Source organism: Streptomyces diacarni, from assembly GCF_003323715.1.
Lineage (GTDB): Bacteria > Actinomycetota > Actinomycetes > Streptomycetales > Streptomycetaceae > Streptomyces > Streptomyces diacarni.
Genome location: NZ_QOIN01000025.1, coordinates 1 through 110,633 on the forward strand (window position 1 = coordinate 1; position 110,633 = coordinate 110,633).

Annotated in this window: 108 protein-coding genes and 5 pseudogenes; 56 read left to right on the top strand and 57 right to left on the bottom strand. The window is 72.7% G+C overall.

The window, feature by feature from the left end; genetic code table 11:
• Positions 1-176: 176 nt before the first annotated feature.
• Genes DTL70_RS01790 through DTL70_RS01805 form a run of 4 tightly spaced genes read left to right on the top strand, consistent with a single transcriptional unit; the run spans position 177 to position 5,140 of the window.
• The gene (locus tag DTL70_RS01790) at positions 177-557 is read left to right on the top strand and encodes an acyl carrier protein (protein WP_220183585.1); all 381 of its coding nucleotides are present in this window, start codon (positions 177-179) and stop codon (positions 555-557) included.
• Positions 554-2,902, top strand: a complete 2,349-nt coding sequence (locus tag DTL70_RS01795; RefSeq protein WP_114020042.1) for a type I polyketide synthase — start codon at positions 554-556, stop codon at positions 2,900-2,902. Before DTL70_RS01790 ends, DTL70_RS01795 begins: the two co-directional genes overlap by 4 nt.
• 5 nt (positions 2,903-2,907) lie before the next feature.
• On the top strand, positions 2,908-4,266 hold the full coding sequence (gene ccrA / locus DTL70_RS01800) for a crotonyl-CoA carboxylase/reductase (RefSeq protein ID WP_114020043.1): 1,359 nt from the start codon (positions 2,908-2,910) through the stop codon (positions 4,264-4,266).
• A 40-nt stretch (positions 4,267-4,306) separates the two neighbouring features.
• Positions 4,307-5,140, top strand: coding sequence for an SAM-dependent methyltransferase (locus tag DTL70_RS01805; protein ID WP_114020044.1), 834 nt, complete (start codon positions 4,307-4,309; stop codon positions 5,138-5,140).
• A gap of 68 nt (positions 5,141-5,208) precedes the next feature.
• On the opposite strand, the gene DTL70_RS01810 is transcribed toward DTL70_RS01805, so the two are convergent.
• Positions 5,209-5,790, bottom strand: a complete 582-nt coding sequence (locus DTL70_RS01810; protein WP_114020045.1) for a DoxX family protein — start codon at positions 5,788-5,790, stop codon at positions 5,209-5,211.
• A gap of 85 nt (positions 5,791-5,875) precedes the next feature.
• Positions 5,876-6,817, bottom strand: a complete 942-nt coding sequence (locus DTL70_RS01815) for a DUF5996 family protein (RefSeq protein ID WP_114020046.1) — start codon at positions 6,815-6,817, stop codon at positions 5,876-5,878.
• Positions 6,818-7,079: 262 nt separating this feature from the next.
• Here DTL70_RS01815 and DTL70_RS01820 point away from each other — a divergent pair, with 262 nt between their 5' ends.
• The 3 genes from DTL70_RS01820 (at position 7,080) to DTL70_RS01830 (ending at position 10,711) form a co-directional block, all read left to right on the top strand.
• Positions 7,080-8,303 (top strand): slipin family protein, encoded by a 1,224-nt coding sequence (locus DTL70_RS01820; protein ID WP_114020047.1) that lies wholly within the window; start codon positions 7,080-7,082, stop codon positions 8,301-8,303.
• Between the two features lie 487 nt (positions 8,304-8,790).
• The gene (locus DTL70_RS01825) at positions 8,791-9,558 is read left to right on the top strand and encodes a lysophospholipid acyltransferase family protein (RefSeq protein ID WP_114020048.1); all 768 of its coding nucleotides are present in this window, start codon (positions 8,791-8,793) and stop codon (positions 9,556-9,558) included.
• A 94-nt stretch (positions 9,559-9,652) separates the two neighbouring features.
• On the top strand, positions 9,653-10,711 hold the full coding sequence (locus DTL70_RS01830) for an NAD-dependent epimerase/dehydratase family protein (RefSeq protein WP_114020049.1): 1,059 nt from the start codon (positions 9,653-9,655) through the stop codon (positions 10,709-10,711).
• 84 nt (positions 10,712-10,795) lie between these two features.
• Here DTL70_RS01830 and DTL70_RS01835 read toward each other — a convergent pair whose 3' ends face one another.
• The 8 genes from DTL70_RS01835 to DTL70_RS01870 form a co-directional block, all read right to left on the bottom strand.
• The gene (locus tag DTL70_RS01835; RefSeq protein WP_114020050.1) at positions 10,796-12,460 is read right to left on the bottom strand and encodes an alpha/beta hydrolase; all 1,665 of its coding nucleotides are present in this window, start codon (positions 12,458-12,460) and stop codon (positions 10,796-10,798) included.
• A 151-nt stretch (positions 12,461-12,611) separates the two neighbouring features.
• Positions 12,612-13,391: an urease accessory protein UreD gene (locus DTL70_RS01840; RefSeq protein ID WP_114020051.1), complete on the bottom strand. Its 780-nt coding sequence runs from the start codon at positions 13,389-13,391 to the stop codon at positions 12,612-12,614.
• Positions 13,388-14,125: an urease accessory protein UreG gene (ureG, locus tag DTL70_RS01845; RefSeq protein ID WP_114020052.1), complete on the bottom strand. Its 738-nt coding sequence runs from the start codon at positions 14,123-14,125 to the stop codon at positions 13,388-13,390. Before ureG ends, DTL70_RS01840 begins: the two co-directional genes overlap by 4 nt.
• Positions 14,126-14,283: 158 nt before the next feature.
• Positions 14,284-14,952 carry an urease accessory protein UreF gene (locus DTL70_RS01850; RefSeq protein WP_114020053.1) on the bottom strand — a complete coding sequence of 223 codons (669 nt, stop codon included), beginning with the start codon at positions 14,950-14,952 and terminating at the stop codon, positions 14,284-14,286.
• A 53-nt stretch (positions 14,953-15,005) separates the two neighbouring features.
• Entirely contained in the window at positions 15,006-16,727 is a 1,722-nt protein-coding gene (locus tag DTL70_RS01855) for an urease subunit alpha (RefSeq protein ID WP_114020054.1), read from the bottom strand.
• A complete protein-coding gene (locus tag DTL70_RS01860; RefSeq protein ID WP_114020055.1) occupies positions 16,720-17,031 on the bottom strand; it encodes an urease subunit beta in 312 nt (103 codons plus the stop codon). Before DTL70_RS01860 ends, DTL70_RS01855 begins: the two co-directional genes overlap by 8 nt.
• A 25-nt stretch (positions 17,032-17,056) precedes the next feature.
• Complete coding sequence (locus DTL70_RS01865; RefSeq protein WP_114020056.1) at positions 17,057-17,359, bottom strand: urease subunit gamma; 303 nt, start codon at positions 17,357-17,359, stop codon at positions 17,057-17,059.
• 255 nt (positions 17,360-17,614) lie between these two features.
• Positions 17,615-18,253, bottom strand: coding sequence for a TetR/AcrR family transcriptional regulator (locus DTL70_RS01870; RefSeq protein WP_114020057.1), 639 nt, complete (start codon positions 18,251-18,253; stop codon positions 17,615-17,617).
• 143 nt (positions 18,254-18,396) lie between these two features.
• Between DTL70_RS01870 and DTL70_RS01875 the strand changes: the two genes are divergently transcribed.
• Together DTL70_RS01875 and DTL70_RS01880 are read left to right on the top strand one after the other, a co-directional pair.
• Positions 18,397-19,434, top strand: coding sequence for an ABC transporter permease (locus DTL70_RS01875; protein WP_245978914.1), 1,038 nt, complete (start codon positions 18,397-18,399; stop codon positions 19,432-19,434).
• Between the two features lie 122 nt (positions 19,435-19,556).
• The gene (locus DTL70_RS01880) at positions 19,557-20,558 is read left to right on the top strand and encodes a M28 family metallopeptidase (protein ID WP_245978915.1); all 1,002 of its coding nucleotides are present in this window, start codon (positions 19,557-19,559) and stop codon (positions 20,556-20,558) included.
• A gap of 57 nt (positions 20,559-20,615) precedes the next feature.
• Here the strand turns inward: DTL70_RS01880 and DTL70_RS01885 are convergent, their stop codons facing one another.
• Positions 20,616-20,936 (bottom strand): type II toxin-antitoxin system Phd/YefM family antitoxin, encoded by a 321-nt coding sequence (locus tag DTL70_RS01885; protein WP_114020058.1) that lies wholly within the window; start codon positions 20,934-20,936, stop codon positions 20,616-20,618.
• A gap of 206 nt (positions 20,937-21,142) precedes the next feature.
• On the opposite strand from DTL70_RS01885, the gene DTL70_RS01890 reads away from it, so the two are divergent.
• The 3 genes from DTL70_RS01890 to DTL70_RS01900 all read left to right on the top strand — a co-directional run bounded on the left by DTL70_RS01890 (position 21,143) and on the right by DTL70_RS01900 (position 22,723).
• Positions 21,143-21,781: an ATP-dependent Clp protease proteolytic subunit gene (locus tag DTL70_RS01890; RefSeq protein WP_114020059.1), complete on the top strand. Its 639-nt coding sequence runs from the start codon at positions 21,143-21,145 to the stop codon at positions 21,779-21,781.
• A gap of 7 nt (positions 21,782-21,788) precedes the next feature.
• Positions 21,789-22,103: a hypothetical protein gene (locus DTL70_RS01895; protein WP_114020060.1), complete on the top strand. Its 315-nt coding sequence runs from the start codon at positions 21,789-21,791 to the stop codon at positions 22,101-22,103.
• Between the two features lie 356 nt (positions 22,104-22,459).
• On the top strand, positions 22,460-22,723 hold the full coding sequence (locus tag DTL70_RS01900) for a hypothetical protein (RefSeq protein ID WP_114020061.1): 264 nt from the start codon (positions 22,460-22,462) through the stop codon (positions 22,721-22,723).
• A 43-nt stretch (positions 22,724-22,766) separates the two neighbouring features.
• Here DTL70_RS01900 and DTL70_RS01905 read toward each other — a convergent pair whose 3' ends face one another.
• Positions 22,767-23,198 carry an ATP-binding protein gene (locus tag DTL70_RS01905; protein WP_114020062.1) on the bottom strand — a complete coding sequence of 144 codons (432 nt, stop codon included), beginning with the start codon at positions 23,196-23,198 and terminating at the stop codon, positions 22,767-22,769.
• A gap of 250 nt (positions 23,199-23,448) precedes the next feature.
• Positions 23,449-24,656: pseudogene (locus tag DTL70_RS01910) on the bottom strand (aminotransferase class I/II-fold pyridoxal phosphate-dependent enzyme).
• Positions 24,657-24,837: 181 nt separating this feature from the next.
• Between DTL70_RS01910 and bioB the strand changes: the two are divergent.
• From bioB to mug, 9 genes are all read left to right on the top strand, one after another.
• Positions 24,838-26,037 (top strand): biotin synthase BioB, encoded by a 1,200-nt coding sequence (bioB, locus tag DTL70_RS01915; RefSeq protein WP_114020063.1) that lies wholly within the window; start codon positions 24,838-24,840, stop codon positions 26,035-26,037.
• Complete coding sequence (locus tag DTL70_RS01920; RefSeq protein WP_114020064.1) at positions 26,030-27,376, top strand: adenosylmethionine--8-amino-7-oxononanoate transaminase; 1,347 nt, start codon at positions 26,030-26,032, stop codon at positions 27,374-27,376. The genes bioB and DTL70_RS01920 overlap by 8 nt, the downstream gene beginning before the upstream one ends.
• A 29-nt stretch (positions 27,377-27,405) precedes the next feature.
• Positions 27,406-28,107, top strand: a complete 702-nt coding sequence (gene bioD / locus DTL70_RS01925) for a dethiobiotin synthase (protein WP_114020065.1) — start codon at positions 27,406-27,408, stop codon at positions 28,105-28,107.
• A gap of 98 nt (positions 28,108-28,205) precedes the next feature.
• Entirely contained in the window at positions 28,206-28,658 is a 453-nt protein-coding gene (locus DTL70_RS01930; protein ID WP_114020066.1) for a GNAT family N-acetyltransferase, read from the top strand.
• Positions 28,659-28,904: 246 nt separating this feature from the next.
• The gene (locus DTL70_RS01935; protein WP_114020067.1) at positions 28,905-30,266 is read left to right on the top strand and encodes a hemolysin family protein; all 1,362 of its coding nucleotides are present in this window, start codon (positions 28,905-28,907) and stop codon (positions 30,264-30,266) included.
• Positions 30,263-31,273 carry a hemolysin family protein gene (locus tag DTL70_RS01940; RefSeq protein WP_114020068.1) on the top strand — a complete coding sequence of 337 codons (1,011 nt, stop codon included), beginning with the start codon at positions 30,263-30,265 and terminating at the stop codon, positions 31,271-31,273. The genes DTL70_RS01935 and DTL70_RS01940 overlap by 4 nt, the downstream gene beginning before the upstream one ends.
• A gap of 96 nt (positions 31,274-31,369) precedes the next feature.
• On the top strand, positions 31,370-32,167 hold the full coding sequence (locus tag DTL70_RS01945; protein WP_114020069.1) for an SGNH/GDSL hydrolase family protein: 798 nt from the start codon (positions 31,370-31,372) through the stop codon (positions 32,165-32,167).
• A 210-nt stretch (positions 32,168-32,377) separates the two neighbouring features.
• Positions 32,378-33,817: an adenylosuccinate lyase gene (purB, locus tag DTL70_RS01950; protein WP_114020070.1), complete on the top strand. Its 1,440-nt coding sequence runs from the start codon at positions 32,378-32,380 to the stop codon at positions 33,815-33,817.
• Positions 33,818-33,882: 65 nt separating this feature from the next.
• Positions 33,883-34,395, top strand: a complete 513-nt coding sequence (gene mug / locus DTL70_RS01955; RefSeq protein ID WP_425470299.1) for a G/U mismatch-specific DNA glycosylase — start codon at positions 33,883-33,885, stop codon at positions 34,393-34,395.
• Between the two features lie 95 nt (positions 34,396-34,490).
• On the opposite strand, the gene DTL70_RS01960 is transcribed toward mug, so the two are convergent.
• Both DTL70_RS01960 and DTL70_RS01965 read right to left on the bottom strand, forming a co-directional pair.
• Positions 34,491-36,113 carry an FAD-dependent monooxygenase gene (locus tag DTL70_RS01960; RefSeq protein ID WP_181860736.1) on the bottom strand — a complete coding sequence of 541 codons (1,623 nt, stop codon included), beginning with the start codon at positions 36,111-36,113 and terminating at the stop codon, positions 34,491-34,493.
• Positions 36,114-36,133: 20 nt separating this feature from the next.
• Entirely contained in the window at positions 36,134-37,018 is an 885-nt protein-coding gene (locus DTL70_RS01965) for an NAD(P)-dependent oxidoreductase (protein ID WP_114020073.1), read from the bottom strand.
• 527 nt (positions 37,019-37,545) lie between these two features.
• On the opposite strand from DTL70_RS01965, the gene DTL70_RS01970 reads away from it, so the two are divergent.
• From DTL70_RS01970 to DTL70_RS01980, 4 genes are read left to right on the top strand one after another with little or no spacing between them, the layout of a single operon-like run.
• Positions 37,546-39,114: a flavin monoamine oxidase family protein gene (locus tag DTL70_RS01970; protein WP_114020074.1), complete on the top strand. Its 1,569-nt coding sequence runs from the start codon at positions 37,546-37,548 to the stop codon at positions 39,112-39,114.
• Complete coding sequence (locus tag DTL70_RS01975; RefSeq protein ID WP_245978916.1) at positions 39,111-42,017, top strand: ferritin-like protein; 2,907 nt, start codon at positions 39,111-39,113, stop codon at positions 42,015-42,017. Before DTL70_RS01970 ends, DTL70_RS01975 begins: the two co-directional genes overlap by 4 nt.
• Complete coding sequence (locus tag DTL70_RS34045) at positions 42,014-42,412, top strand: hypothetical protein (protein WP_245978917.1); 399 nt, start codon at positions 42,014-42,016, stop codon at positions 42,410-42,412. Before DTL70_RS01975 ends, DTL70_RS34045 begins: the two co-directional genes overlap by 4 nt.
• Positions 42,409-43,605 (top strand): cytochrome P450, encoded by a 1,197-nt coding sequence (locus DTL70_RS01980; protein WP_114020075.1) that lies wholly within the window; start codon positions 42,409-42,411, stop codon positions 43,603-43,605. The genes DTL70_RS34045 and DTL70_RS01980 overlap by 4 nt, the downstream gene beginning before the upstream one ends.
• Before the next feature lie 31 nt (positions 43,606-43,636).
• Here the strand turns inward: DTL70_RS01980 and DTL70_RS01985 are convergent, their stop codons facing one another.
• Positions 43,637-44,047 (bottom strand): hypothetical protein, encoded by a 411-nt coding sequence (locus DTL70_RS01985; RefSeq protein ID WP_114020076.1) that lies wholly within the window; start codon positions 44,045-44,047, stop codon positions 43,637-43,639.
• A 152-nt stretch (positions 44,048-44,199) separates the two neighbouring features.
• Between DTL70_RS01985 and DTL70_RS01990 the strand changes: the two genes are divergently transcribed.
• Complete coding sequence (locus tag DTL70_RS01990; protein WP_114020077.1) at positions 44,200-45,372, top strand: ROK family protein; 1,173 nt, start codon at positions 44,200-44,202, stop codon at positions 45,370-45,372.
• Positions 45,373-45,399: 27 nt separating this feature from the next.
• Here DTL70_RS01990 and DTL70_RS01995 read toward each other — a convergent pair whose 3' ends face one another.
• On the bottom strand, positions 45,400-46,173 hold the full coding sequence (locus DTL70_RS01995; RefSeq protein ID WP_114020078.1) for a GntR family transcriptional regulator: 774 nt from the start codon (positions 46,171-46,173) through the stop codon (positions 45,400-45,402).
• A gap of 245 nt (positions 46,174-46,418) precedes the next feature.
• Between DTL70_RS01995 and DTL70_RS02000 the strand changes: the two genes are divergently transcribed.
• Positions 46,419-47,192 carry an SDR family oxidoreductase gene (locus DTL70_RS02000; protein ID WP_114020079.1) on the top strand — a complete coding sequence of 258 codons (774 nt, stop codon included), beginning with the start codon at positions 46,419-46,421 and terminating at the stop codon, positions 47,190-47,192.
• A gap of 132 nt (positions 47,193-47,324) precedes the next feature.
• Here DTL70_RS02000 and DTL70_RS02005 read toward each other — a convergent pair whose 3' ends face one another.
• On the bottom strand, positions 47,325-47,567 hold the full coding sequence (locus tag DTL70_RS02005; RefSeq protein WP_425470300.1) for a hypothetical protein: 243 nt from the start codon (positions 47,565-47,567) through the stop codon (positions 47,325-47,327).
• A 120-nt stretch (positions 47,568-47,687) separates the two neighbouring features.
• Here DTL70_RS02005 and DTL70_RS02010 point away from each other — a divergent pair, with 120 nt between their 5' ends.
• Positions 47,688-48,584, top strand: coding sequence for an alpha/beta fold hydrolase (locus DTL70_RS02010; protein ID WP_114020148.1), 897 nt, complete (start codon positions 47,688-47,690; stop codon positions 48,582-48,584).
• Positions 48,585-48,653: 69 nt separating this feature from the next.
• Here DTL70_RS02010 and DTL70_RS02015 read toward each other — a convergent pair whose 3' ends face one another.
• Both DTL70_RS02015 and DTL70_RS02020 read right to left on the bottom strand, forming a co-directional pair.
• Positions 48,654-49,562 carry a YceI family protein gene (locus tag DTL70_RS02015; protein ID WP_114020080.1) on the bottom strand — a complete coding sequence of 303 codons (909 nt, stop codon included), beginning with the start codon at positions 49,560-49,562 and terminating at the stop codon, positions 48,654-48,656.
• Between the two features lie 214 nt (positions 49,563-49,776).
• A complete protein-coding gene (locus DTL70_RS02020; protein ID WP_114020081.1) occupies positions 49,777-52,848 on the bottom strand; it encodes a hypothetical protein in 3,072 nt (1,023 codons plus the stop codon).
• Positions 52,849-53,139: 291 nt separating this feature from the next.
• On the opposite strand from DTL70_RS02020, the gene DTL70_RS02025 reads away from it, so the two are divergent.
• The 3 genes from DTL70_RS02025 to DTL70_RS33380 all read left to right on the top strand — a co-directional run bounded on the left by DTL70_RS02025 (position 53,140) and on the right by DTL70_RS33380 (position 55,202).
• On the top strand, positions 53,140-54,708 hold the full coding sequence (locus tag DTL70_RS02025) for an alkaline phosphatase D family protein (protein WP_114020082.1): 1,569 nt from the start codon (positions 53,140-53,142) through the stop codon (positions 54,706-54,708).
• Positions 54,709-54,837: 129 nt separating this feature from the next.
• On the top strand, positions 54,838-55,050 hold the full coding sequence (locus DTL70_RS33170; protein ID WP_147266716.1) for a hypothetical protein: 213 nt from the start codon (positions 54,838-54,840) through the stop codon (positions 55,048-55,050).
• A gap of 8 nt (positions 55,051-55,058) precedes the next feature.
• The gene (locus DTL70_RS33380) at positions 55,059-55,202 is read left to right on the top strand and encodes a hypothetical protein (RefSeq protein ID WP_181860737.1); all 144 of its coding nucleotides are present in this window, start codon (positions 55,059-55,061) and stop codon (positions 55,200-55,202) included.
• A 76-nt stretch (positions 55,203-55,278) separates the two neighbouring features.
• Here DTL70_RS33380 and DTL70_RS02030 read toward each other — a convergent pair whose 3' ends face one another.
• The 4 genes from DTL70_RS02030 to DTL70_RS33385 all read right to left on the bottom strand — a co-directional run bounded on the left by DTL70_RS02030 (position 55,279) and on the right by DTL70_RS33385 (position 57,482).
• The gene (locus DTL70_RS02030; RefSeq protein ID WP_147266717.1) at positions 55,279-55,671 is read right to left on the bottom strand and encodes a DUF732 domain-containing protein; all 393 of its coding nucleotides are present in this window, start codon (positions 55,669-55,671) and stop codon (positions 55,279-55,281) included.
• Positions 55,672-55,776: 105 nt separating this feature from the next.
• On the bottom strand, positions 55,777-56,433 hold the full coding sequence (locus tag DTL70_RS02035) for a class I SAM-dependent methyltransferase (protein WP_114020084.1): 657 nt from the start codon (positions 56,431-56,433) through the stop codon (positions 55,777-55,779).
• A 94-nt stretch (positions 56,434-56,527) separates the two neighbouring features.
• Positions 56,528-57,028, bottom strand: coding sequence for a hypothetical protein (locus DTL70_RS02040; RefSeq protein ID WP_114020085.1), 501 nt, complete (start codon positions 57,026-57,028; stop codon positions 56,528-56,530).
• 304 nt (positions 57,029-57,332) lie between these two features.
• Positions 57,333-57,482 carry a hypothetical protein gene (locus DTL70_RS33385; protein WP_181860738.1) on the bottom strand — a complete coding sequence of 50 codons (150 nt, stop codon included), beginning with the start codon at positions 57,480-57,482 and terminating at the stop codon, positions 57,333-57,335.
• Between the two features lie 336 nt (positions 57,483-57,818).
• Between DTL70_RS33385 and DTL70_RS02045 the strand changes: the two genes are divergently transcribed.
• From DTL70_RS02045 to DTL70_RS02065, 5 genes are all read left to right on the top strand, one after another.
• Positions 57,819-58,994, top strand: coding sequence for a helix-turn-helix transcriptional regulator (locus DTL70_RS02045; protein WP_245978919.1), 1,176 nt, complete (start codon positions 57,819-57,821; stop codon positions 58,992-58,994).
• A 221-nt stretch (positions 58,995-59,215) separates the two neighbouring features.
• Positions 59,216-59,413: a hypothetical protein gene (locus tag DTL70_RS02050; protein ID WP_114020087.1), complete on the top strand. Its 198-nt coding sequence runs from the start codon at positions 59,216-59,218 to the stop codon at positions 59,411-59,413.
• A 45-nt stretch (positions 59,414-59,458) separates the two neighbouring features.
• The gene (locus DTL70_RS02055) at positions 59,459-59,992 is read left to right on the top strand and encodes a DUF1990 domain-containing protein (protein ID WP_114020088.1); all 534 of its coding nucleotides are present in this window, start codon (positions 59,459-59,461) and stop codon (positions 59,990-59,992) included.
• A 92-nt stretch (positions 59,993-60,084) separates the two neighbouring features.
• Positions 60,085-61,359: a GNAT family N-acetyltransferase gene (locus DTL70_RS02060; RefSeq protein WP_114020089.1), complete on the top strand. Its 1,275-nt coding sequence runs from the start codon at positions 60,085-60,087 to the stop codon at positions 61,357-61,359.
• A gap of 98 nt (positions 61,360-61,457) precedes the next feature.
• Positions 61,458-63,170, top strand: coding sequence for a DUF885 domain-containing protein (locus tag DTL70_RS02065; RefSeq protein WP_114020090.1), 1,713 nt, complete (start codon positions 61,458-61,460; stop codon positions 63,168-63,170).
• 88 nt (positions 63,171-63,258) lie between these two features.
• Here DTL70_RS02065 and DTL70_RS02070 read toward each other — a convergent pair whose 3' ends face one another.
• From DTL70_RS02070 to DTL70_RS02080, 3 genes are all read right to left on the bottom strand, one after another.
• Complete coding sequence (locus tag DTL70_RS02070) at positions 63,259-66,861, bottom strand: AAA family ATPase (RefSeq protein ID WP_114020091.1); 3,603 nt, start codon at positions 66,859-66,861, stop codon at positions 63,259-63,261.
• Positions 66,858-68,102, bottom strand: coding sequence for an exonuclease SbcCD subunit D (locus DTL70_RS02075; RefSeq protein ID WP_114020092.1), 1,245 nt, complete (start codon positions 68,100-68,102; stop codon positions 66,858-66,860). Before DTL70_RS02075 ends, DTL70_RS02070 begins: the two co-directional genes overlap by 4 nt.
• 186 nt (positions 68,103-68,288) lie before the next feature.
• The gene (locus tag DTL70_RS02080) at positions 68,289-68,936 is read right to left on the bottom strand and encodes a YigZ family protein (protein ID WP_114020093.1); all 648 of its coding nucleotides are present in this window, start codon (positions 68,934-68,936) and stop codon (positions 68,289-68,291) included.
• Between the two features lie 144 nt (positions 68,937-69,080).
• Here DTL70_RS02080 and DTL70_RS02085 point away from each other — a divergent pair, with 144 nt between their 5' ends.
• Both DTL70_RS02085 and DTL70_RS02090 read left to right on the top strand, forming a co-directional pair.
• Positions 69,081-69,488 (top strand): CoA-binding protein, encoded by a 408-nt coding sequence (locus tag DTL70_RS02085; RefSeq protein ID WP_114020094.1) that lies wholly within the window; start codon positions 69,081-69,083, stop codon positions 69,486-69,488.
• A gap of 24 nt (positions 69,489-69,512) precedes the next feature.
• A complete protein-coding gene (locus DTL70_RS02090) occupies positions 69,513-70,010 on the top strand; it encodes a GNAT family N-acetyltransferase (RefSeq protein ID WP_114020095.1) in 498 nt (165 codons plus the stop codon).
• Between the two features lie 77 nt (positions 70,011-70,087).
• Here the strand turns inward: DTL70_RS02090 and DTL70_RS02095 are convergent, their stop codons facing one another.
• Complete coding sequence (locus tag DTL70_RS02095; RefSeq protein WP_114020096.1) at positions 70,088-70,648, bottom strand: YbaK/EbsC family protein; 561 nt, start codon at positions 70,646-70,648, stop codon at positions 70,088-70,090.
• A 31-nt stretch (positions 70,649-70,679) separates the two neighbouring features.
• Positions 70,680-71,267, bottom strand: coding sequence for a helix-turn-helix domain-containing protein (locus tag DTL70_RS02100; RefSeq protein WP_245978921.1), 588 nt, complete (start codon positions 71,265-71,267; stop codon positions 70,680-70,682).
• Positions 71,268-71,356: 89 nt separating this feature from the next.
• Here DTL70_RS02100 and DTL70_RS02105 point away from each other — a divergent pair, with 89 nt between their 5' ends.
• Positions 71,357-72,229 carry a DMT family transporter gene (locus tag DTL70_RS02105; protein ID WP_114020097.1) on the top strand — a complete coding sequence of 291 codons (873 nt, stop codon included), beginning with the start codon at positions 71,357-71,359 and terminating at the stop codon, positions 72,227-72,229.
• 34 nt (positions 72,230-72,263) lie between these two features.
• On the opposite strand, the gene DTL70_RS02110 is transcribed toward DTL70_RS02105, so the two are convergent.
• The 4 genes from DTL70_RS02110 to DTL70_RS02125 form a co-directional block, all read right to left on the bottom strand.
• On the bottom strand, positions 72,264-73,022 hold the full coding sequence (locus DTL70_RS02110; RefSeq protein WP_114020149.1) for an acyltransferase: 759 nt from the start codon (positions 73,020-73,022) through the stop codon (positions 72,264-72,266).
• Between the two features lie 70 nt (positions 73,023-73,092).
• Positions 73,093-73,641 (bottom strand): gamma carbonic anhydrase family protein, encoded by a 549-nt coding sequence (locus tag DTL70_RS02115; protein ID WP_114020098.1) that lies wholly within the window; start codon positions 73,639-73,641, stop codon positions 73,093-73,095.
• 70 nt (positions 73,642-73,711) lie between these two features.
• The gene (locus DTL70_RS02120) at positions 73,712-74,494 is read right to left on the bottom strand and encodes a DedA family protein (RefSeq protein ID WP_114020099.1); all 783 of its coding nucleotides are present in this window, start codon (positions 74,492-74,494) and stop codon (positions 73,712-73,714) included.
• 118 nt (positions 74,495-74,612) lie between these two features.
• The gene (locus DTL70_RS02125; RefSeq protein WP_114020100.1) at positions 74,613-75,068 is read right to left on the bottom strand and encodes a DUF4442 domain-containing protein; all 456 of its coding nucleotides are present in this window, start codon (positions 75,066-75,068) and stop codon (positions 74,613-74,615) included.
• A 136-nt stretch (positions 75,069-75,204) separates the two neighbouring features.
• Here DTL70_RS02125 and DTL70_RS02130 point away from each other — a divergent pair, with 136 nt between their 5' ends.
• Positions 75,205-76,335: a DUF8017 domain-containing protein gene (locus DTL70_RS02130; protein ID WP_114020101.1), complete on the top strand. Its 1,131-nt coding sequence runs from the start codon at positions 75,205-75,207 to the stop codon at positions 76,333-76,335.
• Between the two features lie 54 nt (positions 76,336-76,389).
• Here DTL70_RS02130 and DTL70_RS02135 read toward each other — a convergent pair whose 3' ends face one another.
• Both DTL70_RS02135 and DTL70_RS02140 read right to left on the bottom strand, forming a co-directional pair.
• The gene (locus DTL70_RS02135; protein ID WP_114020150.1) at positions 76,390-77,181 is read right to left on the bottom strand and encodes a spermidine synthase; all 792 of its coding nucleotides are present in this window, start codon (positions 77,179-77,181) and stop codon (positions 76,390-76,392) included.
• Between the two features lie 92 nt (positions 77,182-77,273).
• Positions 77,274-77,921: a GTP-binding protein gene (locus DTL70_RS02140; RefSeq protein WP_181860739.1), complete on the bottom strand. Its 648-nt coding sequence runs from the start codon at positions 77,919-77,921 to the stop codon at positions 77,274-77,276.
• A 415-nt stretch (positions 77,922-78,336) separates the two neighbouring features.
• Between DTL70_RS02140 and DTL70_RS02145 the strand changes: the two are divergent.
• Positions 78,337-79,044: pseudogene (locus DTL70_RS02145) on the top strand (TVP38/TMEM64 family protein); the annotation flags it as partial.
• 321 nt (positions 79,045-79,365) lie between these two features.
• Positions 79,366-80,238 (top strand): undecaprenyl-diphosphate phosphatase, encoded by an 873-nt coding sequence (locus DTL70_RS02150; RefSeq protein WP_114020102.1) that lies wholly within the window; start codon positions 79,366-79,368, stop codon positions 80,236-80,238.
• Positions 80,239-80,284: 46 nt separating this feature from the next.
• On the opposite strand, the gene DTL70_RS02155 is transcribed toward DTL70_RS02150, so the two are convergent.
• Together DTL70_RS02155 and DTL70_RS02160 are read right to left on the bottom strand one after the other, a co-directional pair.
• Entirely contained in the window at positions 80,285-80,599 is a 315-nt protein-coding gene (locus DTL70_RS02155; protein WP_114020151.1) for a DUF6343 family protein, read from the bottom strand.
• 110 nt (positions 80,600-80,709) lie between these two features.
• Positions 80,710-81,033, bottom strand: a complete 324-nt coding sequence (locus DTL70_RS02160) for a DUF6011 domain-containing protein (RefSeq protein WP_147266718.1) — start codon at positions 81,031-81,033, stop codon at positions 80,710-80,712.
• A 137-nt stretch (positions 81,034-81,170) separates the two neighbouring features.
• On the opposite strand from DTL70_RS02160, the gene DTL70_RS02165 reads away from it, so the two are divergent.
• The 4 genes from DTL70_RS02165 (at position 81,171) to lnt (ending at position 84,965) form a co-directional block, all read left to right on the top strand.
• A complete protein-coding gene (locus DTL70_RS02165) occupies positions 81,171-81,380 on the top strand; it encodes a chaplin (RefSeq protein ID WP_114020152.1) in 210 nt (69 codons plus the stop codon).
• A 153-nt stretch (positions 81,381-81,533) separates the two neighbouring features.
• Positions 81,534-81,809 carry a hypothetical protein gene (locus DTL70_RS02170; protein WP_114020104.1) on the top strand — a complete coding sequence of 92 codons (276 nt, stop codon included), beginning with the start codon at positions 81,534-81,536 and terminating at the stop codon, positions 81,807-81,809.
• Between the two features lie 187 nt (positions 81,810-81,996).
• Positions 81,997-83,076, top strand: coding sequence for a DMT family transporter (locus tag DTL70_RS02175; RefSeq protein ID WP_245978922.1), 1,080 nt, complete (start codon positions 81,997-81,999; stop codon positions 83,074-83,076).
• Positions 83,077-83,399: 323 nt separating this feature from the next.
• Positions 83,400-84,965, top strand: a complete 1,566-nt coding sequence (gene lnt, locus DTL70_RS02180) for an apolipoprotein N-acyltransferase (RefSeq protein WP_114020105.1) — start codon at positions 83,400-83,402, stop codon at positions 84,963-84,965.
• A gap of 85 nt (positions 84,966-85,050) precedes the next feature.
• Here the strand turns inward: lnt and DTL70_RS02185 are convergent, their stop codons facing one another.
• Positions 85,051-86,256 (bottom strand): FAD-dependent monooxygenase, encoded by a 1,206-nt coding sequence (locus DTL70_RS02185; protein ID WP_114020106.1) that lies wholly within the window; start codon positions 86,254-86,256, stop codon positions 85,051-85,053.
• A gap of 90 nt (positions 86,257-86,346) precedes the next feature.
• Here DTL70_RS02185 and DTL70_RS02190 point away from each other — a divergent pair, with 90 nt between their 5' ends.
• The 3 genes from DTL70_RS02190 to DTL70_RS02200 all read left to right on the top strand — a co-directional run bounded on the left by DTL70_RS02190 (position 86,347) and on the right by DTL70_RS02200 (position 88,289).
• Positions 86,347-87,030, top strand: a complete 684-nt coding sequence (locus DTL70_RS02190) for a TetR/AcrR family transcriptional regulator (protein ID WP_181860740.1) — start codon at positions 86,347-86,349, stop codon at positions 87,028-87,030.
• 22 nt (positions 87,031-87,052) lie between these two features.
• Positions 87,053-87,604 (top strand): DinB family protein, encoded by a 552-nt coding sequence (locus tag DTL70_RS02195; RefSeq protein WP_114020107.1) that lies wholly within the window; start codon positions 87,053-87,055, stop codon positions 87,602-87,604.
• A gap of 130 nt (positions 87,605-87,734) precedes the next feature.
• Positions 87,735-88,289 carry a hypothetical protein gene (locus DTL70_RS02200; RefSeq protein WP_147266719.1) on the top strand — a complete coding sequence of 185 codons (555 nt, stop codon included), beginning with the start codon at positions 87,735-87,737 and terminating at the stop codon, positions 88,287-88,289.
• Between the two features lie 38 nt (positions 88,290-88,327).
• On the opposite strand, the gene DTL70_RS02205 is transcribed toward DTL70_RS02200, so the two are convergent.
• From DTL70_RS02205 to DTL70_RS02265, 13 genes are all read right to left on the bottom strand, one after another.
• A complete protein-coding gene (locus DTL70_RS02205) occupies positions 88,328-88,870 on the bottom strand; it encodes a hypothetical protein (RefSeq protein WP_245978924.1) in 543 nt (180 codons plus the stop codon).
• 138 nt (positions 88,871-89,008) lie between these two features.
• A complete protein-coding gene (locus tag DTL70_RS02210; protein ID WP_281278645.1) occupies positions 89,009-89,686 on the bottom strand; it encodes a uracil-DNA glycosylase in 678 nt (225 codons plus the stop codon).
• Positions 89,687-89,785: 99 nt separating this feature from the next.
• The gene (locus DTL70_RS02215) at positions 89,786-91,369 is read right to left on the bottom strand and encodes an ABC transporter substrate-binding protein (RefSeq protein ID WP_114020109.1); all 1,584 of its coding nucleotides are present in this window, start codon (positions 91,367-91,369) and stop codon (positions 89,786-89,788) included.
• A 238-nt stretch (positions 91,370-91,607) separates the two neighbouring features.
• The gene (locus DTL70_RS02220; RefSeq protein WP_114020110.1) at positions 91,608-92,384 is read right to left on the bottom strand and encodes an SDR family oxidoreductase; all 777 of its coding nucleotides are present in this window, start codon (positions 92,382-92,384) and stop codon (positions 91,608-91,610) included.
• Positions 92,385-92,421: 37 nt separating this feature from the next.
• Complete coding sequence (fabG, locus tag DTL70_RS02225; protein WP_114020111.1) at positions 92,422-93,183, bottom strand: 3-oxoacyl-ACP reductase FabG; 762 nt, start codon at positions 93,181-93,183, stop codon at positions 92,422-92,424.
• A 162-nt stretch (positions 93,184-93,345) separates the two neighbouring features.
• Positions 93,346-93,768: a DUF3037 domain-containing protein gene (locus DTL70_RS02230; RefSeq protein ID WP_245978925.1), complete on the bottom strand. Its 423-nt coding sequence runs from the start codon at positions 93,766-93,768 to the stop codon at positions 93,346-93,348.
• Positions 93,765-94,583, bottom strand: a complete 819-nt coding sequence (locus DTL70_RS02235) for a HipA family kinase (RefSeq protein ID WP_114020112.1) — start codon at positions 94,581-94,583, stop codon at positions 93,765-93,767. Before DTL70_RS02235 ends, DTL70_RS02230 begins: the two co-directional genes overlap by 4 nt.
• Before the next feature lie 4 nt (positions 94,584-94,587).
• On the bottom strand, positions 94,588-94,860 hold the full coding sequence (locus DTL70_RS02240; protein WP_245978930.1) for an integrase: 273 nt from the start codon (positions 94,858-94,860) through the stop codon (positions 94,588-94,590).
• 388 nt (positions 94,861-95,248) lie between these two features.
• Complete coding sequence (locus tag DTL70_RS02245; RefSeq protein WP_114020157.1) at positions 95,249-96,013, bottom strand: GNAT family N-acetyltransferase; 765 nt, start codon at positions 96,011-96,013, stop codon at positions 95,249-95,251.
• A gap of 470 nt (positions 96,014-96,483) precedes the next feature.
• Complete coding sequence (locus DTL70_RS02250) at positions 96,484-97,191, bottom strand: type 1 glutamine amidotransferase domain-containing protein (protein WP_114020113.1); 708 nt, start codon at positions 97,189-97,191, stop codon at positions 96,484-96,486.
• An 86-nt stretch (positions 97,192-97,277) separates the two neighbouring features.
• Positions 97,278-97,865: a TetR/AcrR family transcriptional regulator gene (locus DTL70_RS02255; protein ID WP_114020114.1), complete on the bottom strand. Its 588-nt coding sequence runs from the start codon at positions 97,863-97,865 to the stop codon at positions 97,278-97,280.
• Positions 97,866-97,929: 64 nt separating this feature from the next.
• Positions 97,930-98,766, bottom strand: coding sequence for an alpha/beta fold hydrolase (locus tag DTL70_RS02260; RefSeq protein WP_114020115.1), 837 nt, complete (start codon positions 98,764-98,766; stop codon positions 97,930-97,932).
• 473 nt (positions 98,767-99,239) lie between these two features.
• Complete coding sequence (locus DTL70_RS02265; RefSeq protein WP_114020116.1) at positions 99,240-99,788, bottom strand: TetR/AcrR family transcriptional regulator; 549 nt, start codon at positions 99,786-99,788, stop codon at positions 99,240-99,242.
• 108 nt (positions 99,789-99,896) lie between these two features.
• Here DTL70_RS02265 and DTL70_RS02270 point away from each other — a divergent pair, with 108 nt between their 5' ends.
• The gene (locus DTL70_RS02270) at positions 99,897-100,757 is read left to right on the top strand and encodes an enoyl-CoA hydratase/isomerase family protein (RefSeq protein WP_114020117.1); all 861 of its coding nucleotides are present in this window, start codon (positions 99,897-99,899) and stop codon (positions 100,755-100,757) included.
• Positions 100,758-100,867: 110 nt separating this feature from the next.
• Here DTL70_RS02270 and DTL70_RS02275 read toward each other — a convergent pair whose 3' ends face one another.
• A complete protein-coding gene (locus tag DTL70_RS02275; RefSeq protein WP_181860741.1) occupies positions 100,868-101,113 on the bottom strand; it encodes an MBL fold metallo-hydrolase in 246 nt (81 codons plus the stop codon).
• Between the two features lie 59 nt (positions 101,114-101,172).
• Between DTL70_RS02275 and DTL70_RS02280 the strand changes: the two genes are divergently transcribed.
• The 3 genes from DTL70_RS02280 (at position 101,173) to DTL70_RS02290 (ending at position 104,370) form a co-directional block, all read left to right on the top strand.
• Positions 101,173-101,607 (top strand): HIT family protein, encoded by a 435-nt coding sequence (locus DTL70_RS02280; protein ID WP_114020118.1) that lies wholly within the window; start codon positions 101,173-101,175, stop codon positions 101,605-101,607.
• Between the two features lie 134 nt (positions 101,608-101,741).
• Positions 101,742-103,259, top strand: coding sequence for a GMC family oxidoreductase (locus tag DTL70_RS02285; protein ID WP_220183587.1), 1,518 nt, complete (start codon positions 101,742-101,744; stop codon positions 103,257-103,259).
• 394 nt (positions 103,260-103,653) lie between these two features.
• Complete coding sequence (locus tag DTL70_RS02290) at positions 103,654-104,370, top strand: alpha/beta fold hydrolase (RefSeq protein ID WP_114020120.1); 717 nt, start codon at positions 103,654-103,656, stop codon at positions 104,368-104,370.
• Positions 104,371-104,378: 8 nt separating this feature from the next.
• On the opposite strand, the pseudogene DTL70_RS35050 reads toward DTL70_RS02290, so the two are convergent.
• Positions 104,379-104,480, bottom strand: a pseudogene (locus DTL70_RS35050) (IS481 family transposase); the annotation flags it as partial.
• Between the two features lie 363 nt (positions 104,481-104,843).
• On the opposite strand from DTL70_RS35050, the gene DTL70_RS02295 reads away from it, so the two are divergent.
• Positions 104,844-106,025, top strand: coding sequence for a cytochrome P450 family protein (locus DTL70_RS02295; protein ID WP_114020121.1), 1,182 nt, complete (start codon positions 104,844-104,846; stop codon positions 106,023-106,025).
• Positions 106,026-106,140: 115 nt separating this feature from the next.
• Here DTL70_RS02295 and DTL70_RS35055 read toward each other — a convergent pair.
• A pseudogene (locus DTL70_RS35055) lies at positions 106,141-106,265 on the bottom strand (IS982 family transposase); the annotation flags it as partial.
• Between DTL70_RS35055 and DTL70_RS02305 the strand changes: the two are divergent.
• Together DTL70_RS02305 and DTL70_RS02310 are read left to right on the top strand one after the other, a co-directional pair.
• Positions 106,265-106,590: pseudogene (locus DTL70_RS02305) on the top strand (transposase family protein); the annotation flags it as partial. The pseudogenes DTL70_RS35055 and DTL70_RS02305 overlap by 1 nt on opposite strands.
• A gap of 213 nt (positions 106,591-106,803) precedes the next feature.
• Complete coding sequence (locus DTL70_RS02310) at positions 106,804-107,373, top strand: AAA family ATPase (protein WP_114020122.1); 570 nt, start codon at positions 106,804-106,806, stop codon at positions 107,371-107,373.
• A gap of 405 nt (positions 107,374-107,778) precedes the next feature.
• Here the strand turns inward: DTL70_RS02310 and DTL70_RS02320 are convergent, their stop codons facing one another.
• From DTL70_RS02320 to DTL70_RS02330, 3 genes are all read right to left on the bottom strand, one after another.
• Positions 107,779-109,347, bottom strand: coding sequence for an MDR family MFS transporter (locus DTL70_RS02320; protein WP_114020124.1), 1,569 nt, complete (start codon positions 109,345-109,347; stop codon positions 107,779-107,781).
• 98 nt (positions 109,348-109,445) lie between these two features.
• Positions 109,446-110,060: a TetR/AcrR family transcriptional regulator gene (locus DTL70_RS02325; RefSeq protein ID WP_114020125.1), complete on the bottom strand. Its 615-nt coding sequence runs from the start codon at positions 110,058-110,060 to the stop codon at positions 109,446-109,448.
• Between the two features lie 216 nt (positions 110,061-110,276).
• The gene (locus tag DTL70_RS02330; RefSeq protein WP_114020126.1) at positions 110,277-110,612 is read right to left on the bottom strand and encodes a YnfA family protein; all 336 of its coding nucleotides are present in this window, start codon (positions 110,610-110,612) and stop codon (positions 110,277-110,279) included.
• Positions 110,613-110,633 lie beyond the last annotated feature (21 nt).

A 110,633-nucleotide genomic window follows, 5' to 3' on the forward strand; every position in this document is an offset into this window, starting at 1 on the left:
ACGCCCACACCACCGGCACCACACCCACCTGGACCACCCCCCACCCCCCCCCCCACCCCCCCCCCCCCCCCCACCCCTTCCAACACCACCACTACTGGCTGAAATCGAACCCGGCAGGCGCCCGCAGCCCTGCCCCCACGGTCGGGGCCGCAGCGGAAGAGGGCGACGCCGCGCCCGTGCCCCGGGACCGTTTCTCCGGGCTCTTCGGAGACGAGCTCTTCGACGCGTTGCTGGCCCTCGTGCGCACGCACGCCGCCGTAGCGCTCGGGCACGACTCGCCGGAGCCGATCGTGTCCGACCGCACCTTCCAGGAGCTGGGGTTCGAGTCGCTGACGGCGGTCGACCTGCGCCGTCGGCTGGTCGCGGAGACGGGTCTTGAGCTGCCGGTCAGCGTGGCCTTCGACCACCCGACGCCCACGCTGCTGGCGGAGCACCTGGCCGAGCTGTTCGGCGAGGGCGAGAGCGAGGCCGGCTCGGAGCTGGCCGATGCGACGGACGACGAACTGTTCGCGCTGATCGACGCCGGCAACTCCGACGACGCGGAGGCAGCCCGGTGAGCGGCGAGTCAAAGCTGCGGGAGTACCTGCGCAAGGCCACCGCCGCGCTGGAGGAGGAGCGCCGGAAGGTCGGCGAACTCGGCGCACGGCTCGCCGAGGCGGAGCGTTCGTCGAGGAACGATCCGGTGGCGGTGATCGGCATGGGCTGCCGCTGGCCCGGTGGCATCGACACCCCGGACGAGCTGTGGCGGGCGCTGGCGGAGGAGCGGGACTGCCTGTCCCCGTTCCCCGCAGACCGGGGCTGGGACGCGGCCGGTCTGTACGACCCGGAGCCCGGTGTCACGGGCCGGTGCAGTGTGCAGGAGGGCGGCTTCCTCGCGGGCGCCGCGTCGTTCGACGCGGAGTTCTTCGGATACACGCCCGAGGAGGCCGCCGGTACCGACCCGCAGCAGCGGTTGCTCCTGGAGACGGCGTGGGAGGCCGTGGAGAGCGCCGGGATCGATCCGTCGACGCTGGCCGGGTCGCCGACGGGCGTCTTCGTCGGGCTCACGCCGCAGGGGTACGCGGGGACCGCCGGCGGGCGGGAGCGGCCCGAGGAGGGCACGGACCATCTGGCCGTCGGCACCCTGCCCAGCGCCGCGTCCGGGCGCATCGCCTACGTCCTGGGGCTGCACGGCCAGGCGTTCACCGTCGACACCGCCTGTTCCTCCTCCCTGTCCGCGCTGCACCTGGCCCGCCGGGCGCTGCTGTCCGGCGAGTGCACGCTGGCGTTCGCGGCGGGCGCCACCGTGATGGCCGTGCCCGATGTGTTCCTGGAGCACAGCCGGTTCAGCGCCCTCGCGCGGGACGGTCGTACGAAGCCGTTCTCTGCGCGGGCCGACGGCGGCAACTGGGCAGAGGGGGCAGGGGTACTGCTGCTGGAGCGGCTGTCGGACGCCGAACGGCACGGGCACCCCGTGCTCGCACTGGTGCGCGGTTCGGCGGTGGACCAGAACGGCAGCAGCAACGGTCTCGCCGTGCCCAACGGCCCGGGGCAGCGCCGGGTGATGGCACGGGCGTTGGCGGACGCCGGGCTCTCGGGCGCCGACGTCGACTACGTCGAGGCGCACGGCACGGGCACCCCTCTGGGGGATGCGATGGAGGCGGAGGCGCTCCTCGCCGTCTACGGGCGGGAGCGGCGGCCCGAGGCACCACTGCTGTTCGGCTCGGTCAAGTCCAACCTGGGGCATACGCAGTCGGCGGCCGGCATGGCGGGCGTGATGAAGGCGGTGCTCGCGCTCGGGCACGGCAGGGTGCCCGCGACCCTGAACTGCCTGCCGCCGCTGGAGACCGTGGAGCGGGCCGGCGGTGTCCTGAAACCCGTGCCGGCCGGGCGGCCGTGGCCGAGTACGGGCCGCCCCGAGCGGGCTGCCGTGACGGCGCTCGGCGCGGGCGGCACCAATGGGCACGTCGTCCTGGAGCGGCCCGCGCATCCTCCCTGGGAACGGCCGGCGCCCGCCCGGAATGTGCGGCCGCTGCCGTGGCTGCTGTCCGCGAAGGATCCCGCCGCCCTGCGCGGTCAGGCCCGGAAGCTCCTCGCCCACCTCGAGGCGCACTCGGCCCAGTGGCCCACCGCGGACATCGCGTACTCCCTGGCCGTGACGCGGACGGCGTTCGCGCACCGGGCGGCCGTGTGCGGCGCCGACCGGGGGCAGTACCTGGCGGGGCTGCGGGCGCTGGCCGGCGGGGAGGCGTCGCCGTGGGTGAGGTCAGGGCACGCGGGCACCGGCCGCACCGCGCTGGTCTGCGCGGTGCCCTCCGCCGCCGCACTGCCCTGGCATGACAGCCTCCCCTGGGAATGGACCGCGTTCAGGGACGCCGTCGCGGACCTCGACGAGGTGCTGATCCCGTACGCGGGCGGGCGGTCCCTGGCGGAGCTGCTCGGCCCGGCGGGAGCACCGGTCGCGGCCGAGGACGCGGAGCTGGCCGGGTTCGTCGTGATCGTGGCGCACGCCTGGCTGTGGCAGGCGTGCGGAGTCCGGCCCACGACGGTGCTCGGCGAGGGCCCAGCCGGGTGCTGGGCCGCCGCCCTGCTGCGAGGCGAGCGCACCCTGGAGGCGGCGCTCGCCGGGCTCGCGGACGGCGCCGAACCGCCGGCCGCGCCCTCCCTGGCGGGATCGGGCCGCGCGACGATCGCGCTGCCGGCCGTGCCCGAGGCACAGTCCGCCCGGTCCTCCCCGTCCGCCGGGCCCCCCTCCTTCGCCTGCCGGCTGGGCGACGCCTTCGTCTCCGGTGTCCGGCTGGACCGGGAGGCGGCCTTCGGCGGGCCGGACGTGCGGCGCGTCCCCCTGCCGACCTACGCGTTCGCGGGAGCACACCACTGGTGGCTCCCGGCATCTTCCCCCGCCCCCGCCGAACAGAGGTGAGCAGCATGTCCTTGACCGATGCCGTGCTGTCCGGGGCCGCCCCGGACGAACTGGCCCGCGCCCCGCTGCCCGACTCCTTCACCGCGGCGCATCTGCGCGTCGAGGACGAGAACATCTTCGCGGGCACCGAATCCGCAGACAAGGACGTACGCCGCAGCCTGCACGTCGGCCAGGTCCCGACGCCCGAACTCGCCCCGGACGAGGTACTGGTCGCCGTGATGGCCAGCTCCGTCAACTACAACACCGTCTGGTCCGCGAAGTTCGAACCGCTCTCCACCTTCCGCTTCCTGCGCTCCTACGCCCGCCACGGCGGCTGGGCCGCCCGGCACGACCAGCCCTTCCACGTCCTCGGCTCCGACGGCTCCGGCGTCGTCGTCCGGGTCGGCACAGGCGTGCGGCACTGGCGGATCGGCGACCACGTACTGATCAACGCGGCCCGTGTCGACGACCAGGAACCGGCCAACCAGGCGGACGGCATGCTGGGCGAGCACCAGCTGGCCTGGGGGTACGAGACGAACTACGGCGGGCTCGCCCACTACGCGGTGGCGCGGGCCAGCCAGCTCATCCCGAAGCCGCCGCACCTGACGTGGGAAGAGGCCGCGACGGTCCCTGCCTGTGCGGGGACCGCGTACCGCATGCTCGTCAGCGACCGCGGCGCCCGGATGAAGCAGGGCGACGTCGTGCTGATCTGGGGCGCCTCCGGCGGCCTCGGCGCCTACGCCGCCCAACTGGTCAGGAACGGCGGCGGAATCGCCGTCGGCGTGGTCAGCTCGGAGGAGAAGGCCGAGGCGGCCCGGAAGCTGGGCTGCGACGCCGTCGTCAACCGGCGGGAGATCGGTATCGAGGACGCAGGTGGTGACCCGGAGCTGACGCTGAAGGCGGGCAAGCGGCTCGGGCGGCTGGTCCGGGACGCGGTGGGGGCGGATCCCGACATCGTGTTCGAGCACGTGGGCCAGTCGACGTTCGGCATCTCGGTGTTCGTGGTCAAGCGCGGCGGCACCGTCGTCACCTGCGGCTCCAGCACCGGCTACCACCACACCTTCGACAACCGCTACCTGTGGATGCGGCTCAAGCGCGTCGTCGGCAGCCATGTCGCCAACCTCCAGGAGCAGGTGGAGTGTGCCCGGCTGTTCACCCTCGGCGGCATCGTGCCGGCCCTGTCCTCCCTGTTCCCCCTGGCCGAGGTCGGCGAGGCGACGCGGCTGGTGCAGCTCAACCGGCACATCGGCAAGGTCGGCGTGCTCTGCCTCGCCCCCGCGCCCGGCCTCGGCGTCACCGCGCCCGACCTGCGCGCCCGCATCGGCGAGGACGCTCTGAATCCGCTACGCCAGTTCGCGACCGGCCCGGCCACCGCGGTCGGCTGACCCCGTTTCACCGTCCGCACCCATCGAGAGGAAGATCCACATGACCGACTCCGCACAGACCCTCCCCGAGCCGGAGGCCGTCGGGGCGCTGTACGACCGGCTCACGCGCACCGCGCTGAACGACGGCACCTTCAACCCCAACATCCACATCGGTTTCTGGGAGACCCCGGACTCCGAGGCCACTCTCGAAGAGGCCGTCGACACGCTGACCGATGTGCTCATCGAACGGCTGCTGGTGGACGGCTCCCACCACGTCCTCGACCTGGGCTGCGGGGTCGGCGGCCCGGCACTGCGGGTGACGCGGCAGACGGGGGCCCGGGTCACCGGCGTCAGCATCAGCCAGGAGCAGGTGAAGACGGCCAACCGGCTGGCCGAGGAGGCCGGGCTCGCCGACCGGGCCGTGTTCGAACACGGCGACGCCATGCACCTCCCCTTCGAGGACGGCTCGTTCGACGCCGTGATGGCCCTGGAGTCGATCATCCACATGCCGGACCGGCAGCAGGTGCTCACCGAGGCGGCACGGGTACTGAAGCCGGGTGGGCGGCTGGTGCTGACCGACATCTTCGAGCGGGCGCCCCGCAAGGAAGTGCCGCACCCGTCGATCCAGAAGTTCTGCCGCAACTTCATGGTGACGCTCGCCGACGCCGACGACTACGTGGCCCTGCTGCACCGCTCGGGTCTGCGCCTGCGCGGCCTGCTGGACATCACCGAGCACACCCAGCAGCGCACCTTCCGGGAACTGGCCCGCCCCACAGCCGAAGAGGACCGCCCCGAGGCCCTGGGCCAGACCAATCTGCCGGACCTGTTCCGACCGGCCGATATGCTGGGAGTGGAAGAGTTCGGCTGCCTCCTGGCAGCGGCAGTACGCCCCTGATCCCTTGCGGGGTCGCCACGTTGTGACCGGCAGGCAGGCGACGAGGACCGGGGCGCCGGCCGGCTCCCTCACTCGTCCCGGGACGTCTCCTGCATCGGCTCCTGGGCGTCCGGAGCGCTCGGAGCCTCTTCGGCGTTCTCGGACGCGCGCAGTTGGCTGTTACGGGACTTCACCGCGGCCGTCGCCCCCGCCGCCGCGGCGGCGAGGGCCGCGGGCACCATCCAGACGCGGTTCAGGTGATGGCCGCACGCGTGGTCCAGGGAGATCCTGCCAGGACCCGCCACCGCGATGCTCGCGCCGACCAGGCCGTACAGGGCGGGCAGTTCGTAGCCGCCCGAGGTGTTGAAGAAGCCGTTGGGGGCGTGGACCGCGGCCGCTCCTGCCATGCCGCCGACCACCGCCGCGCCCCCCGCGGGGGTGGCGAGCCCGAGGGCGAGCAGCGCGCCGCCTCCGGCCTCCGCGAGGCCGGAGGCCACCGCGCTGGCTTTGCCCGGCTTGTAGCCGAGTGACTCCATGAACTGGGCGGTGCCCTCCAGGCCGTGGCCGGAGAACCAGCCGAAGAGTTTCTGGGCGCCGTGGGCGAACAGCACGCCGCCCGCGCCGAGGCGCAAGGTCAGCAGTCCGAGATCGCGTCGGTCGAAGCATGTCACGGCAGTACCTCCTGGAGTCTGATGGCTGAGGGGGCCGGGGAACAGCGGTCGGGTACCCGCGTACAGCGGCCGGGTACCCGCACGCTCAGCGGCGCTCGTCCCAGCGGTCCGGGTCGGTTTCGAGAGCCGGTCTGTCCCAGCCCCCGTTGTCGGCGGCTGCCTCGTAGGTGCTCTGCAGGAAGGACATCAGTGCCGCATCAGGGTTCTCGGCGGTGCGCACCGCCTCGTAGGGCAGCAGGTACTGCCCGTTCTGCGGGCTGTAGTGGGCGTCGGCGGGTGCGACGGGGTGGGAGCGGAAGCCGTCGGGTTCGGGGTAGGCGTACGCGTAGAAGGCGCCCTCCTCTCCCCCGCCGGGCCAGAATCCGCAGCTGCTCAGTTCCCGTGAGTAGCCCTCGACCATGACCCAGTCCCCGCAGTTGGGAGCACCGCCCGGGTGGGTGGGGGCGGAACGTCCGGAGAAGCGGGTGCAGGCCAGGTCCATGGCGCCCCAGAAGAAGTGCACCGGGCTGACCTTGCCCGCGTAGCGGGCTCTGAAGGCACCCATGACGCGGTCTGCCTGCAGCAGTTGGCGCCAGAACAGGTGCGCCGCTTGTGCGTCGTAGGAGGCGTGCCGGAGGTCCTCGGTGAAGGGGATCGCCGGTTCGACCTCGTTCGGGTGGTCCTGGATCGGGGCTTCGATGCCCAGTTCGTCCAGGGCCCGCATCGTCTCGTGGTGGAACCGGGCGACCGGCTTGGGCGCCAGGGGAACGTGCCGGGTGCCGCCGTCGCTGGTGCGGATGTGCAGCCCGTGGTCGACGAAGTCGAACTCGATCTCGAAGGCTCCGGTGCCGTACGGGATGCTCGACGTGGTCAGTCCTCGCGCGCTGACGTAGAAGGTGACCTGCCACCAGTGGTTGACCAGCGGCGCGTGTGCGAGCCGTACCTTGCCGACGATCTGCGTCCACATGTGCAGGGTGTCCCTGGTCTCGGACCAGTCCGCCACCTGCAGGCGGGGCCACGCCTGCCCTGTGCGAGGTGTCTGGGTCATCGTTGCGCCTCCCGGCTCGGCGTCACGAGCGCGCCGCCCCCGCGGCTCTCCCAGGTTCGGGCCCGCGCGGGGCGGGGGCAACTCGGGCGCGTTGCCGGTGACGGTGGGTCGCCTCCTTCTCGGCGGTGCGTGACGGTGGCGCGGGGCGGGGCGGGGCGGGGCGGGCCGGGGCGCACGGGACGGGTCCCTTCGCCGTCCACTCGCCCGAACGCGTCGGCCCGATCTACGCTGTTAACAGCAGCTTTGGACGGTAGGTGCCGACATGCCGGAAATTCTGATAACTGTCATCGTGATCGTCGCCGCGCTCGCGCTCCTGGGTGTCCTGTCGTCGGTGCGCGTGATCAAGCAGTACGAACGCGGGGTCGTACTGCGCCTCGGACGGCTGCTCGGAGAGGTGCGACGACCGGGGGTGACGCTCGTCGTTCCCTTCGTCGACCGGCTGCGCAAGGTGAACATGCAGATCATCACCATGCCCGTCCCCGCCCAGGAGGGCATCACGCGGGACAACGTGACGGTCCGCGTCGACGCGGTCGTCTACTTCAAGGTGGTGAAACCGGCGGACGCGGTGATCCGGGTCGAGGACTACCAGTTCGCCGTCTCGCAGATGGCCCAGACCTCGCTGCGGTCGATCATCGGAAAGAGCGACCTGGACGATCTCCTCTCGGACCGGGAGAAGCTCAACCAGGGCCTGGAGCTGATGATCGACAGCCCGGCCGTCGACTGGGGAGTGCAGATCGACCGTGTGGAGATCAAGGACGTGTCGCTGCCGGACACCATGAAACGGTCCATGGCCCGGCAGGCGGAGGCGCACCGTGAACGCCGGGCCCGGGTCATCAACGCGGACGCGGAGCTCCAGGCCTCGAAGCGGCTCGCGGAGGCGGCCGAGCAGATGTCGGTGCAGCCGGCGGCGCTGCAGCTGAGGCTGCTGCAGACCATCACGGCTGTCGCCGCCGAGAAGAACTCCACTCTCGTCCTCCCCTTCCCGGTCGAACTCCTGCGCTTCCTGGAGCGCGCGCAGCAACCCGACACGGAGGGCCCGGATTCGTCCGCGCAGGGCGCCGCCCCCTCAGCGTCGCGGAAGCAGCCGGCCGCAGCGGAAGCGGGGGCAGGCGCGGCGGAGGAGGACGCACGGGGACGTGCGGTCGGGCGCGGCCCGCAGCAGGAGGTCGCCCGCACTTTCCGTTCCGCTCCGCAGGGGCGAAGGTCGCGCACTGAGGCGGCCGCGCCGGATATCACGGGCCTCCTCGCCGGGTCCCTGCCGTCCGACCCCGCCGCGGCGCCGCGTGATGCGGCCATGGCGCTCCCGGAGTTGCAGGTGACCGGGCTTCCCACGGCGGCGGACGCCGTCGAGCGCGGCGCGGGAGACCGGGGCCGGGAGCCCACCGCCGAGGACGACGAGGAGATCACGGAGGAGCGGCCTTCGGAACCGGAGCGCTCAGGACACGGCCGTCACCACCGTCACCGCCGCGGCAAACGCGCGGCCTGAGTTCTCCGTCCGCCCCCGGGGCCTCGTCGCCCGGGGGGTTCACGGCTCTCGTGCGCGAAGAAACCTTCCACTCCGTGGAGGGGCTACGATCGTTACCTGGATCACACGACGATCACACGGCCTGGCAGGTCGTCGGCGCGTCGGGCACGTCAACCATGCCAGGCACGCCGGCCGTGCCGGGCCTGTCTGCAGGGAGTCAGCATGGACCCGATCGGACCCGCTCGCGGACGGTCAGGCATACGCACGGCCCTAGGGTCTGTCGTTTGGATCTGGCTGGATCAGGGAGCGGGGTCCGGTGCGTGCTCTCGCAAGGCGGAGGAGGAAGTCCCTGCGGAGCAGCGGCGACCGACGACAACGCCGCGAGAGCGCGTGCCGGGGCCCGCGAGCCCAGCAAGATCCAAACGAGAGGCCCCAAGCCGCCGGGTGGACTCGCCTGCCTGGGGCGACCCGGCAGCCGAGCCGCTCGCGTAGGGCCCGGAGGCGACCGGTGTTCTACTACGTGCTCAAGTACGTGTTGCTGGGGCCGCTGTTGCGGCTGGCCTTCCGGCCCCGGATCGAGGGTCTGGAGAACGTGCCGTCGGAGGGCGCGGCGATCGTGGCGGGGAACCATCTGTCCTTCTCCGACCACTTCGTGATGCCCGCCATCCTCAAGCGCCGCATCACCTTCCTCGCCAAGGCCGAGTACTTCACGGGTCCTGGTCTCAAAGGACGGCTGACGGCAGCCTTCTTCCACAGCGCGGGGCAGATTCCCGTCGACCGTTCGGGCAAGGGGGCGGGCCAGGCCGCCATCGACGAGGGGCTGCGGGTGCTGCGCAGGGGAGAGTTGCTCGGCATCTACCCGGAGGGCACCCGTTCGCACGACGGCCGCCTCTACAAGGGCCGGGTCGGCGTGGCGGCGATGGCGCTCGGCGCGGGGGTGAAGGTGGTGCCGTGCGCGATGGTCGGCACGTTCGAACTCCAGCCTCCGGGGAGGAGGCTGCCGCGCATGGGACGGGTCACCATCAGGTTCGGTGAGCCGCTGGACTTCTCCCGCTTCGCGGGTATGGAGAACGAGCGGACGGTGCTGCGGGCGGCCACCGACGAGATCATCCACGAGATCCTGCGGCTGTCGGGACAGGAGTACGTGGACATGTACGCCCCCGACGCGAAGGCGGCGCAGGACGAGGAGCGCGCCCGGGGCAGGCGTCCGAAGGGACGCTCGCGGGGACCGGCGGGCGGGGCAGGCGCCGACGGGCGGCACGGCGCGGGACGTTGAGGGGCCGCGGCGCCGCGGAGGATGCGCCGTCGGCGTAATCGTCGAGGGCGAAACCCTGCTGACCGCCGGGCCGCCGCAGGCCTAGCGTGCCTTCATGGCAAACGGATCACGAGCCCTGGTACTGGGCGCGACGGGTCAGATCGGGCGCGCGGCGGTGCGTGCGCTGGCCGGGGACGGGTGGGAGGTGACGGCCGCGTCCCGTGGCGGCGGGCGGGACGCGCGATGGCCGTCGCAGGTGCGCGCCGTCGCGGTGGACCGGGATGAGCCCGGTGCGCTGGAGGCGGCCGTGGGCGACGGCTTCGGCCTGCTGCTCGACGTGACGGCCATGACGGCTGTGCACGCCCGGCAGATCGCGGGCCTCGCCGGCCGGATCGGCTCGGCGGTCGTCCTGTCCACCGCCGCCGTCTACGAGGACGAGGAGGGCCGCAGTTTCGTCACCCAGGACGAGCCGGACGGCTGGCCGCGCTACCGGGTGCCCCTCGCGGAGACGGACCGCGCCATGCGGCCGGACGAGAAGGTGTACGGCGCGCGCAAGGTGGTCGTCGAGAACGCGCTGACGGCGCTGGGCGACCGGTTGCCCGTCACGATGCTGCGGGCGAGCGCCGTGTACGGCCCGTACTGCCGCACCCCGCGCGAGGCGTACTTCGTCAAGCGGTGGCTGGACGGGCGCCGGGTGCGGGTGCTGGCGTACAACGGGGAGAGCCGTTTCCACCCCGTCCATGTCGACAACATCGCGGAGCTGGTGCGTCTCGCCGGGCGCCGTCCCGGGTCGCGGGTGCTGAACGCCGCCGATCCGCAGGCGCCGACGGTCGCCCAGATCGCGGAACTGCACGACGAGGCACTCGGCTGGGAGTGCGAGACGGTGCTGATGGACGGCGCGCCGCCCGCCGACGCGCCGTCGGTGGGCCTCACCCCGTGGTCGCTGCCGCATCCGCTGGTGCTGGACATGTCGGCCGCCGAGCGGGAGTTGGGCTACCGGCCGGTGACCACGTACGAGCAGGCGCTGCCCGAGACGGTGGAGTGGCTGGCAGACCACATACGGGGCCGGGACGTAGCCGAGGCGCTGCCGAGGCTGGCCGCGGCGTACGAGCCGCTGGAGCGCCTGTTCGACTACGCGGCCGAGGACCGCTGGCTGGCGTCACACGGGCGGTGAGAGACGGCTGAGGGGCGGACCGGAACGCATCCGGTCCGCCCCTCGCGGCTGCCTGCCCTCAGTGCGCGTCCCTCGCGGACGGTGTCACGGAGTGCGGGCGGGCACGGCCGCGGCCTTGGCCTTCGCCGACGCCTTGGCCGCGGACTTGACCGGCTGCGGCTCGGCGTGCGGCGAGCAGGTCACGTCCTTGGCGTCGACGGTGCCCTTGAGCAGGTAGGCGTCGACACGCTTGTTGATGCAGTCGTTCTTCAGGTTGGTGATGCCGTGCGAGCCCGCGCCCTTCTCGGTGATCAGACGGGAGCCCTTGAGCCGCTTGTGCAGCTCGACGCCACCGGGGTAAGGAGTGGCCGCGTCGCGGGTGGCCTGGATCATCAGCACCGGGTGCGAGGTCTTGGCGTGGATGTTCAGCGGCTTGTGCTGCTTGAGGGGCCACACGCCGCACGGGTAGTTCATCCAGGCGTTGGACCAGGTCAGGAACGGGTACTTCTCGTGCAGCCGGGTGCTGTCGCGGTCCCAGGTCTTCCAGTCGCGCGGCCACTGCGCGTCGTTGCACTCGACGGCGGTGTAGACGGCGTTGCTGTTCTCGCCGGCCTTGTTGCCCTCCACGTCCGACATGTCGGGGGCCGCGGCCTCGATCAGCGGCTTCTCGTCACCGCCCAGGTAGGCGGCCCACACCGAGGCGACCTCGGCCCAGGCGGAGTCGTAGTACGGGGCGCTCTGGAAGAAGCCCAGCAGCTCGGAGGGGCCGACGACGCCGCCGATGGGGTCCTTCTTCGCGGTGGAGCGCAGCTCGCGCCACTTGGCCTCGATCTTCTCGGGCGTCGAGCCGATGCCGTAGACGTCGTCGTGCTTGGCCACCCACTTCTTCCAGTCTTCCCAGCGGGTCTGGAAGGCGATGTCCTGGTCGAGGTTGACGTCGTACCAGATCTTCTTCGGCGAGGGGTTGACGATGCTGTCGGTGATCATCCGGCGGATGTGTCCCGGGAACAGCTCCGCGTAGACCGCGCCCAGGTACGTGCCGTAGGAGACGCCGAGGTAGTTGAGCTTCTTGTCGCCGAGCGCGGCACGGATGACGTCGAGGTCGCGGGCCGTGTTGGGCGTGGTCATCTGCGGCAGGAGGTCGCCGCCGCGCTCCTTGCAGCCGTCCGCGTACTCCTTGGCGAGCTTGCGCTGGGCGCGCTTGTCAGCCTCGCTGTCGGGCACCGGGTCGTCCTTGGGTGCCTTGACCCACTCCTGGGGGTCGGCGCAGGAGATGGGCGCGGAGTGGCCGACGCCGCGCGGGTCGAAGCCGACGAAGTCGTAGGCGGTGGCGGCCTTGGCCCACAGCGGGTTCTTGTCGGGGATGCGGTTGGGGAAGGCCATCCCGGAGCCGCCGGGACCGCCCGGGTTGTAGACGAGGGAGCCCTGCCGCTTGCCCTTGCCGCCGGTGCTGCGGGCCCGGTCGACGGCGAGTTTGATCTTCTTGCCGTCGGGCTTGGCGTAGTCGAGCGGCACGGTCACCCAGCCGCACTCGACGCCGTCCTTCAGGCCCCAGTCCGCGGGGCAGTCCTTCCAGTCGACACCGGTGCGGGCGGCGCGGGCGGCCGCCTTGTGGACGCCGCGGGCCTCGGCGGAGCCGTGCCGCCCGGTGTGCTGCGCGTGGGTGCCGGTACCGTCGGCGAACGCGTTCGGTACGGATATGAGGCCGGCCGTGAGGGCTCCGGCGGCGAGGGTGCCGGCGGCGGCTATGGCCGCCTTCCGTCTGGTCACGTGTACTTGTCCCCCTTCGGGTGCTGCCGCATGTGTGACGGCGGTGGTCGGTGACCACGGTGGTGGTGTCAGGGGGATCCTTCTCCCTCACGGGCGGTAAGGGACAGGGCAGAGGTTGGTTCTTTACCAAGACGTATCTTTGTGCCGCGCCTCACCAAGAAGTGAAGGTCAGCGCCTCGTCGAGCACCCGCCGCAGCCGCAGCGCGTCCTGCGCCACAGCCGTCACCAGCACCCCGGGACCCGCCAGCGGGGTGACGGCGGCCGTCTCCCCCAGCAGCCGCGACTGCTCCGGCTCGTCGCCCAGACCGGGGTCCACGACGAGGAGTTGGCCCACCGCCCGGTGCCCTCCCAGTACCGCGCCGTCGTCCCAACCGGGCGCGCCGGGGCCGAAGTCGAGCTGCTGGTCGAGCAGCGGACGCCCGGCGTACCGCACCGTCAGGCGGCTGGTGAGCCGCCCAGGGCCCTCCCCCGCGCGGCCGAGCACCTGCTCGTCCCGCAGCACGAGGCGGGCGCCGGGAGCCAGCTCGGCACGGATGCGCTGGCGCAGTTCGCTGCCGCACACCGAGATCAGCGGCTCGGGCAGCCAGTGCAGCAGGCCGCCCTCACCGACCTGAAGCCATACGTCCCAGTGGGCGGGGTCCGCGGTGCGGCCCGGCAGGGCCAGGGTGGCGGCGCTGCCGTCCACCCGCAGCGCCGCGCCGGCGCGGACGCGGGTCTCGATGGCCAGCCGGTCACCGCCCAGGGGCGCGCTCATCGCCCCCACCAGGGTGACCCGCGCCCGCGAGGGGTCGGCCGAGCGGGTACGGCGCACGGCGAACGGCCCCTCGCCGCTGCGCAGCGGCAGCGCCGTGCCGCCGCGCCCGTCGGGCGCCGCGGTGATCCGGGCGTGGGCCCGCACGCCGGTTACGGGCAGCGCTGTCGCCGTCGTCATGCCTGGTGACCGGCGTGGGCCGCCGCCCGCTCAGGCTCCGGCCGAGGCGCGTCCGCCGCGCCCGTCCAGTCCGCGAGGCGGGCGCGCACCCAGTCGGCCACCGGTTCCACACCGGGCTCGCCCCGCAACGACTGGAAGGAGACGGGGAGTTCGCCGCGCTGCTGCCTGGCGTCCCGCGCCATGCCCTCCAGGTCGGAGCCCACGAAGGGGGCCAGGTCGGTCTTGTTGACGATGAGCAGGTCGGCCGTGGAGACGCCGGGGCCGCCCTTGCGGGGGATGTCGTCGCCGCCCGCCACGTCGATGACGAAGATCTGCTCGTCCACCAGGCCCTTGGAGAACGTCGCCGTCAGGTTGTCGCCGCCGGACTCGACCAGGACCAGGTCGAGCGGGCCGACCTCGTCCTCCAGGTCCTCGACCGCTTCGAGGTTGGCGGAGATGTCGTCCCGGATCGCGGTGTGCGGGCAGGCCCCCGTCTCCACCGCGGTGATCCGCTCGGGCGGCAGCACGGCCTCGCGGAGCAGGAAGGCGGCGTCCTCGCGGGTGTAGATGTCGTTGGTGACGACGGCGAGCGAGAGCCGGTCGCGCAGCGCGCGGCACAGCGCCGCCACGGTCGCGGTCTTGCCGGAGCCGACGGGGCCGCCCAGTCCGACGCGCAGCGCCCTGCGGCTGCCGTCGGCCCGGACGGCCGAGGCGCTGTGCCGCTCGGGGTAGGTGGTGGAGTGGTCGAGATGCACGGGGTCCTCCGGGAAGTGCGGGCGGGGGTAGGGGTCGGGGATGGCGGGGGGTGAGGGGTGAGGGGGTGACGGCCGGCCCCGGGAGACGGGGCGCTGCGCCGTGCGGCGGCGAGCGGGCGGGCCGACCGTCCCCAGGAGGCGAAGCGGGCGGGCCGTGCTCAGGAGGCGAAGAGGCGTACGGGCCAGGCCGCGTGCTGCTCAGCGGTGATCTCCAACAGCGGTGCCGAGGCGGCGGGCAGGTCCTCGACGGGGCCGCGGGCCGCCTCCTCGGCCCGTCTCGCCACCTCCTCCATGTCGGGGGCGAGACGCGCCAGGACGGCGGTGGCGTCGAACGGGTCGAGGCCGAGCAGGCGGACGACCGCCGTGGCGGGGCCGCTCACGTTCTCGTACGCGGCGGCGTGCGCGGCGTCCAGCGGGGTGAGGCCCGCGGAGCGCGCCGCCAGGCCCAGCACCACCGGCTGGTGCGCGCCCTTGGGCCGGGCGGCGGCCAGCGCGTCGAGGCCGGGTCCCGGCCAGGTGGCCCGGGCCGCGCGCATCATCTGCCGGCCCAGCCTGCGTGCCGTGCGCCGCAGCGCGGGCGAGGACGTCCGCGCGTCGGCCGCCTCGTCCAGGGCGAGCGGGTCGGTCCCCGCGGCGGCGGCCGCCGCGAGGGCCGCCGCCGTCAGGCCGGCTGTGTGGAGCCGGCCCGCGCAGAAGCGGTGCAGGCTCGCCGCGTCCCGGATCCGGCCCGCCTTCACGGCGGCCTCGGCACCTGAGGAGTGGGCGTGCCCTCCGGCGGGGAACCTGCCGTCGGCGAGCACCAGCAAGGTGGCGGCGCCAGCGCGCATGGTGTGAACCTCCAGTCGTCTCCCGGCGCTCGGCCGCGGGGAGAGGGTGTCGCTCAGAACAGGAAGTACCGCTGCGCCATCGGCAGGGTCTTCGCCGGGGACGGGTCGACAGGGTCGCCGTCGATGGTGACGGTGAAGGTGTCGGGGTCGACGCGTACGTCGGGGCGGGCGTCGTTCTGGCGCATGTCGGCCTTGGTGACAGGGCGGGTGTCGCGGATGGCGACGAACCGCTTGGTCAGGGCCAGCCGTTCGGGCAGGTTGTCGTCGAACGCGGTCCGGGTCACGAAGTTGACGGAGTTGGCGCCCGGGGCCCGCCCGGTGGCGCCGAACATCCGCCGCGGCAGCACCGGCTGCGGGGTGGGGATGGACGCGTTGGCGTCGCCGATCTGCGCGTAGGCGACCTGTCCGCCCTTGATGACGAGCTGTGGCTTGACGCCGAAGAAGGCGGGGTCCCACAGCACCAGGTCGGCGAGCTTGCCGGCTTCCACGGAGCCGATCTCGTCGTCCATGCCCTGCGCGACCGCCGGGTTGATGGTGTATTTGGCGACATAGCGACGTGCCCGGAGGTTGTCGGCTCGCCCGTCGCCGGCCAGGGCCCCGTACCGCTCCTTCATCACGTGCGCGGTCTGCCACGTGCGCAGCACGACCTCGCCGATGCGGCCCATGGCCTGGGAGTCGGACGAGATGATCGAGATGGCGCCGAGGTCGTGCAGGGTGTCCTCGGCGGCGATGGTGCTGGGCCTGATGCGGGACTCGGCGAAGGCGAGGTCCTCGGGCACGGCCGGGTTCAGGTGGTGGCAGACCATCAGCATGTCGAGGTGTTCCTCGATGGTGTTGACGGTGTGCGGCCGCGTCGGGTTGGTGGACGAGGGCAGGACGTTGGCCTCGCCGACGACGGTGATGATGTCGGGCGCGTGCCCGCCGCCCGCCCCCTCGGTGTGGTACGCGTGGATGCCGCGCCCGGCGATCGCGGCGAGGGTGTCGCCGACGAACCCGGCCTCGTTGAGGGTGTCGGTGTGGATGGCGACCTGGGCACCGGTCTCGTCGCAGACGGACAGGCAGGCGTCGATGGCGGCCGGGGTGGCGCCCCAGTCCTCATGGATCTTGAACCCGACGGCGCCGCCGCGCAGTTGGCTCATCATGGCCGGACGGGAGACGGTGTTGCCCTTGCCGAGCAGGCCGACGTTGACCGGCAGCCCGTCCATGCCCTCCAGTGTGCGGGCCGTGTGCCAGGCACCGGGGGTGACCGTGGTGGCCTTGGAGCCCTCGGCGGGCCCGGTGCCGCCGCCCACCAGCGTGGTGATGCCGGAGGCCAGCGCCTCGTCGATGAGCTGCGGGCAGATGAAGTGCACGTGCGCGTCGATCGCCCCGGCCGTGAGGATCTTGCCGTTGCCCGCGATGATCTCGGTTTCCGGGCCGATGACCAGGTCCGGGTGGACACCGTCCATGGTGTCCGGGTTGCCTGCCTTGCCGAGCGCGACGATCCGCCCGTCACGGATGCCGACGTCCGCCTTGACGACGCCCCAGTGGTCGAGGACGAGCGCTCCGGTGACCACGGTGTCCGGGGTTCCCTCGGCGCGGGTGACCAGCGACTGCCCCATGGACTCGCGAATGACCTTGCCGCCGCCGAAGACGGCTTCGTCGCCCGAGCGCCCGGGGCCGCCGGACAGATCGTCCTCGATCTCGACGACGAGCGCGGTGTCGGCCAGCCGTACGCGGTCGCCGGTGGTGGGGCCGAAGAGGTCGGCGTAGGCGGCGCGGGACAGCTCAAGCATCGAGGGGGCCTCCAGTGGCGGAACGCAATCCGGCGACGACGCGCCGGCCGCCGATGGGTACGAGGGCGACGTCGACGGGGATGCCGGGCTCGAAGCGGACGGCGGTTCCGGCCGCGATGTCCAGGCGCGTGCCCCGCGCGGCCTCGCGGTCGAAGTCGAGTCCGGGGTTGGCCTCGGCGAAGTGGTAGTGGGAGCCGACCTGGACGGGCCGGTCGGCGGAGTTGAGCACGGTCAGCCGGGTCACGTCGGCGCCCTCGTTGACCGGCACCGGCTCTGCGGCGTAGAGGATCTCTCCGGGAATCATGGTGTGCGGCTCCTCGTCGGCGCGGTCAGGCGATCGGCTCGTGGACGGTCACGAGCTTGGTGCCGTCGGGGAACGTCGCCTCGACCTGCACGTCGTGGAGCATTTCGGGGATCCCCTCCATGACGTCGTCGCGCGTGAGGACCGTGCGTCCCGACTCCATCAACTGCGCGACGGTGCGCCCGTCCCTGGCGCCCTCCAGCACGTGCACGGTGATCAGCGCGGTCGCCTCGGGGTGGTTCAGGCGCACTCCGCGGTCCTTGCGCCGCTGTGCCACGTCGGCGGCGACATGTATGAGCAGCCGCTCCTGCTCGTGCGGGGTCAATTGCATACTCTCCACCTCACCGTCGTCACCGCGCCCGGGAACGCCCAGGTCACTGCGGCGACGACACACGCCGGTAGATGTATCACACACGCGACACCACGGCCGCAACTGCCCCTGAGGTTACGACGCCACTGTTTCGGTGCCGTAAACACCTCTCTCCGCAGCTATCGGCGGCCGCCCGCACGGCACACAGGGCTCGTCGGGCGCCCTGGACTCACAGGGCACAGAGGGCACCCGGCGAGCACCGCGCGCTCCTGACGCTCAGGCCGCCGGGGCGCCACCCGGATGCTGCGGCGCCGACATGGACACCAGGGCGCGCAGCCCCCTCGCGAACTCCTCGGGCGCGATCCCGCCCCACAGCGCCTGCTGGACGAAATACCCCTGCACCGCGCCGATCAGGGTGCGGGCCACGTGCACGGTGTTGGCCTGGGGATCGACCCAGCCCCACGCCTGGTACTCCTCGACGAGGCGCGCCCACTGCACCGAGAGCCGGGCGTACGCCTCGTTCAACGCGTCGGCCAGTTCGGGGTTGCGCAGCCCCTCGCCCCACACCTGGACGAGCAGGCGGGGCAGCTCCCGCTGATCCTTTCCCGCGCCCATGTCCTCCTCGAGCCTGCCGAAGACCTCACGGAAGAGCTCGTCCGGCGTCGGCGGCACCTCGGCGGCCGCCACCCGCTCGAACGAGGCGCGGATCGTGGCCAGCGCTTCTTGCGCCACGCCCACGACGATCTCGTCCTTGCCGCGGAAGTACCGGTAGACCGCGCCGGCGGACAGCCCGCTCTCCCGCAGCACGTCCTGCATGGAGGCGGCGTGGAAGCCGTCCCGCAGGAAGCAGCGGCGGGCGCCGTCGAGGATCTGGCGACGGCGGGCTTCGAGGTGTTCAGGGGAGACGCGAGCCATGACGCCAGCCTAAAACGAACGTTCTTTCTTGACAATCACCCCGGACGGCGACACGGTGTCCCCGCCATTAAAAACGAACGCTCATTCTCTCTCGGTGACGCCTGCACCCCGACGCGCCGCCCCGGCCGACGAAAGGTCGCCCCATGACCACACCGGAAGCACCCACCTCCGCGCCCAGGCCAGGACGCGCCCGCAAGCTGCCTGGCCCCCTCGTGGTCCTGGTCGCCGTCCCCCTGCTCGTCTCCTTCGCGCTGTGGGCCTTCGCCTGGCCCGCGGCCCGCACCGCACCCCGCGACCTGCCACTCGGCGTCGCCGGACCCGCCGCGGCCACCGCACGCGTGGAGGCCCGGCTGGAGCAGCACCCGGACGCCTTCGCGCTGCACCGCTACGCGGACGAGGCCGCTGCCCGCGAGGCCATACGCGACAGGGACGTCTACGGCGCCCTCGTCGCCACCCCCGGGGGGCCGAAGCTGCTGACCGCGAGCGCGGCCGGTCCCGCCGTCGCCCAACTGCTGACCCGGGCGGCAGCCGAGGCCGCGCCCGACGGCACCCGGCTGCGCACCGAGGACGTCGTCCCCCCGCCGCCGGGCGACCCGCGCGGCTCCGCGCTCAGCGCGAGCGTGCTGCCGCTGGCCCTGGCGGGGGTGGCGACCGGGGCGCTGGTGACCCTGATGCGGCTGCGCGGGACGCGAGGCATGCTCGCGCTGCTCGCGGCGGCCGCGCTGGTCGGGCTCGCCGCGACCGCCCTCACCGACAGCTGGCTGGGCGTGCTGGCCGGCAACTGGTGGGCGGAGGTCGGCGCGTTCGGTCTCACGGTGCTGGCGGTCAGCTCCGCCGTCGCCGGGCTCGGCGTCCTGCTGGGGCCCAAAGGCATCGGCGTGGGCGCGACGCTGACGGTACTGCTGGGCAATCCGTGGTCCGGGGTGCCGTCCGCGCCCGAGCTCCTGCCCGACCCTGTCGGCACGCTGGGCCAGTGGCTGCCGCCGGGGGCCGGGGGCACGCTGCTGCGCGGGGTCGGATTCTTCGACGGGCGTGCCGTGGACACCCCCGTGCTGGTGCTGACCGTCTGGGCGGTGCTCGGTCTGACCGCGCTCGCGCTCGGCGGGCTGCGCGGCGGCCGGCAGCGCGCCGCGCAGCCCCTCTCCGCCGGCCGCGACACCCCGTCCGCTATGCGCTCTTGACGGGAACAGCGCCGCGCCAGCAGTCTCATGTCCGCGTCAATCGCCTCGCCGCTCCGGGCGACGGCCGCCGTCATCGGCGCACCCCCCCCCACATCCCCCCACGACAGCATCGGAGCCCAGCAGTGACACGCGGACAGATACGCGGTAGCTCCACCGGCACCCCGCGCAGACAGCCCCGCCGCACCGCACTCGCCGCCGCCTCCAGCGCGGCGCTCGCCCTCACCCTCCTCGGCGCCGCCGGGGCACAGGCCAGCCCCGGTGGCGGCGAGAAGGGGCCGCACACCGCCGAGGCGCCGGACATCTCCGTCGCCGCCGTCCAACAGGACCTCGAGGACCTTCAGTCGGTCGCGGAGGCCAACGGCGGCAACCGTGCGCACGGCCGGCCCGGCTACAAGGCCTCCCTCGACTACATCAAGGAGAAACTGGACGCCGCCGGCTACAAGACCACCATCCAGGAGTTCGACAACAACGGCAGCACCGGATACAACCTCGTCGCCGACTGGCCCGGCGGAGCCACGGATTCCACCGTCATGACCGGAGCCCACCTCGACTCGGTCTCCTCCGGCCCCGGCATCAACGACAACGGCTCGGGCTCCGCCGGGATCCTGGAGACGGCCCTGGCCGTCGCCAAGGCCGACCTGAAGCCCTCCAAGCACCTGCGGTTCGCCTGGTGGGACGCCGAGGAGGAAGGCCTGGTCGGCTCGCGCCAGTACGTCGAGCGCCTCAGCCAGGACGAGATCGGCGCCATCGACACCTACCTCAACTTCGACATGATCGGCTCCCCCAACGCGGGCCACTTCGTCTACGAGGACGACCCCTCCGTCGAGGCCGTCTTCACCGAGTGGTTCCAGTCCAAGGGCATCGAGACGGAGGCGTCCGAGGAGGTCAACGGGCGCAGTGACCACGCCTCGTTCAAGGACGCGGGGGTCACCGTGGGCGGCAGCTTCACCGGCGCCGGCGAGACCATGACGCAAGCTCAGGCCGACAAGTGGGGCGGCACGGCGGGCGAGCCGTACGACGCGTGCTACCACTCGGTGTGCGACGACCTCTCGAACATCAACGAGGAGGCGCTCGACCTGCACAGCGACGCCATCGCGCACGCGGTGTGGGAACTCAGTTCCTGAGCGCCGCGCACGCGGTGCGGGAAAGCAGCCCCTGAGCGCCGCGAATGCGCGTGGCGTTCAGCTCCCCTGGCCCGGTCGCCGGTCTCCGGCGGCCGGGCCGCGGTGTTCGGCGGCGATACCGAACCTTTGGGGCTCGGCGGCCGCGGCACCCCCGCCGGCCTCGCGGAACCCCGAGACGGTGCTGATGATCTCTTCCGCCTCCTGTTCGCCGGCCTGCCCGTCCGTCGCCTCCAGCCGCTCCAGGTCCGCGGCCGGAACCAGCCCCACGAGCGGTTTTCCGTGCCGGGTGACGACCACGCGCTCGTTCCCGTAGACGACCCGGTTGATCAGATCCGCCAGCTCGGCCCGGGCCTGCGTCACCGGAATCTCGTAAGCCATCCCCCCATTCTAGGGGGCGATGAAACCCCAGCTCAGCGCATGTTCACGGGCCTCCTCACGCCTGGTCGGCGGGCCGGGCGCTGCTTCGCCCGCAGCGGAATCGGGCCCGGAGCAGGGGACGTTGGCCGCTGTTCGTGGTGAGATGCTCGACGTACGTTCTGTACAGTCCGTACGTTTCTCACGCGACGACAGTGGAGTGCGACGCCATGCGGAACCAGCCGACGGCCCGGTACGTCCTGCCCGAGTACACAGAGCGCACCAGCAGCGGAACGCGGAGGATGGATCCGTACGCGAAGCTGATGGAGGAGCGGATCGTCTTCCTCGGAACCCAGATCGACGACACCTCGGCCAACGACGTGATGGCCCAGTTCGTGCACCTCGAACACACCGCGCCCGACCAGGACATCTCGCTCTACATCAATTCGCCGGGCGGCTCGTTCACGGCGATGGCCGCGATCTACGACACGATGCGGTTCGTCACCTGCGACATCGAGACCGTCTGCCTGGGGCAGGCCGCGTCGGCGGCCTCCGTCCTGCTGGCCGCCGGCACCCCGGGCAAGCGGCTCGCGCTGCCGGGCGCCCGCGTCCTCATCCACCAGCCGGCCCTCGCCGAACCCGCGCAGGGCCAGATCGCCGACCTGGAGATCCAGGCCCGGGAGATGCTCAGGACCCGGGAGAAGCTGGAGGAGCTGTACGAACGCCACACAGGCCGGCCCCGCAACCGGATCAGCACGGACCTCGAACGCGACAAGATCTTCACCGCCGAGGAGGCCGTCGAGTACGGGATCATCGACCGGCTCACGGCCAGCCGCAAGACCTCCCCCGCGCACCCCGTGCGGAGGTGAGCCGGCCATGGGGAGCCACCCGTGTCCTTCCGACCTGCCGCCGCTGCCCGCGCTGACGCGCGCCGAATGCGACGTGGTGGACACCTACCTGGAAGCCCTCGACCTGATGGGCAGGATCAATCCGGCGCGCGGCAGCGACACCTACCGGAGCCTGCGTGCCGCACAAGGGCTGGTCAGCAAGGCGGTCCGGCTGCGGGACGCGCTGACGCTGATGCACGAACGAGGCGAGAGCGAGCTGCACGCGGAGACGCTGGAGCGGGCACTGCGCGTGCTCGACGGGGAGCGGCGTGCGGGACTGGTCGGGCCGCCACGGCGTGGCTAGAGCGCGGACCATGACGTCGGCAACCGCGCCGCTCTCGCCGGGACGGCCCGGAGCGGTGAGCGGCGCAGTTGCCGGGCGCGGTCGCGACGGCCGCCACCACGGGCTGCGCCCGTACCTGCGACGCATGTCAAGTCGTCACCTCCTCAACCGGTGACGTCTTCACCGGAGCAGGAGCCCGGAGGGGGGTAGGTGCACCAGGGGCGGAGGGGTAGGCACCTGGCGGGCCGGGGGGCCCGCACCAGTGCGTCGTCGTGCGGAAGGCGTGAGGCTGAACTCGCCTTTGATCAGCGACGTCTGGAGGAACTCGTGTCCAACTCCGCCTCACCGTTCCCCCGCAGGCCCCCCCGACGGGGCCGATGGCGGCGGCGCTGCGCACGACCGACGCCCTATGCACCGACTGGGCCCCCCGCGCACCGGTCCGGCTCTACATGGCGACGGGGGACGAGCAGGCCGTCACCGCCAACACGGAGCGCTGCCAGGAGGCTCTGCGCGCCAGCGGCGTGGAGGCCCCGGTGGTTGACCTCGGCGCTGTCGACCACCAGGGATCCCGTCACCTGGGGTCCAACGTGGCGGCCACGTCGGCGATCGTGCGCTGGTTCGGTGAACTGCGCCGACGGTGACTCCCGCGGCGCCCCGGGGAAGCCGACTGGTGCCCGCCGGCCCTCAGGCCGTCGCCATGGGCATCCAGGGGAGGTCGACCCAGACGGTCTTGCCGCCCCGTCCCGCGGGGGCGACGGTCATCCGGCCGCCCGACTCCGCTGTCAGGGCACGGATGATGGCCAGGCCGCGCCCGTTGTCCTGCTGCACGGCGGCGGGGAGGCGGCGCGGCCTTCTCGGGTGGGAGTCGCTCACGCCGAGGCGCAGCCACTCGGCGCCCTCCAGCCGCAGGTCCACGGTGAAGACCGGCGACTGCCCGCAGGTGTGCTGGACGGCGTTGGTGGCGAGTTCGGAGACGATCAGGCGCAGCGACTCCATGACGTCGGTGGACTCGCCCAGGCCCCAGGAGAGCAGGACGTCCGTGACGTGTCTGCGTGCCGCGGTGACGGAGGCGGGGGCGCTCGGCAGCGTGAGCGTCGCTTCCTGGTTGTCTGCCATGGCGAGGGCGTCCCTTTCCCGGGGGCCGTGGGCTGCCGCGTCGTGCGGCGGCGGGCGCCGGTGTGAGGAGAGCGGGAGACGGAGCGGCCCGGTCGACCGCTGCGCGACAGAGTGCCACTCCGCCGGGGACTGTGCGGCCGAACCTGCTGGTTGCACCGTCAACTGTCGCTCGAAGCGGTGAACTTGTCGGCGAGGGCTCACCTCTGTCCGCCTTGGGACGTAACGCGGCGTACCCGCCGGTCCGGCTCCGTCAGCCGCCGCTCGGGGCGGTCGCGATCACGGCGTCCACGGCCCGCGTGAGAGCGGCCCCGTCCAGGTCACCGCGTGCGGTCAGCCGCAGCCGGGAGACGCCGTCGGGGACGGACGGCGGGCGGAAACAACCGACCTGGACGCCCACGGCCCGCAGCGCGGCGGCCCACGCGAGAGCGGCCCGCGCGGACGGCGCGCGGACGGCGACGACCGCGGCGTCGGGGCGGGTGGCGTCGAGACCCGCGGCGGTGAGCCGGCTGTGCACGGCGGCAGCCGCCGCGCGGGTGCGGGCCGCCCGCTCGGGTTCGCGGCGCAGCAGCCGCAGCGCGCCGAGGGCGGCTCCGGCCGCCGCTGGGGCGAGGCCGGTGTCGAAGATGACCGTGCGGGCGGTGTTGACCAGGTGGGCGATGACGTGCGCGGGGCCGAGGACCGCGCCGCCCTGGCTGCCCAGCGCCTTGGAGAGGGTGACGGTGGCGACCGTGCCCTGAGCGCCCGCGAGCCCGGCCGCGCACAGTGCTCCTCGCCCGCCCTCGCCCACGACGCCGAGACCGTGCGCGTCGTCGACGAGCAGTCTGCGCCGGCGTCGGCACAGACGGCGGCCAGCGCGCCCAGTGGTGCCGCGTTGCCGTCGACGGAGAAGACCGAGTCGGTGACGACGAGCGCGCTCTCCCCCGGGGCGCGGGCCGCGAGTTCCCTGGCGACGGCCTCCGGGTCGGCGTGCGCGGCGACGGCCGTACGGGCGCGGGAGAGGCGGCAGCCGTCGATGAGCGAGGCGTGGTTGCGGGCGTCGGAGACGAGGAGCCCCGGGCCCGCGGGGTCGGCGGTGCAGGCGGTGACGGCGGCGAGGTTCGCCGCGTACCCGGAGGAGAGGACCAGCGCCGCCTCGAAACCGCAGAAACCTGCCAGTTCCGCTTCCAGTTCGGCGTGCAGCTCGGTGGTTCCCGTGACCAGCCGGGATCCGCCGGCGCCCGCACCCCAACGGCGGGCGGCCCGGGCGGCCGCCGAGGTCACCTCGGGGTGGCGGGAGAGCCCGAGGTAGTCGTTGCCCGCCAGGTCGAGCAGCGCGGAGTCTGCGGCCCGCGGCGTCAAAGTGCGCAGCAGTCCGGCCGTGCGGCGCGATCGCAGGACGTCGGCCGTCCAGGCGAAGGGGTCGGCGAAGGGGGTCACTGCCGTGTACCGGGCAGCGTCGTGGGCCGGGTCCGTGGGCATGGCGCTCTCTTCGTCCGGGCGTCGTCGTACCCCGGCCAACAACCGGGGCGTTTGTATATAGTCAATAGAACGTAACCTGTCATGCCGGACGTCGAGGTGTGACAACGTCCACAGCTCGGACGAGCAGTCTTGTGGACTTCCTCCATACCCCGGTGCGGTGCCGTCGGCCAGGATCATGCTCATGGACGACCTGCTGAACGCACTGGCGGACAAGGGCGTGCGGGGCGAGACGCCCACGCGTGACGAGGCACTGGCGGTGCTGCGGACAAGCGATGACGACCTGCTCGACGTGGTCGCGGCGGCCGGGAAGGTGCGCCGCCGGTGGTTCGGGCGGCGAGTGAAACTCAACTACCTGGTGAACCTGAAGTCGGGGCTGTGCCCCGAGGACTGCTCCTACTGCTCACAGCGGCTGGGTTCGCGAACGGGCATCCTCAAGTACTCCTGGCTGCAGCCCGACGAGGCCGCCGAGGCCGCGGCGGCGGGCGTGCGCGGCGGAGCCAAGCGGGTCTGCGTCGTGGCGAGCGGACGCGGGCCGTCCGACCGCGACGTCTCCCGGGTCTCGGAGACGATCGAGGCCATCAAGGAGCGCAACGCGCAGGTGGAGGTGTGCGCCTGCCTCGGGCTGCTGGCCGACGGACAGGCCGAGCGGCTTCGCCGGGCGGGCGCCGACGCCTACAACCACAACCTCAACACCTCCGAGGCCACCTACGGGGACATCTGCACCACGCACACCTACGAGGACCGGGTCTCCACCGTCGAACGGGCGCGGGGCGCGGGACTCTCGCCGTGCTCGGGGCTGATCGCGGGCATGGGCGAGTCGGACGAGGACCTCGTCGACGTGGTCTTCTCGCTGCGGGACCTGGACGCGGACTCGGTGCCCGTCAACTTCCTGCTGCCGTTCGAGGGCACGCCGCTGGCCGACGAGTGGAACATGACACCGCAGCGGGCGCTGCGCATTCTGGCCATGGTGCGTTTCGTCTGCCCCGACGTGGAGGTACGCCTCGCGGCCGGGCGCGAGGTGCACCTGCGGTCGCTCCAGCCGCTGGCGCTGTACCTGGCCAACTCCCTCTTCCTGGGCGACTACCTCACCAGCGAGGGGCAGGCCGGGAAGGCCGACCTGGAGATGATCCGGGACGCGGGATTCGTGGTGGAGGACGCCGCGACGACGACACTGCCAGGGCACAGGCGCGGGCAGCGTGCGGACGACGGAGGCGGTGCGGACGGTCCGGACGGGGTGAACGAGGCGGACGGCGCGGGCGCGGTGTCGGCCGGGAGCCGCGCGGGCGGGGCGGACGCGGTGGCCGACCGGCCCGCACGCCCGCACGAGCGGGTGGCGGTGCGGCGGCGCGGCGCGGGGACGGAGCTGCCGCCCAATGCCTGAGCGGGCCACCACGGCAGCGCGCGGCGACAGGCGCGCCCCCGCACCCCTGGCGCCCACCGAGCTGCTGGCGCTCGACCGGCGGCACGTGTGGCACCCCTACGCCCCGATGCCCGGCACCGCCGAGCCGCTCGTCGTGGAGTCGGCCTCCGGCGTGCGACTGCGGCTGGCGCGGGAGGCGTACGGGCGGCGGGAGCTGATCGACGGCATGTCGTCCTGGTGGTCGGCCGTCCACGGCTACAACCACCCGGTGCTGAACGAGGCGGCCCGCGGGCAACTCGGCCGGATGAGCCATGTGATGTTCGGCGGTCTCACGCACGAGCCCGCCGTGCGGCTGGCGGAGCGGCTGGCCCGCCTCACCCCCGGCGACCTGGAACACGTGTTCCTGTCCGATTCCGGATCGGTCGCCGTCGAGGTCGCGGTCAAGATGTGCCTCCAGCACTGGCGCTCCCTGGGCATGCCGGGCAAGCGGCGGCTGATGACGTGGCGCGGCGGCTACCACGGCGACACCTGGCAGCCGATGTCGGTGTGCGACCCGGAGGGCGGGATGCACCACCTGTGGTCGGGCGCGCTGCCCGTTCAGGTGTTCGCCGAAGCACCGCCCCCCGGCTTCGACGCCGCACCCGACGAGGAATACCTCGCGCGGCTGCGGGAGTTGGTGGGACGGCACGCGCACGAACTGGCCGCCGTCATCGTCGAGCCGGTCGTCCAGGGCGCCGGCGGCATGCGCTTCCACTCCCCCGCCTACGTCCGCGCGCTGCGCGAGGCCTGCGACGAGCACGACGTCCTGCTCGTACTCGACGAGATCGCCACGGGCTTCGGCCGCACGGGCGCGCTGTTCGCGGCCGAACACGCCGGGGTGGTGCCGGACGTGATGTGCGTCGGCAAGGCGTTGACCGGCGGCTACCTGTCCATGGCGGCGACCGTGTGCACCCCGCGTGTGGCGGAGGGGATCGCACGCGGCTCGGTGCCGGTGCTGGCACACGGCCCGACGTTCATGGGCAATCCCCTGGCGTCCGCCATCGCAGGGGCCTCCCTCGACCTGCTGCTGTCGCAGGACTGGCGGGCCCGGGTGCGCCGGGTCGGCGACGGGCTGCGTACCGGGCTCGCGGAGGCGGCCGGGGTGCCGGGCGTGCGGGAGGTGAGCGTGCTGGGGGCCATCGGTGTCGTCCGGCTCGACCACGAGGTGGACCTCGCCGCCGCCACCCGCGCCGCCGTACGGGCCGGGGTGTGGCTGCGGCCGTTCCGCGACATGGTGTACGCCATGCCGCCGTACGTCACCGCTGACGAGGACGTCGCACGGATCGCCGCCGCCATGTGCGCGGTGGCGCGCGAAGCGTGAGAGCGGAGAACAGAAGGGCTGGACGGACGATGCGTGGTGTGCTCTGTGTCTCGGGGGCAGGGACGGAGATCGGCAAGACGGTGACCACCGCGGCGGTGGCGGCGTGCGCCCTGCGCGCGGGACGGTCGGTGGCCGTGCTCAAACCCGCGCAGACCGGGGTGGCACCCGAAGAGCCCGGGGACGTGGCCGAGGTCGGGCGCCTCGTGGGAGACAACCGGATCACCGGAGTCGAGTTGGCGCGCTATCCGGACCCGTTGGCCCCGCAGACCGCCGCCCGGCGTGCGGGCATGGCGTGCCTGTCCGCGCGCCAGGTCGCGGACGCGGCGGAGAAACTGGCCGCCTCACACGATCTCGTGCTGGTGGAGGGCGCGGGCGGGCTGCTGGTGCGGTTCGACGAGGAGGGTTCGACGCTGGCGGACGTGGCCCGGCTGCTGGCCGCCCCGGTGCTCGTCGTCGTCCAGGCGGGGCTCGGCACGCTCAACACGGCCGCGCTGACGGCCGAGGCGCTGCGGACCCGGCAGGTGGCGGGGGCCGGCATGGTGATCGGCTCCCTGCCCGCCGACCCCGGGCCCGCCGAGCGCTGCAACGTGGCCGACCTCCCCCGCTACGCCGGCCTTCCGCTGGTGGGCGCCGTTCCCGAAGGGGCGGGCCGGCTGGCTCCCGAGCCCTTCCGCGCCGCCGCCCCCGGCTGGCTCGCCCCCTCGCTCGGAGGCTGCGGCCACCCGAGCTGAGCCGCCACCCTCGAACCGCCCCATCGCCCCACCACGCCGCCGTCCCACCAGGCAGAACGGCGTGGCGGTCGGCCGGCGGGCGTGGTGGTATCCGCCGCATGAGTGAACTGAGCATCCGCCCCGCGGGCGAGGGGGACATCGACCAGGTGCTGGCCTTCTGGCGCGAGGCGGCCGAGGGCACCAGCGTCAGCGACGACCGGGACGGCGTCACCCGGCTGATCGCCCGCGATCCCGAAGCCCTGCTGCTGGCGGAGCACGACGGACAACTCGTGGGCACGGTGATCGCCGGGTGTGGGGGCACCTCCCGGCCGGAGGCTGGGGGAGGTTGGCGGTGTTCCCTCTATCGGCTGGCCGTTCTGCCCTCCCACCGCCGCCGGGGCGTCTCCCGGGGGCTGCTGACGGCCGCGGAGGAACGGTTCGCCGCGCTCGGCGGCCGGCGCGGCGATGCCATGGTGTTGGACGACAACGAGCGGGCACACCGCGCCTGGGAGGCCGCGGGTTACGCTCCGCAACCCCTCTGGAGCCGCTGGGTGAAACCCCTCACCGGCTGACGAGCCCCGGGAAACGCCCCGGTCAGCGGGGGGAACCCGCGAGCCGTCCGGTCCGTTTACGATGGAAACACCGCCGGGCCCGCACGTGCGCAGGCCCGGCGCCGTCATCACAAGTGAAAGGTGTGAGCGTCCGCCCATGGGCGACCCTCCTAGTTGCATCCCCCCACATCTCGTGCGGCGGATGGCCTCACGACACCGCGCGTGCCCGCGCCTCCTGGCCCACCATGGGAAGGAGGTGAAGGAGCGTTGATGGAAGTCCTTCTGCTGCTCGTGGCGCTGCTGCTGGCGCTGGCCTGCGGTGGTTTCGTCGCGGCGGAGTTCTCCCTCACGACCGTCGAGCGCAGCGAACTGGAGCGAGCGGAGCAGCGTGGTGAGCGCGGCGCCAAGAGCGCGCTTGCGGCCGTGCGCTCCCTCACCTTCCAGCTCTCCGGCGCCCAGCTGGGCATCACCGTCACCAACCTGGTGGTCGGCATGCTCTCCGAGCCGTCCATCGCGGCGCTGATCTCCGGGCCGCTGCGTTCTCTGGGCGTGCCCTCCTCGGCGTCCTCGTCCGTCGCCCTGGTGCTCGGCACCGCCCTGTCCACCGTCGTGCTGATGGTGATCGGTGAGCTGGTGCCCAAGAACTGGGCGATCTCCAAACCGCTGCCGGTGGCCAAGCGGGTGGCGACGCCGCAGCGCGTCTTCTCCGCCGCGTTCCGCCCGCTGATCCGGCATCTGAACAACACCGCCAACCGCATCCTGCGGCGGATGGGCCTGGAGCCCACCGAGGAGCTGGCCTCGGCCCGCTCGCCGCAGGAGCTGGTGGCGCTGGCGCGGCACTCCGCGAAGGAGGGCGCGCTGGAGGAGGACACGGCCGATCTGTTCGTGCGCACCCTGCACCTGGCGGAGCTGACGGCGGAGAACGTCATGACGCCCCGCGTGCAGGTCACCTCGCTGGAGGTGGCCGCGACGGTGGAGGACGTCGCCAATGCGACCCGTGCCACCGGGCTGTCCCGCTTCCCCGTCTACCGGGGCAACCTGGACACCGTCGTCGGCATCGTCCGGATCAAGGACGTGCTGGCGGTGCCCGCCGAGCAGCGGCCGCGGCGCCCGGTGACCGAGCTGATGCGCGAGGCGCTGCTGGTGCCCGAGTCGCTGACGGTCGACCGGCTGCTGGACCAGCTCTCCGGCGGCGACCGCAGCATCGCGGTCGTCATCGACGAGTACGGCGGCACGGCAGGTGTCGTCACCCTGGAGGACATCATCGAGGAGGTCGTCGGCGAGGTCCGCGACGAGCACGACCCGCTGGAGACACCCGACCTGGCCCCGGCGGGAGAGGACGCCGAGGGCCGGCGGATCTACGACGCGGACGGCGCGGCCCGCACCGACCAGCTGGAGGCCATCGGGCTCCGCGCTCCGGAGGGCCCCTTCGAGACGCTGGCCGGCCTGATAGCCACCGAGCTGGGCCGGATCCCGGCCGCGGGCGACACGGCGACGGTCGCCGGCTGGCGGATCGAGGTGACGGACGCGTCGGGGCGGCGAGCGGCCCAGGTGCGGCTGCACAGCCCCAGGCCGGGTGAGGACCCCGCGCATGCGGACGACGACAAGCGGGCGGAGGCACGGCGATGACGGCGATCCAGCTCATCATCGGACTGCTGACGCTGGTGGTCAACGCGTTCTTCGTCGGCGCGGAGTTCGCCATGATCTCGGTGCGCCGCGCCCAGATCGAACCCTTGGCCGAGGACGGTGACAAGAAGGCACGCAAGGTGCTGTGGGGCCTGGAGCACGTGGCGCAGATGCTGGCCGCGGCCCAGCTCGGCATCACCTTGTGCACGCTGGTGCTGGGCGTGGTCGCCGAGCCCGCGATCGCACACCTGCTGGAGCCGGTGTTCCACGCGATGGGCGTGCCGGACGGGGTGGCGCACGGCGTCTCGTTCGTGATCGCCCTGTCGCTGGCGACGTACCTGCACATGCTGCTGGGCGAGATGGTGCCGAAGAACATCGCGCTGGCGGGGCCGGAGCGGGCCGCGCTGCTGCTGGGGCCGCCTCTGGTGGCGCTCTCGCGTGCGCTGCGCCCGGTGATCTTCGCGGTGAACTCGTTCGCGAACGGGCTGCTCAAGCTGATCCACGTGGAGCCCAAAAGCGAGGTCGAGGCGGCGTTCTCGGACGACGACCTGGCGCAGATGGTCGCCGACTCCAGCGAGGCCGGGCTGTTGGACGACCGCTCGACCGAGCGGCTGCGCGATGCCCTGGAGCTGGGCAGGCGGCCGGTCCGCGACGTGGCGCAACCGCTGCCGAAGGTGGTCATCGCGGGCCGGGGCGTGACGCCCGAGGGCCTGGAGCGGCTGTCGACCGAGTCCGGGTTCTCCCGCTTCCCCGTGGTCGACGACGACGGACGCGTGCTGGGCTATCTGCACGTCAAGGACGCGCTGGACGCCTCGCCGCGCGAGGCACCGTTCCCGCTGACCGCGATGCGGCCGATCGCCCGGGTGCGTGCCTCGCTGCCGCTGGACGACGTGCTGGGCGCGATGCGGTCCAGCGGTACGCACCTGGCGGCGGTGACGGGCCCGGACGGGCGCGCCACCGGCGTGGTGACGATGGAGGACGTCCTGCGGGAACTGGTCGGCCAGCCGTAGCCACCGCGAGGTGGTGCCCGTTGCCACCGCGAGGTGGTGCCCGTTGCCCCGAGGGCGAGAGTCGTTGCTCGGGGCAACGGGTTACCATGGGCGACCGTGACCAGCACAGCTCCCTCCCCTGCGGCGTCCTCGCAACCCGCCTCCCGCATCCGCTCGTTCGTGGCCCTGGGCGACTCGTTCACCGAGGGCATGTCGGACGTGCTGCCCGGCGGCGCCTACCGCGGCTGGGCCGACCTGCTGGCGGCCAGGCTGGCCGCCCTGGAGCCCGACTTCCGCTACGCCAACCTGGCCGTGCGCGGCAAGCTCATCGGCCAGATCACCGAGGACCAGGTCGACCCCGCGGTGGCCATGGGCGCCGATCTGGTGACGCTGGTGGGCGGGCTCAACGACGTGCTGCGGCCCCGCTGCGACACGGCACGGGTGTGTGCGCTGCTGGAGGAGGCCGTCGGCAAGCTGGCCCCGTCCTGCGGCACCCTGGTCCTGATGCGCAGCCCCGGCCGCAGCGGTCCCGTGCTGGAGCGGTACCGGGGCCGGATGGAGGAGCTGTTCGCCTTCATCGACGAGCTGGCAGAGCGGCACGGCGCCGTGGTCGTCGACCTGTTCGGGTCCCGGACGCTGTCCGACCCCCGGCTGTGGGCCGACGACCGGCTGCACCTGAGCGCCGAGGGGCACCGACGCGTCGCCGAGGCCGTCTGGCAGCGGCTCGGGCTGCCCGCCGAGGCGGACTGGGACGCGCCGCTGCCGCCCTCCCGGCCGCCGTCCTGGCCCACCCGCCGCCTGGCGGACCTGCGCTTCGCCCGCGTCCATCTGCTGCCCTGGATAGGCCGCCGGCTGACCGGCCGTTCCTCCGGCGACGGGCGCACCCCCAAGCGCCCCGATCTGCACCCCCTCTGAGCGGACAGGCGCCCCGCGGGGGCGCGGGGAACTGCGCGGCCGGCCACAGCGCACCGGCAGGCTGCGAGGCACGGACAGGGGCAGCGCAGCCCCCAGCCGGGCCCAGTCCCCAGCCAACCCCAGCCCTTAACCGGGCCCAGCCCCCAGCCTGCCCAGCTCCCAGCAGGTCAGCGGCAGGGCACCGCGCAGCGGCCCGTAGACTCGGGCGACGTGAGTGACAAGCCGCGCATCCCGAACGTCCTGGCATCCCGCTACGCCTCCCCCGAGCTGGTCCGCATCTGGTCCCCCGAGTCGAAGATCGTGCTGGAGCGGCGGCTGTGGCTCGCCGTGCTGAAGGCCCAGCGGGACCTGGGTGTCGCCGTGCCCGAGGAGGCCCTCGCCGACTACGAGCGGGTGCTGGAGACCGTGGACCTGGCCTCGATCGCGGAGCGCGAGAAGGTCACCCGGCACGACGTGAAGGCCCGCATCGAGGAGTTCAACGCGCTGGCCGGGCACGAGCACGTGCACAAGGGCATGACCTCCCGTGACCTGACGGAGAACGTCGAGCAGCTGCAGATCCGCCTCTCCCTCCAGCTGGTGCGGGACCGCACGGTGGCGGCGCTGAGCCGGCTCGGCGCGCTCGCGGGTGAGCACGCGGCGCTCGTGATGGCGGGCCGCTCGCACAACGTCGCCGCGCAGGCCACGACGCTGGGCAAGCGGTTCGCGACGTCCGCCGACGAGCTGCTGGTCGCCTTCGAACGGCTGGAGGAGCTGCTGCGCCGCTACCCGCTGCGCGGCATCAAGGGCCCGGTCGGTACCGCGCAGGACATGCTGGACCTGATGGGCGGCGGCGAAGAGGGCGCCGCGAAACTGGCCGACCTGGAGCGCAGGACCGCCGAGCACCTCGGCTTCGGGCGGGTCCTGACCTCCGTCGGCCAGGTGTACCCGCGTTCCCTGGACCACGAGGTGGTCAGCACCCTGGTGCAGCTGGGCGGCGCCCCCTCGTCGCTGGCCAAGACGATCCGGCTGATGGCGGGCCAGGAGCTGGTGACCGAGGGCTTCAAGGAGGGTCAGGTCGGCTCGTCGGCGATGCCGCACAAGATGAACACCCGTTCGTGTGAACGTGTGAACGGCCTGATGGTGATTCTGCGCGGCTACGCCTCCATGGCGGCCGAACTGGCGGGCGACCAGTGGAACGAGGGCGACGTCTCCTGCTCGGTGGTACGGCGCGTGGCACTGCCGGACGCGTTCTTCGCCTTCGACGGCATGGTGGAGACGTGTCTGACGGTGCTGGAGGAGTTCGGCGCCTTCCCCGCCGTGGTGGCGCGGGAGCTGGACCGCTACCTGCCGTTCCTGGCGACGACCAAGGTGCTGATGGGCGCCGTACGCGCCGGAGTGGGCCGCGAGGTCGCACACGAGGCCATCAAGGAGCACGCGGTGGCCTCCGCGCTGGCGATGCGCGAGGGCGCCGAGCACAACGAACTGCTGGAGAGGCTGGCGGCCGACGCCCGCATCCCGCTGGACCGCGCCGCGCTGGACGCGCTGATGGCCGACCGGCTCTCCTTCACCGGCGCAGCGGCGGCACAGACGGCCGAGGTCGTCGCGCGCGTCCAGGAGGTCGCCGCGCTGCACCCGGAGGCGGCCGCCTACCGGCCGGGGGCGATCCTCTGAGCCCGCGCTTCACCCAGGAGGAGCTGGAGGCCGCCCGCGGCACTCCCCCGGACTCCGTCCGGGAGGTGCCCCCAGTGCCCGACGTGGCGGCCGAAGGGCTGCGGGTGCTGTTCTGCGGCATCAACCCGGGGCTGCTCTCCGCGGCGACGGGGCACCACTTCGCCCGTCCTGGCAACAGGTTCTGGCCCGCGCTGCACGCCTCCGGCTTCACTCCGCGCCGGCTGCGCCCCCACGAGGAGCACGAGCTGCTCACCTACGGCCTGGGCATCACCAACGTGGTGGCCCGGGCCACGGCGCGCGCCGACGAGCTCTCCCCGGAGGAGTTCACCGAGGGCGGCAGGATGCTGGAGGAGAAGGTCGCCCGGCTGCGGCCCCACTGGCTGGCCGTCCTCGGCGTGACCGCCTACCGGGCCGCCTTCGACGAGCGCAAGGCCGCGATGGGCCCGCAGGAGCGGCTGATCGGCGGGGTGCCGGTGTGGGTGCTGCCCAATCCCAGCGGTCTGAACGCGCACTACACCCCTCCGGCGCTGGCCGCGGAGTTCGGCAGGCTGCGCCTGGTGGCCTCACCCGAGGACTGACACCCGGCGAACCGTCGGGCAGCGCGCCCGCGAACCGTCGTCGGGCAGCGCACCGGGAACGGTCCCCGGTGGCCGCGCGGCGCCGCGTTGGGGGGTCAGGTGGGCCGACGGGCGCTCCAGCGGTCCAGGTAGGCCGCCGGCGACCGGTGGTCGAGCTCCGGTACGCGCAGCGCGAGGTGCCCGTCGGGGCGGACGAGGAGCACGGTCCCCTCGGGGAGCGGGGCGTCAGGCTCCGCACGGAGGCTGACGCTGCGGTGCCGCAGCGGCAGCGCGTATGGGCGCGTCAGCTCACGCAGCCGCTCGGTGTGCCTCGCGTGGTGCTCAGCGCCGCCGATGTGCAGCAACGACCAGTGCTGGTAGGACAGCAGTCCGTGGAGGCCGCCGCCCTGGCCGCCGGCGAGCGGAAAGTCGGGGAGCCGGTCGCCGGGCCGGAGGCCGGTGCGGGCTCCCCTGCGGCCGGAGAGCCCGCTGTCGCGGTAGTGGCGGCCGAAGTCGCTCAGCAGCAGCGCTCCCCGCCGCGCCGCGCGCCGGTTGCGCAGTGCGGTCGGCAGGAACAGGCGAAGCGCCGTGAGCATGGCGCGCCCTGGGGGAAGTTCGAGCACGTTGCGCCGCATGGCGCGCATGACGTCGAGCGCGGTGCGGCGCTGCTCGCTGGTGTAGGTGTCGAGGAGGGCGTCGGGACACCAGCCGTGGTGGACGGCGGCGAGTTTCCAGCCCAGGTTGTGGGCGCCCAGCAGCCCGGTGTTGAGGCCGCGCCCCCCGATGGGCGCCCACAGGTGCGCGCTGTCCCCGGCGAGCAGAGCGCGCCCGCCGCGCAGCGTGGGCGCGATGCGGTCGTGGAACCTGGCGCGGTTGGCCCACCCGGGTTCGGTGGGCTCCAGGCGCACGGTCTCCTCTCCGGTGGCGGAGGCGACCAGCCTCGTCATTTCGGCCACGTCGGGCGGGCCCTCGACGGTGGGGTCGGGGTCGGGGCGGAAGGCGTAGAAGCGCGTGGCCCCGCCGGGCACCGGGTCGGTGATCAGCGTGATGCGGTGGTTGACGAAGATCCTGGTGCGGTGCGGGGTGCCCGGGTGGCTCCAGTCGGGGCGGGCGTTGAGTTGGAGGCACTGGAGTCCGGTCCGCTGCGTGCCGTCGAAGGTGAGGCCCAGGCTGCGGCGCACGAGGCTGTGGGAGCCCTCGCAGCCGACCACCCATCGCGCCTCCACCGTGCGGACGCGTCCGCCGGGGCCGCGCAGGTCGACGCCGACGCTGTCGTGTCCCGGGCGCAGCGCCACGGCTTCGCTGGACCACCGTACGTCGGGCCCGAGGTCCCGCAGGCGGGCGCGGAGCAGCCGTTCGATGTCGTCCTGCTCGATGGACACGGGGCAGGGGAACGCCGTGTGCGGCATGCTCAGCTCCTGCACTCCGGCCGGGCTTCCGCACACGTGGAACTCGCCGCACTCCAGGGGAAGTCCACGGTGTAGGAAGGCTTCCGCGCAGCCGAGGTCGCGCAGCGCTTCGAGGCCGCGTTGCCATACGACGCTGGCCCGTGCCTCGCGTTTGGTGCCGGGCGCCTTGTCGACGATCAGGACGTCGAGGGCGTACTGGCGCAGCGCGATCGCCAACGCGAGCCCGGTCGGCCCCGCGCCGACCACGACAGCGTCCCGGAGGTCGTGGCGCTCGCCGGCGCTCCCCTTGCGGTGCGGCACGGTCTCGTCCTGTGGCTCCCGGTGCGGCACAGCCCTGCTCCCGGAGGCGTTCACGCCGCCCCGCTTTCGCGGAGGAACTCGATCAGGCGGGCGAAGCTGTCCTCGCCGTGTCCCTCTGCGATGGCACGGTCGGTGAGGCGCCCGACCAGTTCGGGCAGTCCGGAGGTGACACCGCGCAGTGCGTCGGCGTGCTGGAGGATGCCCAGAGTCCGCTGGTGGAGCCGGAGGGTGAAGTCACCACCGGGGTAGCTGCCGCTGTCCACCTGTCCGGCGTAGGTGCGCAGGAACGCGTGGACGGTCGGCAGCCACTGCCCGGCCACGTCGGTGAAAGCGGTGGCCGCGACGTTGCCTCCGGGCCCGTCGGCACCGATGAGCGCGGCCCCGTGGAGCCACCCGGTGAGGGCGCCCCACAGCATGCTCAGGAGTGCGGTGTCGTAGACGGACGGGAGCGCGGGTTCGGTGCCCAGGTGCAGGGGTGTGCCGAGGGCGGAGAGCGGGTGGCGCACCGTGTCGAAGGTGGCGTGTGATCCGGCGTAGAGCTGGAGGGCTTCCGGCCTGCCGAGACCGGAGGTCGTGGTCATCAGCACTCCGTCCAGATAGGCGCTGCCGTGCCGGTCGGCCCAGGCGGCCGTTTCCCGGGCGTCCATGGGCGAGCCGGAGGTGAGGTTGACCAGGGTGCGGCCGCCCGCTGCCTCGGCCGCCCGGTCCAGGACCGCGCGTACCGCGTCGTGTCCGGCGAGGCAGAGCACGGTCAACGGGCTGGCTGCGACCGCCTCGGCCGCTGTGCAGGCCTCGGTTGCCCCCTTGGCGGTCAGTGCCTCGGCACGGCCGGGCGTACGGTTCCACACGGTCGTACGGTGCCCCCGGTCCAAGAACGCGTGCGCGAGCGTCGTGCCCATCGGCCCCAGGCCGAGGACCGTGACTGTGGCGCTCATGAATTCCCTCCCCAACTCCGGCTGCCCGGGCGGTGGCGCGTGTGATCGGCCCGTCGCATGCGGTCGCGTTCACGGGTGCCGTCGTCTCGCGTGCGATCGCCTTTCGGTGAGCGGCCGCATTCCCGTATGCGGTCGCATTCTCACGTGCGGTCGCATTCCCGTGTGCGGCCGCACATATCTGCGCCGACGCGTTCGTCGCCGACCCTTTCGCTTCCTGCCCAGGAACGGATTGCCGGCAGCCTTCGACCACTCTTCGAAAACATATCGGAGAAAGCAGTGCCGTTTTCTCTTTTCCAGTGCACCACGCGCACTGAGCCCTGAGCACCGCTCCTGACGTTCAGCCGGGCGCCGGTGCGGCTCCGGAGCATGAGGGGAGTGCGCCGACTGCGCCGGATCCAACGGCTTCACCCGAACGCCTGGTTTGCGCTCGCACACCGCAAGAGCCCGGGAATAGTGCGGAAAGTCGGATCACTCCGCACCAACGCAGCCGCCCCGATACCGGGGGCGGAAATCGGGAGCGACGAACAATGTGCGCATCAAGCGCGTCACCCAGTGAGCGCGCCCGCGGGCCGAGGAACACGGGAAGAAGGCCGGGAAAGTCGGCTGCGGCCGACGGCGGCCCGCGCGTCCTCGTGCTGGGCGCCGGAATCGCCGGCCTCGTGGTGGCCTACGAGTTGGAGCGCCTCGGATTCCGGGTGGAGGTACTCGAAGGCGCTCCGCACGTCGGCGGACGGATACGCACCCACCGCTTCGGCGCCGGGCCTGGTGCGCCTGCCGTGGAGCTCGGCGCCATGCGCATACCCGCAGACCACACGCACACGCTGACGTACGTACGGCTGCTCGGTCTGGAGGGAGAACTGCGCCCGTTCGCCACCCTGTTGTCCGAGGAGCGCGCGAAGCTGCGGACGGCCGGCGGATTCGTCCGCGTACAGGACGCCGCCCCGCACCTGTGCGCGGACTTCCGGGCGAAGGTGGGCCTTCCCCGCCCGCATCGCGCCGAAGACCGGCGAGCCGTGCTCTTCGGCGCCTGGCTGACGGCCGTGGTTGACGCCATCGCCCCCGCCGACCTGCGAGAGGAACTGAGCCGGGACATGGGACGGCGTCTCGTGGACATGGTGGCGCGCACCGATCTTGAGCCGTTTCTGCGCGGCCCCGACGCCGACCGGCTGGACCTGCAGGGGGTGTTCGCCGCGCACCCCCGACTGCGCGCGGCGTGCGGCGTCCGGCTCAACAGCTTCCTGGACGACGTACTGACCGAGACCAGCCCGCACCTGCTGCGCCTGTGCGGCGGAATGGACCGGCTGCCCAGGGCACTGGCACGCCGTCTGCGCGGGCCGGTGCGGTGCGGGCACCGGGCGGTGGCGCTCACCCTGGAGCGCGACGAGGTGCGGGTCCTGGTGCGCGCGGGCCGCCGGACCCGCACGCACAGGGCGGAACTCGCCGTGTGCACCCTTCCCTTTCCGGCGTTGCGCGGGATGCGGCTCGGTGGGCTCGACGAGGACAAGCTGGCGGTGCTCGACGAGGTGGTCTACTGCCCGGCCACCAAGGTCGCCTTCCACTGCCGCGAACCGTTCTGGCCGCACGACTCCGGTATCAGGGGTGGCGCGTCGTTCACCGGCGGACGCATCCGGCAGACCTACTACCCGCCCGTGGCGGATGCCACCGATGACGGCGCCGCGCTGGTGGCGAGCTACACCATCGGCCCGGAGGCGGCCTGGCTCGGCCGCCTGCCCCAGCGCCGACGCCACAGGCTGGTGCTCGACGAGTTGAGCACACTCCACCCCCAGTTGCGGCGGCCCGGCATGGTGCGGGCCGCGGTCAGCGTGGCCTGGGGCAGCGGTTCGCCCCTCGACGCCGGCTGCACCACGCGCTGGGGCATGGGCGCGCGGGAGGTCGAGGCCGAACGGGTCCGGGCCGCCCGGCCGGTGCACCGGCTGTTCTTCGCCGGTGAGCACTGCTCGACGGCCCCCGCGTGGATCGAGGGTGCCATCGAGTCGGCGCTGCGGGCGGTGGCCGGCGTGGCGCACTCCCCCGTCGTCCGGCGGCACGGCGCGCCTCCGGCGGGCAACGACGACACCGAAGGAGTCACGCGATGAGCGTGTTCGACCTGCCCCGGCTGCACTTCGCGGGCGTCGCGACGACCCGCCTGCCCACCGGGCCGCGCAGCGGACTGGTGGATCTGGCGACCCACCGGGTGCTGACGGAGGAGGGGCCGTTCCCCGCGGAGAGGCCCGCCGACGAGTACCACGCCTTCCTGGACGCGCGCGGCCCCCACTTCGACGAGCAGGGGCGCCCGGACCCGCACGGCGCGTTCAGCGCCGCCAAGGGCTGCGACTTCGAAGGCAACGGGCACTTCTCACTGGACGCGCAGGTGCTCTCGGTGGAGACCGCGCCGGGCGCGGGCGGCGGCCGCACCGAGGAGGACCCGTTGGTCGGCAGCAGTGTCGACGTCTGGGGGCACTACAACCCGTATCTGCGCACCACCGTCAACCGCGCGCGGATCTTCGACCTCGATCCCGCCTCCCGGTGGACGACGGCGCTGATGGCCGGACGGTTCGGTCTCGGGCGGCGCGGCCGCTCGCACGACGGCGCCTACGCGTTCACGGGCGGAGTGAAGGGCGTGCATCCGCCGCGCTGGGTGCACCTGGACCACATCGAGGAGGTCGGGGACCACCTTCTCGCGCCCGACCTGCGCTACAGCGCCGTCCACCAGTTCGCGATGGAGGCGGCGGAACTGGACTGGCTGCCCGGGGCCGCGGGCTCACCCGCCGCCGAGGCGCTGCGGGGCGCCGTACTGCACGGCGCCGATGGTGTCGTCGTCCAGTTCGCGCTGGACAACAGGGCCACACCGCGCAGCCCGAACGCGCCTGCCAGGTGGCGGGTGCGGGGAACCGTCGCCCCCTGGTACAGCGAAGAACTGCGCACCTGTCCTGCGGGGCGGCTGCTGGTCCCTGTGGCCGGCTCTCCGCTCCGCCACATGACGGTCCGGGTGGCGCGGCAAGAGGTGGGCCTGAACATGGTCTCCGCCGTGCGGTTCGCCTCCCGGCAGCAGCGGTGCGCGGACGGGGCGCTGCACCGGCTTGGGCCGCCCCTCGGCGCGGGAGATCTCGAACTGCGCACCGTCGCCACGGACCGGCTGGTCGCCCGCGTCCCCCAGGCGGCGTACCTGGAAGGCGCCGAGGCGACCTCGGGCCTGGTCACCGTGGACGCCGAGCCCGGCTGGTGCGTGGCGGAGGAGGAGGGGCTGCGGCTGGTCGGAGCGGCGTCGTGCGGTGAGCGCCGCACGTTGCTCACGGAGCGGGAGACCACCATCGAGTCGGACCAGGCCCTGGTGGTGCTGCAGCATCGTTCCCCCGAAAGCGACCATGCCGTGCGGGTGCCGCTGCGCAGTTTCGTCAGGGGCAGGCCCGCGCCGGTGGGCGCCGTGCGGGTGCGCCAGTACCACAATCCGCGCGCTCTGCCGGGCGACCCGGTCGCCGGTGGTCCTGCGGCCCGCGTCGGTGACGCCGAACCGCTCGGCCTGTGCCACGACGGGGCCGCTTACGCGTCCCAGTGCACGGTCCGCACCGATGAACGGGGCAACGGCGCGGTGACCCTGCGCGGGGAGCGGGCCGGCACCTGCCGCGTGCTGCTCACCGCCGAACCGCACACGGAGCCCTCCGTCGATCCCCACGCGCCGGGTTCCGCCTGGACCGCGTACGACGACGGGGACGCGCTGGGTTTCTGGGCCGGGGCAGGGGCTCTGGCGGTGCGCGTGCTTCCGGACGACCGGCACCTGGACGAGGTGCCGCGCGGTGAGGTCGACTTCGCCCTGGTACAGCGGGAGGTGTTCGCGTACTACGAGTACACGTCGTCCTTCATGCGTGCGGAGGTCTTCAGCCTCGCGGACCGCTGCAAGGTCGAGACGTACGCCGCCCTCATCGCGCAGATGTGCGATCCGGTCAACGCGTCGAAGACGTACTACATGCCGCCCAGCCGCGACCTCTCCGAGGCCAAGACCCGACTGCTGGTGGCCTACCTGCGCAATCTCCAGGCGCGCGATCGGCCGCCTGTGACCCTGCCGGCCCGTGCGGCGACCGAGTCGGCGATCACCACCCGGGGCGAGCTGTGGCACACCCTCAAGCAGGCCGCGACGCTGGAGTTGGCCGTGATGCTCCAGTACCTGTACGCCGCCTACTCGCTGCCCACCTACGGCGCGGGACTGACCCACGTACGGCGCGGCACCTGGACGCCGCGGCAGCTCGAACTCGTCTGCGGCCAGGGTGGGACGACGCTGGACGACGGGGTACGCGGCAGCCTGCTCGGCGTCGCCCGCGAGGAGATGATCCACTTCCTGCTCGTCAACAACATCATCATGGCGATGGGCGAACCCTTCCACCTTCCGGTGATCGACTTCGCCACCCTCAACACCGAACTGCCCGTTCCGCTCGACCTCGCTCTCGAACCGCTGAGCATCGGCAGCCTGCAGCGCTACATCGCCCTCGAACAGCCGGCCGCCTCGGTGCCCGTCCTGCACGGGGCCTCGGCGCCCACCGGCACGCCTGAACGCCGCCGCTTCACCTGGAGCACCATCAGCGAGCTCTACGCGGGCATCCGGGAAGGGCTGAGCCGGGTTCCCGACCTGTTCCTCGTCGAGCGGGGGCGCGGCGGCGGAGAACACCACCTCTTCCTGCGCGAGACGATCGATACCGAAAACCCCGACTACCAGTTGGAGGTGGACGACCTGCCCAGCGCGCTGTTCGCGATCGACGTGATCACGGAACAGGGCGAGGGAGGAGCGGCCGTCACCGCCCCGCTCCGCCGCGCGGGCGGGCGGACACCGGCCCGGCGGCGCCTGCGAGGGAGGTCTCCCACTTCCACACCTTCACACGGATCGGCGAACTGCTGGCCGAGGAGCGCGTGCCCGGCCCGCACGGACGACGGGTCCTGTGGAACCCCGCCTACCCGGTGCTGCGCAACCCGTCGCTGCACCCCGGCGAAGGCAACCGCACACAGGTGACGCACCCCACCGCGCGCACGGTGGCCCAGCTGTTCAACCGCTCGTACCACCTGGCGCTCCAGCTCATGGCACAGCACTTCGGGCAGCAGCCAGACGCCAGCCTGCGCAGGTCGCAGTTGATGAACGCCTCCATCGACGTGATGACGGGCATGATGCGACCGCTCGCCGAGCTGCTGGTCACCATGGACTCAGGGCACCGCGGCCGGACGGCAGGACCCACCTTCGAACTCGACGCCGTACCCGCCGGCCCAGCGCGCCCGGACGTGGCACGCCGCGCCATCGGCCTGCGGTTCGCGCACCTGGCCGCCGCCGCACGCGCATGTCCTGCCGTCCCCGAGCAGGTCATCGGCATGATGCACTTCTACGCCGACCTCTTCCGGCACGAGGCGACATGACACCTCCCCTCCCGGGGTTCGACGTGCGGACCGTGCCCCTCGCCGACCCCTACCCGCACTACCGGCGGTACCGCGAACACGACCCGGTCCACCAGGCCCCGGACGGCTCCTGGTACCTCTTCCGCCACCGCGACGTGACCCGGGTGCTGACCGACCGCCGCTATCTGCGCGGCCCGCGCCCGGCACGCGTTCCGGCCGGCCTACCCCACCTGATGCGCAACACGGCACACTGGATGGTCTTCATGGACCCGCCGCGCCACACCCGGGTACGTGCCCTGGTCGCCGACGCCTTCACCCCGGCCGCGACAGCCGCGCTGCGCCCCCGCATCGCACAGTTGGCACACACCCTGGTGGCCGAGCTCGCCACCCGGCGGCAGGCCGACCTGGTGGCGGAACTGGCCGCCCCGCTGCCGCTGCTGGTCATCGGCGAACTGCTCGGCGTACCGGCCCAGGACCAGGGCTGGTTCCGGGAGCGCGCCCTCCGCCTCCAGCAGGCCACCAGGGCCCGCGCCGCCCATCGCGCCGACGCCTGGTCGGTGGCGGAGGCCGCAGCCCGCGACCTGGACGCCTACTTCCGCGCCGAACTCACCCGGCGCAGGCGCCGACCGCGCCCCGGCACGGACCTCATCGGCACGATGGTGGCGCGCGCGGCCTCCTCGGGCCTCGGCGACGACGTCCTCGTCGGCACGTGCGTACACCTGCTGACAGCAGGGCACGAGACGACCACCAACCTGCTGTGCAAGGGCCTGCTCGCCCTGCTCGCCCACCCGGACCAGCTCGCCACGCTGCGCGCCCGCCCTGAGCTGATGCCCGCCGCCGTCACAGAACTGGTCCGCTACGACGCTCCGGTGCAGATGGTCACCCGGCACTCCCCAGACCGCGCCCGGCTGGCCGGCCGTACCCTCCCCCGGGGAAGCCGCGTCGTCCTCGTACTCGGCTCGGCCAACCGCGACCCCGCACGCTTCGACGAACCCGACCGGCTGGACCTCTTCCGCGACGCCCGCCGCCACACCGGCTTCGGCCTGGGCATCCACTACTGCCTCGGAGCGCTGCTGGCCCGTGCCGAAGCGGAGATCGCCCTCGCCGAGCTGCTCCGTACGCTGCCCCGCCTGGCGCTGGCCGACGCCCCTGTCCGCTACGCCGACGACCTCGTCTTCCACGGTCCTGAACGCCTGCTCGTTCGCCCTGACTGACCTTCCCCGCCACGCGCCGGGGCGGTGGAGGTCATCCGGGCTCGTGGGGTACCGGCCTGCCGTACTCGGCGACGGCCGCGAGCAGCCGGTGCGGCGCCTCGGGACTTCGACGGGCCACGCCCACGCCGCACCAGCGCCCGCGCACCGTCCAGACAGCCAGCTCGGCGACGTGCCAGCACAGCTCGCGCTCCGGTGCGGGCAGCTCGGCGCCGTCGGCCGCCGCCAGCAGGTGCGGCCCCAGGTCGAGGGTCCGGGCAGCTCCCCACCTCGCGGACAGCAGCGCGACCAGGGACTCGCGCTCGGCACGGATCTCCCGCTCGGCCTCCAGGGACTCCACGGCGTCGCCTTCGGGATCGACGGCAGCCGTACGCAAAGTGATCAGGTGGGCGCCGGGGACCAGATGCAGACGCTCCACGGCTGCGAGATGGTGCGCGAGGTGCATGCGACCAGTCAACCTTCCGGTACCGACAGCCGGTTGGGCGGCGCTTCCGCTCGCGGCTACGCGGCCCCCGCGGGCGGGGTACCCGCGCCACTCGCCGTGATCGCCGGGAGCGGTTACGATCCGCCCCACGCGCACAGGCAGGGAGGCGGAGCGTGAGCGGTCTGAGCGGACGGGATCCGTCCCTGCTGCGGCGGATCAATTCCACGGTCGTGCTGCGGGCGCTGCGCGGACCGGCGACGCCGACGGCGCTGACCCTCACCGAACTGGTGCACGCGAGCGGGCTGTCGCGCCCCACGGTCGAGGGCGTGGTGGAAGACCTCATCGCGGCGGGCCTGGTGGCCGAGGCCGAGGACGACCCGGACCAGCCGCGCGGCACGGCGCGGCGCGGCCGCCCCGCGCGGCGGTTCCGCTTCCGTGCCGAGGCCGGCCACCTGCTGGGGCTGGAGATCGGCCCGCACCGGGTGGCCGCCGTCCTCTCGGACCTGACAGGCCGCATCCTGGGGTCTCTGACCCGGGAGATCGCCGAGACGGCACCGGCCGACGTACGGCTGGAGAAGTGCCGCGCCACCCTCGGCGAGCTGCTGCGCCGCACCGGCACCGCGCGGGACACGCTGCGCGCGGTCGGGGTCGGCACCCCGGGCATCGTGGAGGCCGACGGGACGGTGCACCTGGGCACGGCGCTGCCCGGCTGGACGGGCCTGGCACTCGGTGAGCGGCTGCGGCGCTCGTTCAGCTGCCCCGTGCTGGTGGAGAACGACGCGAACGCCGCGGCGCTGGCCGAGCACTGGAAGGGCGCCGCGCGGGGCGTGGACGACGTGGTGATGGTGCTCGCCGGGCTGAGCCCCGGCGCGGGGTCGCTGATCGGCGGGAGGCTGCACCGGGGCTTCGGCGGCGCGGCCGGGGAGATCGGCGCGCTGCACCTGCTGGGCAGGGAGGCGACGCCGGAGCGGCTGCTGTCCACCACGGACGAGCCGCTGCACCCGCTCGACGAGGCGGCCGTGGCGCGGGTGTTCGCGCAGGCCAAGCGGGGCGACGACCAGGCGCGGCGCGCCATGGACCGCTTCCTCGCCCGCCTGGTCCACGACGTGGCGGCGCTCGTGCTGGCACTCGATCCCGAGCTGCTGGTGGTGGGGGGCTGGGCCTCGGGCCTGGACGGCGTGCTGGACCCGCTGCGTGCCGAGTTGGCGCGCTACTGCCTGCGGCCCCCGCGCGTGGCCCTCTCGCGCCTGGGGGAGACGGCCGTGGCGACGGGGGCGCTGCGGGTCGCCCTGGACCGCGCGGAGAACGAACTGTTCACACTGGACGAGGGCGAAGGAGCCCTCTAGCCGGAGCCGTCGGCGGGAGGGTGCGGGTCAGCTCGCCATCAGGGAGATCGCGTCGCCGTCGCTGAACGACAGCCGGCAGGTGTCGGCCCGGTAGGTGGCGAGGGAGACCGCCGCCGTGCGGCCGTCGACGAGGTAGCGGGTGGTGACGAGGAGCACCGGCGCGCCGGGCAGCCGGTCCAGACGGCGCGCGTCGTCGGCGCGTGCCGAACCGAGCTCGACGGTACGGTCCTGCCCGCCCAGCTCGCACTCGTGGAGTGCGCGCAGGACGGTGCGCGCGCGGGCCGTGGGGTGCGGTGTCCCGCCCGCGGCCTCGGCGCCTTCCGCGTCCGCGGGGACGGCGGGCACCGTGTCGGCGGGGACGTAGAGGATCTCGGACGCCACCTGCTGGCCGCCGGTCATCCGGCTGCGCCGCACCGCGTGCACGGGCGCTTCGGTGTCCACGTCGAGCAGCTGCGCCACGGTCGAGGGGGCCGCCACGTAGGCGTGGTCCTCGGTGTGCCAGGCGTCGCCCGGGGCGCCCGGCCAGGTGTGGGGGCCGCTTTCCGAGCCGACGTCCACGCCGACCCGGGGCGGTGCGACCGTCGTGCCGACGCCGCGGCGGCGCTGGAGGCGGCCCTCCAGTTCGAGCTGCTCCAGCGCCTGCCGGAGCGTCGCGCGGGCGACGCCGAAGCGGGCTGCCAGCTCGCGCTCGTTCGGCAGGATCTCGCCGACCGCGAACTCGGAGTCGAGCGCTTCGGACAGCACCGTCTTCAGGTGCCAGTACTTGGGCTCCGGCACCGTCTCCAGCTGCGTGGTCCCCACCCTTGCCTCCGCAATCCCCGTTCGCCCAGCGGGCGGTGTGGCGGTGTTTCTGTGTCCTTGTTTTTTAAAGGCCCTTGCGTATGTCCCTGACGATAGGACGGCCCCCACCCTTGGTCAAGACCAATCGACGCGGTGCGCCGGAGGCGGTGTCCGCGCCGCCCGGCAGGCTCTTGCGGAGCCACCCGGGTGCTGAAATGATCGATCATCGATCAGACGTCTCGTCTCGCCCCGCCCCGGAGGAGCCCATGCCCCGCCCCGACCACTCCTCCTCCCTCCAGCACGTCACCGTCGTCACGGGCGGAAGCCGGGGCATCGGCGCCGCGACGGCGCTGCGGCTCGCACGCGCCGGGCACCACGTGGGCATCGGCTACGTCCACGACGAGGAGGCCGCCGCCCGCACGGCGGAGGCGGTACGGGCGGCCGGCGGCGACGCGGTCACCGCACGGGTGGACACCAGCGACGCCGAGGCGGTCGACGGCCTCTTCGACACGGTGCGCTCCGCACTCGGACCGGTCACGGGACTGGTCAACAACGCGGGGATCACCGGACCGCTGGGCCGCTTCACCGAGACGGCACCCGAGGTGATGCGCCGGGTGGTGGACGTCAACGTGACGGGTGCGCTGCTGTGCGCCCGCCGCGCGCTGCGCGAGATGTCGACCGCGCACGGCGGGCAGGGCGGCGCCCTCGTGAACGTCTCCTCCTGCGCCGCCACACTCGGCTCTCCCGGCGAGTACGTGCACTACGCCGCCTCGAAGGCGGCGGTCGACGCGATGACGGTGGGCCTGGCCAAGGAGTTCACCGGCGAGGGCGTACGGGTCAACTGCGTGCAGCCGGGCTCCGTGCTGACCGGGATGCACGCCGCGATGGGGGACCCGGACCGTGCCTGGAAGAAGGCGGAGATCACACCGGCGGGACGCCCCGGCGAACCCGAGGAGATCGCCGACGCCGTCGCCTGGCTGCTGTCCCCCGAGGCGTCCTACACCTCGGGGGCCGTGCTGCGGGTCGCGGGCGGCCTGTGACCCGCGGCGGCCGCCGCGACCGTCCCGGCACGCGGTCGCCGCGCCCTCACCGACATCGTCACGCGCCGCTCGCGGTCGCCGCCGCGCACCGAGGCTGCGCCCTCGCGGCTCCCCTCCCGCCGCGCTCGCCGGTCAGCCCGCAGCGCGTGCTCGGCGCCGTCCTGGTGCGTGACGCGGACGAGTAGTCGCACGCGGTTCGCACACCTGTGCACGGTCGGCCGCCGACCAGCGCAGCCACGCCTCCCGTACGGCATCCTCAGTGCCCTCGGCGTCCTCGGCGTCCTCGGCGTCGGCTACGCGCCCGAGCGTGCGATAGACCACGCCGAAGAGTGCGGGGCGGTGTTTCTGGCAGACCTCGGTCGTGTCCGCGCTCACCTGGTCCTCATGCCATCGGCGGCGCGACCGCGGCGCTGCGCGGGGCTTCCGTGCCGGGGCCCTTGCTGACATCGTGTCAACCTGCCGCAGCGCCCCGCGCCACAGGAACCAGGAGTGGTCATGCCCGCCGTCTTCACACCTCAGACACCCGCCCGCGTCTCCGCCTCCACTCTCCAGGTCTCCCCGCCCGGTCTCCCCGCCTTCGAGGTCGCATACGAGCGGCGCGGACAGGGCGAACCGATGCTCCTGCTGCACGGCATCGGGCACCACTGGCAGGCGTGGGAACCCGTGCTCACCGTCCTCGCGGGAAGCTACGACGTGATCGCTCTCGACCTGCCGGGGTTCGGCGCCTCTCCCGGACTGCCCGAAGGCCTCTCCTACGGGATCGACGACATCGTGCCGCTGCTGGCCCTCACGTGTGCGGCGTTGGGCGTCGAACGCCCGCACGTGGTGGGCAACTCGCTGGGCGGGCTGCTGGCGCTGGAGCTGGGCCTGCACGGCCACGCACGGTCGGTGACCGCGCTGTCCCCCGCCGGCTTCTACACCACGCCGGAGCGGCTGTACGCCTTCTCGGTGCTGCGCGGCATGCGCGCGGGGGCGCGGGCGCTGCCGGACGCGCTGCTCGGTCCCGTGGCCCGTTCCGCCGCGGGACGTGCCGCGCTCACCAGCACCATCTACGCCCGCCCCGGCCGGCGTTCGCCCGACTCCGTGGTGGCCGAGACCCGCGCGCTGCGCCAGGGCAGCGGCTTCGCTCCGGTCCTCGCGGAAGGGCGGCGCCCCGGTTCGCGCTTCGCTCACGACATCGCGGACATACCGGTGGCCATCGGCTGGGGCGACCGCGACAGGCTGCTGCTGCGCCGCCAGGGCGTGCGGGCCAAGCACACGATCCCGGGCGCCCGCCTTGTGCGGCTGCGCGGCTGCGGACACGTGCCGATGAACGACGACCCGGCGGCCGTCGCCCGCGTCGTGACGGACACGGCCCGCGCGGCCGGCCCCGGCCTGCCCGAGGGGCCGTGACCGGCGGCCGCGCCCCGCGACCCGACCCGGCGGCGGGCCCGGTCGCGGGGTGCGGCGGTCACCGTGTCGTCACTGCGGCGGTGTCGGGGTGTCGTGCGTGCGGTACATGGCCTGCACGTCCATCTCCAGTTGGACCGTGGGGCCGACGATGGCGATACCGCGAGCCAGCATGTTCCGCCAGTTGAGGGTGTAGTCCTCGCGGTGGAGTTCGGCGGTGGCGCGCGCGGCGCACCGCAGTTCCTCGCCGTATCCGCCGTTGACCGCGCCCAGGTAGTCGGTGTCCAGGCTCACGGTGCGGCTGACGCCGTGCAGCGTGAGCGTGCCCTGCACCGTCCACTTGGAGCCCGACCGGTGGATGAACCGGTTGCTCGCGAAGTGCAGGTAGGGGTGGCGCTCGACGTCCAGGAAGTCGGCTGAGCGCAGATGGTCGTCCCGGGACCTGTTGCCCGTGGCGATGCTCGCCGCCTCCATGCTGATCTCCAGGTAGCTGTCCTCGACCTGTTCGGCGACGCGTATCCCGCCCTCGAAGCGGGTGAATCTGCCGTGCACGTTGGCCATGCCGACGTGCCGCGCGACGAAGCGGATCGCCGTGTGCGGCGGGTCGATGAGCCAGACTCCGGGCTGCGGCAGCTCCGGCGTCTGGCCCGACAGCAGCTGGATGCTCTGCGGTGCGGGCCGGGTGCCCGCGATGACGTCGAGGGTGCGGTGGGCAGGCTGCAAACCCTCCAGCGTGGCCATGACAGCGTACGTACCGTGTGGCAGTGCGGCCGTGACGAGGCCGTAGGGGTCGCTGGTCGTTCTGACCATGCGGCGACCCGTCTCGCTGGACGTCAGAGTGATCTCGGCATTCGGCAGCGGCTCACCGACCGGGTCGGTGATCTGCAGCACGGCGAACCCGGCGTCGGCCGGGAGCCCGGCCATCCACCCACCTCGGTCGGCCTGCTTCGGCCCTCTCCGTAGAAGGGTTCCGAGGCCCATACTGATCGTCCTTCTTTCTTGGCTGTGCTCGTGACGCTCGTTCATCGTGGGGGGTGGGGCTCCTCGGGAGCCGCGGACGATCGTACGGATGTGCCTGCGGCTGCCATGCACCCGGTCGTTGAAACTTGTCCCAACCCATGGAAGAAACGGCGTCCACCGCCGCCAGGCGCCTGCCACGCGCCGCGCCGCGCCCCATGAGGGGCGTGCCCGGGCGTCAGCTCAGCGCGTTCTCGATCCGCACCTCCAGCGCGCCCGCCTCGCTCATGCGCTCGGTGACGGTGCCGTGCGGATCGGGCGTGCCCTCCGGGTAGGTGGCGCGTACCCGGGTGAGCCGGACGACGGCCGCCTCGTAGCGGCCCAGATCGGCTTCGAGTCCGGCCGCCCGCAGCTCCGCGCTGGTCGCCTCGTGCAACCCCGCCTCGCCGCAGGCGTGGAACGCCTCCACCGCACGGTCGGCGTACGCGATGCCCTGCTCGTAGCACGCCAGCGCCGCCTCCCCCTGCTCGCCGGAGAGCGGAAACGGGAGCGGAACCGGCTCGATGAGCAACTCGGCCGTCTGCCGGAAGGTGTGGCCGACCTCCAGCCGCAGGCGGAGCCGCTGCTCCTCGTCGAGCTCCGCCTCCTCGCGGCGCAGCACCGCGGCGATCTCCTCCTGCGCCGCGTCCATGCGGCGCAGCGATCCCCCCACCTCCGCTCCCGACTCCCTCGCGAGCCAGGCGCGGGCGTGGAGCGTACGGATGACCGCGTGGTGGTCCCCCAGCGCGCGCCACAGCTCCTCGGCGCCCGCGTACAGCTCCTCCGCCTCCGCGAATCTGTGCCCGGCCCTGTGGGTGTCGGCGGCCAGATGGGTGACGACGGCGCGCCCGTGCCGGTCCTGCCACGGCTGCGGCCCGAGAGCCGCCCGGCGCAGCAACCCGGCGGCTTCCCGCAGCTGTTCGGGCCTGCCGCTGGCGTGGCCGAGCCAGACGCACGCCTGGACGATGCCCGTCTCGTCGGCGGCTTCCAGCAGCCCGTCCAAGGCGCCGACCAGCACGGCAGCGGCCTCGTCCGTCTCCTCCAGCGCGAGCAGGCAGCCGCCGAGACGCAGCATGGCGCGGGGCACGTCCCCCTCCCCCGCCGCCCTGAACTCGTGCACCGCGCACCGCAGGGACGCGGCCTCGTCGGTCAGGAGCCCCTGTGCGGCGTGCACGTCGGCGTGCAGCAGGTGGAGGCGGGCGCGGTCGTGCGCGGTACGGGCCGCGCGGCCCTCGGCGCGGTCCTCCTCCAGGGCGCCGGACAGCACCTCGTCGGCGCGCTTGTGGTCCCCCATGTCCATGAGCAGGCGGGCGAGCGCGAGTTCGGGCCCCGTGGCGGCCCAGGGGCGCCCGTCCTCGTGGAAGAGCTCGGCCGCCGCCGTGAGCAGTTCCGCCGCCCTGGCGGGCGCGCCGCGCTGTGCGGCCAGACGGCCGCGGGTCTCGGTGGCCTCGGCGACCCGGGCACGCACTCCCGGCGCCGCGCGGTCGGGTTCCGCCAGGGCGATCAGGTCGGCCAGCTCGGCGTCGAGCGCGTCCGCCGCCGGGCCGAGGGCGTCGGGCGCGCCCCGCGCGGCGTCGAAGGGTGTGCCGTCCTCCTCGTCGCCGTCCGCCCACGGGCTCAGTTCGCGCGCCCGCATCCTTGCCCCCGTCAGCAGGACGGCGGTGGCGTGGCGGGTGCCGACGCTCCCTTCGGCGTGCAGCCGCCTGGCCTCCGAGCACAGCACGCCGATGGGCTCAGGCGGTACGCGCGTGCCCTCCGGCGCGAAGGAGGCGGAGAAGACGGCGCGGGCCCGGCAGGCGAGGGCTTCGCCGGGCAGGCCCGCACCGGCGAACAGGCGCGCCGCCTCGGTGAAGCGGGCCGCCCCCGCCGCCGGGTCCCTGCGGGCGAGCAGCATGGCGAGGTGGTCGAGGACTTCGGCCTGCTCCCCCTGGCCGAGTTCCACGCCGCCGCGGGTGACGGCGTCGTCGGCCGCCACCCACGCCGTCGCCGCCGCGGGGTGGCCGAGTGCACTCAGCCTGCGTGCCTCGGCCAGCATCCCGTGCGGGTCGGGCGCGGCCGGCTCAGCCGGCGCCGCCGGCGCCCCGGGCGGCAGCGCGCCGGGGCCTACTCCGAGCGGGAGACGGCGCACGCACGGCCGCAGCGCGAGCCGGGCGCGGACGGCCGCACGGTGGTGTTCCGAGGCGGCGCGCGCGTCGAAGCGCGCCGCGGCCTCCAAGGCCAGCGAGGCGGCTTCCTCTTCCAGCGCGGCGGCCGTCCGGGGGCGGCCCCCCGGGCCTGGCACGGGCAGGTCCCCGCGGCCGAGCTCCACCAGCCGCCGCGTCAGCTGCGCGACGGAGGCCATCCAGGCGCCCTTCCCCGCCTGGTCGCCATCCTGCCGCCGGTGCGCGCCTTGCTCCTCGGTGAGGATCTCCAGCCCGCGCGGCTCGTTCCCGGTGCGGGCGCAGAACTCCAGGTGCGGGGCGAGGGCAGCGCCGCCGGCTGCGGGCGCGTCCCGCACCAGGAGATACCCGGCGACGTGCCGGGAACGCGCCTCCTCGATCCGGCCGAGGCGCAGCAGCGGCGGAAGCGAGTCGGCCAGCAGCGTGGACCTGCGGCTCGCGCACGGGTAGTCGCCGCGCAGTACCGGTTCCCACAGCCGCAGCGCCGCCTCGTCGTCCGCCGCGCCCGCGCCCGCCCGTACGGCGTCGGCCCGCTGGGCGCGCGCGGCGTGGGCCTGTCCGCGCCAGGCGAGTTCGCAGCCCGCGCAGTCGGCGCTCTCGTCCCGTTCGGCCTCCAGCCAGGCGTCGTAGGCGCGGACGGCGCGGGGGCCGTCGCCGAGGTCCTGCGCCACCATGAACTCCCGCGCGTGCACGGCCCGCTGGGACAGGCACGCGCGCGCGTGGCGGCGGGACATCACCGACAGCCACTCCTCGACGTCCGCCGCCGGGACCGCGGGGTCGCCGAGCACGTCCTCGACGGCCCAGCGCAGCGACCACAGCAGTGCGAACCCGGCCTCCTCGCCGAAGGCGTCCGGGTGCGCGTCCTGAAGGTCCAGCGCGCGGGCCACCAGGGGGGCGCACACGCGCGCGCCGGTGCCCAACGCGCGGCTCGCGGCGAGATGCAGCAGCGCCTCCGCGAGCGCCGCGCGCCCCTCCCGCGTGTCAGGACCCGGCAGCTCCTCGGCCGCCGCGACCAGTTCCTCCGCCCGTGCGACGCGCTCGGGCCCGTGCGGGGCCAAGCCCTGCGCCCCCGTTTCCCCGCGCAGTTGTGCGGGCGTTCGGCTGGTGGTCATCGTGCCTCCCGTGCCGGGGAACGGCGTGCGTGTGGCGTGCGGTCTCAGTTGTCCGTGAAGCGGCATCCTAGGACGATCGGAACGGCCGGACGGTACGTACTCGGGACGGGCCCCTTCTGCCGAGTGTGACGGCGGGTGTTCACTGGGACGCCGGGTGCACGGCACCCGGGCGGGGTACAACCGGCACCGCACGCGCCGCCCGCACACCTGCTCCGACGTATCCGACCGGCACGAGAGACCGACGAGGCGGCAGCGACCGTCAGACATCTCACCGCATCGAGGAGTCCGTCCATGGCACAGGCCGATCCGACCACCGGCAGATCCCACGGGCGCCGCGCGGTACTGCGCGGCACGGCAGCCGCGGGAGCCGCGCTCTCGCTTCCCCTGGTGGGCGCGGCGGCGCCCGCGCAGGCCCGGCGCGGGCGCCCGTCGGCCGACTGGGGCGTCCAGGCCGGGGACGTGACCTCCTCCTCAGGTCTCGTGTGGGTGCGCTCGGACCGCCGGGCACGCATGCTGGTGGAGACGTCGGCGACCGAGACGTTCCGCAACCCGCGGCGGTGGCACGGACCGCTCGTCGGCCCGGACACGGACTTCACAGGGCGTACGGCGCTCCACGGACTGCCGGCGGGAGAACAAATCCACTATCGGGTGACCCTGGCCGACCCGGACGATCCGCGGCGCACCGGCGAGCCGGTGTACGGCACCTTCCGCACCGCACCCCACCGCAGGCGGGACGTGCGGTTCCTGTGGTCGGGCGACCTGGCGGGACAGGGCTGGGGCATCAACCCCGACCGCGGCGGCTACCCCATCTTCGCCGAGATGCGCGGGTTGAACCCGGACTTCTTCCTCAACAGCGGCGACGCCATCTACGCCGACTCCCCCATCCAGGAGCGCGTCGAGCTGCCGGACGGCGGTGTGTGGCGGAACGTCACCACCGAGGAGAAGTCGAAGGTCGCCGAGACACTGGCGGAGTTCCGCGGCAACTTCCGCTACAACCTGCTGGACCGCAAGCTGCGCGACTTCAACGCCCAGGTGCCGTGGATCGTGCAGTGGGACGACCACGAGGTGCTCAACAACTGGTATCCGGGGGAGATCCTCGACGACGACCGGTACACGGTCAAGGACGTCTCGACACTGGCGGCCCGCTCCCTGCGGGCGTTCAGCGAGTACTTCCCCCTCGGCACCCTGCGGCCGGGCGAGGACGGGCGCGTCCACCGCGTCGTGCGGCACGGTCCGCTCCTCGACGTGTTCGTCCTCGACATGCGCGCCTACCGCAACGCCAACTCGCCGGGACGGCAGCCGGACGACGCGCAGGGCATCCTGGGCGAGCGGCAGCTGGAATGGCTCAAGCGTGAACTCTCGCGCTCCCACGCCACCTGGAAGGTGATCGCCTCGGACATGCCGCTGGGCCTCGTCGTCCCGGACGGCAAGACGGACTACGAGGCGGTCGCGCAGGGCGACCCGGGCGCCCCACTGGGCCGCGAACTGCAGATCGCCGAGCTGCTGCGGCACATCAAGCACCGCCGGATCACCGGCACGGTCTGGTTCACCACCGACGTGCACTACACGTGCGCCCAGCGGTACGACCCCGACAAGGCCGCCTTCAAGGACTTCGCACCGTTCTGGGAATTCGTCTCAGGCCCGATGAACGCGGGCGGCTTCGCCGCGCTCGACCTGGACGGCACCTTCGGCCCCGACCAGAAGTTCGTCAAGGCACCGACACGGGCGAACACTCCGCCGACCGAGGGCGGGCAGTACTTCGGGCAGGTCGACATCGACGGCTCCACCGGCGAACTGACCGTGCGGCTGCGCGAGGAGGGCGGCGCCGTGCTGTTCACCAAGACTCTAGTTCCGCAGTGACCCCGACTTCGGGCGTGGGCGTGCTCGCCCCACAGAACGCGGGTGCTGATCAGACCCCGCCCATGTCCGAAGGAGAACCCCCGATGAAGGCCGTTGTCTTGCCGTTGTACGCCAGATGGCCCGCCATCGGTGGCCGCCCCGTCGTCCTCCTGGCCGCCCCTGGCCATGTCGGCACCCGGGGAGTACGCGCTGGCCGTGGAGGCCGGGTGGTCCCAGACGGTGGCGTGGCTCATGCCCGTGGTGGTGTCCGTGTACGCGGCCGTGGCGGCCGTGATCGCGGCCACCCGCCCCAAGGGATCCGCCGACGACACTCCGCCCTGGCTGGCGCACTGGCCGCGCTAACTCTGGCCTTGGCTGCCCAAGTCGTGGCCCACCTCATCGCGGCCGGGTTCATGGCCTCCGGCCCCCTCCTGGTGGCGGCCACGTCGGCCGTCCCTCCGGTCGTGGTCGCGCACCTGCTCCACCTGGCCGCTATGCTGGGCATTGTCGCTTGACCCCGGACCCACGAAGGGCCCACCTTCCGAGAACTGGAGGGTGGGCCCTTCGTCATGTCTGGGCGCGTTCACCGCGTCACGGGCACACCGTGCGCTTCACGACCTTCACCACCTGGCCCGCCTGGTCGTCGGTCAGCGACGGGACGGGCCCGCCCCTGAACCGTGCCTTGGCTTTGCCCTGGACGGTGGCGGCGTCCTTCTTCTGCTTCAGGTCCAGACACACGCTCCTCGCCCGACGTACGGCCCGGTCCCGGTCCTCCGCCAGACCCGCGTCCACCGCCCGGAGGCCGTTCAACAGCTCCTTCTGATGAGCGGCGTCCGGGGTGGACACCACCTGGGCAGGCGACGCCGGCGAGGCCGTCTTCGGGCTTTTTGTGGGCTCCTTGGCGTCGTCTCCGCCGCTTTCCCCACACGCCGCCAAGGTGAGCAACGCGGACGTCGCAATCACGGCTATCCCAATACGTTTCACGGTCTCTCCGTACGTAAGTAGCCATGTGGGGAGACATCGGATAGTACGCCATGTCAGTGACAGGTCACTCTGGGGGAAACAGGCGGCCACGGGGTGTACTTTCGGTTACGCCACCGATGCCCGAACGATGAGCGTCCCAATGTGCCCTTCGTACGGTGCCTCAAACACGCTGGCTGACGCGCTGGCGAATCCGGCCCAGGCCAGCATTCGCTCCCACACTGCGGGCCGGAAGCTGTAGCGGTAGGTGAACATGGCCTTTCCCCCGAAGCCGCCTTTGTACATGCCCTGTGGTCCGTAGGCCCCCGGGATGGCGGGAGGCTGAGAGAACACGAACACGCCACCGGGGTTGAGCCGGGCCCGTACGAGCGGGAAGAGGCGCCCGGGGTCAGCGAACCACGCCGCACCGAACATCGAGTACACGGCGTCATAGGTGTCTGTGTGCTCTGCCAGGTACTCCAGAACATCCCCGTGAGCGAACCTCGCTCCGGTCTCCCTCCACCGCTCCCGGGTCTTCTTGACCATGACTGGGGACAGGTCAACGCCGTGGGCCTTCACTCCTCGACTGTCGAGATACGCCAGCGCCCGGCCGGTGCCGCACCCGATTTCCAACACGGTCGAAGGGTCGCCCAGTAGCTCCGGCCCGGGGCCGTGCCCTACATACTGTGTCCAGTTGAACGTGGGTTCGGCGTCGTCCTTGAACGCAGACTCCGCGTAGGTGTCCCAGAGTTCGGTCTCTGCGACAAGGTCATGGGGTACGGGCATGGCGTCCTCTGTCGATGGTGGTACGGCATGGTGCCCCACCCTCACGGAGAGGGCAGGGGCACCGTAGCGGTTCAGTGAAGGGAACCGTAGCGGTTCAGTGACTGTCGGGTGACTTGTTGTCGCAGGGGGAGCAGTTCGCGCCGTCGATGGCCCACAGCTCCTCATCCACGTGCCAGCCGTCGGACCGGAGGAAGTCGGCCGTGCGGATACACAGACCGTCTCCCCTGCGCTCGATGAACGGCGCGTGATGCCGGTACGCCCCGCCGTTGTACAGGTCGCACAGGGCGAAGTAGACCGGGGTGTCCAGGATGAGCTGGTGAACACCGATGTCCACCAGCTTGCCCACGCCCAGGTGAACGTCCTTGTGCTCCATGGTCGCGACGGTGTATGCCACGGCCTGGCCCATGATCCGTTCGGCCATGTCGCGAACCATGGCGTTGTCCCGGAGGAGAAGCGCCACCTCCCGGTCCCAGATGGACATCCCACTGTCCAGGACGTTGACGGTCAGGTGCTTTAGGTGAGGCTCCACGGCACTGAGCAACACCTTCGGGTCTCGCGTGCGGGTGGTCACGGAACTTTCGAGGGTAAGCGTCATCGTTCCCTTTCTCGTTGGCTGTCGTTCCGGTGTTCCTGACAGCCGCCTCACGAATGAGGCGGACAGTGCCCCCACTGGGCCGTTCACAGGGGATGGATCACCCAGTGGGGGCCGTCCGCCGGCGCCGTTCGTCACGACGCGGGCGGAGCCTCTTGTCCCACGTCGACCTGGGGCCGGGTACGCCGGTACATCCGGTTCAGTAGGTCAGCCCGTTCCTGCGCCTGGGTCCGGGTGGCGGCGTCGCCCTTGGCGGAGATGCTGTTACCTCCGACGTTCCCGCGCGGCCTCCGTGGTTTCTGCACCGTCACCGACCCGCCTTCGCCAGGGCCTGGTGGCTCTCGTCCAAGTGCCGCTTCAGGAGGACCACGGCGTCCGTGTACTTCGACATGTCGAACTCCTCCTTCGCGGAGTCCTTCATGACCTGGAGTTGTCGGCACGTGTCGCACTCAGGCATGCCAGCGCTCACGACGTCCACCCGTCCGTGCTCCGCCGGTTCTTCCCCCAGAGCTTCGGTCGGAGGCTCTTTCGTTGCTCCAAGCACCGGGCGCACTGGCGCGGCGGGCACCCCAACGACCCTGGCGGGATGTCTGCCCCGTCCGCTCCATGAGCGGTGGCGGGTCGCGTACTCTCCTTCATGACTGCCTGGCTCCTTCAGGTGGTCCACGCCCCCGGCCGGTTCGCCCCGGTGCGGGGGTCTTACGTCACGTAGTCACCATGTAACGGTCCGCACCTCATGGCGATAGCCCTTCGGTATGCCTCCGGTAGGCCCCGAGTAGGCCACAATGGGAGCGTGGGGAGCACAGTTGGTGACAACATCCGGGCCCGTCGGGAGTCGCTGGGCTGGACCCAGCCGCAACTGGCCCGGGAAGCGTGTAGGGCGGCGGGCCTACCGCGGGACGCCCTGCCGAAACACGACATCTACCGGTACGAAACCGGCCGCCGGACGCCGCGTGAATGGCTGCCTGCCATCGCTTCGGCTCTGGGTGTTTCCATCGAATCCATGAGGACTCCCGCACGCCCGGAGCACGCATCGCTTGAACCGCTCCCAGCTCTCCACCAGGCCACGGGGGAGCAACTGGCCCCGACAATCCGGGAGTTGAACCGAAGGCTGGTCGCCCTGGACAACGAACTCCACGGGCTCCCCATCGCTGAGTCAGCCGCGCGTGCGTTCAAGACGGTTTACCGACGCCTGGGGCAGGGTGTCAGCGAAGCTCACGAACGAGAGGTCCAGTCGGCAGCCGCAGAGTTGGCGGAGATTTCCGGGTGGGCCCTGTTCAACGAGGGACGGCCCCGCGAGTCGAAGCGCTTCAGCCAGGAGGCCCTGTTCCTTGCCCAGATGTCGGGAGACCGGGGAATCGAACTCCTCACCCTCCAGAACCTGGCGCTACTCGCCGGCTGGACCGGCCGCCCCCGGGAGGAACTGTCCATCACCCGGTCCGTACTGGAACGTGGAGGCTTGGACCCCCGCGTGGAGGCCATGTTCCGATGCCGGGAGGGCCAAGGACTTGGGCGTGCCGGGGACACTCAACGGGCCGCCCAGTCTTTCGCGCGGGCCCGCTCCCTCCTCCAAGAGGCACCACCCGGTGACTCCCCGGCGTGGTCCTGGTGGGTGTCAGAACGGGAGGTGGACCGCCAACAGGGGCGGATCCTCAACATCACGGATCACTGGCGGGAGTCGATCCCGATTCTTCAGCGTGCGTCAGATGAGTCCACGGGCACACACGTGGGGTACGGACTGTCGTCCTACGTGTGGCTACTCGATTCGTTCGTGTCCATGCGCGCGTGGTCCGACGCCGAGGAGGCGGCCCACACACTGATTCCAGCCGTTCCCGAGGTGGCCTCTCGCGTCATGCTGGACCACCTGGAGCGGGTGGTGTCCCGCGACATCAGCGGTGCGCCAACGGACCTACGGGACGCCGTGGGCCACATCCGTTCAGGGCTGGAAGAGGACCCGTACGACTTCTGACACCCGACACGACGAAGAGCCCGCCCCTCCGAGGAGAGACGGGCCCCGCCGGCCGATGGCCAGTGCGCCCAGTCCGCTTCGGCCTGGTCCTTCTCCGTGGCCTCCCGCCACTGTGATTCGTGGGAGCTGATCAGCTTCCTGGCCTCCGCCTCCGGCATGTCGTGGTCGCCGACCCGTTCCATCCCCGCTCCGCCAGTTCCCGGACCATCGGGGAGCCGCTGATGTTCACTGTCCCGGGGAAGTCGAAGGGCGCCAACGCGTGCCCCAAGGCGTCGAACCGGACGCTGGGATACGACCCGGACGTGCCCCTCCTCTCCGGTTTCTCCTCCGCGTACTTCACGCACGTGGATACGACGGAGGTGGAGGGGACCATCTGCCCGTTCACCAAGGTGCTCCAGCCCGGAAGGGTGGGGCAGTAGGCGCCAGGACCCCCGGGGGGTGCCCGGGTGCGGGAGACTGGGCACATGGGCGTTCCCTTCACCTACTCCCCCGTCGGCCTCACCGCGCGGGGGGTGACTCCACCCGGCTTCAACGGCCTGCGCGTGCGCACCCTGCTGGGCGCAGGCGAGCCCGCCTTCGCAGCGGCCTCGCGTGCCCTGCTGGAGTGGCGGATGCACCGTGCGATGGGGGTGCGGGTGCGGGCGGACGCCGAGCGGGCGGCGCCCGGGGTAGAGGTCACGGTCGGGCTGGGCGTGGGACGGCTGCGGGTGCACGGGCCCTGCCGGGTGGTGTGGGCGCTCGATGAGGAGCGCCGCGCCGGGTGGGCGTACGGCACCCTTCCCGGGCACCCCGAGTGCGGCGAGGAGGCGTTCTGGGTCGAGCACGCGGCGGACGGACGCGTCTGGCTGACCGTACGGGCCTACAGCAGACCGGCGACCTGGTGGACGCGCGTGGGCGGACCGCTGGTGCCGGTGCTCCAGCGGCTCTACGCCCACCACTGCGGATGGGCCCTGCGGCGGCTGGCCCGGCGGGCGGCCACCACCGGTACGCGCACATGACGGGAAAAGGACGTTTACCGGCCGAGGGTCCTGTTACGCACTCGTCACGCACCGTTCGTGGCCAGGCAACACCCGTCCGCAAGGGTGAACGCATGGCTGACTCCGCCGCGAAGAAGACCGGGGACGCGAAGAAGACCGGGCACAAGGCCGCCCCTCCGCGCCCCTGGCACCGCCCGCTGCGGGCCGCCCGAGCGGCCCCCTGGCACCGCGCGCTGCGGGCCGCCCGAGCGGGGTGGCGGGCGTGGTGCGCCCCGGCGGCATCCGGGGTGTGCGACGAGGAGACCGCGGACGCGGCCGCCGCGCCGGGGCAGCACTCCGCGCCGGCCGGGAGTAGGACGCTGTGGCGGGTGCGGGCCACCGTGCGCGAGGAACCGGGATCCCTGGCGCGGCTGTGCGCGGCGCTGGCGGCGGGAAGCGTGGACGTTCTCGCGCTCCAGACCCACCCGTTGGGCGACCGCACGGTGGACGAGTTCCTGCTGCGGGCCCCCGCCTGCCTGCAGGCCCGGGATCTGGCGGCAGCGCTGACCGAGGCGGGCGGCACCGGCGTGCACACCGAGCGGGCCGACGCGCACGACCTGGTGGACACCCCCGCGCGCGTCCTCGGGCTGGCGACCCGCACCGCGCTCGACAGCGCCGAACTCCCGCTGTCACTGCGCGGGTTGCTGGGCCGCTGCCGTATCCGTTCGGTCCCCGGAGACACCCCGGCTCAGGGCACACTTGAGGGCACGTCACTACGCCTGCCCGACCCCGCCGGAGGAGAGATCGTCGTGGAACGCCCCCACGTGCCCTTCACCCCCACCGAGTACGCCCGGGCGCACGCGCTGGTGGAGTTCGACGCCTCTCTGGGCCGACGGACCCCACGGCACACCGACGCGCTCGCCCTTCCCGAAGGCCTGTCCGTCACCGTCCGCCGCGCCGACGAGGGCGACCTGGAAGCGGCACTGGCGATGCACGCGCGCTGCTCGCACCACACCCTCGGCCGCCGATACCACGGACCCGTGCGCGACGCCGACAGCTACCTGCGCCACCTGCTCTCGCCCCGGTTCGGCCGCACACTGGCCGTGGAGTCGGCCGCGGGCGAGCTGGTCGCGCTCGGCCATCTGCTGTGGGACGGCGACGAGACGGAGGCCGCACTGCTGGTCGAGGACGCCTGGCAGCGCCGCGGCATCGGCTCCGCCCTCCTGCGCAGGCTCACGCACCTGGCGCGCGAGGGAGGCTGCCACAGCGTCTACGCCGTCACCCAGGCCTCCCACACCGGCATGGTCGCCACGATGCGCGGTCTGGGACTGCCACTCGACTACCAGGTCGAGGAGGGAACCGTGGTGGTGACCGCCGCACTGGAGCCCACCGCCGTCGCGCCGCGCTGAGCGTCGCCGGGCGCCCGCCCGGCCTCCATCCCGCGCGTTCGCGGCCCGCGTACCCGGGGAGCTGACGCGGTGGGCCCGCCCGTACGAGGATGGGCCCCATGTCCGATGCAAACGCCTCAGCGTCCGCCGCCCCCCTGCCGCGCCAGGTGGCCGACACCTACGTCGACGCGCTCGTCGACCTCGACCCGATCTCCGGTACCTACCTCGGGGTGCCGGAGAGCCACGGAAAACTGCCCGACTTCTCCCCCGCGGGCCAGGAGGCCATGGCCACCCTCTGCCGCGCCACACTGGACGAGCTGGCCGCGGCCGAGGCCCGCCCCGGCGGGGACAGCGACGAGGAGCGGCGCTGCGCACGGCTGCTGCGCGAACGCCTGACGGCCGAGCTGGCCGTCCACGAGGCAGGCGAGAGCCTGCGCGCGGTCAGCAACCTCAGCTCGCCCGTGCACTCGGTGCGCGGCATCTTCACCGTGATGCCGTCCGAGACGGAGGCGGACTGGCAGCAGGTCGCCGCGCGGATGCGGGCCATGCCCGTCGCGCTCGACGGCTACCGCGCCTCCCTGGCGGAAGGGCTCTCCCGGGACCTGTTGGCCGGGCCGCGCCAGGTCTCCACCGTGCTGGGCCAGTTGACGGAGTGGCTCGGCGAGGCGGAAGGGGGCGACAAGCGCGGCTGGTTCGCACAGTTCGCGGGCGAGGGGCCCGACGCCCTGCGGGCCGAACTGGACGGTGCGGCGGCCGAGGCGACCCGCGCCATCCGCGAGCTGCGGGACTGGCTGCGCGACGTCTACCAGCCGGGCGTCGCGGGCGCCGAGGAGACCGTCGGCCGCGAGCGCTACGCGCTCTGGTCCCGCTACTGGAACGGCGCCGACCTCGACCTGGAGGAGGCCTACCGGTACGGCTGGCAGGAGTTCCACCGGCTGCTGGCCGAGATGCGCACCGAGGCGGAGAAGATCCTTCCCGGCGCGGAGACCCCCTGGGAGGCGCTGCGCCATCTGGACACCCACGGCGAGGCCGTCGACGGCGTCGACGAGGTCCGCGAGTGGCTGCAGGGGCTGATGGACCAGGCCATCTCGGAGCTGGACGGCACCCACTTCGAACTGTCCGAGAAGGTACGGAGGGTCGAGTCGCGCATCGCCCCGCCCGGGAGCGCCGCCGCGCCCTACTACACCCAGCCCTCGCTGGACTTCTCCCGCCCGGGCCGCACCTGGCTGCCCACCATGGGCGAGACCAGGTTCCCGGTGTACGACCTGGTCACCACCTGGTACCACGAAGGCGTACCGGGACACCATCTGCAGCTGGCGCAGTGGACGTACGTCGCCGACCAGCTCTCCCGCTACCAGACGACCGTCGGCATGGTCAGCGCCAACGCCGAGGGCTGGGCCCTGTACGCGGAGCGGCTGATGGACGAGCTCGGCTTCCTGACCAACGCCGAGCAGCGGCTGGGGTACCTCGACGCCCAGATGATGCGGGCGACACGAGTGATCGTCGACATCGGCATGCACCTGGAGCTGGAGATCCCGGCCGACTCGCCCTTCCACCCCGGCGAGCGGTGGACCCCCGCGCTCGCGCAGGAGTTCTTCGGCATGCACAGCGGCCGCCCCGCCGAATTCGTGGAGAGCGAACTGGTCCGCTACCTGGGCATGCCAGGACAGGCCATCGGCTACAAGCTGGGCGAACGCGCCTGGCTCCAGGGCAGGGCCGCGGCGCAGCGGGCGCACGGCGACGCCTTCGACGCCAAGTCGTGGCACATGGCCGCTCTCTCGCTGGGCTCCCTGGGCCTCGACGACCTGGTCGCGGAGCTGTCCGCGCTCTGAGCCCGGGGCGCAGAGCGGGCCCCGGCCCGGTCGGGCCGCACGCATAGGCCTGCGCGCCCCTTCCCGGCCCCAGCGGCGGGAAGGGGCGTCAGCCCGGAGCTGGTGCCGTGTGGTGGCGCACGGCGGAACCCGCCCGCGACTTGACGACCTCCAGCTGGGCGGGGATGCGCTGCCGCAGGTCGGCGACGTGGCTGACGATGCCAACACAGCGGTCGCGTTCGCGCAGCGAGTCCAACACGTCCAGCACCTCGTCCAGCGTCTGCTCGTCGAGGCTGCCGAAACCCTCGTCGATGAAGAGCGTCTCCAGCCGGGAGCCGCCCGCCTCGTCGGTGACCACGTCGGCGAGGCCGAGGGCGAGCGCGAGCGACGCGAAGAACGTCTCCCCGCCGGAGAGGGTCGCGGTGTCGCGTTCGGCGCCCGTCCAGGCGTCGACCACGTGCAGTCCCAGCCCGGATCTGCCGCGCCCGCCGGTCCGCTCCCCCGAGTGCACCAGCGTGTAGCGGCCGTCCGACATCCGGTCGAGGCGGGCCGAGGCCGCCTCGGCGACCTGTTCGAGACGGGCGGCCAGCACGTACGACTCCAGCCGCATGCGCCGCTCGTTCTCGGCCGAGGTGCCCGCCGTCAGCCCCGCGAGCCGGGCGACCCGGTCGTAGGCCGCGCGCAGCGGCGCGACCCGCCGGGCGGTCGCCACCGCGCGTCCGCCCAACTCGTCCAGCGCCTCGACGCGGCCGGACGCCGCGTGGTGTGCGGCCTCGGCGGCGCGCAGCACTCCTTCCGCCTCCTCGGCCGCCGCGCGGGCCCTCTCGGGTTCGGCCGGGGGCTTGGCCGCCGCCCCGGCGAGCACCGGATCGGCCAGTTCCTCGCGCACGGCTGCCTCCTCGACCCGCCTGCGCTCCAGCCGCTCCCGCAGCCCGCGCTGCTCGGAGGCGGGCAGTACGGCCCGCGCCGCGTCGCCCGCGGTGGCGAAGCCGGCCTGACGGGCGGCCTCGGCCAGGTGTGCGCGGGCCTCGGCCAGGTGCGTGGCGGCGGCCTCCGCGGTCTGAGCCGCCTGAACGGCCCCGGACAGCAGCGCGGCCCGACGCTCCCACTGCGCGTAGCGCGCCGCCACGCTGGGAGCCTCACCCCGTGCCCGGTCCAGCCGCTCGATGAGGGAGGCGCGTTCGCGCTGGAGCGCGTCCCGGGTGGAGACGCGCCCCGCGGCGCGGCGCTCACCCTCCTGACGTGCGACGCTGCGCTCCTCGAACTCCCGCTCCGCAGCGGCCAACGCCTCACGCGCCTGGTGCGCGGTGCCTGCCTGCGTGTGCGCACGAGCGTGTGCGGTCTCCAACTCGGCGACCACGGCCGCCAGTGCCTCGACGCTGGGGGTGTCGAGGCCCGCAGCGTCGGTACCGGGGGCGCCGGTACCGGGGGCATCGGTGCCGGGAACGTCGGTGCTCGCGACCGTGACGCCCGGGCCTGGGCTTCCGGGGTCCGCGCTCGCCGCGCCGGCATCCTCACGACCGGCGCTCGCTCCGCCGGTCATCCCCCTGCCGGCGCTCCCGAAGCCTGCTCCCGCCGAACCGTCACCCCCCAGACCGGTGACCCCCGAACCGACATCCGCCGAACCGTCGCCCCCCGGACCGGTGCTCCACGAGTCGGCACGTGCCGGACCTGCGCTCCCCGACGCGGCCTCCTCTCTCACCGGCGCTCCGCCACCGTGCGCCCCGGAGTGAGCCGGCGGGGCAGGTGCCGCGGCGGCCTCGGTCGCCGCGGTGACGTGGCTGTCACGGAGGGCCGCGAGCCGCTGGCGGGCCGATTCGCGCGCCTCCCCCGCACGCTGGGAGGCGGCGAGCGCCTCTTCCTCGGAGGCGCGGTCCACGTGGTCCGCCGCCTCGCGGGCGGGGGCTGGGTGCTCGGAGGAACCGCACACCGCACAGGGCTCGCCTGCCGCCAGGTTCGCGGCGAGCTCCGCCGCGATACCGCGCAGCCGGCGTTCGCGGAGTGCCAGCCAGCGCTCCTTGGCTTCGGCGGCCTGTTCGCGGGCGCGTTGGAGAGCCTCCACGGCCGTCTCGATCTCCGCGGCGAACGCGTCGCGGCGGCGGGCCGCTTTCAGGCGGGCGCGCGCGGGGTGGAGCCGACCCGCGAGGCGTTCGGCCCGGGTGGCCGCCTCCTGGGCGTCGTCCACACGGCGTTGGAGGGCGTGCCGGCGTTCCTCCCAGCCCGCCAGCCACTCCTCCGCCTCGCCGAGCAGCTCCTCGTCGGCGTGGGACTCCGCGTCGAGCCTGCGCACCTCGGCTTCGATACCGGCGACCCGCGGTTCCTCCTCGCGGGCGGCACCGAGCGCGCCGAGTTCCTGGCCGGTCTCCCGCTCCAGCGCGGTCAGCCGCTCGCAGGGCGCGTCGGCCAGGGTCTCGGGGAGCAAGGACCGCGCGTCCTGTTCGGCCGCCTCGGCGCGGGCGTGTTCGTCACGCGCGGTGTCGTGGAGGCGGAGGGCGGGCGCGACCGCCTCGGCCGCGTGGGCGCTCTCCAGCCGCTGCCACAGCGCGTCGTGCTCGGCGCCCGCCGCGGCCAGCTCGTCGGCGCGCTGCCGGGCACGGGCGAACCGGTCCTGGGCGCGGGCGAGCTCGCGGGTCTCTTCCCACCGCTGTAGGGCGGTGCTGTGCCGTTCGCGGGCCGTCTCGGCGGCGAGGGCCGCCGAGGTGAGGCGTTCCCTGGCGTGGCAGCGGGCCTGCGCCGCCCAGGCCAGGACCGCGTCGGCGAGCCCCGCGTCGCCGGGCGCGAGCGCCGTGCGCTCCGCGTGCTCGGCTCCGCTGCCGGTCGTCCGCGCCCCGCGTCCGGCGGTCTTCGCGCCCCGCCCGGTGGACTTCGCACCGCGTGCGGCTTTGGCGTCCGCGTGGGTGCGGCCGACGTCTGGGGACCGGGACGTGAGGGCCGACGTACCGGCTCGCTGGCCGGGCAGCGCCGCGCTGCCGCGCACGGAGGCGGGGTCGGTGGGGGCTGCCGTGGCGCCGGGCCCCTCGCTCAGCTCCACCGGGTCGCCGACGGCCTGCCGCATGCGGTGGGCGAGGGCGAGCAGTTCCTCGTCGGCCGTGACGACGTCGTGCTGTGCGGCCTTGCGTCGTTGGGCCAGCTGCTCCTCGACGGCGGCGAAGCGGCCGGTGTCGAAGAGGCGTCCCAGCAGCTTGGCCCGGTCCTCGGCGCCCGCGCGCAGGAACCGCGCGAAGTCGCCCTGCGGCAACAGGACGACCTGGCAGAACTGGTCCTTGCTCATGCCGAGGGCCTGCCCGATCTCCTCACCGATCTCCTGGTGGGAGCGGCTGAGACCCCGCCACCGTTCCGTGCCCGTGTCCCAGGCGCGCAGCTCGGAGCGGGCACGCTCGCGCGTGAGCCCGCTACCCCGGGCCTTGGGCCGCAGCTGTTCCGGCGCGCGGGTGATCTCCAGTCGGCGCCCTGCGACGGTCAGTTCGAGTACGACCTCGGTGAGGGTGTGGCGGGGAGCGTGGTCACTGCGCAGGGTGCCGCCCGGCTGCTGCCGGGCGCCGGGAACGCTGCCGTAGAGGGCGAAGCAGACGGCGTCCAGCACGGAGGTCTTGCCCGCGCCGGTGGCCCCGTGCAGCAGGAAGAGCCCGGCGGCGGAGAGGGCGTTGAAGTCGACGGTGTGGGTGCCGCCGAACGGGCCGAACGCCGTGAGAGTGAGCCGGTGCAGCCTCATCGGGCCTCCTCGGCGCCGGTGCGGTGGCCGGAGGCGGCGGACCGCGCCGCGGGGGCCGTTCGGGAGGGGGCCGCCGGCGCGTCCTGTTCGCTCTCCGCCACGCGGACGGCCTCCAGCGCCTGGCCCAGCATCGCGCGCTCCTCGGGCGCCGCGGCACGGCCGGGGCGTACGTGGCCGACGAAGTCCTCGGCGATCTGCCGGTCGGTGCGGCCCTTGAGGCGTACGGCGTAGGAGCGTGTGTCGTCGGTCTCTTCCCGCTCGGGAGCGAAGACCAGGCTGACGGTGTGCGGGAAGCGCTCGGCCAGGCGTGCCATCGGTTCGTGCGGGCGGGCGGCGTCGGTGAGCGTGGCCTCCACCCAGGAGTCGGTGTGCCGTTCGTGTGCCGGGTCCTCCAGCAGCTCCTCCAGGCTGCCGCGCAGCCGGGCGAGGGGGCGCGGCACGGGGCAGTGCAGCCGCTCGGCCGTCACCTCGCCGCCCGGCCCCAGGTCGATGAGCCACATGGATTTGGGGTGTCCGGCCTCGGAGAAGGAGTAGGCGATGGGCGTGCCGCAGTAGCGCACCCGTTCGGTGAGGGTCTGGCAGTTGTGCAGGTGTCCGAGCGCCACGTAATCGACCCCGTCGAAGACGGAGGCGGGCGCGGAGGCGACGCCGCCGACGGTGATGTCCCGCTCGCTGTCGCTGACTTCGCCACCGGTCACGAAGGCGTGCGCCAGGACCACCGAACGGGTCCCCGGGGGCCTGGTGGCCAGGTCGGCCCGCACCCGGTCCATGGCGGCGCCGAGCACGGCGGTGTGGCTGCCCGTCCCGGCGCCGAGCGCGTGCCGCACCAGGGAGGGTTCGAGGTAGGGCACGCCGTAGACGGCGACCTCGCCGTGCCCCTCACCGTCCGGCAGCAGGACCGGGGTGCCGCACTCCTCGGGGTCCGTGCGCAGGTGCACACCGGCGCGGCCCATCAGCTTCGAGCCGACTCCCAGGCGCCGGGCCGAGTCGTGGTTGCCGGAGATCATCACGGTGGTGATGCCGCCTTCGGCGAGGCGGTGCAGGGCGTGGTCGAACATCTCGACGGCGGCCAGTGAGGGCACGGCGCGGTCGTAGATGTCGCCGGCGACGAGGACGGCGTCCACCGCGCGCTCCTGGGCGGTGGCGACCAGATGGTCGAGAAAGGCGCGCTGGGCGTCGAGAAGGCTCGCGCGGTGGAAGCTCCGGCCCAGGTGCCAGTCCGAGGTGTGCAGCAGACGCATGGTCAACGACCCTAGAACCCGCCACTGACAACGCGCGCCGCCACCCCGCGGACGGGCCGCGTGCAGCGCGTCCGCGGGCATGGGCCACCAGCCCAACGCGCCGTGGGTCATGCGCCCTCGATCACGCGCCGCAGGCTGTCTGCCGCGGCGCGTGCGCCGTGGGCCGTGGGCCGTGGGCCGTGCGGCTCATACCGTGCCGAACGCCTCGCCGCCCAGTCGGATCCCGGCGCTCCCCGCGGTGGCGTCGGCGAGCCAGCCGCGGAAGGCGTCGACCTCGCGCTCGGGCAGTCCGAGTTCGATGGTGACCTCGGCGCCGTACCGCACGTCGCGCACCTGGCGCCCGGTGGCGCGCAGGTCGTTCTCGAGCCGGCCCGCCCGCTCGTGTCCCACGGTGACGGTCACCAGCCGGAAGCGGCGCCGGGTGACGGTACCCACGGCGTCCAGTGCCTCGCCGACGGCGCCACCGTAGGCGCGGATCAGACCGCCGGCGCCGAGCTTGACGCCGCCGAAATAGCGGGTGACGACGGCGGCCGCGTAGCGGACCTCCCGGCGCAGCAGCATCTGGAGCATGGGCACGCCCGCGGTGCCGCCGGGCTCGCCGTCGTCGTTCGCCTTCTGGATGCCCGCGTCGGCGCCGATGACGTAGGCGGAGCAGTTGTGGTTGGCTCCGGGGTGCTCCTTGCGGACGCGGGCGATGAACTCCTGCGCCTCGCTCTCGGTGGCGGCGGGCGCGAGGGCGCACAGGAAGCGGGAGCGGTTGACCTCGGTCTCGTGCACGCCCTCGGCGGCGACGGTCACGTACTCCTCGGGCCCGGCGGGCTGCTCCTGCTGCATACGGGCAGCCTATGGCCCGCCGGACGGGAATCCGCGCGGGGCTGCCGCCGTTGCCACGGCAGCGCACCCGAGGCGGCACCCGACGAGCCCGATCGACACCATGAGCGCACAGAACCCGGCGAACCCGATGAAGGAGACGAGAACATGTACGGCGATTCCGCGACGGTACGGAGCATCCTGGCGGAGCTGGGCGACACCTGGGCGGTCGTGGGGCTGTCGGGCAACACCGCACGGCCCGCCCACGGGGTGGCCGAGGTGCTACAGCGCTACGGCAAGCGGATCGTGCCCGTCCATCCGAAGGCGGAGACGGTGCACGGGGAGCGGGGTTACGCCAGTCTGAGCGAGATCCCCTTCCCCGTGGACGTGGTCGACGTCTTCGTCAACTCCGGACAGGCCGGGCAGGTGGCCGACGAGGCGGTGGCGGTCGGCGCCCGGGCGGTCTGGTTCCAGCTGGGTGTGGTGGACGAGGCGGCCTACGAGCGCACCCGGGCGGCGGGGCCGCTGATGGTGATGGACCGCTGTCCGGCGATCGAGATTCCCCGGCTCGGCTGACCGGGCGTGTGCTGGAATCCCGGCATGATCACCACACGCAGGGCGGTACCGGACGACGCGAGGGAGATCGTGCGGCTGCGCCGCCTGATGTTCGCCGAGATGCACGGCAAGGACGAGCCGGGCCCCTGGGAGGAGGAGGCCGTACGGGTGGCACGGCGGCAGCTCGCCCAGGAGCCCTCCCCGCTGCTGGCGTTCGTGGTGGACGGCGACGCCCCCGGTGAACCGGCCCACCTGGCGGCGTGCGCGGTGGGCCGGGTCGAGGAGCGGCTGCCCGCCCCGGTGAGCCCGCTGGGGCTGTTCGGCTTCGTCTTCAACGTGTGCACGGACGCGCGTTACCGGGGGCGCGGCTGTGCGCGGGCGGCGACGGAGGCGATGCTGGCGGAGTTCGCCCGCCGCGGGGTGACCCGTGTGGACCTGCACGCGTCGCCGGAAGCCGAACGGCTGTACCGGTCCCTGGGCTTCGCCGAGCACTCGGTTCCGCTCTCGCTGGACGTGAGCACGCGCCACGCGACCGACACCTGACCCGGGCGCAGGCGACCGAAGCGCCGGGCGCGGCGTGCGGGCCGCAACCCGCGGGTACACGCGCGGGCCGCAGGGTCTCAGCCGCGCTGCCCCAGCCCCTCGACGACCTCGGCGCCGGTGAGGGCGGCCAGTGCCTTGCCCGGCACGATCAGCTTGCCCCTGCGGCTGCCGCTGCCGATCAGCACCCAGGGCAACGCGGCGACCTCGGCGTCCACCAGGAGCGGCCAGTCGGCGGGCAGCCCGAGGGGGGTGATGCCGCCGTACTCCATGCCCGTCTCGCCGACGGCGGTCTCGTGCGGCGCGAAGGACACCTTGCGGGCGCCGAGGCCGCGCCGGGCCGCGCCGTTGACGTCCACGCGGGCCGAGGAGCCGACGAGGCAGGCGGCCAGGGCCCGTTCGCCACCGCGTTTGGCCGCCACGACGACGCAGTTGGCCGAGGCCGCCAAGAGGTCTTTCCCGTACGTCTCGACGAACACGGCGGTGTCGGCCTTGGCCGGATCGGTGTCCACGTACAGCAGTTGGCCGGCGGGTACCGGGCCCGACCAGCCGCGGACGGCCGCGGCCACGGGCGCGGTGAGCCGGTCCAGTGCGTCGGGGGCGGGCACTGCGTTGTCGAAGTCTCCGATGGGGGCTCGCATGGCAGGCACCCTAGCGAGAGCGGGCGGGGTGTCAGCGCGGTTCGGGCACGGAGACGGCCATCGTCATCTCCACGGGTTCGGTGCCGTCGTTGCGGTAGCCGTGCGGGACGTGGGACTCGAAGCAGGCGGAGGTCCCGGTGGGCAGCGCGTGCCCGGTGCCGTCCACGTCGAGGGTGAGGGTCCCGGCGGTGACGTGGACGAGTTCGGTGGTGCCGTGCGGATGCGGGTCGGAGGTGCTGGCGTCGCCGGGCATCAGTCTCCAGTGCCACAGCTCCAGCGGTCCCGGTGCCTCGGTGCCCGCCAGCAGGGTGCTGTGGCTGCCGGTGTCGGTGGTCCACAGGCGGATGGCCTGCTCGGGCGGTACGAGCCGGACCTGCGGTTCCTGGTCGGAGTCCAGCAGCGAGGTGATGCTCACGCCGAGGGCGTCGCCGATCTTGACGACGGTGCCGACGCTCGGGTTGGTGCGCGCCTGTTCGATCTGGATGAGCATGCCGCGGCTGACGCCGGCGCGTGCGGCGAGGGCGTCGAGGGTGAAACCGCGCTCGGTCCGCAGGCTCTTCAGGTTGCGGGCGAGGGCTTGCGTGAGCTGGTCGAGGTCCGTCACGGTGTTCCGCACCATCCAAAATAATCAATGACAGAGTGCACTGTGTTGAACTACGGTGTGCTGGACTTGAGTGTTCACCACAGTGTACTGCGAGGGATTCCGCCATGACCGCTGTCTTCGCCCTGGCCACCAGCCTGCTGTTGGGGCTGGCCGACTTCGGCGGGGGCCTGCTCAGCAAACGGCTGCGTGAGCTGACGGTGGTCGTCGTCTCGCAGGGTGCCGCCTGCGCGGTGCTCGCGGTCGTCGTGCTGGCCACGGGCGCCTGGAGCGAGCTGGACGCCCGGCTGCTGTGGTGCGCGGTGGCGGCGGGAGCCATCGGACCCACCGCCATGCTGTGCTTCTACCGCGCCCTGGCCATCGGCCCGATGGGCGTGGTCTCCCCCGTGGCCACCCTGGGCAGCGTGGCGGTCCCGGTGGCGGTCGGCATGGTGCTGCACGGCGAGCGTCCAGGCCCGGTGCAGGCGATCGGGACCCTCATAGCCGTCGCCGGCGTGGTGCTGGCGGGCGGTGTGGGCGGCGGCGGAGCACCCGTGCAGCAGCGGACGATCCTGCTGGCCCTGGTCGCTGCCTTCGGCTTCGGCGCGACGATGAGCCTGGTCGCCGAGGCCTCGCCGACCGTCACCGGGCTCTTCCTGACGCTGTTCGTCCAGCGGTTCGTGAACGTGGCCGTGGGCGGCGGAGTCCTCTACGCCTCGGTGCGGAAGGGCACGCCCGCGCTGCCGGAGAACGGCATACGGGCGGTGTGGACATCACTGCCCGCGCTGGCCTTCGTCGGGCTCGCGGACGTCGCCGCCAACGGCACTTACGCGGTCGCCGCGCGGCACGGGCCCGTCACCGTCGCCGCCGTGCTGGCCTCGCTCTATCCGGTGGTCACCGCGCTGGCGGCACGGGGCGTGCTCCAGGAGAGACTGCGCGCCGCACAGACCGCGGGTGCCGGACTGGCGCTGCTGGGCACCGTGCTGCTCGCCTCCGGCTGACGGGGCGGGCCCCCACCGCCCGGCCCCCTCCGCCTCAGCCCCCGTCTCCGGAGCACCCGGACTCAGCTCCCGTCCCCCGCTGCTCCGGCAGATCGGCCAGCGCCGCCAACTGCTCGGGGGTGACGCCCTCGGGGACGGGCACAGGCGGCGGGGTGCGCAGCGGCGGCTGCCAGCCGGCCTCCGGGTCCAGTCGGCGCACCACCTTCGCCGGGGCGCCGGCCACCACGGCGTGATCGGGCACCTCGCCCCGTACGACGGCGCCCGCCGCCACCACGACGTTCCGTCCCAGCGTGGCGCCGGGCAGGATGACGGCTCCGGCACCGATCCAGCTGCCGGAGCCGATCTCCACCGGAGCCGTGCGCGGCCACTGCTTGCCGACGGGGCGTGCCGGGTCGTCGTAGGAGTGGTTCGTGGAGGTGATGTAGACGTACGGGCCGCAGAACACGTCGTCCCCCACGCTCACACGGGTGTCCGCGATGATGTGGCTGCCCCGGCCCAGGACCACGCCGTTGCCGAGTCGCAGCACGGTGTCGGGCCCGAGGTCGAGGTCCGGCATCATCCCCGCGGTCAGGGTCACGTCCCGGCCGACGACGCAGTGGTCGCCCAGCTCGATCCACGGCGTGCCGAAGAGAGTGCCCTGGGGGAAGGCGAGCCGGGTGCCGGTCCCGATCCGGCGGAACGCGTAGGGGCCGGGTCGCCGGGCCGTGACGGCTCCGGCCTGCTGGACGCGCCGCCAGGCCCCGTGCAGCGCACGGGAGGTGAGGAACGAGAACGTGTTCTGGATCGAGGGCACGCCGTCACGGTAGCGCCCACGCGGGCGGCCGCCGCCGGTGAGGTTCCTCACGGGTAACCCCGGGTGCGGCTCAGGTGCTCGCGGGACCCTCGTCGAGGGTGGCCTCGCGGTGCTGCTTGGCGAGCTCGACGTAGGCGGCCGCGTTGAACCTGATGCCCTCGCGCTCCTCGTCGGTCAGCTCCCTGCGCACCTTGCCCGGCACGCCCGCCACCAGGGACCCGGCCGGGACGACCATGCCCTGCGGCACCAGGGTCTGGGCGGCGACGAGGGAGCCGGCCTCGATCCGGGCGCCGTTGAGGACGGTGGCGCCCATGCCGATGAGCACGTCGTCCTCGATCGTGCAGCCGTGCAGCACGGCGTTGTGCCCGACGGTGACGCCCGTACCGATGGTGACGGGGAAACCGGGGTCGCCGTGGACGGTGCAGTTGTCCTGCACGTTGCTGCCCTCGCCCAGCACGATCGGCCCCGCGTCGGCGCGCAGCACGGCTCCGTACCAGACGCTCGATCCGGCGGCCATGGTGACCTCACCGGCGACCACGGAGGTGGGCGCCTGGAACGCGTCGGCGTCCCGTCGGGGCGTGTGCCCTGCGACGTTCACTGTCAGCCCTCGCTCTGCCACACCGCTCTCCGCTCCGCGTCCTGTTCCACTCGCTGCCGCCGTACCCTGCCGACGCTCACGCGCCCGGGTCTCAGTCCCCGGCCGGAGCCGGAGCGGGGGCCGCCTTCCCGGCCGCGTCCGCGGCGGGCCCGCTGCCCACGCCGCTCGTGGCCCCGTCCGCCTCCGCGGCCCCGCCCGCCTCCGTGGTCTCGCCCGCTGCGGCCGGAACGTCGCCCTGCGAGGCGTCGGCCGGGTCCTCCTCGGTCGAGGCGGCCATCTTCGCCGAGCGGCGCTTGACGATGACCATGGAAGCGACGCCGATGAGCACGGCAACCACCAGCCCCAGCCAGGAGAAGCGCTTGAGCCACGCCTCGGCGACGATACCGACGTAGTAGATGACGGCCGTGGTGCCGCCCGCCCACACCGCGCCGCCCAGCACGTTGGCCGTCAGGAACTTCCAGTACGGCATCTTCAGCACACCCGCCAGGGGCCCGGCGAAGATGCGCAGCAGCGCGATGAACCGGCCGAAGAAGACCGCCCACATGCCCCAGCGCTGGAAGGACCGCTCGGCCGTGGCCACGTGGGCGGGCCCGAAGTGCTTGGGGAACTTGCGGCCCAGCCACTCCAGCAGCGGCTTGCCGCCCTTGCGGCCGATGGCGTAGCCGATCGAGTCACCGACGATGGCGCCCGCGGTCGCGCTCACGCCCAGGACGACCGGGTCGATGTGCCCCTGCTGCGAGGCCAGCAGCGCGGAGCTGACCAGGACGATCTCGCCGGGGAGCGGGATACCCAGGCTCTCCAGGCCGATGACGACCCCCACCAGGAGGTACACGCTGACGGCCGGGATGTGCTCCAGCCACTCCTGGATGTGCAACTACGGCTTCCTTCCACGGCATTCGGGCTCGAGTTCGGAAGCCTACTCGACGTGCGGCGGGCGTGCGCCGACGGGATCGCGCCGAGCTGCGCACGCTCGCGACGGGGGCCGCGGCGGGTCAGCCGTTCGGCCGCAGTGTCCACACGATGGTCATCTCGCTGGTGACGGCGCCGTCGGCCCGGGTGAGGGCTACCTTCACCGGGAACTCGGGACGCTCACCGCGGTCCAGCTCGGCGACCACGTCGGCGACCGGGCGGCCGAGCTCGGCGGTGGCGGTGAGGACGCCCTTGGCGAGCTTCTTGAAGTCCATCTCGACGTGTACGGGCAGCGGCACCGCCCGGGAGAGCTGGTCCGCGAAGGCGGCCAGGGTCACCGCGCCGCTCGCGGACTCGGCGAGGGTGAACATCGCTCCCGCGTGGGGGCCGCCCACGTGGTTGTGGTACTCGCTCTGGTCGGGCAGCGAGACGATGACGCGTTCGGGCGAGGTCTCGAGGTACTCCAGCTTCAGGGTGCGGGCCATCGGCACGGATGCCGTCATCAATGCGCCTATGTCCGGCTGGGACTCTGTCGTCATGCCCGCACGTTACCACTGAGTAACCGTCGCGCGGTGCCGTCGCCCGTCGCGCTCCGGCCCCTGTCGTGTAGCGGGTCGGTACCGATCCGAGGGCGACCGTGGCCGGGGCGGTTGTCGCACCATAGGCTTGTCGGCCATGTGGCCAGGACAGCAGCAGCCCGGGGGCGAGCAGAACCCGGGGGAGTCGAACCCGTACCAGCAGCCGGGTTATCAACAGCCGAACCCCTATCAGCAGCCCGGGTACGGGCAGCAGCCGACGGGCCAGCCCGGCTACGGACAACAGCCGACAGGTCAGCCGGGCTACGGACAACAGCCCGCGGAGCAGCCGGGCTACGGGCAGCACGGCCAGCCGGGGCAGCCCCCGTACCCGTACGGCCAGCAGCCCGGCGCGGCCGGCTCGGGACAGTGGGGTCCGGCCGGCGTCCCGGGCGCCCCCCAGGCGCCCAAGGGCGGCGGAGGCGGTGACCGGAAGAAGACGGTCATCATCTCGGCCGTCGTCGCGGTGGCGGTCGCCGCGGCCGCGGTGACGGGCTTCATGGTCTTCGGCGGGGACGACGACGGCAAGAAGGACGAGGCCGACAAGTCCGCCTCCCCCACCGCCGAGAAGCCGAAGAAGACCGAGAAGGCCGACCCCGGCGGCGGTGGCGGTGGCGGCGAGGACGACGCGAAGGATCCCTCCGAGCCCGTCGTCGCCGGCTGGCAGACCGTCATCAACCCCAAGTGGTACTCCGCCTTCGACGTCCCCGACACCGACGACTGGACCGTCGAGAGCCAGGGCACCATCACCGGCTTCGAGGACGACAAGGGCAAGGTCCTGGTCGCCATGTCGGCGCCCGCCTACTACAAGGACAACTGGTGCAAGGAGTCCAGCCGCGCCGCCGTGGGCACCAAGGGCGGGCAGGGCTCGAAGAACACCAAGGAGGCCGCGAAGATCGCCGCGGGCAACTTCGTGATCGCGGGCTACGACCAGAAGCAGAAGGGCACCCTCAAGGTCTCCAAGCCCAAGGCTTTCAAGAACGAGCACGGCATCAAGGGCCACACCGCCACCGCGACCGTTACAGGAGCGCCCAAGGAGGACAAGTGCTCCACGAGCGCGGGCAAGGCCGTCACGGTCTCCTGGATCAACACCAACGGTGACCTGGCCATCTTCGTCCTCTACACCGACGCGGGCGTCAAGGACGAGCTCTCGGAGGCCACCATCAAGAAGATCACCGGCAGCCTCCGCAATTACGAGGCGCCCGGCGGCGGCGAGGAGCCGCGCGGCTGATCCGCTCCGCCTCCGGCGCCGCCGCGGCGTCCAGGCCCGCCCGGGACGGCGCCCTCAGCCGATACTGAAGGCGCCGTCCGGCGGTTGCGGGGAGGGCACGGCGTCGCCGTCCTCGACGGGGCGCGCGCCCTCGGTGAGCGGCCGCAGCGCCGTCCCGTGCAGCACCCGCGCGGGAAAGGGATCGCCCGCGCAGCGCCGGGCCAGTTCCTCGCAGGGCTGCTCGTGATGCGAGGCGAGCAGCACGACGTTGCCGAACCGGCGCCCGCGCAGCACCGAGGGCTCCGCGATGAGCGCCAGCCAGGGGAAGACGGCCGCGAAGGTCGCCAGCTGGGAGCCCAGGAAGCGGAACGGCGCCGCGTCGGCGAGGTTGGCCACGTAACTGCCGCCGGGGCGCAGTACCCGCTCCGCCTGCCGGGCGTAGGAGAGGGTGGTCAGGTGGGCCGGCATCGTCGACCCTCCGTAGACGTCGGAGATCACCACGTCGGCGCAGGCGTCGGGGGCGTCTTCGAGCATCGCCCGCCCGTCGGCGGTTTCCACGCGGACGTCCGCGTCGGCGGGCAGCGGCAGGTGCGCGGCGACGAAGGCGGCCAGCTCCGCGTCCGGCTCGGCCACCCGCTGCCGGGATCCCGGCCGGGTCGCGGCCAGGTAGCGCGGCAGCGTGAGGGCGCCGCCGCCGAGGTGCAGCACGTCCAGCGGTCCGGCGGGATCCGCCGCCAGGTCGAGCAGGTGGCCTACGCGGCGCGCGTACTCGAACTCCAGGTGCTCGGGGGCGTCGAGGTCCACGTAGGACTGCGGGGCGCCGTCCACGGTCAGCAGCCAGCCCTCGGGCCGGTCGATGTCCGGCATCAGCTTGGCCGCGCCTGAGGCGACGGTTCGGGTGCGGGGTACGCGTTCGTCGGGCTGGATCTCCACCGTCCCATTGTGCGGGTGGCGCACGGTCACCCGACCGTGCGGGGGTCGCAGGGGCCGCGCCTTCCTTCCCCGCCTCGGCCTCCCCCGCCTTGGCCTTCCCCGCCTCGACCTCCCCCGCTCCCGGTCAGCGGGACGCCTTCCCCGCCACCGGGCAGCGGGACGTAGGTGTCGACGGCGTCGAGCAGGGCTTCGGTGGCGCCTCGCCAGCGCGGGTCGCCCGCCAGCGAGCCGAGGGCCGAGACCCGGACGGCGGGGAGCGTCTCCCCCGCGTGACCGTGCGCCGTCAACAGCGCCCGTACGTCGGCCTCCACCAGATCGGTCAGCTCGTCGCTGCCCTGGTCCGCTTTGGTGAGGGCGACGACGAGCGGAAGGAGACCCGTCCTGCGGACGCGTGCCAGATGAGCGGCGGTACCGGTCCTGGCGCCCTCCAGGACGGAGACGACCAGGAGAGCGCCGTCGAGACGGTCGGGGTCGTCGGCCGGGTCGAGCACGGTGTAGCGCCGGGTGTCGGTGGCGTAGCCGAACCGCCGGCGGTCGAGGTCGGGTCCCGTACAGCAGGGACAGGGCCCCGCGGCCGAGAGCGCCCTGGCGAGCGTGGTCTTGCCGTGCCCTCGGGGGCCGAGCGTGCCGATGGTCAGGTGCGGAAGCGGGTGCGGACGGGTGTACGCGGACACAGGTGCCCTCCTGGGCCGTGGCGGGGTGGCGAGCGGGACCCCGGGGAGGACCGACCCTTCCCCGTGGGGTCCTCGGTGCGGTCCGGGAAGGGTCAGCGTCGGCGGCCGTCGGCGCCGCACGGCAGGGGGCAGGCGCACACGCCCCGCGTCAGGAAGGCGGCAGCCCGCGAGCCGGCCGCGACCGCGGCCGGCGTCGGGATGTCGAGCTGCCGGAACACCGCCCGATCATCCCCGAGCCGTCCTGTGCCCGTCGAACGCTTTTCGCCAGGCTCGCCTCCGGCCCGCCCCGGTCACCTTCCGCACAGGTGGAAGCGGGGGTGGACGGGGGGCGAACACCATTCCGTGAGGGAATCTTTCGGACTTTCCGCACGCCTTCGAACGGCGGAAGGACCGGTTCGTCGGTTACGCTCCCCACGTGCCCGTCCCCGCCACGCAGCCAGACGGACTCCCCGGCCGTCTCGCTCAGACGCTGCTCTCTCCCTGGACCCGCCTCGCCCTCCTCGCCGTCCTCCTGTGCGGCGCGGCCACGGCGATGCTGCTGTACGAGCCCCAGCGCCTGCTCTCGCACGGCTGGCCGCCCGAGGTCGCCGGCGGGGCCGCAGTCGCCCTCTTCGGCGCCGCCTACGGGCTGTGCACGGCGGCGTTCGTGCCACGTCCGGTGCTCAACGTCGCCGCGGGCGTCCTCTTCGGCGCACAGGCGGGCACGTTCTCGGCCACGGCCGGGACGGTGATCGGCGCGGGCATCGCTTTCGGGCTCGGGAGACTGCTGGGCCAAGACGCCCTGCGCACCCTGCTGCGCGGGCGCTGGATCACGGCCGCCGACCGGCAGTTGAGCAAGCACGGCTTCCGCTCCATGCTGGTGATCAGGCTGCTGCCCGGTGTGCCGTTCGCGGCCTCCAACTACGGCGCCGCCGTCTCGCGCATGCGCTGGGTCGCCTTCCTGAGCGCGACAGCCGTGGGCTCCGTACCCAACACGGCGGCGTACGTGATCGCCGGCTCCAGCGCGGCCACACCGACCTCACCCGTCTTCCTCGCCTCCTTCGGCTTCATCGCGCTCTCCGGGCTGGCCGGGGCCGTCTTCGCCTGGCGCAAACGGGCCCAGCTGCGCCGCAGGGCAGGCGCCCGGGACGGAGCGCGGGGCGATGCGCGGCCCTCCCACGAAGCACAGCCCTCCCACGCGACGCGGTCCTCCCGCGTCACACGGTCCTCCCACGCGGCGACGGACGGACCGTGCACGGAGGCGGCGGACGGACCGTGCCAGGAGGCGGCGGACCTGCCCGGCACGGCGGCCGAGGACACCTCGGAGACGGCCGCCGCCGCGGCTGCCGGGACGACCGGCGCCGCGTACGCGACGGAGCCCGGGGCCGCCCGCGACCGCGCGGCGGCGAGGACGTCCGCCCACCACCGCTGACACCGACGACCACAGGGACGAGCCCCAGCGCAGATGTCTTGGTTTGAATCCTTCGTCCTCGGACTCGTCCAGGGACTGACCGAGTTCCTCCCGATCTCCTCCAGCGCCCACCTGCGCCTCGTGGCGGCCTTCGCCGGCTGGCAGGACCCGGGCGCCGCGTTCACCGCCGTCACCCAGATCGGCACCGAGACGGCGGTGATCATCTTCTTCCGCAAGGACATCGGCCGGATCCTGGCCGCCTGGTTCCGCTCGCTGACCAGCCGGGAGGCGCGGCGGGACCACCACGCGCGGATGGGCTGGCTGGTCATCGTCGGCTCGATCCCCATCGGCGTACTCGGGCTGGCCTTCAAGGACCAGATCGAGGGCCCGTTCCGCGATCTGCGGCTCATCGCCACGACGCTGGTCGTGGTCGGCGTCGTCCTCGGTGTCGCCGACCGGATGGCGGCCCGCGACGCGCGCGGCGGCCGCCACCGGGCGCGGCGGGAGCGCAAGTCGCTGGAACAGCTCAACGTGCGCGACGGACTCCTCTACGGCTGCGCGCAGGCGCTGGCGCTGGTGCCCGGCGTCTCCCGTTCGGGGGCCACGATCAGCGGCGGCCTGTTCATGGGGTACCGGCGTGAGGCGGCGGCCCGTTACTCGTTCCTGCTGGCCGTGCCGGCCGTGCTGGCCTCGGGCCTGTTCGAGCTGGCGGACATCGGCGAGGGCCACGTCTCCTGGGGACCGACACTGTTCGCGACAGCGCTGGCGTTCGTGGTGGCATACGCGGTCATCGCATGGTTCATGCGGTGGATCTCCTCCCGCAGCTTCATGCCGTTCGTCATCTACCGCGTCGTGCTGGGACTGGTCCTGTTCGCGCTGATCGCGGCGGGCGTGGTGGGCCCGCACGCGGGCGAGTCCGTGGGCTGAGCCGCACCGCGGGCCGGTCGGTGCCCGCCGGCCGGGGCCCGCCGGGTCAGCGGCCGGCGCGCTCCTGCCGCCGGCGGCGGCGCAGCACGAGCAGGTCGACGACCGCGGCCAGGGTCAGCACCCCGCACAGCGCCGCCAGCACGCTCAGCACGCGGTCGCTCGGTGAACTGTGCGGCCCCGAGGAGGCCGCCCACCAGGCGAGGAGGGCGGTCGCCGCCGCGAAGACGGGGATGCCGACGGACGACAGCAGCGTGCGCAGCCGCAGGTCGCTGCGCGCGGTCACCGGCTCGGTACCCGCGCGGGCCCCGCGGGAGCGGGGGGCGTCTCGTCGGTGACGGCCGGAGTGCGGTGGCTGTGACACGTCAGTCGCCTTTCGCCGGTTGGCTTCGGGCACCATGATCACCACTCCCCCTCGGGAAGGTGCGGGGGCGCGCCCGGCGTTTCCTCCCCCCGCCCGGCGCGGGCCGCGGCTCACAGCCCCGGCAGCGTCTCCTGTGCGACCTCGTGTGCGGGCGGTACGGGCGCGGTCCGCACGGCGAGCTTGTGGCGGCAGGCGGGCCCCAGCCCCCACAGGCGGGAGGCACGGTCGCGCAACGGCTGGCCGCACATACGGCACACGACGTTTTTCGGGCTGTTGCCCTGGGTGCTCTCCGACTCCTCGACGGGCTCGCTCCCGGGAAGCGGCGCGGTGTCGGCCCACTCGCCCTGTCCGACCTCGGCCCTGCGGCTCTCTCCGCCGCCGGCGTCCGGCTCCCGCTGCGCCGCGCTCCGTGCGGACCGGCTCTCCCCGCTCATGCGCGCCCCCTTCATGCGCCTCCGTTCAGGCACGGTACCAGCGCGGACACACGCCCGGAGTAGTCCGAAATGCGCGCTACTTACCCATACCTCCACGGTGGACATGGAGACAACAGCTACCTCTCATGGGAGCGAACATGCGTATTCGTACCGCTATCGCAGCCAGCCTGCTCAGCGCCGTCGCCGTGCTCGGCGGGACCGCCGGCACCGCGGCGGCCGCCAGCAGCGACCCGCACCCCGGCCAGTACAACGACCCGGACGTCCTGGACCTCGGTGCGAACGTCTGCGGCAACCCGATCGTCGCGCTGCTGAGCCCCGCCTCGCAGAACGCCTGCAAGGCGAACTGACCCACAGCGCACGTCGGCTCGTCGGCCCTCGGACCCCGCCGCCCGCCACCGCGGGCGGCGGGGCTCCGTCGGTTACGGAACCGACCGGACGGGAACCGACCGGACGCCGGCGACGGCAGTGCCGGGTCGGGCGCCCACTGCCACACTGGATACATGGACAACTTCTACCGTGGCCCGGCGACCCTGCTGACCGGAGCCGCCGAGGTGCCCGTCGACGCGGCGCTGTTCACGGAGGCGACCGACGCCGACAGCACCTGGTTCGGCACCATCAGACCGGAAGGCAGCCAGCCGCTGTGGACCGAACTGGAAGGGGACACGGCCCGGCTGCGGCTCATCGACGGGCGGGAGGGCCGCATCGCCATCCGCGGCAGCGGCTTCGGCCCGGTCGAGGTCTCCGGCGAGGGGCCGCTGCCCGCGCCCCGGCCGTAGGACCCGCGCCCGGCGGAGGCTGTGACTTCCGGCCCACGACCACGTCACCTGGCAGGGGGACATCGAGCGGTGACGTACTCCGCTGGCTGTACGCCAAGACGCTCCCGACAGGTGACGACAGATCCGCGCGCACACGGGATCGTGGTGACATGAACGCGAAGCCCAACCAGGACCGGACGGGACGGACATGAGCGCGCTGACGGCCGCGGCGCTGCTGTCCCTGGTCTCCGCGATCAGCTACGCGCTGGCCGCGATCGTGCAGGAGCGGATCGCCGCGACGACCTCTCCCAGCCGCTGGGGACTCCTGCGCTCGGGCACATGGTGGACGGCGGCGGGACTCCAGGGCACGGGGGCGCTGTTGCACGTGGTGGCGCTCGGCCTCGGGCCGCTGACGGTCGTTCAGCCGCTCGGCGTGCTCACCCTCGTCCTGGCCGCGCCCATGGCCGCGGTGGTGGGCCGGCGCCGGGTGGCCGCCGCCACCTGGCGCGGCATCCTGCTGGTGTCCGCCGGACTGGCCGGCGTCCTGCTGCTCACCGGTGACGCGGGCGCCGACTCGCTGCGCGGGAGCGGCCAACTGTCACTCGCCACCAGCGTGCTGGCAACCCTCGCACTGCTGGTCGGCACGGCCGCCGTGCTCGGACGCCGGAAACACGCGCGACCGGGCAGCCGCGCCCTGGCGCTGCGGAGCTTGTGTCTGGCCCTGGCAGCGGGGGTGGCCTACGGCGCGGCGTCCGTCTTCGTCAAGACGCTCGCCGACAGGTGGATGTCCGCTCCCCTGCTCATCTCCGTGCCGCTGGCCGTGCTGACGGTCGCGCTGGCCGCCGCCGGGCTCGCCACCTCCCAGGCGTCCTACCGGGGCGGCGGGCTGGCGACGCCGCTGGCGACGGCCACCGTCGCCAACCCCGTGGTCGCGGCTGCCGCCGGCATCGTCCTGCTGGACGAGGGCTTCCGGTACGGCGCGACAGGCGCCGTACTGGTGCTGGTGGCCGGCGCGGTCGCCACCTGGGGGCTGGTCGCACTGACGGTCGACAGCGCCCGCAGGACGCACGGTGCGCCGCCGGGGCACACCTCGCCCGACGAGCCGGGCCGCACCCTGCCCCCGCCCCGCGACGGGGGCCCGCAGGTCCAGCACGGCGGCGAGACGGGGCACACCGCCGACGCGGAGTTCGCCCACCGGAAGAGGCCCGCCGACGACACGCGCGCCGAGGTGCCACGAGCGGGCGGCCGCGGCAAGCCTGTCGGCCGCCGACCGGTCGCGGCGCGGTAACGCCACCGGGGGCTCGCCCGAGCTGGGCGAGCCCCCTGTGCCCACCCCCGGCCGTTCCGCCCTCCCCGACCGTTCGCCACCGCGGGCGGGTGGACACGTGGGCGCGCGGCAGGCGGACTCGCGCGGACGCCTGCCACGCCGAGCGCCGCCTACCCGAACGCCGGGCGCCAGCGCGCCGGGCGCGGAGGCGCCGAACGCGAGGGGACGAGGCGCGGAGGCGCCGAACGCGGGGTGCCGGGGGCGATCATCTGCCGCGCCGACCTCGTCATCTCCTGTCCCCTCCCTCACACTGGTGAGTGAGCGTCGGACGAAGGAGGCGGGGCATGCGTGCCACCCCGGCCGTGCGTGCCGCCACGGCCGCCCGCTGGGCGCGCCGGGCACTGCCGCTGCCGGCGGGGGCCGTCCCCGCGCTGGCGTTTCCCGAGCCCGCGCTGTGGTGGCTGGCGTACGCCGCGCTCGTGCCCTGGCTGCTGCTGGTGCGGGCCGCGCCCACTCCCCGGGCCGCCGCACGGGCGGGCTGGCTCGGCGGTACGGGTTTCATGCTGGCGATGCACCACTGGCTGATGCCGAGCCTGCACGTGTTCATCGTCCTTCTCGCCGCGCTGTTGGGGCTGTTGTGGCTGCCGTGGGGCTGGCTCGTCCACCGGCTGCTGGCCGGCGCGCCCACCGGAGGCCGGTTCGCCGCCGCGGTGGTGCTGGTGCCGTCGGGCTGGCTGCTGGCCGAACTGGTCCGCTCCTGGGAGTACCTGGGCGGCCCCTGGGGGCTGCTGGGCGCGAGCCAGTGGCAGGTGACGCCCGCGCTGCGGCTGGCGTCGGTGGGTGGCGTGTGGCTGGTGAGCTTCGTGGTGGTGGCGGTCAACACCGCCCTCGCCGCGCTGCTCGCGGTCCCCCGCGCCCGCCGGGCCGCGGCCATCGCCGTACTGGCCACCGCCGTGTCCACGTGCGCGGTCTGGATGTGGGCGCCGCGCCCGCATCCCGCGGGCGCCACACGTGTCGCCGTGGTGCAGATCGGCGAGACGTCCTCGCGCGCGGAACGGTTCGCGCGCGGCGAGGAACTGACCCGGCGCCTGGCCGGCCGCCGGCCCGACCTGGTGGTGTGGGGCGAGAGCAGCGTCGGATACGACCTGCGCGGCCACCCGTCCCTGGTGCGTCGGCTCGCCGCGCTCTCCCGGGCCACGCACGCGCCGCTGCTGGTGAACGTGGACGCCCAGCGCAGCGACCGGCCCGGCATCTTCAAGAGCGCGGTCCTCGTGGACGAACGCGGGCTGACCGGGCAGCGCTACGACAAGATGCGGCTGGTGCCCTTCGGCGAGTACGTCCCCTTCCGTTCGGTGCTGGGCTGGGCCACCTCGGTCGGGCGGGCGGCGGGCGAGGACCGGCAGCGGGGTCAAGAGCCCGTGGTGATGCGGTCGGGAGGGGCGCGGTTCGGGCCGCTGATCTGCTTCGAGACGGCGTTCCCCGACATGAGCGGGCACCTGGCCGCCGAGGGCGCGCGGGTGCTGGTGGCCCAGTCCTCGACCTCCACCTTCCAGCACAGCTGGGCACCCGAGCAGCACGCGTCTCTCGCGGCGCTGCGGGCCGCCGAGACGGGCCGTCCCATGGTGCACGCGACGCTCACCGGGGTCAGCGCGGCCTTCGGGCCCGAGGGCGAACAGGTCGGGCGCCGCATGGACACGGCCACCAGTGCGGCCACGCTGACCGAGGTGCCGCTGGCGCGCGGCACGACGCTGTACGTGCGCTTCGGCGACTGGACCGGGCGACTGGCGGTGACCGCGTTGGCGGCGTACCTCGTGCTCGAGGCCACCCGCGCGGTGCGGTCACGGCGGGACCGGCAGCGGGACCGGGACGAGGACGGGAGCCCCGGCCTGACCGTGCCCGCCCGCCGCTGACCCTCCGCTCGCACCCACCGCGCCGTGCGGGGGCTTGCCACGCGTGGCGGGGCTCGTCAGGGCCTGCGGGTGGCTCGCGTTTTCCTCACCGTTCGGGTGACCGTGTCCCGTCGGCGGTCGTGGGCTCCGGCGGGCGCCAGTCGGCGATCCCCGCGAGTGCGCGCAGCGTCAGTGCGGGCGCCAGACGGCTGACGGCGGCGAGCGCTCCGTTGCGCAGGGCGCAGGCGGGCGCGCTGGTGAGGGTCGTCATCCGGGCGGCGCGTGCCGACCGCCGCACGACCTCGGCCGTGCGGGGCAGCCGCTGCCCGGTGTAGGCCGCCAGGATTCTGCCGACTGGTGCGGCCGGATCGGCGAGCCGGCCGAGCACGATGGCGTCCTCGACGGCCTGGTTGCCCCCCTGGCCCAGGCTGGGGGCCATCGCGTGCGCGGCGTCACCGAGCAGGACGGTGCGACCCGCGTGGTGGGCGGGGAGCGGTTCGGTCATGTGGTGGACGTCGTTGCGCAGCACCGCCTGTTCGGACACGGACTCGATGAGCTGGGGCAGCGGCCTGTGCCAGTCCGCGAACATCCGCCGCAGCGCCTCTCGTTCGCCGTCGGGGGTGCTCCACGAGGCGGGGACGGCGGCGGCCGCGTAGGCGTAGATCCTGCCGTCCGGCAGTGACTGGGTGCCCCACATGCGGCCCCGTCCCCAGGTCTCGTGCGGCTCGACCCCGCCCTCGGGGGTTTCGGTGAGGAACCGCCAGGTGGTGAAGCCTGCGTAGCGGGGCCCCGGGTGCGTGGGGAAGAGCGCTCGGCGGGCCGCGGAGTGGATGCCGTCGGCGGCGACCACGAGGTCCGCCTCCATGGTGTGCCCGTCGCCCGTGGTGACGGCGGCGGGCCGGCTCTCGGCTCCCGGGTCGGTCAGGCTCGCGGCCGTGCCGGTGCGCAGGGTGACGGTGTCGGGCAACCTGGCGCGCAGCAGGTCGACGAGGGCCGCGCGGGTCATCAGCACGAGGGGGTCGCCGAAGCGTGCGGCCGTGCGGTCCCCGGTCGTGGGCACCAGCCAGCGGCCGGAGGGCGAGCGCAGACCGCCGCGTCCGCTCCAGGTGCGCAGGGCGCGTACGTCGTCTCCCACGCCGACGACGTCGAGGGCGCGTAGCGCGTTGGGGGCGAGCGCGATGCCCGCGCCGACGGGTTCGAGGGCTCCGGCGCGTTCGAGGACGGTGACGGTCCAGCCGCGGTCGGCGAGCGCGACGGCCGCGGTGAGGCCGCCGACGCCGGCTCCGGCGACGAGGGCGCGCGGGGTGTGCACGGGTACCTCCCATGAGGCCAGAACACTACAGATGTAGTGTCTTCCGGTTCCGAGGATACTACTCCTGTAGTGTGCGGGTAGATTGCCTCCATGCCCTCTCGCGACACCGCTGTTCCCCGCTCGGAGCTGATCGCCGACACCGCGATCGGATTGCTGGCCGAACGCGGGCTGCGGGGCCTGACCCACCGCGCCGTCGACGAGGCGGCCGGGCTGCCGCAGGGCTCCACCTCCAACCTCGCCCGCACACGGGCAGCACTGCTGCAGACGGTGGTGGAACGGCTGACCGTCCTGGAAGGCGCGGCCCTCCTCGCACAGGAGAGAACACCGGCCGAAGACCCTTCGGGGCCCGGCCCGCTCGCGGACCTCGTCGCGGCGGCGCTCCACCGCCATCTGACCCGGCACCGCACCCTGCTGGTGGCCCGTTACGAACTGGCGCTCGAAGCCACCCGGCGCCCCGAGCTGCGGGCCCACTACAACAGCACCGGAAGAAGCGACTTCGCCCAACCGCTGCGGCGCCTGCTCTCGGCCGCCGGATCCACCGCACCCGAGCGGCACACGCTCTCCCTGCTGGCCTGGTGCGACGGCATCATGTTCACCTGCACCGCGGGCTCGTACAACGCCGCCGTTCCCAGCGAGGAGGAGCTGCGGACCGGCCTGCGCGAGATCCTGGCCGGCATGCTCGCCCCCGCGGCGACCGCCCCTGGCACCGGCACGTCCACCGCCACGGCCGAGGCGGCTGCCGGCGCCCCCCGCACGCCCTCCTCCGAGGGCTGACAGAAGTCGAAAGGATGCGCGCATGACGAGCCAGGACGAGGCAGCACCCGAAGGGCCGCCGACCACCCTCAGCGGAGTCCCACTCCCCGAGGGCACCGGATCCGAACGGCAGATCCTCCAGCAATGGCTCGACCTCCAGCGCGCCACACTCGCCGCCAAGTGCGAGGGGCTGAGCGACGAGGAGCTGCGGAGGGCCGCGGCGCCGCCGTCCGCACTGACACTGCTCGGCCTGGTACGGCACATGACCGACGTGGAACGCCACTGGTTCTGCCGGATGTGGCGGGAGGAGGACTCCGCACCGCTCTACCGCACCCCGCAGGCGCCGAACGACGACTTCTCCGTCGCCGAGGCCGGTACAGGTGAGGAGACGCTGGCCGCCTGGCGCCGCGAGATCGACCGGGCCCGTGCGTCCGCCGCCGGGCGGTCCCTCGACGAGGTCGCCACCCACCCCCGCCGCACGGGCTGGCGGACGTCGCTGCGGTGGATGTACACGCACATGATCCAGGAGTACGCGCGGCACAACGGCCACGCCGACCTGCTCCGTGAGCGCATCGACGGGAAGACCGGGTTCTGAAACCGGTGGCCGGAACCCTTTGAACCGAAAGCCAGGAAGGCTTCTGATCGGCCCGCGATCAACCCGGGCCGGCCGCGATCACCCCTGGGAGGGCTTCCGGCCGAGGCGAGACGGCGGAAGAGTTGCGTGGATGTCACGTATCACGAAAGCCATGGCCGTCGCGGGGATGGCGCTCTCGACCGCGACCGGGTGCATGACCGTCTCGGGCGACCCCGGCCCGCCCGGCGGCGGCTCCGCCTCCCACCACTCCCCCACGTCCGGCCACCGGGACACCTCCCCGCGTGTGGCGCGGTCCCCCGCGAAGGAGGCGCTCTCCCACAACGAGCACCAGGAGAAGGCCTCAGGACGGCGCGGCACCGCCGGCGCACGCGGCGACACCGCGCCGCGCTCCGGTGCGGGGGCACCGGTCGGGGGCGCCTCCACGGTCCACTCCCCCGACCGGCCCGCACCCGGCCCCGCTCCACTCCCCGGCGCCGGCGGCCGGGGGCACGACGGCGGGGGCCGCGCGCAGGCAGGCGCCCCCGGGCGGGACGCGGACTCGGGAGCACACGAACGCCACGGGCACGGCACGGGGCAGCGCCACACCCGGCCCGGCTCGGGCCTGTGCGACCTGGGAGAGGCGTACGGGCGGTGGGACGCGGACAGCGCCCAGGCCCGCATCTGCCGTGACACCTACGGCAGGTGAGCCCGGGCGGCAGGGTGAGCCCAACCGCGGGTGAGCCCCTACGGCAGGTGATCCCCGCTGCCGCCCGGCCCGTCCGCGGAGCCGCCGGGTGAGCCGGCGCCGTCGGCGAGCCGCTTCTCCAGACGCTCGATCGCCGCACGGATGCCCTCTCCGTACGCGTCGGCGGGCAGCGCGTCCAGCTTGTCCCTGGCCCGCTCCAGCGCGCTTCGGGCCGCGCTCTCGTCACCGAGCTTGGCGTGGCCCGCGGCGATGTTGAGGTGCAGGGACGGATAGAGGGAGCGGACGGCCAGCTGGTGTTCGCCCCAGCTGACCTCGTCCCCCTTCAGCGCGTCGGCGGCGGCGAGCGCGCGCAGGTCCCACACCAGCTCGTCGGCCGGCTCGTCCTGGGTGTCGGCCATGTAGTGCGCGATGGTGCAGCGGTGGAAGAGGTCCGCCTCTGGGTCCGTCTCCGCCCACAGGGCGGCGAAGCGGTTCCTCGCCTCCTCCCGGTCTCCGCCGCGGTGCAGCATGATGGCCTGGCCGATTCTGACCATGGTCGCGTCCTCCGCGCCCTGGGGCGCGTCCTGCTGGGGCTCCGCCACGGGGGGCTCCTCCCGTTCGCCGTCTGCCGTACGCCGTCTGCCGTACGCCGCCTCGCACGACCGCTTCGCCGGTCGTTCTCCGACGCTAACGGCCACCTCTGACAATGGCGCACACCACGGGCGCGGCCCCGGCGCGGCTCAGCCCAGATCGGGGATGCGCCAGTCGATGGGCGTGTGGCCCTGGGCGGCGACGGCCTCGTTGATCCGGGTGAAGGGCCGGGAGCCGAAGAAGCGCCTGGCCGAGAGCGGCGAGGGGTGGGCGCCCTCCACCACGGCGTGTCGCCCGGTGTCGATGAGCGGGAGCTTCTTCTTCGCGTAGTTGCCCCAGAGCACGAAGACGGCCGGATCGGGGCGCGCGGCGACGGCACGGATCACGGCGTCGGTGAACTTCTCCCAACCCTTGCCCTTGTGCGAGTTGGCCTCGCCCCCGCGCACGGTCAGCACCGCGTTCAACAGCAGCACCCCCTGCTCGGCCCACGGCAGCAGAAACCCGTTGTCCGGCACGGGGTGGCCGAGCTCGTCCCGCATCTCCTTGTAGATGTTCCGCAGCGAGGGGGGTGTCCTGACCCCGGGGCGGACCGAGAAGCACAGGCCGTGGCCCTGACCTGGACCGTGGTAGGGGTCCTGGCCCAGGACGAGGACCTTCACCTGCTCGTACGGCGTGGCGTCGAGCGCGGCGAACACCTCCTCGCGAGGCGGATACACCGGTCCCCGCTCCCGCTCCTCCTCGACGAAGGCCGCCAGCTCCTTGAAGTAGGGCCGTTCGGTCTCCTCACCGAGAACCCCCTGCCAGGCTGGGGGGAGCATCTCCTTCACGCGCTGTACCTCCTGCGGTGCGGCTGGCCGGGCCCCGTGCCCGACGACCGCACCGAAGGTACCGCCCGCCACCGACAGTCCCGGACGGGAGCCGGGCGGCTACCAGCTCGACTTCTTGTACAGCTCCCACATCCGCATGATCACCGAGGAATCGATCGCCCATTCGACGCCCGCGACGTCCTTCTCCGAGGCGATGTAGACCTTGCCCTGCCACAGCGGCAGCAGCCGCACGTCCCGTGCCATCAGCTTCTGGGCCTTCGCGAAGGCCTGCCCGGCCGCTCCCCGGTCGCTCTGCTTGCGCGAGGACGGCAGCAGCTCCTCGGTCAGCTCCCGGTTCCGGTAGGGGGTGCCCATCGCGTTGTCCTCGCCGACGAAGGGCGTGATGTAGTTGTCCGCGTCGGGGAAGTCGGCCGACCAGCCGCGGCCGAAGACCGGGTAGTCGCCCTTGAGGTAGCCCTGCTGGAAGTCGTCCCAGGCGCGCGACTTGACCGTGATGTCGAAGAGCCCCGAGTCCTCCAGCTGCTGCTCCAGCTCCGCGAACTCGCGCCGTGTCGAGTCCCCGTACCTGTCCTCGGCGTACCACAGGGTCAGTTCGACCTTGTCGGTGATGCCCGCGTCGCGGAGGGTGTGGCGGGCCTTCTTCTCGTCCGGGTGCCCGTAGCGGTCGAGGAAGGCGTTGGTGTGCCCGGTGACGCCGGTGGGGACCATGGAGTACAGCGGGTCTGCCGTCCTGTCGTAGACGTCACGCACCAGTTCGGTGCGGTCGACGAGCTGGGCGATCGCGCGGCGCACCGCCGGCTTGGCGGCCTGCTCGTCCTGCGGGTTGAAGACCAGGAAGTGCACCTCGGAGCCGGTCATCTCACTGAGGTCGACGGAGTTGTCGCCGGAGGAGCTCGCCTCCTGGAACGCGGAGACCTGCCCGGGGGTCAGTCCGCGGTAGGTGAGGTCTATTCGCCCGGCTTTCAGGTCGCTGACCATCCGCGCCGAGCGCGAGTAGTACCGGATGGTGACGGAGTCGTTGCGCAGCTCCGCCGGGCCCTTGTAGTCCGGGTTCTTGACCAGTTCGGCCCGCTTGCCCTGCTGGTAGCTCTCCAGCGTGTAAGGACCCGACCCGATGGCGGTGTCACCGGGGTGCAGGCTGGCGGTGGGGTACTCGTCCGGGTCGACGAGGGAGGTGGCGGGGGTGGAGAGGATATACGGGAAGGTCGCGTCCGACTTCTTCAGGCGGAAGACCACCGTGCGGTCGCCCTTCGTGACGACCTCGTCCAGGTTGGCCAGCAGCGCCGAGGGGCCCGAGGGCGACTCGATGGACGTGGTGCGGTCGAAGGAGTGCTTGACCGCCTCGGCGTCCAGCGGTTTGCCGCTGGAGAAGGTGAGTCCCTTGCGCAGGACGCAGCGGTAGACCTTGCTGGCCGCGTCGGTGAAGCCGCACCTCTTGGCGGCGTCGGCCTCGGGCGAGGTGCCGGAGTTCGGGACGGTCATCAGCGTCTGGTAGATGTTCCTGTACAGCTCCCAGGAGCCGTCCCAGGCGGCGGCCGGATCCAGGGAGCTGGGAGCGCTGGTGGTGCCGACCACGATGCTGTGTTCCTCTTCGCCGCCCCCGGGCAGCGCACTGCACCCGGTCACGAGGGCGAGGGGAAGGATGGTCGCTGCGGCTCTCAGCAGCCCGTTCCGGTCGAACAACGTGCGCTCCTCAGTCGGCGGTGCCTGTCTGGCTGGTGCGGTGCCCAGGACCGCGCCGCACGAGGGCGCTGTCCAAGACGGAGAAAGCGCCATGACATTACCCCAGCCACAGCCGTATCGGAGCCCCAAAAAGCGTCCGGGCGCCGGTACTTGAGGTTCCGGCACCCGGACGGCTTCGCGACGCCCCGTTATGCGCAGCGCCCCGTTATGCGCAGCGCCCGTTACTCGCAGCGCCCCGTTACTCGACGCCGGCGTTGAGGAACAGCCCCCCGTCCACGGTCAGCGTCTGACCGGTGATCCAGCCCGCCTCGGAGGAGGTCAGGAACGCGACGGCGCCCGCCACGTCCTCGGGGGCGCCCAGCCGTCCCATCGGGTAGCGGGCCGCCGCCTGCTCCTCACGGCCGTCGTACAGGGCGACGGCGAACCTGGTCTTCACCACGGCGGGCGCGACCGCGTTGACCCGGGCCCTGGGCGCGAACTCGTGCGCGAGCTGGAGGGTCAGGTTGACCATCGCGGCCTTGCTCATGCCGTAGGCGCCGATGAACGGGGAGGCCGAGGTTCCGGCGATGGAGGCGATGTTGACGATGCTGCCGCCGTGCTCGCTCTGCCAGGCCGCCCAGGTGCGCTGCGCGAAGCCGAGCGCCGAGATCACGTTCGTCTCGAACACCTTGCGCGCGATGTTCAGGTCCAGCTCGGCCATCGGCCCGAACACCGGGTTCGTGCCCGCGTTGTTGACCAGGTGATCGATGCGCCCGTAGGTCTCCATCACCCGCTCGACGACGGCCGCCTGGTGTTCGAGGTCGTGTGCCTTGCCCGCGACGCCCATCGCCCGGTCGGAGCCGAGCCGCTCGACCGCCTCCCTGAGCGCGTCCTCGTTCCGCCCGGTGATGCACACCCGGTCACCGCGCGCCACCAGCGCCTCGGCGATGCCGTAGCCGATGCCGCGGCTGGCGCCGGTGATGAGGGCGACCTTCCCGCTGTCGGGGCTCCCGCCGCCCGCTGTCTGCTGTGTCATCTCGCTGTTCCCGCCTCTTGTCGCTTCTCGTCCGCCGTCAGTCGAGCGGCCCGCCGGCGATGTACAGCACCTGACCCGAGACGAACCCGGCCTTCTCGTCGGCGAAGAAGGCGACCGCGTTGGCGATGTCCGCGGGCTCGCCCACGCGCTGGACGGGGATCTGGGTGGCGGCCGCGGCCTGGAAGTCGTCGAAGCCCATACCGACGCGCTCGGCGGTGGCCGCGGTCATGTCGGTGGCGATGAAGCCGGGGGCCACCGCGTTGGCGGTGATCCCGAACTTGCCCAGCTCCTTGGCGAGCGTCTTGGTGAAGCCCTGCATACCGGCCTTGGCCGCCGAGTAGTTGACCTGGCCGCGGTTGCCCAGCGCCGAGGACGAGGACAGGTTGACGACCCGGCCGAACCCGGCGTCCACCATGTGCTTCTGGCAGGCGCGGGACATCAGGAAGGCACCGCGCAGGTGCACGTTCATGACCGTGTCCCAGTCGTCGTCGCTCATCTTGAACAGCAGGTTGTCGCGCAGCACCCCGGCGTTGTTCACCAGCACGACGGGCGCCCCCAGCTCGGCGTCGACGCGCGCGACGGCAGCCTCGACCTGGGCCGAGTCGGAGACGTCGCAGCCGACGGCGAGCGCCTTGCCGCCCTGCGCCGTGATCTCCTCGACGGTCTGTGCGCAGGCGCCCTCGTCGAGGTCGAGGACGGCGACGGCGTGCCCCTCGGCCGCCAGGCGGACGGCGGTGGCCGCGCCGATCCCTCGGGCTGCGCCCGTGACGATGGCGACTCGCTGCTCGGTGCTGGACATGCTGGTCTCTCCTCGGCCTGAGTGGATGAGCGGGTGAGCTGGGTGAGCAACCGCTTAGTACCTACGGCAGACGTGACGCTATGAGGCGGGCACCGCCCTGTCAACGCCGGGCCCGGGGGCCACCGGGGACACCCCTGCCGCCCCGGCCACCCCTGAGGCGGCTCACCGCACCAGGAGGTCCAGCAGGCGCTCGCTCTCGGCCCGCGGGTCGGCCGTCAGCCCGGTGTGCACGGGCCCCGGCTGCACGACGGTGCTGCGCGGCGCCACCAGCCACCGGAAGCGCCGCCCCGCGTCGTCACCGGCCGCCTGTCCGGCCCGCGCGCCCCCGTCGCACACACTCTCCACGGCGCGCAGCGCGGCCCGCACCCCCCGGACGTCGGCACACGGGTCGAGGGCGAACAACCGGTCCTCGTCGAGATGGGTGCGGGCGGCGAGGAAGGAACGGGCCCGGCAGTAGACGAGAAGGCCCGCGTTGATGAACTCACCGCGTTCGATGTGGGGAACGACACGCAGCAGCGCGTACTCGAACACGTCGAGGTCACCGCGCGCCCCCACCGGGGTCCCCGGTGTCGTCGTGCGTGTCACTTGATCTCGCCGTCCTTCCCGGTCAGCCACCCCGGCGCCTGGGAGGGCCGGTCCTCGCTCGGCTCGCCGACCGTGATCCGCTCATGGATCGTACGGGCGCGCGCCGCCAGTACCCGGACGTACGCGGCGCGTACCTCGTCCGGGTTCTCGAAACCCGGTTCGTCCTCCAGCCACACGTCGGGAACGTCCGCGGCACACTCGGCCAGCAGATCGGCCGTGACCCGCGGCGCGAGCTCGGCGGCCGCCTCCTCGACGAGCGGACCGGCCGAGGCCAGCGCATGGTCGGAGGCGTCGTAGGGGCGGTCGGCGGCGGCCTGCGCGGTGGGCCAGTTGTGGTGGAAGATCAGCGTCGCGCCGTGGTCGATCAGCCACAGGTCGCCGTGCCACACCAGCATGTTGGGGTTGCGCCAGGAGCGGTCGACGTTGTTCACCAGCGCGTCGAACCACACCACGCGGCCCGCCTCGGCGGGGTCGGCCCGGTAGGCGAGCGGGTCGAAGCCGAGCGAACCCGGCAGGAAGTCCATGCCGAGGTTGAGCCCACCGCTCGCCTTCAGCAGCTCCTGCACCTCCTCGTCGGGCTCCGTCAGGCCGATCACCGGGTCGAGCCAGAGGCCCACCAGGTCGGGCACGCGGAGCCCGAGCCGCCGGGCCAGCCCTCCGCACAGCACCTCGGCCACCAGCGTCTTGCGGCCCTGCCCGGCTCCGGTGAACTTCATGACGTAAGTGCCCAGGTCATCGGCCTCGACGAGCCCGGGGAGGGAGCCACCCTCCCGCAAGGGTGTGACATAGCGGGTGGCTGTGACTTCTGGAAGCATTCCATCAGGCTATACGGCTGCGTGGTCTTGAAATCCACGCAGACTGGTACGGCCCGACCTCGACGATCCGCCCCGACCGGCTCTGGGGAGAATCTGGGGAGTTTCGGCCGCCGGCCACAGGCACCTGCTCCGCGCCCTCGAACAGCGTGTCGATGGCACGGCGGCCCCTGTGACCGGCCTCCGGCATGAAGTGCGCGTAATGGTCCAACGTGATCGTCGGCGACGAGTGCCCCAGCCACCGGGCGAGGGTGACCACGGACTCCCCCGCTTCCAGCATGGTCGAGGCACAGGTGTGCCGGAGCACGTGGAAGCCGTCCTGGGGAGCCGCGACCCACTGCCAGGGCTTCGCCCCTTGCCCCTCGGCGGAATGACCCCGGCCTTCGCCAGCGCCGGCTTCCACGTGTAGGTGTTCCACGTGTTCGCGGCGGTCGCGTTACCGAAGCGGGTCGCGAGCAAGAGAGGGAAACGTCTTGCGCGGCCTGTCCGCCCCCGGAGCCCCCACGGGAGCTCGACCTCTCAAGTACAAGGAGACCGCGCGCGGCGAGCTCGCGGTGAACGTCGGGCATGAGGTCGAAGGTGGAGGCCCATCGGGGCGATGCCGGGCGTGAAGCGTTGCCGAGGGACGACCAGGCGTTGGTGAGGAGCGGAGCGGTTGCCGTGCCGGGTCAGGGGGTGAGGGCGTACTCGGTGAAGTGGCCGCAGGCGGTGAACCCGAGGCGGCGGTAGACGGGTTCTCCGTCGGCGGATGCCTGCAGCACCGCGGTCTCGTAGCCCGCGTCCCGGGCGGTGTGCAGGGTGGCCGCGGTGATGGCGCCGCCATAGCCGCGGCGGCGGTCGGTGGCGAGTGTGGCGATGTTGTAGATGCCGGCGACACCCGCGTGCAGGAACACCTCGGCCGAGCAGACGGGGCGGCCATCGAGGTAGCCGACCAGGTAGCGGGCGGGGCAGTCGGCGGTGAGGGCCGAATCGGCGGCGTCGGCGAAGAACTGTCGCACCGTTGCGGCGGGCGGGTTCCAGTTCGCGGCGAGGACCGTGGCGTAGTCGGCGAGCTGTTCCGGGGTGGTGGCCGGGCGGATCTCCAGGCCGTCGACGTGCGCGTCGGGTAGGGGGTCGCTCAGGTCCTTCCACATGCCCGCCTCCGTTTCCGACGCCTCCAGGCCGGCGGACTGAAGATGCTCGGCGAGATTCTCCGGCGTGGAAGCGGGGCCCACCCACCAGGAGAAGGGGCGGCCGGTGGCGGCCAGGGTCCGGGCCGTCTCCGCGGCGCGGGCCGGGGCGGTGCCCGGGGTGAAGCGGGCCGTGGCGACGATGTTGAAGGTGTCGTCGTCGAGACCGCTGTCGGCGATCAGCAGGTCGCCGGTCTCGGTGACGGACGCGCCCTTCAGGGTTCGGTGCAGGTGGCAGGCGTGCTCGGCGAGATTCTGCTCCATCACGAGCGGAAGGTCGGATTCATTGGCGGACCGGATGTGCATGGGCTTCATGATGATCCATCCCAGCATGCCCTCTGGGGTGCTCACAGGTCCTTTTTCCGTACCTGTGAACGGGCCGTCGTCGCGCGGTCAGTGCGCGAGCCTCGTGGCTCACGCCTCGGACGCAGCCCTCACCCAGGACGCCACCGTGATGACACGACCCCGGGAGCAGGTACGGCGGACAGCGTCGTCCCGTTCTTTCCGCCACGCCACCGGCGATGCCCACGATGGCGACATTCATAGGTGTCGCTCTCCTTGATTGGTGCCGGCCGGAGCCGGCGGTGGAAGGGTGCGGGGTTTCTCGTCTCCGGTGGCAGTGAACGGGCTACTGCCGCTGGTGCCGGCCGTGTGCCCCGCGGGCCTCGGGCTCGTCCCGGTGGGCCCGCGGGGTAAGTGGTTGGTGTGCGGGGTGGTGTCGGTTGGGATATGGGTTATACGCGGGCTTCGTCGACCTGGTTGACCAGGGTGAGGAGGGTGAGGAGGGCGTCGGCGGCGGGGCCGGAGGAGGCGGGGCTCTGGCCAGTGATGAGGAGGCCGTCGATGACGACGTAGGGCTGCCAGTTGTCGGTCTTGGAGTAGTCGGCGCCGAGCTTGTTGAGTTCGTCCTCGACGAGGAAGGGGACGATGTCGGTGAGGCCGGCGTCGGCTTCCTCGCCGTTGGTGAAGCCGGTGACCTTGCGGCCGCGGACGAGGGGGGTGCCGTCGGGGTTGGTGACGTGGCGCAGGGTGCCGGGGGCGTGGCAGACCAGGGCGAGGGGCTTACCCGCGCGCAGGACGGTTTCGATGAGTTGGACGGAGGTGGGGTCTTCGGCCAGGTCCCACAGGGGGCCGTGGCCGCCGGGGTAGAAGACGGTGTCGAAGTCGTCGGCGGAGACGGTGTCGAGCCGCACGGTGTGGGCGAGGTCGGCCATGGCTGCGGGGTCGGCCTCGAAGCGGCGGGTCTCGTCGGTCTGGAAGGCGGGTTCGTTGCTCTTGGGGTCCAATGGGGGCCTGCCGCCCTGGGGAGAGGCGAGTACGACTTCGGCGCCGGCTTCCTTGAAGCGGTAGTAGGGGGCGGCGAGTTCCTCCAGCCAGAATCCGGTCTTGCGGCCGGTGGTGCCGAGCTCGTCGTGCGAGGTGAGAACGATGAGGATCTTCATGGTGCACACTTCCCTCTGAGTAGACCGGTCGACTCTGGTGAGACACGCAAGAAGACCGGTGTGACCGGATACTGGCGTTCTTCGTTCTACAGGTGCAGGAGTTGACGGGTGACCGTCATAGTGGTGTCCAGTGGGCCGAGGTGGCGGTGAATCTTGACCAACACGCTTGCCCCGAGCCACATGTCGTAGAGGGCCTGAGCGGTGTCGCGGGCGGAGGCGTCGGTCGTGAGCGATCCGTCCTCGAGGCCGGCCGCGATCGTCCGCTCCAGACGGTCGATGACGGCGGTGGTGCCTTCCTTCAGGGCGATCCGCATCACCTCCGAGAGGTCGGAGACCTCCGCGCCGAGCTTGACGACCAGGCACTTGCCCTGGCATTCGTCGACGCTCTGCGTCTCGTACCAGTTCTGCCAGTAGTTCGTCAGCCGCTGCGCCGAGGTCAGGTCGGGCTCGGCGAGGGTGCGGTCCATGTCCGCCAGGTAGTCGGTGAAGTAGGCCCGAATCATGGCCTCGCCGAAGGCGTCCTTGGAGCCGAAGAAGTGATAGAACGACCCCTTCGGCACTCCGGCCGCGGAGAGGACTTCGTTGATGCCCACCGCGGAGAATCCCTTGCGAGCCATGATCCGCTGGGCGGCGTTGAGGATGCTGCGGCGAGTGTCGCCCTGGACGCGAGGCATGGATCCCACTCTATCACCCATTAGACCGGTCGACTAGTTGGCAGCTGTCGCACACTCCGGTGCGTCAGCGGGCCAGGAAGTCCAGGAGGATCTCGTTGACCTCGGCGGTGTGGGTGGTGAGCAGCCCGTGCGGCGCGCCGTCGATCTCGGTGTACTGAGCGGTGGGCAGGGCCTTGGCGAAGCGTCGTCCGGTGGCGTCGACGGGCAGGGTGCGGTCGCCCGTGCCGTGCACGATCAGGGCCGGTACGTCGATCCGGGGAATGTCGGCGCGGAAGTCGGTGGGCCAGGTCAGCGGTGCGGCGGCCGAGGCGATCGGGCCCGCGCCGGCCGCCACGGTCCAGACGTTGCGCACTGATTCCTCGCTCACCCGGGTACCCAGATTCTCGTCGAGGTTGAAGAAGTCGGCGTAGAAGTTGGTGAAGAAGGCGTAGCGGTCCTTCTTCACCGCCTCGGAGACGCCTTCGAAGAAGGAGTACGGGGCGGCGCCGTCGGGATTGTCGTCGGTGATCGCCAGATACGGCTCCAGCGACGCGAGGAAAGCCGCCTTGGCGACCCGGCCGGAGCCGTAGGTGGACAGGTAGCGGGCGACCTCGCCGGTACCCATCGAGAAGCCGACCAGTACCGCGTCGCGCAGGTCGAGGGTCTCCATGACGGTGTGCAGGTCGGCGGCGAACGTGTCGTAGTCGTACCCGGTGGACGGCTGGCTGGACTTGCCGAAGCCGCGCCGGTCGTAGGTGACGACCCGGTGGCCGGCGGCCAGCAGGGCGGGGATCTGCCCTTCCCAGGAATTGCCGTCCAGCGGGTAACCGTGGATCAGGACGACCGGCTGCCCCGTCCCCTTGTCCTCGTAGTGCAGTTCGATGTCGGTGCTGTTCTCCGTGCCGACCTTGATGCGTCCCATGATGCCTTCCCCTTCCGGGAATCCGGTGCCTGTCGTGCTCCGACACCCAGGACTATACGACCGGTCTACTCGGCTCGCAACCCCCACCGCCGAAGTTGCTCGAAGGGTCTCCGCAGGGCTGCCGGGTTGTCGGCGCCTCGGGAAACGGTGCGACGCGATGGGCCGGACGGGGCCCGTGAGAGATCGCGGCCATGGAGGCGGGCAGGCCTCCCACGTCCAGCCCGGGACTGGGTTGGTATCCGCGCCTCCACACCCCCACCTCCACTCACGGGCGTGTGGACCGGGCGGTTCGGCAAGCTCATCACAGCGCGCGGCGCAAGGGTGCGGACCCGGAGCACCGACCGCATCGATGATCGTCTCGATACGCCGAGCAGTCGAAGAACCGCCGACACGCCACCGACCACAGGTCGTCATCGACGCCGACACCGTGATGATCGTCGACGGTGGCTACCGCGGCGCCGACCCGGCCATCGCTACGCCGGCCAGGCGCGGGTCGCGTACCGGGCCGCGTCCAGGAGTCGGGTGCGGTCGGCGCCCTCGCGGGCTCGGGCGGCCATGCCGGTCAGTACGGTGTCGATGAACGCGGCGATCTGGTCGGCCTCGGCGACGGACGTGAGTTCTCCCTCGGCGGCGGCCCGGCGCAGACGTGCCCGGATCATGCCGCGGGTCTTGTCGCGCCGCTCGGTGAGCCGCGGCTCTCCCATGACGAGGCAGCCGGGGGGCTGTCCGGGCGCCGTGAAGTGCTCGGCCGACGACCGCAGCAGGCGTTCGACCGCCTGCCGTGCCGTGGGTGCCGACAGGTCGCGCTCCAGATCCTCGTCCAGGTGCTCGGTGTAGAGCGCACACGCCTTCTCGAACAGGGCGTTCTTGTCGCCGAAGGCCGCGTACAGGCTCGGTGCGGCGATCCCCGCCTCCGCGCAGACCTGCGCGACGCTCACACCGTCGTATCCCCGCTCCCAGAACGCGCGCATCGCCATCCGGAGCACCGCGTCCTTGTCGAACGTCCTCGGTCTTCCTGTCATACGCCAACCGTAACGCACGCTAAAGAACGTGCTACGGTTCTTCTGTAATGGCCCTTAAACAAGGGTGGTCGGACGGCGCCCCCGCGCCTTGCCCGAAGGAGCACAGCGATGAGCTACAGCGGATACAAGTCCTTGCTGGTCCGTACGCAGGACCGGATCGCCTGGGTGACCATCGACAACCCGCCGGTGAACACCGTCGACGCCACGCTGGCCGGCGACCTCAAGGCGTTCGCCGGCCAGGTGGCCGCCGACGAGGACATCGCCGTGATCGTCCTCCAGTCGGCCAACCCCGAGTTCTTCTCCGCCCACGCGGACTTCGAGTGGTCCTTCGACCCGAGCACCCTCATGGCCCTGGCCGACCCCGAAGCCGACCCCGCCCTCAACCCACTCCAACAGCTCAACGAGCGGCTGCGCACCCTGCCTCAGGTGACCATCGCGAAGCTGCGCGGTCACGCCCGCGCGGGCGGCGCCGAACTGGCGATGACCGCGGACATGCGCTTCGCCGCCGCGGACCACACCTGGCTGTCCCAACCGGAGTCGCTGATGGGCATCTTCCCCGGCGCAGGCGGCACCCAGTACCTCAACCGGCTGGTCGGCCGGGCCCGCGCCCTGGAGATCGTGCTGGGAGCCGAACCGCTCGACACCTCCACCGCCGAGCGCTACGGGTGGATCAACCGCGCGCTGCCGGACGCACACCTCGACGCGTTCGTCGACGCCCTCGCGCGCCGCATCGCCGCCCTGCCCCGGGGCGTGGCCGCCGCCGCGAAGGAGGCACTGGACGCCGCCGAGGCGAGCGGCCCCGTGCCCCACCTGCCGGAAGAGGCCGCCGCCCATGCGAAGGTCTACCCCTCCCCGGACGACGTCGTCCACCGGCTCCGCGTGCTGATGGACCACGGCGGGCAGACACGCAACGGCGAACTACGCCTGGAGCGCCTGCTCGAATCCATTCCCTGGGCCCACCACTCCTGAACGCCCCATCGACCATGCCCACCAGGCACCTCGGTGCCGGAGGCCCCGTGTCTCCGGCACCCGCGACCCGCGCCGCCGCTTGGAGCCGTCGTCCGGGGCGAGACGTGAGCCTAGGCCAACGGTTCCCAGGCGAAGGCGTCCCCGGCACGCCGTACCCGGCCGAAGGGGACGTCGGCGAAGTGGACGCCGAACCCGACGATGCCCTCGTCGGCGAGCCGGCCGAGCACCTCGCGCCGGAGTCCGGCCGATGCGTCGGGGGCCGGTTCTCCCACCATTGCCCAGTCCGGGTGCGCGACCTGCACCGGGGAGTGCAGGACGTCGGCGAACGCGAGCAGGCGGTCGTCACCGGACGTCACCTCGTACCCCATTTGCCCGCCCGTGTGACCACCCGCCGCATGTGAAAGGAACTTCAGCCGTGCCCACTCAGTTCTCCCGCATCATCGCCGGTGAGCTGCCCGGACGCTTTGTCTGGCAGGACCCCGAGGTCACCGCGTTTCTCACCGTCGCGCCCTTGCGGCCCGGCCACACCCTCGTTGTCCCCCGGCACGAGATCGATCGATGGACGGATGCCGACGGTGCACTTCTGGGGCGGTGCATGGAGGTCGCCCAGGCCGTTGGGCAAGGGGTGCAGCGGGCTTGGGACGCTCCGCGGGCCGGCCTCGTCATCGCGGGCTTCGAGGTGCCGCACCTGCACATCCATGTCGCTCCTGTCTGGGACATGTCCGACTTCGATTTCACCAAGGCCAAGCCGGAGAGGAACCAGTCCGCTCTGGACGACGCCGCGGAAAAGCTGCGTGCCGCCCTGCTGGAACTCGGTTATGAACAGGGCCGGGACACCGACCGCCGTTGATACTCCAAGGAGACGCTGATCATGAGTAGCCACCCGGACGTGCCGACGCCGCCGCGCCCCCGATCCCGGCCGCGCGCACCCATTGGCTCGCACTCGCCGACCACCTGAACGACGGTGCCACCTTCGACTACATCGTGTGCGGCGCCGGTACGTCCGGTTCCGTCCTGGCCGGCCGGCTCGCGGCGGATCCGGCCGTCACGGTACTGCTCGTCGAGAGCGGCGGCGACGACGATGACGAGCATGTCCGCGATCCTGACCTGTGGCCGGCCAACCTCGGCAGCGAGCGGACCTGGGACCACGTCACGGAGCCTAACCCGCACCTGAACGGGCGCCGGCTCGCTTACGCCACCGGCCGCGGGCTGGGTGGGGGCAGCGCCGTCAACGCGGGTGTGTGGGCCCGTGGCCACCGCACCGACTGGGACTCCTACGCCGCGGCCACGGGTGATCCCGCATGGGGCTACGCGCATGTACTGGAGCACTACCGAAACATCGAGGACTGGCAGGGCGTGCCCGACCCCGAACGCCGGGGTGCCGGCGGGCCGATGCGGATACGGCCGTCGCAGGACGTGCACCCGCTGTTCACCGCCTTCCTCGACGGCGCCGAGGCCACCGGCATCCCCCGTTTCGACAGCGCCAACGGCGTCTTGATGGAGGCGGACTCCGGTTGCGCCGTGCGGGACGAGAATATCCACGACGGCGAGCGGCAGACCCCCTTCCGCCGCTACGTCGCCGACCGTGTCGGGCAGCCGAACCTCACGGTACTGCCGCACACGACGGTCTCCCGCGTCCTGCTCTCTGCAGGCCGGGCCCGCGGCGTCGACATCGTGCGCGACGGCCGGCCGCTGCGCGTCAACGCCTCACACGAGGTGGTGCTGTCGCTGGGCGCACTCGGCACCCCGGCCGTACTCATGCGATCCGGGATCGGGGACGAGAACGAACTGCGCAACCTGGGCACCCCGGTGCTCCAGCACCTGCCCGGCGTCGGCCGCAACCTCGACGACCACATACGCCTGCCCTGCATGTGGGAGGCGACAGACCTGCCGCTGCCAGTGCCCACACGCAGCCAGGCCGTCTGCTTCTGGCAGGACGAAACACGACCGGGCGCACCGGAGTTCGTCATGTACCTCTCGCCGGCGCCGTCCGTCTCCACCGAGAGCGCGGCCCAGTACCCGCCGCCGGAGCGGTGTTTCACCCTGATGCCTGCCATGCGCTCGCGGGGCGGCAGCCGAGGCCGGGTCCGCCTGGCGAGCACGGACCCGATGGCCGGACCGCGCATCGAGACGAACTTCCTCGCCGACCCCGACGACGTGCGCTCGGCCCTGTCCGCCGTGGCCATGGCCCGGGAGATCGGCAACTCCGCGGCACTGCGCCCGTTCGTCGAGCGGGAGGTGTCCCCGGCGTCGTCGGTGACGGACACGGGGGAGAAGTTCCTGCGCAACGCTGCGGAAACCTTCTGGCACCAAAGCGGTACGTCCCGGATGGGACGGGATGAGGGAGCCGTCGTGGACGCGAGGCTCAAGGTGTACGGCATCGAGGGCCTGCGCATCGCCGACGCCTCGGTGCTGCCCCATGTGACGGTCGCCAACACCATGGCCCCTTCCATGGTGGTCGGCCAGCGGGCGGCCGAGATCCTCGCGGCCGAACAGGGCTGATGGAAAGCCGGTCCCGAGGGCGGACTGATCAGGTGGCGGCGACGCGGGCGGTGGCGGTGGGCCCGTCCTGCCGGACTGCGAGGCCGTCCTGATCGGCGGCCGCGCCCCGGGCCGCGGCCCGGGGCGCGGCCCGGGGCGCGGCCCGCGCGCATTCCAGCCCCGGGCCGCGCGATGCGCCGGCGATGAACATCGAGGGAACCGACTGGGCCACCTTCCCGCCGTCGAGTCCTCAACGACTGGGCGACCCTGGGCAGGTGGGCCGTGAGCACCCCGACAGCCCAATGGACCGGTACCGGCGGCGTCACAGCGCGAGCCCCCGGAGTCCACGACTGACACAGTGATGCGACTCCACGACATACCCGGATTCTTCCCCCGTCAACCAAGAGGGAACTTCATGTCCATATACGTGCTCGTTCATGGCGCTTGGCACAGTGGCGCCTGCTGGGACCGGACAGTTCTGCGGCTGGAGTCCGCGGGGCATCAGGTGTACGCCCCTTCCCTGACCGGCCACGGGGACCGTGCACACCGGCTCGGCCCCGACGTGGGGCTCGACACGCATGTCGAAGATGTCGTCAGCCTCATCCTCGCCGAAGACCTCACCGAGGTGATCCTCGTGGGGCACAGCTACGCGGGGATGCTCGTGTCGGCGGTAATCGACCTTGTCCCCGAGCGCATCTCCCATGCGGTCTACGTCGAAGCGCTGGTACCTGCGGACGGCGAGAGTGCGGCCGACGTTCTCCCGGCCCACCAGGTCGAATTCATGATCCAACTCGCCGAAGGGGCCGGTGACGGCTGGCGGATCCCACCGCTCCCCGAACTCCCCTATCCCGCAGGTTTGTTCGGGGTCACCGACCCGGATGACGTGGCGTGGTTGCGCGGCACTCTGTCCGACCAGTCACTGCGAACCCTTCAGCAACCCGTCCGCCTGGTGAACCCGGCGGCCGACAGCGTCCCGCGCACACACATCCACTGTGTCGGAGGGGAACGGCGGGCCGTTCCCCCGCTCCAGCCCAACGGAGAACCCGCGGTGGTGTGGGAGCTGGACACCGGCCACGACTGCATGATCACCGCTCCGGACGGCCTCACCGCACTGCTGCTCAAGATCCCGTGACGGACGGGCAGGGCTCGGGCGAGGTCGGCGGCGCGGTAGCAGGCTCCGTCGTCCGTGACGATCCGCTGGATGCGGTTGATGCCGTGGGCGGCGAAGAAGGCCCGGGCCCGGTGGAGGGCGGAAGCGCACGCCGGTCCGTCGGTTGCCGGACTGCGAGAAAGTGCAGCAGCGCCGGCTCCGGTTCCGGTTCCGGTTCCCCGCCCGGGAACCGTCCTGCCGCGTGTCGCTCTCGCCGACCGCGTCGGGCAGGCCGCCGTGCGAAGGAGAGGGCCTCTTGGGGTGTGGAAGCGGAAGGACAGAGGGCGACCACGCCGGCGGCCCACCGTGACCCCCTCTGGGGAGAGTCCGAGGGATGCGGGCCCCGTGGGCTCTTCCGTTTCCCACGTCGCGGATGACGCATTTCCCACGTCGCGGGTGACGTGGCTTCCGCGTCGCGGGTGACGAACGTGTCGAGCGGAGAGGATCCTGACCGCGTGAAGAAATCCGCGCAGGACCGTCAGGAGCCCCACGGCCGTGGTGACACCCCGCCCTTCACGTGCCCTGTCCAGCGAGTGCGGGGCGGCTCGTCCGGGCACACCAGTTACCTCGTTACCGGATACGCGGAGGCCAGGCAGGCGCTCGGCGACCCGCGCTTGTCGAAGGACACCGCCGCCTTCTTCGCCGACAAGCAGTCCAGTCGCCGGCTGCACCCCGCGGTGGCGCGGAGCATGCTGGCCGGCGACCCTCCGCGCCACACCCGCCTGCGCAAGCTGGTGACCAAGGCGTTCACCACGGGCGCGGTCGACGCGCTGCGCCCGTTCATCGCGCAGGTGACCGCCGCCCTCCTGGACCAGTGGCCCGCCCCTGGCCGGGTCGACGTGATCGCGGACCTGGCCATGCCTCTTCCCGTCACGGTGATCTGCGAGCTGCTCGGCGTGCCCGAGGCCGACCGGCCGCAGGTCCGGCGCTGGTCCGCCGACCTCTTCGCTGCTGGCCGCCCCGAGCGGATCGACGCGGCCTCGCACGAGATCGCCGCGTACATGACGAACCTCATCGCCGAGAAGCGGGACCGCCCTGGCGACGCGCTCCTCGACCACCTCATCCTGGTCCGGGACGGTGCAGAGCAGCTGAGCGAGGAGGAATTGGTCTCCCTCGCCGTCCTCCTCCTCGTCGCCGGCCACGAAACCACGACCAACTTCCTGGGTTCCGCCCTACTCGCGCTCCTTCAGCAACCCGCCGACCTGGAACGCTTGCGCAGGGACCCGGATCTCGTGCCTGGCGCGCTGGACGAACTGCTGCGCCACAGCTCCCCCGTCAGCACCGCCACGTTCCGGTACACGACAGAGCCCCTCGCGCTGGGCGGTGTCGAGATCCCCGCCGGCGCCCCGGTCCAGGTGGCCATCGGATCCGCCAACCGCGACCCCGAGCGCTTCGCCTCCCCCGACCGGATCGACCTCGGCCGCAACGCCGGCGGCCACCTCGCCTTCGGCCACGGGATCCACCGATGCGTCGGGGCGCCACTGGCCCGCGCGGAGGCGGAACTCGCCCTGCGAGCGGTCTTCGCCCGTTTCCCCGAGATCCGACTCGCCGTGCCTCCGGAGCAAGTGGCCTGGCGGCCGACCCGCTTGGTCCACGGGCCGGCGGCCCTTCCCGTCCTCGTCCAGACGGCGACCTGAGGATTTTTGATGCGCCCACTGCTCGTCGCCCGAAGAGAATCCGCACCTCGTGCCGCACTCCGTGCCCGGTGGGGGCACACATGCGTGGGTCAGAGGAGTGAATCCGACGTCTGTAGTGACCATTGGCGATCAGGGAGCGTTGACGTGTGCTCCGGTCGTCCAGTTGCGCCAGATCGTGGCTGCGCAGGCAAGGAGTCGTTGCCCGACGCGGGCGAAGACTCCGGCCGGGGGCCGGCCGCCACGACCTGACCGCCGCCCGCACCCACCGCATCGTCCGGAACTGCGAACGCCAGGGAATCCCTATCCTGGCCGACCGCGCCTCTACAGGTGCCGGCCCCTGGGTCACCACCGGACGCAGACGCCCGCCCCGCGGGCAGCTGACGCCGACAGAACGGACCGTCAACCGGGCACTGGCCACATCCAGCCACCGTTCGAACGCGGCATGGCGCGACTCAAGTCCTGGCGGACCTTCCGAAGACCGCGATGCAGCCCGAACCACATAGCGTCAATCGCCAAGGCGGTCCTCACCCTGGAGAGGCAACGCCGAAAACGCTCACTCATCTAGGGGCGCGCGCACGGGCGTCACCTGTCAGGGTGGTGACGCCGAACTCTATGTCCTCGTCCCGCCCGTGTCGCCGAGCTCTCGGGAGGTCGTCGCATCTTGTGGCGGCCCCTTTCGCTATTCCGACCGCCCGCAGGACAAGACGCTTGCGCGACCCGACATCCACGCGCCGCGGCATCGCGTTGCGCGACACAAGAGAGGAAACCACCCCTCCTCATGACCGAGAACTCCCGGGCCCGGTGCGGCGGGGAAAGCAACGGCGTCATCGTCATCTCGGGCATCTCCGCGGCGGGCAAGTCCACCGTCGCGCAGGCTCTGGCCGAGCGGCTGGACCGGTCGGCCCACGTGCGCGGCGACTTCTTCCGCCGCATGATCGTGGGCGGCCTGGTGAACATGACCGCGGAGCCGGACCCGGAGGCGCTCGCCCAACTCCGGCTCCGGTACCGGCTGGCTGCGGCGTCCGCCGACGCGTACTGCGCGGCGGGCTTCACCGCGATCGTCCAGGACATCGTGCTGGGCGAGCACCTGGCGGAGATGACCGAGCTCATCACGAGCCGGCCGCTGGCCGTGGTCGTGCTGGCACCCGACCCCGACGCGGTGCTGGAGCGGGAGCAGCAGCGTGCCAAAACCGGGTACGGCCCGCACTGGCAGCCCCGGGAGCTGGACGCGGTGCTGCGCCAGAGCACCGCGCGGATCGGGCTGTGGCTGGACACCTCGCACCAGACGGTGGACCAGACCGTGGACGAGATCCTCAAGCGCGCCTGGACGGAGGGCGCCGTCTCCTGAAGTTCCGGGCCGCACCCCGGAGTCGCCCCGCGCACAGGAGACATGAGCTGCGCACCACAGCCATCGGACCGCACGGAGACCGGGTCGGCGTCGTAGGCCTCGAATGCATGGGCATGGCCTACGCCTACGACCCGCACGAACGTGACGTGACGAGACGGCCTCGGTCGCCACCATCCACCGCGCACTCGGCCTGGGCGTCGACCTCGTCGGCACGGCGGACGTCTACGGCCGTCACCCCGACGGGGAACTGGTCGGACGACGTGTCCGCAGCCGACAGGCCCTCACCGCGTAAGGGGCTGCTCGTTCTCACGGCCACCGTACGCAAGCGGCCCTGGCTCTTCGGCGCGGCGCTCGCGGCCGGCGCTCTGTCCGGCCAATCGTGTTCGCCGTAGCCCATGCCGGCGGTCAGGAGCTTCGGGGAGGCGCCAGCGGGGGGCCGAGCGGCATCTCGCGGACGAGAACCGCGGACACCACCGCGATGATGCCGGCGACCACGCCGGCGAGCGCCACCACGTGGAGGCCGTCGGTCACCGCGCTCGCCCACGCCTCCTGCGCCCGCGCCGGGATCCGGCCGAGCGACTCCACCTGGTCGTCACTGCCGGACGCGACCAGTGAGGACGCGTCCTGCGCACCGATCCTGCCGGTCAGGCTGCCGCTCAACCGGCCTGCGTACAGTGCCCCGAAGAGCGCCACCCCCATGCCCGTGCCGAGTGTCCGGGTCAGCGAACCCACTCCCATGGCAGCCCCCATGTCGCGCGGTTCGACGGCCGTACGGGAGATCAGCACCGTGTTCTGGATGAGGCAGCCGAGCCCGACGCCGATCGGCACGACGTACAGGGCGCTGAGCAGTGTGTGCGTCCCGGGTCTGAGCAGGAGCAGCAGGGCCATGCCGACCGTGAGGGCCGCGCTGCCGATGATCGGGAGGATGCGGAAGCGTCCGGTGCGGCGGATCCACGCCGACCCCCTCCTCATCATCGACACCATCCCGGCCATCATCGGGAGCAGCAGGAGGCCGCTGCCGATCGAGCTGACGCCTTTGGCGTTGTGGGCGTACAACGGCAGGAAGGTGACCGGCACGACCATGGCCGCGCCGAAGACGAAGCCTAGGATCTGCGCGAGGGTGAAGTTGCGGTGCCGGAACAGCCGCAGCGGCAGCACGGGTTCGGCCACACGCTGTTGCACCCACATCAGCGCGGCCAGTGCGAGCACTCCGGCGGCGGCGAGGCCGATGATCCGCCAGGACCCCCACGCGTAGCTGTTTCCCGCCCAGGTCGTCACGAGCGTCAGGCACACGACGCCCGCGGTCAGCAGGAGCATGCCGAGGTAGTCGATCCGCACCTTCTTCTTCGGCTTCGGCGCGGCGGGCAGGCGGACGCCGACGAGCGTCGCGAGAACGCAGAGGCCGCCGAACGGCACGTTGATGTAGAAGATCCAGTGCCAGCTCCACGCGTCGGTGACCAGGCCACCGATCAGAGGTCCGCCGACGAGTGAGGCCCCCATCAGCAGCCCGGTCCACGACCCGGCCTTCGCCGACTCCTGCGGGGTCAGCATCACGCTGGTGATCGACAGGGCGCCGACCACCAGCCCGCCGGCTCCGCACCCCTGCAGGGCGCGGAACACGATCAGTTGGGTCATGTCCTGCGCCAGGCCGCACAGCATCGACCCGGCCAGGAAGAGCACCACCGACAACAGGTAGATCACCTTGCGGTCGTACAGGTCGCTCAGCTTGCCCCAGATCTGCGTGGACGCCGCGATGGCCAGCGAGTACGCCGTGATCACCCAGGCCAGGGACGTCAGCCCGTCCAGGTCCGCCACGATCTTCGGCAGTGCGGTGCTCACAACGAAGTTGTCCATCATGCCGAGGAACATGCCGAGCAGGAGGCCGCCGATGCCCAGCTTGAGGTGGCGGTCGCTGCCCGCCGCGGACAGCGTCGGTCCGGCCTCGGCCTCCCCTTCGGTGGTCGTGTCCGACATGGTGGCTCGTCTCCTCCCGACGGGCTCGGAATCGCCCACGCGGCCTGATGCGTCGGTCAGCCGGCGCGCTGCCCGCCCCGTGGGGCGGCCGCTGCCGGTCACCGCTCGGGCGGCGGCAGCCCTTCCGAGATGTGGGTGAGCACCTCGCGGAGCAGGTCGGGGACGTTCACCGGCTCGTCCGTGTGCACATAGCGGTCCGTCACGGCGTTCACCGCGGTGACGGTCACGCGCGCGACGAGTCGCGGATACAGGTCGTTGCGCGCGTCGGTGCCCGTGCGCGCGGCGATCGCGTCGACGAGATCGTCGATCGACGCCCGCGCCATGGCCTCCTGCATCTGAGGCGTCAGGTTCAACTCGCGCAACTCGACGAGTTGCTCACGTGTCGGCCGCCCGAACGGCGCTCCGTCCGCCCGCAGCGGCTCGACCACGGCCTCGGCGATCGCCGTCCACAGCGGCTCGTCCGCGGGGCGGGCCCGCAGCAGCTCGGCGCTGCGGCGCATGCGGTCACCCAGCCGGTAGGCCAAGGCCTCGTACTTGCTGGCGAAGTAGTTGCCGAACGTGCGCGGTGACACGCCGACCCGGGCCGCGATCTCCTCCCGCACGAGGTTCTTCAGGCCGCGTTCGTACATCAACTCCACGGCGGCGTCGCTCAGCGCCTTCCGAGTGTCGATCTTCTTGCGCTCACGCAGGCCCAGCACCGGCTCATCGGACATGACGCCACGATAGAGCCGAAGGTGCCCACTCGGCAACTTTGCCGCCCCAGCATTTTTGCTCGACAGGCACCCCGTCTTCCGCCGCCCGCACACCGGGATCTCGCCACAGGACACGTCTGAACCGTGCGCCGCGCGCGGGCTGTCGGCGCACACACAAGCGACTGGGACATGTCGACCGTTCCACGACAGCAGCGGCGGCAGGGCGCCCGCACACCGTCAACGGCCGCGCGGCGCGTACATGATGAGAGCCATGCCCACGAGGCAGACAAGAGCGCCGATGACGTCGAAGCGGTCGGGCCGGTATCCGTCGGCGACCATGCCCCAGGCGAGCGATCCGGCTACGAAGATCCCGCCGTAGGCGGCGAGGATGCGCCCGAAGTGGGCGTCGGGCTGGAGGGTCGCCACGAAGCCGTAGAGGCCGAGCGCGACGACGCCGGCGCCGATCCACACCCAGCCCTTGTGCTCGCGGACGCCCTGCCACACCAGCCAGGCACCCCCGATCTCGAACAGGGCGGCCACGACGAACAGGGCGACTGAGCGAGCGACGAGCACGGCGAGGGGGTTCCTTCCGGG

Excerpts from the sequence above, each read along its gene's own strand:
- DTL70_RS01890 (WP_114020059.1), top strand. The coding sequence starts at position 21,143 with ATGCGGAACCAGCCGACGGCCCGGTACGTCCTGCCCGAGTACACAGAG.
- DTL70_RS01820 (WP_114020047.1), top strand. The coding sequence starts at position 7,080 with ATGCCGGAAATTCTGATAACTGTCATCGTGATCGTCGCCGCGCTCGCG.
- DTL70_RS02130 (WP_114020101.1), top strand. The coding sequence starts at position 75,205 with ATGTGGCCAGGACAGCAGCAGCCCGGGGGCGAGCAGAACCCGGGGGAG.
- DTL70_RS02235 (WP_114020112.1), bottom strand. The coding sequence starts at position 94,583 with ATGCTTCCAGAAGTCACAGCCACCCGCTATGTCACACCCTTGCGGGAG.
- DTL70_RS01855 (WP_114020054.1), bottom strand. The coding sequence starts at position 16,727 with ATGCTTGAGCTGTCCCGCGCCGCCTACGCCGACCTCTTCGGCCCCACC.
- DTL70_RS02310 (WP_114020122.1), top strand. The coding sequence starts at position 106,804 with ATGACCGAGAACTCCCGGGCCCGGTGCGGCGGGGAAAGCAACGGCGTC.
- DTL70_RS02245 (WP_114020157.1), bottom strand. The coding sequence starts at position 96,013 with ATGGAGCAGAATCTCGCCGAGCACGCCTGCCACCTGCACCGAACCCTG.
- DTL70_RS02135 (WP_114020150.1), bottom strand. The coding sequence starts at position 77,181 with ATGCCGGACATCGACCGGCCCGAGGGCTGGCTGCTGACCGTGGACGGC.
- bioD (WP_114020065.1), top strand. The coding sequence starts at position 27,406 with ATGCGTGGTGTGCTCTGTGTCTCGGGGGCAGGGACGGAGATCGGCAAG.
- DTL70_RS02265 (WP_114020116.1), bottom strand. The coding sequence starts at position 99,788 with ATGACAGGAAGACCGAGGACGTTCGACAAGGACGCGGTGCTCCGGATG.
- DTL70_RS01980 (WP_114020075.1), top strand. The coding sequence starts at position 42,409 with ATGACACCTCCCCTCCCGGGGTTCGACGTGCGGACCGTGCCCCTCGCC.
- DTL70_RS01930 (WP_114020066.1), top strand. The coding sequence starts at position 28,206 with ATGAGTGAACTGAGCATCCGCCCCGCGGGCGAGGGGGACATCGACCAG.
- DTL70_RS02160 (WP_147266718.1), bottom strand. The coding sequence starts at position 81,033 with ATGAGCGGGGAGAGCCGGTCCGCACGGAGCGCGGCGCAGCGGGAGCCG.
- ccrA (WP_114020043.1), top strand. The coding sequence starts at position 2,908 with ATGTCCTTGACCGATGCCGTGCTGTCCGGGGCCGCCCCGGACGAACTG.
- DTL70_RS02165 (WP_114020152.1), top strand. The coding sequence starts at position 81,171 with ATGCGTATTCGTACCGCTATCGCAGCCAGCCTGCTCAGCGCCGTCGCC.
- DTL70_RS02125 (WP_114020100.1), bottom strand. The coding sequence starts at position 75,068 with ATGACGACAGAGTCCCAGCCGGACATAGGCGCATTGATGACGGCATCC.
- DTL70_RS02255 (WP_114020114.1), bottom strand. The coding sequence starts at position 97,865 with ATGCCTCGCGTCCAGGGCGACACTCGCCGCAGCATCCTCAACGCCGCC.
- DTL70_RS02050 (WP_114020087.1), top strand. The coding sequence starts at position 59,216 with ATGTTCACTGTCCCGGGGAAGTCGAAGGGCGCCAACGCGTGCCCCAAG.
- DTL70_RS33385 (WP_181860738.1), bottom strand. The coding sequence starts at position 57,482 with ATGCCTGAGTGCGACACGTGCCGACAACTCCAGGTCATGAAGGACTCC.
- DTL70_RS02070 (WP_114020091.1), bottom strand. The coding sequence starts at position 66,861 with ATGAGGCTGCACCGGCTCACTCTCACGGCGTTCGGCCCGTTCGGCGGC.
- DTL70_RS02015 (WP_114020080.1), bottom strand. The coding sequence starts at position 49,562 with ATGGGCCTCGGAACCCTTCTACGGAGAGGGCCGAAGCAGGCCGACCGA.
- DTL70_RS01970 (WP_114020074.1), top strand. The coding sequence starts at position 37,546 with ATGTGCGCATCAAGCGCGTCACCCAGTGAGCGCGCCCGCGGGCCGAGG.
- DTL70_RS02195 (WP_114020107.1), top strand. The coding sequence starts at position 87,053 with ATGACGAGCCAGGACGAGGCAGCACCCGAAGGGCCGCCGACCACCCTC.
- DTL70_RS02080 (WP_114020093.1), bottom strand. The coding sequence starts at position 68,936 with ATGCAGCAGGAGCAGCCCGCCGGGCCCGAGGAGTACGTGACCGTCGCC.
- DTL70_RS01830 (WP_114020049.1), top strand. The coding sequence starts at position 9,653 with ATGGCAAACGGATCACGAGCCCTGGTACTGGGCGCGACGGGTCAGATC.
- DTL70_RS02190 (WP_181860740.1), top strand. The coding sequence starts at position 86,347 with ATGCCCTCTCGCGACACCGCTGTTCCCCGCTCGGAGCTGATCGCCGAC.
- DTL70_RS02035 (WP_114020084.1), bottom strand. The coding sequence starts at position 56,433 with ATGCCCGTACCCCATGACCTTGTCGCAGAGACCGAACTCTGGGACACC.
- DTL70_RS01885 (WP_114020058.1), bottom strand. The coding sequence starts at position 20,936 with ATGGCTTACGAGATTCCGGTGACGCAGGCCCGGGCCGAGCTGGCGGAT.
- DTL70_RS01860 (WP_114020055.1), bottom strand. The coding sequence starts at position 17,031 with ATGATTCCCGGAGAGATCCTCTACGCCGCAGAGCCGGTGCCGGTCAAC.
- DTL70_RS02085 (WP_114020094.1), top strand. The coding sequence starts at position 69,081 with ATGTACGGCGATTCCGCGACGGTACGGAGCATCCTGGCGGAGCTGGGC.
- DTL70_RS01875 (WP_245978914.1), top strand. The coding sequence starts at position 18,397 with ATGACCACACCGGAAGCACCCACCTCCGCGCCCAGGCCAGGACGCGCC.
- DTL70_RS02025 (WP_114020082.1), top strand. The coding sequence starts at position 53,140 with ATGGCACAGGCCGATCCGACCACCGGCAGATCCCACGGGCGCCGCGCG.
- DTL70_RS02200 (WP_147266719.1), top strand. The coding sequence starts at position 87,735 with ATGTCACGTATCACGAAAGCCATGGCCGTCGCGGGGATGGCGCTCTCG.
- DTL70_RS01965 (WP_114020073.1), bottom strand. The coding sequence starts at position 37,018 with ATGAGCGCCACAGTCACGGTCCTCGGCCTGGGGCCGATGGGCACGACG.
- DTL70_RS01895 (WP_114020060.1), top strand. The coding sequence starts at position 21,789 with ATGGGGAGCCACCCGTGTCCTTCCGACCTGCCGCCGCTGCCCGCGCTG.
- DTL70_RS01905 (WP_114020062.1), bottom strand. The coding sequence starts at position 23,198 with ATGGCAGACAACCAGGAAGCGACGCTCACGCTGCCGAGCGCCCCCGCC.
- DTL70_RS01815 (WP_114020046.1), bottom strand. The coding sequence starts at position 6,817 with ATGACCCAGACACCTCGCACAGGGCAGGCGTGGCCCCGCCTGCAGGTG.
- DTL70_RS02105 (WP_114020097.1), top strand. The coding sequence starts at position 71,357 with ATGACCGCTGTCTTCGCCCTGGCCACCAGCCTGCTGTTGGGGCTGGCC.
- DTL70_RS02075 (WP_114020092.1), bottom strand. The coding sequence starts at position 68,102 with ATGCGTCTGCTGCACACCTCGGACTGGCACCTGGGCCGGAGCTTCCAC.
- DTL70_RS02020 (WP_114020081.1), bottom strand. The coding sequence starts at position 52,848 with ATGACCACCAGCCGAACGCCCGCACAACTGCGCGGGGAAACGGGGGCG.
- DTL70_RS02320 (WP_114020124.1), bottom strand. The coding sequence starts at position 109,347 with ATGTCGGACACGACCACCGAAGGGGAGGCCGAGGCCGGACCGACGCTG.
- DTL70_RS01850 (WP_114020053.1), bottom strand. The coding sequence starts at position 14,952 with ATGCGCGCTGGCGCCGCCACCTTGCTGGTGCTCGCCGACGGCAGGTTC.
- DTL70_RS02260 (WP_114020115.1), bottom strand. The coding sequence starts at position 98,766 with ATGGGACGCATCAAGGTCGGCACGGAGAACAGCACCGACATCGAACTG.
- DTL70_RS02060 (WP_114020089.1), top strand. The coding sequence starts at position 60,085 with ATGGCTGACTCCGCCGCGAAGAAGACCGGGGACGCGAAGAAGACCGGG.
- DTL70_RS02055 (WP_114020088.1), top strand. The coding sequence starts at position 59,459 with ATGGGCGTTCCCTTCACCTACTCCCCCGTCGGCCTCACCGCGCGGGGG.
- DTL70_RS01870 (WP_114020057.1), bottom strand. The coding sequence starts at position 18,253 with ATGGCTCGCGTCTCCCCTGAACACCTCGAAGCCCGCCGTCGCCAGATC.
- DTL70_RS02175 (WP_245978922.1), top strand. The coding sequence starts at position 81,997 with ATGAGCGCGCTGACGGCCGCGGCGCTGCTGTCCCTGGTCTCCGCGATC.
- DTL70_RS02240 (WP_245978930.1), bottom strand. The coding sequence starts at position 94,860 with ATGCTGGAAGCGGGGGAGTCCGTGGTCACCCTCGCCCGGTGGCTGGGG.
- DTL70_RS02010 (WP_114020148.1), top strand. The coding sequence starts at position 47,688 with ATGCCCGCCGTCTTCACACCTCAGACACCCGCCCGCGTCTCCGCCTCC.
- DTL70_RS02150 (WP_114020102.1), top strand. The coding sequence starts at position 79,366 with ATGTCTTGGTTTGAATCCTTCGTCCTCGGACTCGTCCAGGGACTGACC.
- DTL70_RS02095 (WP_114020096.1), bottom strand. The coding sequence starts at position 70,648 with ATGCGAGCCCCCATCGGAGACTTCGACAACGCAGTGCCCGCCCCCGAC.
- DTL70_RS02090 (WP_114020095.1), top strand. The coding sequence starts at position 69,513 with ATGATCACCACACGCAGGGCGGTACCGGACGACGCGAGGGAGATCGTG.
- DTL70_RS02040 (WP_114020085.1), bottom strand. The coding sequence starts at position 57,028 with ATGACGCTTACCCTCGAAAGTTCCGTGACCACCCGCACGCGAGACCCG.
- DTL70_RS02325 (WP_114020125.1), bottom strand. The coding sequence starts at position 110,060 with ATGTCCGATGAGCCGGTGCTGGGCCTGCGTGAGCGCAAGAAGATCGAC.
- DTL70_RS01805 (WP_114020044.1), top strand. The coding sequence starts at position 4,307 with ATGACCGACTCCGCACAGACCCTCCCCGAGCCGGAGGCCGTCGGGGCG.
- DTL70_RS01840 (WP_114020051.1), bottom strand. The coding sequence starts at position 13,391 with ATGACGACGGCGACAGCGCTGCCCGTAACCGGCGTGCGGGCCCACGCC.
- lnt (WP_114020105.1), top strand. The coding sequence starts at position 83,400 with ATGCGTGCCACCCCGGCCGTGCGTGCCGCCACGGCCGCCCGCTGGGCG.
- DTL70_RS01920 (WP_114020064.1), top strand. The coding sequence starts at position 26,030 with ATGCCTGAGCGGGCCACCACGGCAGCGCGCGGCGACAGGCGCGCCCCC.
- DTL70_RS02290 (WP_114020120.1), top strand. The coding sequence starts at position 103,654 with ATGTCCATATACGTGCTCGTTCATGGCGCTTGGCACAGTGGCGCCTGC.
- DTL70_RS01940 (WP_114020068.1), top strand. The coding sequence starts at position 30,263 with ATGACGGCGATCCAGCTCATCATCGGACTGCTGACGCTGGTGGTCAAC.
- fabG (WP_114020111.1), bottom strand. The coding sequence starts at position 93,183 with ATGTCCAGCACCGAGCAGCGAGTCGCCATCGTCACGGGCGCAGCCCGA.
- DTL70_RS02065 (WP_114020090.1), top strand. The coding sequence starts at position 61,458 with ATGTCCGATGCAAACGCCTCAGCGTCCGCCGCCCCCCTGCCGCGCCAG.
- DTL70_RS01975 (WP_245978916.1), top strand. The coding sequence starts at position 39,111 with ATGAGCGTGTTCGACCTGCCCCGGCTGCACTTCGCGGGCGTCGCGACG.
- DTL70_RS02000 (WP_114020079.1), top strand. The coding sequence starts at position 46,419 with ATGCCCCGCCCCGACCACTCCTCCTCCCTCCAGCACGTCACCGTCGTC.
- DTL70_RS02100 (WP_245978921.1), bottom strand. The coding sequence starts at position 71,267 with ATGGTGCGGAACACCGTGACGGACCTCGACCAGCTCACGCAAGCCCTC.
- DTL70_RS01985 (WP_114020076.1), bottom strand. The coding sequence starts at position 44,047 with ATGCACCTCGCGCACCATCTCGCAGCCGTGGAGCGTCTGCATCTGGTC.
- DTL70_RS01865 (WP_114020056.1), bottom strand. The coding sequence starts at position 17,359 with ATGCAATTGACCCCGCACGAGCAGGAGCGGCTGCTCATACATGTCGCC.
- DTL70_RS02270 (WP_114020117.1), top strand. The coding sequence starts at position 99,897 with ATGAGCTACAGCGGATACAAGTCCTTGCTGGTCCGTACGCAGGACCGG.
- DTL70_RS02250 (WP_114020113.1), bottom strand. The coding sequence starts at position 97,191 with ATGAAGATCCTCATCGTTCTCACCTCGCACGACGAGCTCGGCACCACC.
- DTL70_RS02170 (WP_114020104.1), top strand. The coding sequence starts at position 81,534 with ATGGACAACTTCTACCGTGGCCCGGCGACCCTGCTGACCGGAGCCGCC.
- DTL70_RS01900 (WP_114020061.1), top strand. The coding sequence starts at position 22,460 with ATGGCGGCGGCGCTGCGCACGACCGACGCCCTATGCACCGACTGGGCC.
- bioB (WP_114020063.1), top strand. The coding sequence starts at position 24,838 with ATGGACGACCTGCTGAACGCACTGGCGGACAAGGGCGTGCGGGGCGAG.
- DTL70_RS02220 (WP_114020110.1), bottom strand. The coding sequence starts at position 92,384 with ATGACACAGCAGACAGCGGGCGGCGGGAGCCCCGACAGCGGGAAGGTC.